Below are 115343 nucleotides of genomic sequence, written 5' to 3' on the forward strand. Positions count from 1 at the left end.
TTGGCGCGGCCTCGAATGGAGGTCCGGAAAAATGGACAGGAAGACCAACAAATCCCGCGTCGATATCTACGCGAAGATCACCGACCGCATCGTCGCGGATCTGGAAAAGGGCGTGCGTCCGTGGGTGAAACCGTGGAGCGCGGCGAACACTACGGGGCGTATCACGCGCCCGCTGCGCCACAATGGATTGCCGTATCAGGGGATCAACACCCTGCTTCTCTGGTCGGAGGCGGTTTCGAGGGGTTTTGTTTCCCCAACCTGGATGACGTTCAAGCAGAGCGTTGAGCTGGGCGGTCATGTCCGCAAAGGCGAAACCGGCTCGATGGTTGTCTATGCCAGCCGAATCGTACGCACCGAAACCGATGCCCATGGCGAAGAGGTCGAGCGCGGGATTCCGTTCCTCAAGGCCTATACCGTATTTTGTGCCGACCAGATCGACGGCTTGCCCGCGCAGTATTACGGCAATCCCGCGCCGGTGTCCGATCCAGTGGAGCGGATCGAACATGCGGATGCCTTCTTCGCAAATACGGGGGCCGTCATCCGCCACGGTGGCGACAAGGCGTATTTCAATCCCGCTCTCGATTTTGTGCAAATGCCGCCGTTCGAGAGTTTCCGCGACGGGCCTGGCTACTATGCGACCCTCGGACACGAAATGACCCATTGGGTCGGGTCGGAAAGGCGGCTTGATCGCAACCTCTCTCGTTATCATAAGGATCGCGAGTTCCGGGCCCACGAAGAGCTCGTGGCCGACCTCGGCGGCTGCTTTTTAGCAGCTGACCTCGGCATCGTGCCAGAGCTCGAGCCGCGGCCTGATCATGCCAGCTACCTGGCAAGCTGGCTCGAAATTCTCAGGAACGAGAAGCGCTTCATCTTTGCCGCGGCGGCCCATGCCCAGCGTGCGGTCAACTATCTGCATGATCTCCAGCCGAGTGCGACACAGGTCGCGGAGGCTGCATGATGTTGCATTCTCCGAGCGTTGCCGGGGGTGGCGCGGAGCCATCCCCCATCCGCCTTCGTGTGCTCAGCCTCGGGGCAGGGGTCCAGTCCACCACGCTCGCGCTGATGGCCGCCCATGGGCATTTCGGCTCATTGGATTGTGCAATCTTCGCCGATACCGGCTGGGAGCCTGCCGCAGTCTACGAGCATCTGCGCTGGCTGATGTCGCCGAACGTCCTGCCGTTCCCGGTGCATATCGTGTCGGCCCGCAATCTTCGGGAGAGCCTGATTGCCGCTGGCAATGGCGAGAGATGGGCCTCGATCCCTGCTTTCACCCGCACCGTCGACCGCCGCGGTAATGTCTCGATCGGCATGATACGGCGACAATGCACCACCACCAGCAAGATCGAACCGATCCGCCGCAAGGTGAGGGAACTGGCTGGTCTCACGCGCAAACGCTCCCCGACATACCCCGTCGTTCACCAGTGGCTGGGCATCTCGATGGACGAGGTGGTGCGCATGAAGCCGAGCCGGGCAGCGTGGCAACTCAACCGCTTCCCCCTCATCGAGAGCCGCATGACCCGGAAGGACTGTCTCGATTGGCTGAAAAGCCATGGCTATCCGAAGCCGCCGAAGAGCGCGTGCATCGGCTGCCCCTTCCACAGCGACGCCATGTGGCGATCCATGCGGAACAACGACCCGGCGGCGTGGGACGATGCCGTGGAGGTGGATCGGGCGATCCGCACCGGCCTGCGTGGCATACGCGGCGAGGTCTTCCTGCATCGCTCCGGCGTTGCCCTCGATGAAGCCGATTTGTCTACAGCGGCCGACCACGGCCAGCTCGACCTCTGGCCGAATGAATGCGAGGGCATGTGCGGTTTGTAATCGTCCCGCCTGGCACACGTTGATGGCTTCAACGCACAGGCGCCCCGCAGCCGGCTGAAGACCCCGCCATGGCACCGGTGAGTTCGGGTAGTTGCCCAAGGGGCCGAGTCAGATCAGCCGGCCCGTGCCGACGTCCAGCCCGAGATGGATACTTCCATGACAGTGTAGCGGGCATCCATCTTGAAGGGGCAGACGCCGGACCCGGACTTTCGCCAGTCGGCCAGTCGTCCTTTGACCGGACAGGAGGCGGCGGTGGCGTCCCTTTTCGGTTGGACGGTCTGTCCTTATGCGATGGTGCCTGACGGGGAGGGACATGTTTGATGACGCCTCACCGTGGCTGCGGTTGCGCTGATCATGCCGATAGGATTCGCCTGTCGTCTGGCCGCGGTTTCATGGAAGGGCGCACCACCTGCGTCCTCGATGTGGCTGGTCTGACCGAAGGCCGTCTTCGCTTCGCTACGCCTCGTTCTCAAACCCGCAACAGCCGGTCGCGACTTTCTTCCCCTGACGGCTGCGCCGCCATTCCGCGCGGAACAAGAAAGCCTCGCCCTGGCTGCCCTCCACTGCGTTGCGTCCCCTGCGGGGTGCGGGCCGATCGCCTCCGGTCTGTCGACCGCCATCGAGGTCGCGATGGTCGCGGCCCGAGAAACTCACGGAGACGACATCATGGCTACCATCGGCACCTTCACTTCCTCGGGCAACGGTTTTACGGGCACGATCAAGACGCTCAACCTCAACGTCCAGGCCAAGCTGGTTCGCATCGAGAGCCCCTCCGACAAGGGCCCGCACTTCCGCATCTTCTCGGGCAATGTCGAGCTGGGTGCGGCCTGGCAGAAGGTCTCCAGGGAAACCGAGCGTGACTACCTCTCGGTCAAGCTGGACGACCCGAGCTTCCCCGCGCCGATCTACGCCACCTTGATCGAGGTGGCAGGCGAGGAAGGCCTGCAGCTGATCTGGTCTCGCCCCAACCGGGACTGATCGCCTCGACGAGGGTTCCGCCGCAAGGCGGGGCCTTCGGCCTTTCCCAAGCGAACGCCGGCAAGCGGAAGGAGCAAGAAATCTCGCCGCCTGCATCCGAGATGACCATCTGGCCACGACGGGAGCCCTCATGACCGGCGTGGTCCTGCTGCCACGCCTCGGCCGCCGGTTGGGCTGCTAGGCGTGGGGCTGTTGGCGGCGGCGCTCATTGCGCTGGCCTTCCTGCTCGACTTCTGGCCGCTCTTTGCAGCGCGCCTGGTTCTGGGCTGCGGTGCGGGTCTCATGTTCATCGTCGCCGAAACGGCGCTGAACACTCGCCGCGGCGCCAGAGCGGCGCGGCCGGATCACGGGGGTCTACACCGCTGCCGGCGCACTTGGTTTCGTGTTCGGTCCGACTCTGATCGCGCTGATGCCCGACCGTCCCGCCGCGCTTCTCCTCGGCTGCGCCGCGATAGCGCTGATGGCGCTGATCCCTTTCGCCGCGAGAAACGGCGGGTGAGCCGCGCGGTCGCGCCGGGATCGGCGCGCCACATCCTGCCCGCGATCGCCTTTCCCTTGGCCTTCGGCTTCTCTTCATCGCGTCGATGGTTGACGCTGTCGCCATCAGCCTCATGCTGGTCATCATGCTCGATCGCGGTTGACGTCTCGCAGGCGGCGCTGCTCGCCATCATGGGACGCTGATCGCTGATCGGGTAAATCTGCGAAACGCGTTGCGGCCAGACAAGGGCGGCAGCGGACCACCGCTTTTCATCACCCTCTGGACGAGGCGTCCACTCATCGGCCTTCATCAAATTTGCAACGATTGACTTCAATTCGACCGTTGAAGCGGCGGCCGGTCTGATCCCGTCGGAGGAACAAGGGCTGCGCCCCCTCCCATGCCGGTGTGAAAATCGCTGCCTCCCCGCAATTATCGTCACTGCACAAATCGGCCTTGGACCAGATACCGATAACCAACTTCGCTCATCCAGCGCGCGCGGGCCAAATGGCTATCATAGATGCGTTTGGCGCGTTCCGGGTGGGCATCGACATCGAACCCAAAAATGATCTCGACAGCCTCCCGCCAGTCGGCCCCGTCCCGCGCTGAGTCGAAGAGGCGCAGATAAGTGATCCTGTGGCGCCAGTCGTAATCGGTTATCGCGTCGACATTCGGGGGGCTGTCTTCGTATGGGGGTATCTCGGCATGGTCTTATCGTTAAGCGGTGCATTGCCGGGTGAGCAAAGGTGCCACAGGGCTGAATGAGAATGAACCCCCTGTGCTCTTCCTGTTCGCCGAGGCTCGCTCTGGGTTGGACCAATATCTGCGAGGTGATCGATGATTCATGGCGTTGGCATTGGCTTGTCGCAACGGTTCTACGAAAGCCTCGTTGCACCTATTCTCCAACAGCATTTTCCCAAACTGCCCCATGCGGCGGCCAGGATCGGCCTCGGGTCGGAGGTGCTTGGCTACGACAGTGATATGTCCGCAGACCACGACGACGGTCCATGCGTGCAGATCTTTCTGCCCGAAGCGGAATTTTCCGAGACAGCCCGGGAGATGATGCGGATCCTGGATCGCAGCTTGCCCGATAGATTCGACTGCTGGCCAGTTCGCTACCCCACGAATGTCCGTCCGTCCGCTGGAGATGCCGGAGCAGGTCTGCTGGGATCAGAACACGGTGTTGAACTATATACATTGTCGGCTTGGTGCGATCGCTTTCTCGGGAGGCAGTTTACAGCTGACATCACCACGCACGATTGGCTTTCCTATCCCGAGCAATTGTTTTTGACCGTGACGGCTGGTGCGGTGTTTCGAGACGACATCGGCGAACTAAGCGCTGTTAGGGATCGCCTTTGCTACTTCCCACGTGACGTGTGGCTTTACAAGCTCGCGGCCCAGTGGGGACGCATCGCCGAGGAGCGCGCCTATATCGGTCGAACCGGGAATGCCGGTGACGAGATTGGCTCCCGCGTAATCGCCGCGCGCATGGTCGGAAATATCATGCGGCTCGCAATGCTGGTCGAGCGCCGCTATGCGCCCTATCCCAAATGGCTTGGCACGGCCTTTTCCCGATTGCCCTGCGCACCCGAACTCACAGAAACTCTCGAGCAAATCCTGTCGGCTCCGGACTGGCGGAAGCGTGAAGCCGGACTCTTCGACGCTTGCTGGTTCATCGCCGAGCTGCAAATGGCAAGAGGCGTGCCCGGCGCGATTGCTCCATCTGTCGGGTCACTTCACAACCGACCGTTTCGGTTTGTCGATTCCTGCAGATCGGCAATGCGCTTCGATCTGCCATAGCGGATGATGAATTGCGGGAACTGCCGGAATTTGGGGCGGCTGACCAGTTCATCAGCAGCAATTTCGTTCTCGCCGTCCCGAGCTTCTCGAGAGCAGCGGTAACTGCATCGCTGGATTTGAAGGCGGAACTCAAGTAACCAACGCAAGCATTGATCTAATCTTGCCCGAACGGCTTGGTCCGCTTCGGGCTCGATCGGGTGGTTCACGGCATGTGCTGCCAAATGGGCGCAAAGAGTCCTCAGGCTTCCGGCGGCTGGGCATCGCGGTAGCCCCTTCGCCTCTTGCCCCGCTCGAGGCGAACCAGGGCGCTGTCCGCCTCTTCCGACTGATCGAATGTCTGCACCATCGACTGGCCGTTCGTTCCGATGCGGCCCCAATTGCGGATGACCGAAGCGCCTCCGAACAGCGTTGGCTGGATCGCCAGCACATAGAAGCGCCGCATGTTTTGTGCCGGGTTGATGCGGCGAAGATGAACGGGTCCGGTTTCCTTGCTCGACATGGCGCGACTCTCGCTTCCTTCGGAAGCGCCGTCCAACGACTTTCCTGAATCGATCCCTGCCGACCGATTCACGCTGCTGATGCGTCAGTCGCACCAGTTCCGCCGGCCGCCGTCCCAGCGGCGTGCAAGGCCCTCTGCGATCAATGTCTCGCCGATCGATCGCCCGTTCCTGGTCACGGTTCGCAGCTTTCGCCCATGTCGATCCTCGTCGCGCCAGCCGGCCACCAATGAGAACTTTCCTGCATTCAGCAATTCCCGCAACCTGCGCTTCGCCGTCTCACCCTTTGTCCGCTCTGCCTCGCAACGAGGCGGGCTCAGCTCCGGCGTGTCGATATCGGCTATCCTGGTCTTCACACCCTGATGCCAGAACGTGTCGCCATCCACCACGCAGGTCACGCGGGGACCGTCGCCGCAAATCGGAAACGAAACCGAAAGCAAGTCCTGTCGCGGTGCCGAGACTAGGGCCGCCATACGCTCGATCCCGCCCGCTTGGCTGAGCTGGTAAGCGCCAAATGCCGCCGCCGCGACGAGTGCGCCGACGACCACCTTCGCAATCGCCGATCCGATTTTCCGACGCGATGATTTCCTCCGATAGACGGACTGTTTCCCGCGCGGCGTCTTCGGCTGCCCGAAGCGCGGTCTTTTCTTCTGCCGGAATCTGACGACGGTATTCAACGAGGGCATGCCTCCCTGCTTGGCTTCCGAGGTTTTCGCAGGATGCGGTTTCGATCACCTTACGGGCATCGTTCAACTTTCCCACATCTCAGAGGGCAGAAATGGCCACCTGAGCTGAATCGGATTTGGGCGAGCCGCCTACGGCGGACGGCTCTACTCGCGCCGAAAAAGGCGGCGCTCACCGAACCCGCTAAAACGGTTTCGGCGCGTTCGCGTGACGATCCTCTCGCAGCAGACATGACGTTCGGACGAGGGAAGCCTGATTGGCGTTGGGCAATCAGCCACTGTCACCGCCTTCGCTCCGATGGAACCGGTTGGTTCCGACGCAGGCCTTCATGTCGTCGCGGCGAAACCAGATTGCGCGCCCGCAGCGCAGCGGCGGGTTGCCCGCGATGAACACGATCTGCTCGTCGGCGCGCATCCGCATGACCTCATGCGGCAGGATCAGCGGACGGCGCGTGAGCTGCTTCGATCGGGACCGCGACGACCCCCTCATTCCGGAGGAGCGGTTTGTCTGGTCGACCTCGACCGTTGTGTCGCCGCAGCGCTTCGAAAGATACTCTGCGGTCTCCGGATCGTTGATCGCCGCGAACGAGATCCAGGATGCGGACTCGAACCATTTCGAGCTGGCGTCGCGGCCGCCATAGGCCTCGCGCATCTGGCCGATCGACTGAAAGATCAGCGTCAGGCTGATGCCGTATTTACGCCCAGCGTCGCGCGCGGTTTCGAGGATGCGCAGATAGCCGAGACGGGCGACCTCGTCGAGCAGGAACAGGGTTTTAGCCGCGACCTCGCCATTGCGGTTATAGATCGCATTGAGGAAGGAGCCGATTACCACCCGCGCCAGCCCCGGATGAGCTTCCAGCACCTTCAGATCCAGAGCGATGAAGATATCCGTGCCGCCGCCCGCGAGCTCGTCGGTCGAGAAGCTGTCGCCCGAGACGACGGCGGCATAGTTCGGATAGGAGAGCCAGTGCGTCTCCTTCACCGCATTGGCGTAGACGCCGCTGAACGTCTCCGGCGTCATGTTGACGAAGACCGCGACGTTCTCGCGCACGAAGGCGGATTCCGATTGCTCGTAAATCCGCGTCAGCCGCTCGCGCAGCTTCGGCTCAGGTTCCGAGAGATTGGCGCGGACACGGCGCAGTGTCTGATCATTTTCTTCCGTATGCCCCGACAGGCAGACGTCGGCGATCAGCGCGGTCAGGAGCTGCATGGCCGAGGCGCGGAAGAAGTCGTCGCGCGCGGATGCAGCCCGCGCATTGTCGGTCATGATCCATGTCGCGACCGCGACGATGTCTTCTTCCCGCGTTGCCCCGAAGCGGCCGATCCAGTCGAGCGCGTTGAAGCCAGTGGCGGGGCTGGCCGGATCGAGCACGAGCACCTTCCGACCCGCCCTGCGCCGGTGATCGACGACCATCGGCGCGACCTCGCTCGACGGATCGAGCACGATGAGACCGCCGCCCCATTTGAGCGCGGTCGGGATTGTCACCGAGGTCGTCTTGAAACCGCCGGACCCGGCGAAGACGATGCCGTGCGACGAGCCGAACGAGCCGTCGAAACAAAGCAGCGGGCTCTTTCCGCCGGCACCCCATGTCTCCCGCGCCTCTGCCCGGAACGACACGGCCATCACGCTGTCGCGGTCGACACGATAGCGTTCGCCGATGACGATGCCGCCCGCATCCGGAAATATCCTTGCGGCCTCGGCCATGCCCATCCAGTCCGCCTCGCCATGGACCGCACGCCTACCATGGATACGGCGCGGAGCAGGCCTCGCGAAGGCGGCATTGCCCTTCACGGCGACGCGCAGCGCGAACACGCCGGCGAGGAAGGCGGCGAAGGCGCCGAGCACCGTCGCCGGGTCCGCATAGGCGAAGACGGATTGGCCCGATGGGATATTGCTGGCAATTCCCGCAAGGCGGACTGCCTCGCGCATCAACGCGATCAGAATCGCCGCCACGCTCCCGGTGACGACGCCCCGACCCGCCGCCTTGATGTTGGCCGCGCCGTTGGCTGCGAACAGGAAGATCACGCCGATCGCGGCCGCCGTCACATAGGGCAAAGCGAGACCGATGCGTCCGAGCATCAGCTTCGCCTGCGCCGTCTTGCCGAAGGCTGCGAGCCAGTGCTCGATCCCCGGCATGATGATGGTCACCCCGACCATCATCGTCGCCGGGATCAGGGCGAGGACAATCCTATTCGCCGTCACGGCCGAAGGCCTCCGCGCCGATTGCGATCAGGCGCAAGCGCTCCGCATCGTCGCCCTTGATGCGCTGGCTTGCGTCGATCAGCAGGCCGAGCAGCAGGGCTCGCTTCTCGTGACGGAGACCAGCTTTCGCGATCAGGCCGCCGAGCTCGATCTTCTCGCGCGTATCCTTCTTTCGGGCGTCGGTCGCTTGGCTCCGGCGCATTCGCTCAAGCCTCGCTACCACTGCCCGCAGCCGCGCCAGTTGCGACCGTCGCGGGCGGAGCGCCTGCAGTCCTGCCCTCACCGGTGTTTCTCTTTCCGGTCGCAGCTCCCTTGCCCCAACGAAAGCGCCCGGCGATTTCCTCGAACGCCTCCTGAAGCGTGGCCTCCTCGATCTCGATCTCGCCGAGTCCGGCTTTCAGCGCGATCCGGCCGATGCGCTCGGCCTCGCGCGTCTCGGCCTGCTTGAGCTGGTCCTGCAGGCGGGCGATTTCCTCACGTATTTTCGACGACGGCTTCTTCATTCCGGTCGCGTCTCCTTGAAGTCAGGTGGCGTTTGTTTCGCCGCAAGACTTTCTCAAAAGCACGTCCGGAGGAACGTGCAGATTTGCACGTCGGCAAGGCCGACACTTTGGAGGATCATCCCGCCGTTCCGAAGGAGCGGATCCAAGGGCGCAATTATACGTCGCTGATGCGACGCCGTGCGTTGAGGTCTGACGCGGCCCGCCGCTCCCGACGAACGAGGTTCGCATTCGGGAGTTTTCGTCGCCGTGGCCATTGCCCATTTCTCCGTCAGCATCGTCAGCCGCGGCGACGGTCGCAGCGCGGTGCTGTCGGCGGCCTACCGGCATTGCGCGCGAATGGACTACGAACGCGAGGCGCGGACGATCGACTATTCGCGCAAGCAGGGCCTGGTGCATGAGGAGTTCCTGCTGCCGGCCGATGCGCCGCATTGGGCGCGCAAGCTGATCGCGGACCGGTCTGTCACTGGTGCGGCGGAAGCCTTCTGGAACAAGGTCGAGGCGTTCGAGAAGCGTGTCGACGCGCAGCTCGCAAAGGACCTCACCATTGCCCTGCCGCTGGAGCTCTCGGTCGAACAGAACATCGCGCTCGTCCACGACTTCGTGGAAAAACACATCCTGTCGAAGGGTATGGTCGCCGACTGGGTCTACCACGACAACCCCGGCAATCCACATATCCACCTGATGACGACGCTGCGGCCTCTCACCGAAGAAGGTTTTGGCGCCAAGAAGGTCGCGGTCATCGGCGAAGATGGGAAGCCCCTGCGAACAAAGACTGGCAAGATTGTCTACGAGTTATGGGGCGGCGACGCTCAGGACTTCAACGCGTTTCGCGATGCCTGGTTCGAACGGCAGAACCACCATCTCGCGCTCAATGGGATCGCGCTGCAGGTCGATGGCCGGTCCTATGAAAAGCAGGGCATCGAGCTCGCGCCGACGATCCATGTCGGCGTTGGTGCCCAGGCGATCCAGCGCAAGGCAACAGCGGAAGGGTGGAAGCCATCGCTGGAGAGGCTCGATCTGCAGGAGGAGCGGAAGGCTGAGAACCTGCGCCGCATTCAGGCCCGTCCGGAGATCGTGCTCGATCTCGTTACCCGCGAGAAAAGCGTCTTCGATGAACGCGATATCGCGAAGGTGCTGCATCGCTATGTCGACGATCCGGCAGTATTCCATCAGCTCCTGACGCGCATCATCCAGCGCCCGGAGGTGTTGCGCCTGCAGCGCGACACGGTGGCGTTTGCAACCGGAGAAAGGGTGTCGGCGCGATACACGACGCGGGAGCTCATCCGGCTCGAAGCCGGGATGGCGCGGCGTTCGGTCTGGCTCGCCGAACGGGAAACCCACGGCGTTCCGGAGAAGATGCTGGGCGCGACGTTTCGGCGTCACTCGCGTCTGTCCGAGGAGCAGCGCACCGCCATCGACCATGTCGTCGGTCCCGCCCGTATCGCCACTGTCGTTGGCCGCGCCGGCGCCGGCAAGACCACCATGATGAAGGCCGCCCGCGAGGCATGGGAACTTGCCGGATACCGTGTTGTCGGCGCAGCACTCGCCGGCAAGGCGGCAGAGGGTCTGGAGAAGGAAGCAGGGATCGTCAGCCGCACTCTGGCGTCGTGGGAGCTACGCTGGGAAAAGGGCCGGGACACGCTCGATGCCAAGACGGTGTTCGTCATGGACGAGGCCGGCATGGTCGCCTCGAAGCAGATGGCCGGATTCGTCGAGGCCGTCGTCAGGGCAGGCGCCAAGCTCGTTCTGGTCGGCGATCCGGAGCAACTGCAGCCGATCGAGGCGGGCGCCGCTTTCCGCGCCATCGTCGGCCGCATCGGCTATGCTGAGCTCGAAACGATCTATCGCCAGCGCGAGGACTGGATGCGTAAGGCCTCCCTCGATCTGGCGCGCGGCCGTGTCGACCAGGCGCTTGCTGCTTATCGCTCACAGGGCAGGGTGCTCGGTTCGGAGCTGAAGGCTGAGGCTGTCGAGAACCTGATCGCCGATTGGAACCGCGACTACGATCCGGCGAAGTCCACGCTGATTCTCGCGCATCTGCGCCGCGACGTGCGCATGCTCAACGAGCTCGCGCGCGAGAAGCTGGTTGAGCGCAGCATCCTCAGTGCGGGCCACGGTTTCCAGGACCGCCGACGGCATCCGCCATTTCGGCGCCGGCGACCAGATCGTCTTCCTGAAAAACGAGGGCTCGCTCGGCGTAAAAAACGGCATGATCGGGCGCGTGGTCGAAGCCGCGCCGAACCGTATCACGGTTATGGTCGGGGAGGGCGATCAGCGCCGCCAGGTGACGGTCGAACAGCGCTTCTACAACAAACTCGACCACGGCTATGCCACCACCATTCACAAAGCCCAAGGCGCGACCGTTGAACGGGTGAAGGTGCTAGCCTCCCTCTCGCTGGATCGCCATCTGACCTATGTCGCGATGACCCGTCATCGCGAGGATCTGCAGGTCTACTATGGCCGCCGCTCCTTCGCCTTCAATGGCGGCCTGACGAAGATCCTGTCACGTCGGAATGCCAAGGAAACCACGCTCGATTACGAGCGCGGCACGCTCTACCGTCACGCGCTCGCCTTCGCCGAAAACCGCGGCCTGCACATCGTCCAGGTCGCCCGGACGCTACTGCGCGACCGGCTCGACTGGACGCTGCGCCAGGGCTCTAAGCTCGCGGATCTGGCGATCCGCTTTCGTGCGGCGGGTGAGCGCCTCGGCCTGCTGCAGACCCCCTCAATGCAAATGAAGAAGGAGGCCCGTCCGATGGTTGCCGGCGTGAAGCTGTTCCCCACATCTCTGGGTGACGCCGTTGAGCATAAGCTTGCGGGCGACCCTGCTCTCAATATGCAGTGGGAGGAGGTCTCAACGCGGTTCCGCTACGTCTTCGCCGATCCCGAGACCGCCTTCCGGATGATGAACTTCGACGCGGTCCTGGCCGACGGCCGAACGGCGGCGCAGACGCTTCAGAGGCTCGCGACGGATCCGGTATCGATCGGTCCGCTCATCGGCAAGACCGGCCTTCTCGCCAGCAAGGCGGATCGCGAAGCCCGCCGCGTCGCCGACGTCAACGCGCCGGCGCTGAAGCGCGACATCGAGCGCTATCTTAAGATGCGTGAGAGAGCCCTGCAGCGCATCGAGGGTGAGGAGAAGACGCTGCGCGAGCGCGTGTCAATCGACATTCCGGCGCTGTCGCCTGCCGCGCGTAGCGTCCTGGAACGGGTGCGCGACGCCATCGACCGCAACGACCTTCCCGCAGCCCTGGGATACGCGCTCAGCAATCGCGAGGCAAAGCTCGAGATCGACGGCTTCAACAAGGCGGTGGCGGAACGGTTCGGCGAACGCACGCTCCTGACCAACGCCGCGCGCAATCCCACAGGCCAACTCTTCGACAAGCTCGCCGGAGGGCTCCAGCCCCAGGAAAAGGAACAGCTGAAAGAGGCATGGCCGGTAATGCGGACCGCACAGCAGCTCGCAGCCCACGAGCGCACCGCCGCGACGCTGAAGCAGGCCGAGGACTTGGCGCTCTCGCAGCGCCAGACCTCGGTGATGAAGCAATGACGAGGCGTGGTGTCACGGCGGCGCTCTGCGCGACCGGCAGCATCATCGGCGCGCTGGCGGCGATCGGTTTTATCGGCGGCTTTCGGTTGAATCTCACGCCGAGCGAGCCGCTCGGGATCTGGCGCATCGAGCCGCTTCATCGAGCCGCCATTGCCGGGGACCTTGTGTTCATCTGCCCTCCGGCCAAGCCGCGGTTCGAGGAAGCACGACAGCGCGGCTATCTCCGGTGTGGCGTCTGCGCCGGCGGCTTTGCCCCGCTCATCAAGACTGTCGCAGCGCTTCCCGGTCAGCGCATCGACATCGGCGTCAACGTCGAGATCGACGGCGAGGTGCTTGGCTCGTCCCGCATACGTAAGACGGACGGAGAGGGCAGGGCGATCGACCCCTACCCCGGAGGCACCGTGCCGCCGGGCCATCTCTATCTCCACTCATCCTTTGCGAGCTCCTATGACTCCCGATATTTTGGGCCGGTACCGGATAGCGGCCTTCTCGGCCTCGCCCGGCCGGTCGTCTCCTTCGATCCGTAACCGCTGGCGTGGGCCGGTCCTGATCGTCTTGTCGATTGTGGTGGGCAAAGTCGGCTGGAGCGGAACTGTGCTGACCCTCCCGGTCGCGATGGTCTTCCCGCTGCTCTGGGCGAAGTCGCCGTCGCGCGTTGTCGCGGCCGCCGTCTCGGCAGGCTATTTCCTCGCCGCCTCACGCGGCCTGCCACAGGGTGTCGCGACCTTCTATGCCGCCGATCTCTGGCCGGGCCTCCTGCTTTGGGTGATGGCGTCGGCCTCCTTCGTCACCGTGCATGCTGTGCTCTGGACAGGGCATCCGGGAAAGGGAAGGGCGGTGCGGTATCTGGCGGCGGCGGTGCTGATGGGGCTGCCGCCCTTCGGCATCACCGGCTGGGCACACCCTTTGGCGGCCGCGGGCGTGCTCTTTCCGGGATGGGGATGGTGGGGCCTCGCCGCAACTGCGGCCAGTATCGCTATGTTGACATCGCGATACTGGCCAGCAGCCGTCATTGCCGTGGGAGGTTTTTGGCTTTGGTCCGCCGCAACGTGGACAGAACCTTCCCTACCGTACGGATGGAAGGGCGTCGACCTCGAACTGGGCCAGAGCCTCGGGCGTGACGGTTCGCTCGAGCATCACCGTGGCCTGATCGCAACAGTTCACGCTCGGGCAGCCGAGGGAAGCCGATTCATCGTTCTTCCCGAGAGCGCGCTGGGCTTCTGGACGCCGACTGTTGCGCGTCTCTGGCAGGAGGGCTTACGCGGGTCCGACATCACCGTGGTCGCCGGCGCGGCCGTGATCGACGCGGCCGGCTACGACAATGTCATGGTGGCGATCTCCGCCGACGAGGCGCGCATCCTCTATCGCGAACGCGTGCCCGTCCCGGTCTCCATGTGGCAACCATGGCGGGCCTGGACGGGGCAGGGCGGCGGCGCCCGAGCGTACCTCTTTGCCAATCCAGCCGTCGAGCTTGCGGGCACGAGGATCGCGCCGCTGGTCTGCTACGAGCAGCTTATCCTCTGGCCGGCGCTCCAGTCGATGCTGCACGCCCCGGACGTCATCCTGGCGACCGGCAACGGCTGGTGGACCGCCGGCACCTCGATCGTCGCCATCCAGCGGGGCAGTGCGGTCGCCTGGGCGAAGCTCTTCAACCGTCCATTGGTGCAGGCCTTCAACACATGAGCAAAGGAGAACCGGGATGGTCGACGCCGCCCTCATTCAGCAATGCGCCGATCGGGCTCTGAAGCCAGCGATCGCCGAGACGTTCGTCGAGCGGGCAGGCTCTCAGGATCCTCTCGCCGTCACGGTTCGGTCGGGGAGCCGGGTCGTGCTGGTTCCGAAGCCAGCCACGCCGGACGAGGCCTTGGCTTTGATCCGACAGCATGTCGGCCGCAGCGTCGTGCGGGTCGGGATCACGCAATATCCAGCCGGCCTCGGCGTCGTTGAGGCGGGCGAACTCCAGCCCGACCTGGTCGATGCCTGCGCCAATCTCAGGATGGGTACGGCGCTGTTCGCCAAGGTCTTCCGGATCGTCACCAAATGGTACGGCAACCCCACCGAAAAGGAGGTGCTGCCGCAGGTGTTCGACGATGCGATCATCGCCTGGCAGACCGGCTACTTCGAAGGCACGGCCGTATTTCAGGCGCCCGACCCCACAGAAGTGAAGCTGGCCCAGCCGACGCCGCCGAGTGAAGGTGAATCCGCCGAGCAGCGTGGCGACAAAACGGCGGCTGGCGGAACCGATCCTGCGCGTGAAGCCGCGACCACCGACCCGAATAAAGCAGGCATTCGGATTGACCTGTCGGGTATCGGCGCTCGTGAAAAATAGCAGCCATCGCAAATAAACGATCAATAGATTGTCCTTGCTCACTTGGCTGTCAGCTGTGTGACGGCCTCCGGCGTGTTGGCAATCTGGCCGAAGAAACGCGCTTCCACCCGGCCGGCGTCAGCTACCGCGGCGGAAATAGTGTCTTTGTGGACATCCAGTCCGAAATAGGAGGTAGTTGTCATCATTTCCCTCCTGTTGTCGTGGCAGTGAATATCGTACGTGCCGTCGCATTCTGGCGGCCGCAGGTGACGCGCACCTGGGCGGAAGGAGCAGGGGGTCGAAAGGTCTCAGAGCCGGGTCATCTCGGATCCTAACCCCGGCTAGGGTTCAAAGGGCTCGTCGTCAGCGGGGGCGTACCGCAGCCAAACCTAAGGGGACTGGAATGGAATCGGACGACGCGACGTTGAAGGAAAAATTCGAGCTTCGGCCGATAGTGGGGCTCACGAGCGGACTTCCCCCGACCGACCTGGAGACCCTCACGATCGCCGCCATCCGAACCCACCGGCGTCTGGTAGATAAGGCCGATCAACTTTTCCAGGCATTACCTGAGGAGTATAAGTCACGAAATGTGATCGGCGGCGCTCGGCATCTCTGTTACATCGAGGCCAGTATGGAGATGCACGCGCAGATGAGCGTTGTGAACACGCTGATCAGCATTCTCGGCTATATCCCGAAGGCATCGGTGAACTGAGCTTCAGATCAACTTTCTGCGGATGGCGAGGGCAGTCAGGTGCGTCGTTGTATGGACGTCGAAGCGCTTCTTGGTCTCGGCAAGTTTGACGCGTACGCTGTTGTACTTTACTCCCTCCAGTTCCGCCACTTCCTCCATCGTTTTGCCGACGGCGATCCAGCGAAGATAGGTGGCCTCCTTGGGGTCAAGATAGGCAGCCCTTTCGACGCTGGGCGTTGCCTGCAGGAAGGTGATGCGGGCATGGAGCTGGGCGACCGCCGTTGCCGCGGCAACGGCGTCGATCTCCCGGTCGAGCTCGATTGTCAGCTTCTCCGAGGCCAGGGTGAACATCGACATCGAACCGTTCGCCGTTCTGACGGGGATGGTTATGCCGGAGCGGATCCCGAAATCAGCCGCGTGCGCGTAAAACGCGCGTTGGACTTTTGAAAGCCGCGGCCTCTCCTGATCGCCGCTCCACGTGAAGGTCCGCTTCATGGTTTTCGCGCGTCCTACGACCGGATCGAGCGCAGAATAATTTCGTCCGAAGTATAGCGACTGCCACTCTGGATGATAGTTCGAAATCGCGAGCGTATGGCCGGGCTGGATGTTGAGATAGGCATACCCGCCAAAGCCGATCTGTTCAGCCAGGCCAGCCAGAGCATCCTTAAGGTGGCGTTGATCGCCTTCGACAGCGGTAAGGTCAGTCAGCTTATCCAGCCAGTGCTGCATTCGTTTTCCTCCCTGAACGCATCGGCGATTTCGTGTGATCCCCCGATGGCCAGTCAATGCGGCGAGAACGGGCCTTCAACTTCTCATGTGGTGCGCCCGCTACGATCGGTTCGGCAAAGCGGACCAGCCTTCATACCGGATCACTTCGTTCCGACGTAGGGTCGTTCCGGCGTAGGGGACATTTGCCATGCTCAGCTCGCATGACCGACGCAACAACCGTGTTCAGCCTCTCCAGCGGGTCGCCGGTATTCGATCCTCTCCCGTGCCGGCCAAAATCGAGTTGATAAAAACGTTGATCAAGGACGAGAGCACGATAGGATACGAAGGCCAGCGAAACCAAACGAAAGCAGCTCCTGTAAGCCATTGATTAAGAATGGAAAAATATTTCTCCCTCCGCCGGGAGACGAGAGTGATTTCAAAGAATTATTCAAGCGGTTGGCCGCGGCGGGTGCTGGTAGGCCATTGGGCAAGGACGGGTTTCCTGCAGGCCCATGGACGCCCGAGCTTCTCGCAGAGGCGATTTCACAGATCGATTCCAACCGGCTTGGGGTCGATCTGCGAACGGTGCAGCTTTGGTTTCAAGAGAACGAGAAGGGAATTAGCACTGCCAATATTCGTTGGCTGGCGAGGGTTTTTGGGTGCGATGATCCGGTGGCAACCAGCGAATGGCAGATGGAGCTTAGTGCGGCGCAATCGCGGTTATCGGCCAAGAGACGAGAATGGAAGAGAGCCGGAAGCAGCGTTGCACAGGAGATTCCAGATACAGCACTGGCTGCGACCTTCCATGACGACTCTGCGTCTCCGGCTGACGCCAAGGGGCCGAGGCGGCGTTTTAGTTTGGCGAGGAAATCGGAGGCGTTTTTTAGTCACGGATCTCCCCTGAATTTACCGGCGTCGGTATTTGCGGGTGTCACCGCTCTTGGGTTTTTGTCGTATATTACGGGGATTCACAGCGTGACATATGGCCGGGCGGATGGCGTCGTTAAGCAGGTTGGGTTTCTTTGGACAGCGAATTGGACATTCGTCTTCATGGTATTTTTGCCACTGTTTTTCGCCTTCGTGACCGAGCTAGTGATCTTTTGGAAAGATGAAGGCCGTCCAAAGCTTGGAGCGCAGGGCGACAAGATGAAAAGCGACGATGCCTGGGCGCGCAGCGTAGAAGCTTCTTCGTATTCATATTTGGCGGTTTTTTTGATTTGTGTGCTGTTCGCCGGTCTTTTTCAGTGGATCGGCGTGTGTTTGATCCCGTTGATGCAAGGCGGTGGCAACTATGCGACGGATTGGGGCTCGTTAGCGATTGTGCGCCCTGAGGTCATATCGGTGCCGGAAGCGGTCGTATTCACGGGGCTCGCTTACCTATACATGTGCCTGTGCTTTTATCTGTTCTTCGTAGGGCTAATTTTGCTTTATACGGTGATCCATGATCTTTGGAGAATTGGAGAAGCAGCGAGTGATCGTCCGGAGGTGGATTATCAACACGAGCTCAATGAAGCCAGCCTCAGGGTTATGCGTGGGATTTTTCGGTGTACTGTTTTGGGGGTTCTGATCGCCGTAGTCATGAAGGTCCAGAGTGCTTACCTGACTTCGCGTGGAGAGAATATTGTGGCTTGGTTGGTCGGTGATATGTCTTCCGCCTTCTATGGGCGAAATGATGTGAGCGCCGGGATAAGCTATCGTAGGCCGACCCATTACAGTAGCCTTCTTATCGCTATTTCGACCTGTGTTGTATTTCTGTACGGCTCCATCCGTTTAGGTGTCGAACGTCGGTTTTGTATGCCTTTATGGAGTATGTCAGCGATCGTAGCGTTACTCGTGGCTGGCTACTTGCTGATCGATGCATTTGCTGGCTTTTCGATCCTTCTGGGCGTTGGAGTGCTGCTCGCAATATACGGCCTGTTTGATCCAGGGTTGGGGCGATGGCGAGCGAGTAAGTTAGGAATCAATCAGAGTGTTTCATAGTTGGCTCGATCGTTGGGACGAACGCCGGGCCCTTCGCGGAGAGGAAGGGAAGAAACCAACGGATTTCGTCCTTGACGCGGAACGCGCCTTTCCAGGTACGAAGAAGATAGCAAATATCGAGGAGTTTTGTGTCCTTGCCGAACAGGCCGTGGCTGATCCAGCCTTTTTCGATAAGCCGAGCGGGAGCGATCAGGGTTTTGAAAGGCAAGACGGGTGGCTCAAATTTCCATCGGATGTTTCTACCGACATCGAAGAGAATAATGTAGTCTGGGCGAAAATCACAGAAAGCGGTTCGTTCGATCAGGCGATGGTGATTTTTCACCATTGGAATGCAAACGCGCGGAAACGTCAGATTGCCAACTTTTTCTCTCTGCGTGGCATTACGGTTGTCGAGATTGCTATGCCTTATCACTTCGAACGCAGCCGTCCCGGCTCCGTGCGCGCCGACTATATGCTTAGCCCTAATCTCGGTCGAACGATCCAGTCTGTAAGGCAGGCAGTGTTGGATGGCCGAAAACTCATATGCTGGTTGAAAAGCGAAGGCTATGGAGAGATTTCGGTTCTCGGTATGAGCTTAGGCTCCTGGGTTGCGGCCATAGTCGCGGCACACGACTTGGCTGTGTCAAAAGCTTCGTTGTTTCTGACGGCGGGGAGTCTAGCGGATATGGTTTGGACAGGCCGCGCGACACGATCGTTACGCGACAGCCTTGAGCCTGAGATTGAGCTGACCGATCTCAGAAGGGCCTGGGGTCCACTTAACCTGGAGAATTACGCGCCTAGTTTGGCACGGCCTGATCTCGATCTTCACGTTGTGTTGGCCAAGAGAGACAAAGTGGTGTTGCCAGAGCTATCGGAGAGGTTCATGCAGAGGCTGAAGGACGCCGGGGCGAGGCCAAATATTTTGGAATTAAACTGTGGTCACTATTCGCTCGCCATGCCGCCTTACATTTTGCTGGCCGGTTTGAGCTTGAAGCGGTTACTAAGGCGCGGCCGTTGAGCGGTTTCTGTCGTCTGCTGACAAGTCGGCCCGGCGAGCATGAGTTTGGCGTTGGCGGTCAGTTCACCAGCAAATTCTCTGGTAGGCGTCACGACACGGCTCAGATCGATATCGCGGCATCTTTTCGACCAAGGCCGGAAACCATGTCTGTGAACCGGCGACACAGCGGGATCCCACCCGCCACTGAGATTTCAATGCCTTGTCGTGCCGATCGGCGCGAAAACTCGCGTAAACCCCACGCCGATTGAAACTTCGCTGCTTGAAGTCTCCAGCCTCTCCAAACCCTATGGCACTCAGGTCGGGTCAGGGGTCGAATTGGCAGGCAAGCCTCGACCGAGGCCGCTCCGCCATCACATCCCGTCGTCAACCTTTGTAACTGCCCGGAAAAACAATGTCCTGGTCGACGAGCACATTGAACTTGTAGCCTGGCCGGATCTCGAGCGTTGGCTGCACGTCCATGTTTCTCTGAATGGTTCGATCGGCGACACGCCCGAATGTCTCGGCGAAGTTTCGTCTTGCGGCATCCGAGGCCGTCTCTTGCGTCGCGAGTGTGGAGCTCTGCGGGATTGCCATGTCCATGCCCGTGCCGATCATCGCGATGAGGATGGCCGAACCGAAGGTCTGAAGCCACTTCCGGTCGACCTTGTCGCGGTAGCCGCTGTAGCCTTGGGCATCAGAGCCCGCCATGCCGCCGATCTGCAGCGTGGAGCCGTTCGGGAAGATGATGTCCGTCCAGACGACGAGCACGCGGCTCTGGCCGAACGACACCTCGCTGTCGTAGCGTCCGAACAGCTTTGTTCCCTGTGGGATCAGAAGGCGATGTCCAGTTGCTGAATCATAGACGTTCTGGCTCACCTGGGCGGTAATGCGACCGGGAAGGTCGGAATTGATGCCGGTGATCAATGTCGCGGGGATAACCGAGCCACGCTTGAGCTCATATGGTGACTGCTGCGGCACAACACGGTTCGGCAGATAGCCAAGCTCCTTGAGGTCCGCGTTGAAGAAATCCTCCTTGGTCTTCTGGGCATTTGGATCGACATTTTGCCCGCCGAGACCAGCGCGCAGAGCTGCCGCATATAGGTCGGACGCAGCACCAGTCGTCGTCTCGGTGGAAATTGCGTTTGTTGTCGTGGCGGCCGCAGCGGTCGTATCCCCTCCCCGACTGTCGAACTTGCTGTGGTCCGCCGTGATCGGCGAGTCATAGGCCGCGTCATTAGCCTGAAGCCGGGCCATCCTCTGGCGATGGCGCTCCCGGAGGTACTGTTCTTCCTGCTCTCGCTGCAGCCGGGCTCGCCAGACCTGTTCGGGCTCCAACTCCTGTGCCAGCCGTGCATCTTGCTGTGGCGTGAACGGGTTGACGGCGGGCTCCTTCTCAACTTGCGTCTCCACAGGTGTCGGCTGCAGCGTCGTTGTTTGCTGTGGTTCTCCGATGATGGCGTCGCCCACACCTCGCTTAAGCTGGTCGGCGAAGGTCGATGCCGGATTGCCGGAGCCATCGCCCGGGCCGGTGTTCTGGCGGACAAGCAGGCCGCGCGATGTGAGACCGTAGAAGATCACGCCGAGGAAGGCGATGACGAGCACGATCACGATGATGATAGGCAGTCGATTGATGCGCCGGATGCCGGCCTCGGAGTCCTTGTTTGGCGCACGGCCGAGCTTAAGAGATTGCACCATGGCTCCCCCTATCCGCGACGCATCACGGAGAGCGGGCTCGCCGGCGATGCGCCCGTGGTAGTTATCTCATAGGCACGACCGAGCTCGACACTACTCGTCGACAGCCGCGCGAGGACCTGGCCCTCGAACGGCTCGACAACATAGGCAAGCGGGACGATCGTCGTGCCGCTGTCGGTTGTCTGGTCGGTGACGACCGCGTATCCCCACCCCTTGAGGGCCGCCTCCAGAGCTTGCCCGAAGGGCGAACCATCCTGCTTCAACGCGATGGTCCCAGTGCCTGGCCCGACGTGCTCTGCAAGGCGGCTCACCATATCCCCGGCCATCGAAGTTGCGGCCGGGCCGGATATGTCGGCTGGCGCGTTGCTGGCGACGAGGCGGCCCGGGCCAAGGCTCTGGCAACCGGAAAGGAAAACCGCGAGCGTGACCGCAGCGGCGAGCGAGCGAAACGAGCGGAAGATAGGCATCACCGCCCTCCCCGCCGGATCGTGACCTTCTCCTGTTTCCAGCCGACGCCGGAGACGAGTACAGCCTTATCGACATGATAGTCGACGATCATCATATCGTTCTTCATGCGATAGTTGACGATACGGTTCTGGCCGCCGGAGATGACGAAGAGGACCGGCGCGTCCTGGCCGGAGATCGAGCTTGGAAACTGGATGTAAGTCTTGATGCCATCGCTATAGACGCGGCTGGGCCGCCATCTGGTGCTGCCCGAAATCGAATAGCCGAACTGCAACTGCTCGGCCGGAACCCCGGCGCCAGGGATTGAGCTTGCTTCCATGCGGGCGTTGACGTCGGCGAGCCTCATTGACACGTCCTCGGGATATTCAAAACCGACGCGCGCCATGTACTGCGTCTGGTGCGACTTGAGCTGAATGTGATAGGTGCGTCGAGAAGTCGTCACCACCATCGAGGTGACGATACCGGGCTCGGATGGCTTGACGATCAGGTGAATCGCCTGGCCACCGGCGGCCCCGGAGGTCGCGGGTTCGACCTTCCAGCGTACCGTGTCGCCGACGAGAACGTCGCGCACAGCCTCGCCGGCCTCAAGCTCGATATCGCACACCTGCAGCGGTGAGCAGACGACCGAGGGCTGGATCTCGCCGTAGAGAAAGACGACCTTTCCGTCGGCGCCTTTCGTGACAAGGCCGCGCGATCCACGCCACTGGCCGGAAATCCCGATGCCCTTCGCCTCATTGGCAGTCACTCCATCGGCGAGGGCTTCCGAAGAGAGGAGGAAGGGCGACGCCATTGTCGTGGATACGATCACGAGGGCGTTCAGCGTGGCCCGGGCTATTTTGGTTCTGAAGCTCATATACGGGCCATGCCTTTCAAAGCTGCGCAGTCCAGTCGAAATCGCGGAGATAGAGACCGATCGGGTTGAAACGGATAATGGCCTCGTCCTGCGGAGGCGTAAGCGTGACGGTGGCGACGCCGCGGAACCGCCGTACGGCGGTCTCCTTGCCCTTGCGGTCGCGTTCGAACTCGGTCCAGTCGATCTGGTAGCTCTGGTTGGACAGCGCGACGATGTTGTTCACCTCGATGGCGACCGTCGCGGTCTTCGCCTTCTCGAACGGCGAGGAGGAGCGGAACCAGGCGTTGACCTTTTCGGTGGCCGGATCGGAGGTTCTCAGATGCGAATAGGTGCGGTCGATATACTGCTTCTGCACAACCGCATCCGGCGTCACGCTGCGGAAGTTCGAGACGAAGCTGCCGAGCGTTGCCCTGACGACGCGGGGATCGGCATACTCGATCTGCTCCGGAAAGCCGGAGCTCGAGGCCGTGCCGAGCTTGTCGACCTCGACGATGTACGGCACCAGCTTGACCTGCGTGCTCTGGAAGAGCGCATAGGAAAAGCCGATCACCGCCATGGTCATGCCGGCGATGCCGACAAGGCGCCAGGCGGCGGCGGCCTTGACATAGGAGCCATAGCGTTCGTTCCACTCCTGTCGGGCGGCAAGATAGGGGTTTTCGGGCGGATTGCCTGAGGCCATGCCGTACGGTCTCCTCACTTACTGTCATCGATCGACGGCGGCACAGGCCGGGAGGATGTACGCCTGCCCGATTGCCGGCTCTGGTCGAGCTTGGCGTTGGCAAGCCCCAGCAGAGAGCCTGCATAGGCGCCGGGCGACGCGATCGCCTTTTCCTTGGCCGCCGAGCCGGCGGCCCATCCGGCGCTGCCGACGCTAGAGGCCATCCCACGAAGTGCGGCACCCGCCATCGACGACCCGCCAGCTCTTGCATCACTCGCGGTCTGCGCGCCCCTGTACGCAGCGCTCGCCCCGAGGAAGGCGCCGCCGGCGGCAAAGGTCGCGGCCTGGGCCCCGTGCCGGATCGCTTCCATGCCGCCGGCGATCGACGCGCCCTGGACCACGCCCTGCATGATCGGAGGGACGTACATGGCGATGACGAACACGACGACCGATATGCCTGCGATGGCGAGCGTGGTGATGAACTGATCGGAGGTCGCGGTCGGCGCCTCGGCCAGGCCGAGCAGGATGTCCGAGCCGATCTTGGCGATCATAACGAGCGCCATCAACTTCATGCCGACGGAAAAGGCATAGACCAGATAACGGACAGCGAAGTCCTTGGTGTAGGAGGAGCCTCCCAGTCCAAGCATGATCATCCCCGCGAGAAGCCCGACATACATCTCCACCATGACGGCCACGAAGATCGCGGCCACCAGAGAGAAGGAGACGACGACCACGACCATTGCGAAGACCGCTGCGATGGCGAGTGCGTTGTCTTCGAACAGGCCGAACTGCGCCTGCTCGGACATCTTGGATGCGACGCGAATGCCGGCATCAAAAGTGTTGGCGGGTGAAGCCGAGCCGCCGCCGGCGCCGATCTGGAACAGGCTGTCGACCACGGCCTTGGCGAAGGCCGGTCCCCGGTCGAGGATGAAGGCGAAAAGGCCAATGAACATGACCCGACGCACCAGTTCGGCGAACCACGCGTCGAGGCTGGCCGCGTTGATCGCCAGCCAGACCGCGGCGATCCCGACTTCGATGCCGGCGAGGATCCAGAACAGGGAGCGTGCCGCGTTCATCACCGTCGTCTCCCAGCCCTTGGCGGCGGTGACGACCTGGTTCTCCAGTGTTGTCAGGACCGAACCTTGCTGTGCAAGCGCCGGCGCACTTGCGAGCAACACGATGGCGATCACGATGAAGGTCGTTTCGAGCGCGCGGGAGCGACGGACAATCACCATCGGGGCTTCATCTCCTGCCCGCCGGGCACATCGCGATCCGGATCGCCGCTGAAAAAGCGCTCCCGGTGCTCTCGACGCGCCGCGTCCGCGCCCGGCGCCGCGTCCGGCATTTCACTCGTGGCGTTCGGTTGCACGACCACCCAAAACATCATGCTGGCTCCGAAGGCGACGATACCCGCCACCGCGAGGGCGATTAGGATGCGCGGGCTCACCAGCGCGGCTCCATCGTCTGGCCGCTGCGGATATCGCGGTTGGGCGCGTTGAAGAACTGCTCGCGGCGGGCCTGGGCCAGGTCCTGTCTCGCCTGTTCGGACTGGAACCATGTGCCCATCATGGTCATCTGCTGCGAGACGAGCCCGCGCAGCTTCTGCATCTGCGCGACCTGCTGGGTGGCGATCTGATGACCGACCTGCAGCGCCTTCATCTGGCCGTCTGCCGATTCCGACATTGAGCGCAGCGAGGACATGGTGGATTCCTCGCTCGAAAACTTTTCCGCCGTGAGGTTCGCCGCCTTCAGAGTTCCGGCGATCGTGTCGCGGTTGGTGTCCGACCAGCTCTGGTAGGTCGACGAAAAGCTTGTGCCGTCCGGCAGGTTGCTCTTCATGTCGGCGAAGCTCTGGAAGCGCTGTTTCAATACGTCGTCGATATTGGCCATGGAGAAGGCGACGCCCTGCCCTTGTGCGGCGATGTTCTGCAGGCTCTTCAGGTCATTCTCGACCTGTCCCCAGATGTGGCCCGGAAGCTGCGCGGTGTTCTGGAGCAGGTTGTTGTAGATATTGAGCTGGTTCTGGATTTGCTCGGCAAGCTGGGTGATCTGCTTGATCTGGTTGTTGACCTGCTCGGCCGACTTGCCGACGAGGCTGACGAGCTCCGCATTGTTGGCGAGCTGGGTCCATTCAGTCGCTTGCCCCGTCACGCCGCCGGCATACGCGACCGGCGGCGCTACGGCAGTGCCCAGTATCAGCACCGCGGCAACCGCGGCATGGGCGCTACGCTTTGGGAAAGAATGATGCGACATCGGCAATCCCCCTCTGTTGGAGCCATTCGAGGGGCCACGCGGCCCCATGCTTGGAATGAAGGGCGCGAATCTGCTTGAGGTCCTCCTTGCCCGACGCTCCGACAAAGGAGAGGGCGACAGGACCGAGCGCCATGTCGAACAGCCTGCGGCCATCCGGCGAGGCGACGTAGTATTCGCGTTTCGGCAGAGCGGTCGCGACGATCTCGATCTGCCGTTCGTTGAAGCCGATCCGCTCGTAGAACTCGCGCGTTCCCGTCTCGCGCGCAGCGCCGTTCGGAAGGCAGATCTTCGTCGGGCAGCTTTCCTTCAAAACGTCGATGATGCCGGAGCGTTCGGCGTCGGAGATGGACTGCGTTGCGAGTACGACGGCGCAGTTCGCCTTGCGCAGCACCTTCAGCCACTCCCTGATCTTGTCGCGGAAGGTCGGATGCCCGAGCATCAGCCAGGCCTCGTCGAGCAGGATGAGGCTGGGCGCTCCTGTCAGGCGTTTCTCGATGCGACGAAAGAGATAGGTCAGGACGGGTATGAGGTTGCGTTCGCCCATGTTCATGAGCTCTTCCACCTCAAAGCACTGGAACGCCCTGAGTGACAGACCGTCCTCCTCGGCGTCGAGAAGCTGCCCCATGGGGCCGTCGACCGTGTAGTGGTGCAGGGCATCTTTGATCTCGCGCATCTGCACGCCGGAGACGAAGTCCGAGAGCGAGTGACCGCGCGACTGCGCCATCAAACCGATCTGCCGGGAGATGGCGTTGCGATAGTCCGGCGTGACGCTGACGCCCTGCAGCGCGACAAGCGTTTCGATCCACTCGGCCGCCCATGCGCGGTCGCCATCGCTGGAGAGCTCTGCGAGAGGGCAGAAGGCGAGCCCCGGCGAAGCCCCCCTCCCCTCCCCCGGAAGCCTCGCCCCCGATCTGGTAGTGATCGCCGCCGACGCCGAGCGTCAGCGGCAGCATGGAGTGACCCTTGTCGAAGGCGAAGACCTGGGCGCTTGCATAGCGCCGGAACTGCGCGGCGATCAGCGCCAGCAGCGTCGACTTGCCCGACCCGGTCGGACCGAAGACCAGGGTGTGGCCGACGTCATCGACATGCAGGTTCAAGCGGAACGGTGTGCTCCCGCTCGCGACCTGCACCAGCGGCGGTGATCCCGGCGGATAAAAAGGGCAAGGTGCCACCTGGCTGCCCGACCAGACCGAGTTCAACGGGATGAGGTCGGCAAGATTTCGAGTGTTGGCCAAGGGCTCCCGGATGTTGGCATAGGAGACGCCGGGCAGGCTTCCAAGGAAGGCGTCGGTCGCATTCAGCGTTTCGATACGCGCCCCAAACCCCTCGGCCTGGATAAGACGGCGGATCGCCTCGCATTTTTCCTGAAGTCGAGCCTGTGCTTCATCGAACAGGACGATCACCGGTGTGTAGTAGCCGTAGGCGACGAGCTGGGAGGAGGCCTCGGCGATGGCGTCCTCGGTCTCGGCGACCATCATCATGGCGTCCTGGTCGACCGAGCGGCTCTGGGTCTGAAAGAGCTGGTCGAAGAACGGCCGCACCTTCTGCTGCCATTTCTTGCGGGTCCGCTCCAGCTTCTGCCGTGCCTCCTGTTCGTCCAGAAAGACGAAGCGCGATGACCAGCGATAGGTCAGCGGCATCAGATCGAGCGCATTCAGGATGCCCGGCCAGCTCTCCGCTGGCAGGCCGTCGATGGCGACGACCCCGAGGAAGCGGTTCTCCACAAGCGGGGTCAGGCCGTGCTGCAGCTCGGCCGTGACCAGCCAGTCTAGATACATCGGGATGTCCGGCAGACGAAGGGGATGGTTTTCGCCTGTGATGCAGAAGCGGACGAACTGGAGCAGCTCGTCATAGCGGGCGACCCGAAATCCGCCCCTCTCGTCCACTTCGCGCGTCGCCATCCGCTGAATGGAGACGACATTGCCGAGATATTGCTCGATCTCGCGGATCGAGGCGCGAAACGTGTCGAGCGTCGTCTTCGCGTAGGACGCCGATCGGCTTGCCGGATCGGAATAGACATAGCGTGCGAGGCCAGAGCGCCGGGGCTCCGGCGGCCGCCACGTCAGGATGAGCGCATGCCGGCTCTCGAAATGTCCGCTTTCTCGCTGGAAGTGGAGCCGTCTCTCGAAGTCGATGGCCCGCGTGACCGGGTCGGGGAAATGGCAGTCGGCTTCGTCGGGGTAATCGGACGTCGGCACCCGCACGGCCTCGACCTGGATCATCCACCCCGATCCGAGGCGCGCGAGAATGGTGTTGATCTGCCGCGAGACCTCGTTGCGCTCCGCGTCCGTCGAACTCTCGCTGTCGGGGCCGGCAAAGTACCAGCCGGCCATCAGCGAACCGTCCTTCAGCAGAATGACGCCGTTGTCGACGAGACCTGCATAGGGAACGAGATCGGCGAAGGATGGTCCAGATTGGCGGAAAGACTTAAGTGCGACCATCAGCGCCTCAAAACCTGCGCCATGGCGTCGATGTCGCCCGGTAGTACGACTTGTAAGAAATGTAACGGAGATAGACCCGCCGCATCATAGGGTCGGACTTCGCCATCATCCTCAATGCAGCAACCGCCACCAACCAGATCGCCGCGCCGAAGAGCGCGGCATACCAGGTCAGCACGACGAAGATCAGGATCGCCGAAGCGAGGCCGGTAAGCAGAACCAACTCCCGGTCAGCTCCCATGAGCAGGTTGGGGCGCGAAAGCGCCCTGTGCACGCGTGAACGCGCGAGGTTGGCGCCTGACTCAGCCATCCGCCCCCTCCCCTGCCGCTGCAATCGAGGCCTGTGACCGCGCCTCTCCGATCGAGGCGCCCGTTGCGCCGAACAGGGCGACGATTTGCGTGGCCCCGAGCAGGATGCCGGCGACGAGTACGACATAGACGAGCCGCCGCGCGAAATCGTTGAGTTCGCCGCCGAAGATCAGCATGCCGCCGGCGATCGCGACGGCGGCGAGTGCAATGAAGCCAGCGACCGGCCCGGTGATGGACTGCTGGATCTGCTGCAGGGGAGATTCCCACGGCAGACCGCCGCCTGAGGAGGCAAGGGCTGGCTCCGTCAGACTGACGCAGGAGAACGCGGCCAAAGCCGCAAAGGCCAGGGTGATTTGTGTCTTACGCGACATGACTGTCCTCGTCGATCTGGGCGTAGTGTTCGGTTCGGTATCGTGAGTTGCTGAAGCCCTCGACATGGATGACCTCGCGGACCCGCCTCCCCCGCCCCGTCCGTTCTATGGAAACGACAAGATCGACGGCCTCCCCGATTACTTCCTGCATGGGTTGCTGGCTCGCTTCCGCGGTCAGCTGCTCGAGCCGGCGCAGAGCCGACATCGCTGTGTTCGAGTGAATGGTGGTGACGCCGCCAGGATGCCCGGTGTTCCACGCCTTGAGCAGCGTGAGCGCCGCGCCGTCGCGGACCTCGCCGACAATGATTCGGTCAGGCCGTAATCGCATGGTGCTCTTGAGAAGCCGCGCCATGTCGACGGTGTCGCTTGGGTGAAGCGATACCGCGTTTTCGGCTGCGCATTGGATCTCGGCGGTGTCTTCCAGAATGACCATCCGATCGGCCGGCGCATTGGCGACGATTTCGGCAATGACCGCGTTGGCAAGCGTCGTCTTGCCCGAGCCCGTGCCGCCGGAGATCACGATGTTCATGCGAGACGAGATCGCGCTGCGCAGGACAGAGGCCTGCGCCTCGGTCATAACCTTCGACTTCACGTAGTCGCAAAGCGGGATAAGCTGCGACGCGCGCCGCCGGATCGTGAAGGCCGGTCCGGAAACGACCGGCGGCAGCAAGCCCTCGAAGCGGTGCCCGCCAATCGGCAGTTCGCCGGAGATAATCGGCTGCTCGCCGTCGGCCTCAGATTGCAGCGCGTGGGCGACGCTGCCAATGATCACCTCCGCCGCGGCCGGGGTCATCGCGCCCGCCGAAGCGACCCCATGACCCAGGCGTTCGATGAAGAGCTTGCCATCGGGGTTGAGCATGATCTCGACCACCGTCGCGTCCTCGAGTGCAACGCAGAGATGGTCGCCGAGAGCTTCCTGAAGTTTGCGGACGAGACGCGAATGCGAGCGGAGTTGGGTCACGCGGCGCTCCTGATCGGTGCGCCGTCGGAGATTATCGAACGGTAGCCGGGAGGACAGACCTGCTCAAAGCGCTCGCGATCGGCTGGAAGGCTTCCGGCAACCGCCATCGTGTCGCCGATTGCTGCAGGTTCGCCGAGCCGTCGCATCGGCCAGCCGGCACGTTTGAGGATCCGCTCGAAGCGGAGATCGGTCGCGGTGACGATCTCGCTGTAACCATTCGCCATCGACCATTCGATGATGCCGGCGAACAAGGTGCGTGTCACAAGATGTAATTGGCCCCCTTCCCTGCCCGCGGTCTGGGACGTGTCGACACAGAAGCGCGAACTTTCGACCATTTCTGGATGCGGGTTCAGAGAACCCTTTTCGAGCAGTTCGGGAAATATGTACTTGAGCATCGTCGGCCCGGAAGCCGGAAGAAGACGGGCGCAACCGGCGACCATCCCAGGCTCGTTAACTGCCAGAACGTAGGTCGGCTTAAAATCATCGTAGCGATCGCGCTCTTCCCCCGCGGTCACAGAGACGTCCCATTCGAGACGGCCGCCGAACACCGCTGCGCGAAGACGGAACATCTGCTTCAGAAAACTTGGATGGCGGCCGTAAAGGTCGGGCGAGACGGTCAGTATCCGCATTATGATCTCCGCATGAACACGTCATGCGGAGACAAAACATCTCGTTGGGCGTGTGCCTACGTGCAGATTTGCAGGCGGTGATTCTGCCGAATCGACCGTCTAGCTACGGAAATTCGAGAGCAGGCAGGAGCTAACGTGTTGATGAAGAGGTGCAAATCTGCATTTCATGCCCACGGTCGCGAACAGCGGGAATCGACCTAACTTACGGATAACTATTGGAGAATCCGGTCTGGGCGTGAATGGTCCCGCAACATGTTAACTTCTCATTAACCAAAAACGCCTTGCGGCTACCGTCGAATCGCACATAGTAATCACGCTTTCCTGCCATATGGACCCGGAAAAGCGTTATTTCCAAGTGGGGCGGTGAAATTGAACGTGGCGCAGACTTTCGACCTGGACATAGACTTTGACGAGGAGATTCTCCAGCAGGGTGAACTCATCTCGGACAAGCTCAACATGCTGCGCCTGGAGCAGTATCCGCCGGATGCTGAGAAAGGCCTTCGGCTGTTTACCTCGGTCGAGGTTGCCGATTTTCTTGGCGTGACGCAAAACCATATCAAGAAACTACATCTTGAGGGAAAGGGGCCGGAGCCGCTCGTATCACAGTCCGGCCGCCGCTCGTACACGGCGGCGCAGATGATGGAGTTGCGCGCCTTCCTCGACAAACACGGCAGAACTGATTTTAAGCGCTATGTGCCTCACCGGCGCGGCGCCGAAGGCCTTCAAGTTATCTCCGTTGTGAATTTCAAAGGTGGGAGTGGAAAGACAACCACCACGGCCCATCTTGCCCAGTACCTCGCTCTCACTGGCCATCGTGTCCTTGCGATCGACCTCGACCCACAGGCCTCACTCACTGCTCTTCATGGGATGCAGCCCGAACTTGACAAGAATCCGTCGCTTTTCGAGGCGCTTCGGTACGATGATCAACGCAGGTCGATCAAGGACGTGATTCAACCGACGAATTTTCCGGGGCTCGACATCGTCCCGGCGAACCTCGAACTCCAGGAATACGAGTACGAGACACCACTAGCTGCTTCGAACAAAAATTCGCCTGAAGGGCGTATGTTCTTCACCCGCATTACGCAGGCCCTTAAAGAGGTCGATGATCGGTATGACGTGGTTGTGATCGATTGCCCTCCTCAGTTGGGCTATCTCACGCTCACCGCGCTAACAGCCTCCACATCTGTTCTTATCACCGTCCATCCGCAGATGCTCGACATCATGTCGATGAGCCAGTTCCTGCTCATGCTTGGCGGGATCTTGCAGTCGATAAAGGGGGTCGGGGCGAAAGTCCGGCTGAAGTGGTTCCGCTATCTGGTGACGAGATACGAGCCGACGGACGGGCCGCAGGCACAGATGGTTGGTTTCATGCAGGCGATGTTCAACAAGCGGATGCTCACCAATCAGATGGTTAAGTCCACCGCCATATCTGATGCCGGTATTACCAAGCAGACCCTTTATGAGGTTGAGCGCAGCCAGTTCACGCGTTCAACGTATGACCGTGCGATGGAGTCCCTCAACGCAGTCAATAGCGAGATTGTCTCGCTGATACACAAAGCATGGGGGCGGAAGTGATCGCTTTCTTGACAGCCGTGCAGAACCGCAAAAAACCTCGCAAAATCAGCGCACTAAATACGAGAATGGAGGGTGCAAATGGCTAGAAAGCACCTCTTGGCCAACATCGGGGCGACCGTGGGCGACCGGAAGCCGCAAAGCAATTCATCGGAGAGCAGGGCCGAATATGCCCGTCGTGGCGCAACGCGCTCGATGATGCAGTCTCTCGATGAGATGGCGGAAAACTCTATGCGCGTCCTAGAGGGCGAAACGATCGTATCCCTTGATCCGGACCTCCTTGAGGCCTCCCCTTTCGCGGATCGGATTGCCAGCAACGACGAGGATTTTTCCGCGTTGGTCTCGGCTATTGAGCAGGCTGGTCAGTCCTCGCCTATCCTCGTTCGGCCTCACCCAGATGTTTCTGGCCGCTTTGTCATTGTTTACGGCCATCGCCGTGCTCGCGCTGCCCGTCAGCTCGGCATCGCTGTGAAGGCCGTCGTCAAGCCGATCGAGGACATCGCACATGTGATCGCACAGGGGCAGGAAAACACCGCCCGCTCCGACCTCACTTTCATCGAGAAGGCCCTCTTTGCACGTAAACTGACCAGCTCCGGAATTGACAAGGAGACGGTCAAAAGCGCGCTTACAATCGACGATACGCTCCTGTCCCGAATGCTGGCAGTTGCGGAGCACGTTCCCGAACATGTTCTGGATGCATTGGGCGCCGCGAGAGGCGTTGGGAGGGATCGCTGGGAGGAGCTCAAGAAACTTCTCCAATTGCCTGGCAAATCGGCCCAGGCGTCAAATCTAATTCGAAGCGACGAGTTTGCGAGTGTCGAGACCGACCAGCGCTTCGCAGTTTTGCTCGACGACCTGAAGAAGAAGGCGAAGAGCAAAAAAACCGCGGTAGCCAAGCCTGCGGGAAGGTCTTGGTCACTTGCGGGTAATGCCGTGAAAGTCGCAACAAAGGACACTGGGAAGGGCTTTACTTTGGCACTGAGGGCCCAGGACGCGTCTCGGTTTGGGGCGTATCTCTCGGAACACCTAGAGCGCTTTTATCAAGAGTTCCAAAAGACGGAGCATATGTAAGGAAAATACGAAACCGCAAAAGAAAAAGGCCACCGAAACGAATTCCGGAAGCCCTTCTCTGTAGTGTCGCAACTGAGAGAATCGCATTTCCGGGAATCACCGTCAAGGGCTGATCGAGCCCCGGGCCGTTTTGGCGAGCGGATTTCTTTTGCCTGAACACAGGTAAAGACAATGGAAACGCATTTTTCAACGACGCCTTTCGGGCGGCGGCCGATGACGCTTGGCATGATTTCAAGCCAAGTCACCGCAAGGGCGGTGTCGAAGGACGCGACCGTCCACAAGTGGCACGTCTTCCAAGATATCAAGGATGCCAGGATCGCTCTGGGCGCCTCTGATCGCGCTTTGGCCATTCTCGACGCGCTGTTGTCGTTCCATCCGGACACGGCGCTTTATGGCGACAGCGAGCTGATCGTCTGGCCATCAAACGAGCAGCTTATCCGCCGCGCCAACGGAATGCCGCCAACGACCTTGCGGCGGCACCTGGCCGTCCTGGTGGAGTGCGGATTGATCATCCGTCGGGACAGCCCCAACGGCAAGCGCTTCGCCCGGAAAGGGCAGGGGGGCGAGATCGAGCAAGCCTATGGCTTCGACATTTCGCCGATCGTCGCGCGCGCAGAGGAGTTCAAGGAGCTGGCGGAAGCGGTCAGATCTGAGAAGAAGGCCTTTCGGCTCGTTAAGGAGCGGCTAACCATATGTCGGCGGGACATCGTCAAGATGATCGACGCTGGAATCGAGGAAGGCGTGCCGGCGAACTGGGGCAGGGTCCAGCAGGCCTACCAGGCGATTGTCGGCCAGATACCACGCACCGCCCCCAGACAGACCTTCGAAGCCATTGCCGAGGATCTGGAGGGCATTTGGGCTGAAGTGCGTGAAGCATTGGAATCATTTGTAAAAACACAGAAAGTGGACGCCAATGAGTCCCAAAACGGACGCCACATACAGAATTCAAAACCAGACTCTAAATTTGAATCTGAATGTGGCTTAGGAAATAAAGAGGAAGCGGGCGCCAACGTTGCGGACATCGACAACGTACGGAGCTTGCCAAAGCGCGAGTTGCCCTTAGGGATTGTGCTGGACGCCTGCCCGAACATGCTCTGGCTGGTGAAGGGCGGCGGCGGAATCCGCAACTGGCGTGAATTTCTGGCCGCGGCTGAGGTTGCCCGGCCGGCCATGGGCATCAGCGCCAGCGCCTGGGAGGAAGCGTGGACGGCCATGGGTGAGCAGCAGGCGGCGATTACCATTGCCGCGATCTACCAGCGGCAGGACCAGATCAACAGCGCCGGCGGCTATTTGCGTAGCCTGACGAACCGAGCAAAAGCCGGAAAGTTCTCGGTCTGGCCGATGGTGATGGCCTTGTTGCGGGCAAAGCTTGATGCGTCGAAGACGACCGGAACCGGAGCTGAAGCCGCTGCCGTCGATCCGCAGACGGCGGGCAAGATTGTGCGCACCGAATCACGACTGGAAATCAGCGATGCGTTGCGCCGCAGCCTCGACAGACCGGGCGCAGATCATGATGAGGCACGCCGGTTTTGATCCGCCCTATGGAGCTTTGGCGGTCGCGGTTCCAGCTGACGCCTGGGCGGCGTACAAGCGGCTCGGGAATGTTGAGCGTCAGCCACGGACCGTAAACTGAGGAATGTTCTGCAGCGGATTCAGGCGTCCAGTCGAGGCCGCGCTGCTTCAGGACCCGAGCGATATCGTACCAATTGTGGTCTGGTCGCATCCGGCGGACCGTCGGAAGCCACTGGTTCATCGTTGATTGTAGCCGTCGGCCAAGCCGACTTTTGCACCGCGGTCATCTTCGCCAGGGCTTCGGGCCTGCGCTCCCGGATACCAGGATTGCCTGGCAGCCGCCCCTTCGATCGTGCAGCGATGATGCCCGCCTTGGTCCGCTCCGAATCAACGCACGCTCGAGCTGGGCAACGGCGCCGAGTACCTGCAGCGAAAACATGCCCTGTGGCGTCGACGTGTCGATCGGATCTCGCTGAGAACGGAAGTGCGCGCCTTTATCAGTCAGATCCTCGATGACCTGAAGAAGATGGCTGACCAAGCGCGCAAGGCGATCGAGACGCACAACGACCAAGACATCGCCGGCGCGATATCGCTGATCAACCGCAATAGGGCAGGGCGGGCTCTCGACGCACCGGACCCCTGTCGCAGCCGGCCGATCGCTGCTCAATCTCCTGCGCCTCCGTCGCTCGTTCGTCCGTCGACACGCGCGCGTAGCCGATTTGCCGTCCCTGTGGTCGACCGGAGTGTCGATCTTGCGCTTCACGGGCCATTTGCGGCGTCCCTCAGCATCGGGTTGTACAAACACCGAAGATATCAACAAACGATCGATTGGAGGCGCTTGGCGGCAACAATAGTCGCGAACACTGCTTGACTTTTTCCCGATGCGCAAGCCACTTACTAACCCAATGGGTTATAGTAGCAGCATGCAGACGGTCGCCGAGACACCGCTCTTCATCAAGCAGACCGCTGAACTTTTCACCGAAGAGGAGCGCAGGGAACTGATTGATTTCCTGGCGGCCAACCCCCAGGCGGGTGACGAAATTCCCGGTGCGGGTGGTGTTCGCAAATTGCGTTTCGCCGCCAAAGGAAAGGGCAAGCGCGGTGGAGCCCGCGTGATTTACTACTGGTACAGCGATGAGGCGCCGATTTATGCCCTTCTGGCGTATGGAAAGAACGAGAAGACCGATTTGAAGCCGGAAGAGGCCAAGGCTGTAGCCGCATTCGCGAAAGCGATCAAGGCAGCGAACAGGAGCAAGATATGAGCGAGATGACGAAGTTTGGAGCGGACCTGATCCAGGCGATGTCCGAGGCGCTGGCTCACGCTCAGGGTAAGGACGTTCCGGGAATGCAGGTGCACGCGGTTGATATCGGCACAGTTGATGCGAAGTCGATCCGCAAGAAGCTGGACCTGACACAGGACCAGATGGCGACCGTGCTCGGGACCAGCCCGTCCGGCTACAAGAAGTGGGAGCAGGGGAAGAGGCAGCCCAGTGGCGCTGCGCGCACGCTGCTTCGCATCATGGAGCGAGAGCCGGAAGCTGTGCTGCGAGCCCTATCTGCGGAAAATGGTGAGGTCGACGAAACGCGCGCTTCACCTGCAGCGTCTCACTGACTGGAACATCAATCGGCTTGGTCCTATGTGATCACCGCGCGGCCCGAGCGACCGTTCCGCGTCATTGTAATAGATCGAGGGCTGCTGAACGGCGGGTGCCGCGACTGCTGCATGCTTCGGACAGCCGAATCCACGTCGGGAACTTCAGTGAGATAGCGGTGGGCGCAGGATGTGAGGGGCCGATATCAGTCACCGACTTCGATCGAATTGAGATCGCACCACATCCTCAACGGTCTTTCCTGCGCATTCGCTCAAAATCGTACCATTGATCGAGTGCACCCTTCGCTGCAACAGGTTCTTGAATCTGGCGTACGCAGCTCTTTTGCTGAAGATTTCTCGAACGTCACCGACCTCGTCTGGCAGGAATTCGCGGGCGAAGTCCAACGCTAGCGGCTTGCCCAGCTCGAGTTTTCTCTTGTCAGGGATTTGGACGTATTTGTCGCTGTCGTCGATATCATCCGGCAATTCGTCCAAATCACCAGTGAATTCGGACTGCCAGTAGAGCGTGCCTGATTGCTTGCACAGAAAGGCCTGATGTTCTCCCGTGCCCCCGGAACTGACGAATTCGAAAGCTAACAGTATGTCTGCGAAGCTGACGGGCATTGTCGTTCGGCGTCCCATACGGAACGGCGTGGAGCCAACGCATCAGAGGTCGGCACCGTGAGCTGTTCTCGACGTGCCCCGCCGCATGGTGTAGTCGGCGGAACGAAGCCGCTCGCGAACGCGCCCTCAACGACGCTGTAGCGAGCGGCGTAGCGGCGGGCATTGACGTTCGCCGGCAGCGTCGGGTTGCGCACACCAACCTGATTTGAAGGACCCACGGTATGACACGATGAACCGGCCCACGCTCGTGGTGAAGACCCCTGACGCTGATCTTTTGCGCGAGATGGTGGGCTTTGGCGCCGAGCGGCGGATGGAGGTGGTTGACGGCGCCGCAACCGGCGGTCCGGGTTTCTTAAACGATGATCCTTGCCGCCCTTCCGAGCGTCCGTTCCGCGTCATTGTAATAGTTCGAAGCCTGCTGGACCGAGCGGTGCTGCGACTGCTGCATGGCTTCGGGCAGCGGAATGCCGCGGCGGGCGGTTTCGGTGAGATAGCCGGAGCGCAGGCCGTGGGCGGAAAACGCCATCGGATCAAACCCGGCCTCGGCGATGCGGCGCTTGAGGATCAGGTTGACCGCCTGCGCGGTCAGCGCCCGGCGATCCAGATTGCCCCATCGATCGACGCCGCGGAACACCGCGCCTTCGGTGATGTTCGCGCGGTCCAGCCATTCCCGTAGCGCCGCGACCGGCCGGCCGACCAGTAGCACCATGGCATCCGTATCGGCCTCGGTGGTCTTGGTGCGGCCGAGTTTTATCGCGAGGCATAGCAGTTTTTCAGACGATTCCGGTTGTTTGGGATCGGCGGGCACCGGATCCTCTTCGATTAGCTGCTCAATGCGCAGGGCCGAAACCTCGCTGCGGCGACGGCCGCCTGACGCGAACGCCATGAGCAAAAGAGCGCGGTCGCGCACGTCGACAAGACGGTCGCCGGCGCAGGCTTTTAGGAGCGCGGTCAAAATGTCGGCGGTCACCGCCTTTTTGCTTTTTCTCGCTCGGGGGCGGGCGCTGGCGCGCACCGCCAGTTTTAGCGCGCTGCGCAGTCCCGGCGCGTTGAAATTTCCCACAAAACCGCGCCAGCCGGTCAGCGTCGACCAGCTGGACAGACGCCGGCGCACGGTGTTCGGCGCGTGCGGACCATCGACGCGCAACAGTTTTGCCGACTTCAACGCCGCGGTCACGTCTTCCGGCATACCGTGCGACACGTCGGTTTCACGCTTTGCAGGATCCCACAGGTGATGGGCGACGAATTTTATCAGCAGCGCCTCCGGCGCCGGCCAGGGCAGCGAAAAACCGGTCGCGGCCAGCGACCAGGCCTCGAGATAACCGAGATCCGAGGCCAGGGCGCGCAAAGAATTTGCGCCGATGCCTTCCTTGGCGAGATGGCGCAGCGTGGCGACGTCGTCGTCGGTCAAAAGTTCGGCCAGAAAATCGCGCCGGTCGAATGGCAGCACCGAATCCAGCGCATCGAGCGCCTCGGCACGGCGCAGTTTTTGGTCGGATGCGGGTTTTGGCAGGCGAAGATCCATGACGGCGGCTCAGAACAGATATTTATATTTTTTGTCGGCCCAGGCGAGCAGCACGGCGGCGTCTCGATCGGGCAAACGCACCCGTCCTTGGCGAAGGCCTTCCGCGATCGCATCGCCGACGTCCGGATCGACCCAGTGCCCGTGCGTCATAAAAAAGAACCAGGCGAAGGGCAGGCCCACCTCCGCGTCGATCGCCTCGGTCCGCTCCATCAGGCGGTGCACCGACACGCCTTCATCGACCAGCAGCCGCTCTGCCGGCATTTTGAGCGGCCGCGGGATAAAACCGATCTCGCGTTTTTGGCCACGATCTTCAAGATCGTGGATGTCGAAGGCCCAATGGTCAAAAATCCGGTGGGCGCCAGCGCTCGACCGCTGCCAGTCGGCAAAAAAGCGGTTCTCGCGCGGCACAAAATCGAACCAGTCCGGATTGGCGTCTAAAAACGCGGTGTCGCGTGTGCCGTCGGGGCCGACCTCACGGATGATGCGGTTTTCGAGCCCGGGACGGTTTGCCTCGCGCTGCTCGCGTTCGATCCGAGCCCGGCGCGCCAAAAAACTCCTCATGTGAACGATGCCGCCGCCGGCGCGGCCGCGCAGCCGGTAGACCGGTCCTGCGAGTTGCTGCGCCTCGGCAGCGGAATCGCGCAAAACCCAGGTCGGCTCGAAGAGCTGGTCGGCGCTGTGGGGGCGGTAGTCGGGATCGACCACGGGTCCGGCCAAAACCTCGGTCTCGCGGCCGAGCGAGAGCTGGATAAAATCGGCGACGCCCGGCCCGGTCGGCGCAAAGGCGAAGGCGCTGGCGCCGCGCCATTCGGCGAATTTTTCCCCGTCATTGCGATGCCGGTTCCAGAAGGCGGTGAGATCACCGTTAAGTTCGGCCAGCCCGCTCTCGATCCAGGCACGGTGGTCGCCACAGCGCGTGCCATCGGCAGCGACAACGGCGTGAGGGTTGCACCAATAGGGATCGTCGATCGTCACGACGGTGAAGGCAAAGCCCGGAAAGGTCTTGTTGAGGGCAGGGCGAGCTCGGCGTCGGCCGACTGCGCTTCCAGAGAAGCAAGCACGGTTTCGACGAAAGCGGGGTCGGGCAGGCGGACGGGTTTTTGGTCGGACATGCCGGGCGCCCTCTCTCGTGCGGCGGAAAGCCGCCTCCCTATGTCGTTCGCGGCCGCGCGGGACGTCGCCGGCGGCCATCCTGGGGCCGAAAATGACTGATTTGGGCGGCGAAATCAATCACTGTCGATAAGAGGTCATTATCGATAGTGAGTTTTGTTCGCAGGATCATCACCTGTGACGGAAGTTAAGGGGAGGATAGCTTCCATTACGCAGATCAGATACAAAGGAATCAATGGCTTATGATGTTTCCAACTTGCCCTTGAACACACTGGTCGGACCGCTCGCCCGCGCCGACGACCTTTTGGCCCGCCTTGACGAGCGCGTGCACAAAAGCCCGGTCCGCGACGGTTTTTTGCAACGCCAGCATTTTGCCGACGCGGCGTCCGCGCTGTGGCTCGACGGCGAGCTCGTCGATGTCGAAGACCTCGTCCTGCACGACGCCCATATGGACATCCGCACCCCGACCCACGAGCTCACCCGGGCGCATGCCGTGCTGCGCGCCCGCCGCCGCATTCTTTTGCACCCACCCGAGTGGGCGCTTTCTCGCGTTGGCATTTTGGCACTGCGCGGCCGCGAAGGGCAGGGCGGGCGCGACGGGGCGAGTCCGGGACGGGCCGGCTCCGAACCCGATGCGGCGACGGCCGCTGCCGGGGCGGAAGACGACGCCGGCGAAAGCCTTGCTGAAGATAGCGGCCAGGAGGAGGCTTTTGCCAAGGAACTGGCGGAGATCGATGCCGTGCTGGCCCGCTCCAGCCGGCTGCTGGCGGGCGAAAAGTTCGCGCCGCGCGCGGCGGACAGCCTGGAGGTCGACACGGCAGGGCAGGGGACGACAGCGCGGGAGGCCTTGCCGAACAATCTCGGGCCGCTGATCCGCGATCTCGACTGGGACGAGGACCAGCGGCTGACCGACTGGCTCGCCGTCGTCGACACGTTGCGCGGCGAAAACATGCCGGCGGTGCTGGCCGCGGCGATCGCCTGGGGGGCTTGGCAGGACATCGAACCGCTGCAGCACCAGCATTGGCTCGGTCCGCTGCTGGTGGCCGCGCTGCTCAGGGAGCGCGGCAAAGTCGGCTCGCATCTTTTTTGCCTCAATGCCGGACTGCGGACCGTCCCGCGCGACCAGCGCAAAAGCCCGGTCCGGACCACCCGGCTGCTGGCCGTCCTTGACGGCTTCGCCGAAGCCGCGTCGGCCGGACTGAAGGAACTCGACCGGCTGGCGCTGGCCAAAAGCCAGATGGAGCGCCGGCTGAGGAACCGGCGCAAGAACTCGAGCCTGCCGGCGCTGATCGAGCTGGTGCTGGCGCGGCCGGTGGTGTCGGCGGGGCTGATCGCGGACGAGCTGAAAATCAGCCAGCGCGCCGCGCTCGGTCTCGTCGCCGAGCTCGCCATCCGCGAGGTGACGGGGCGGGGGCGCTACCGGGCATGGGGAATTTTGTGACGCCGAGTGGCTTGGTATGACCGCGCTCGAAACCGCACTCAGCAATAATATGGGGTGACGCTCCTCGCTCACCGACAACACAAAGCAATTGCGCCGGGAAAGAAACCACCAAATTGCATCACGCCGTTCGACATGCTGCACTATATGGGGTCCCGACACGAAAGTGGTGAATCTGTCCGACATTTGAGAACGGATATGGAACACTGCGCTTGACGGCGTAAAAGGCTGGTTTTTTCACCTTGAGTGCGCCGTTTGCGGGACAAGATGAAATCTGCTGCGGGGAATCACTGTATCTCGACCAATCGTACCGGGTTCATAATTTCGCGGCTGAGAAAAAGATGAATCGTGGCTTGGTTCTCAGGCTACTGTATGCGTCTGGGAAGAGTGACTGGGCGCGCGGATCGGGTTGCGGTTCGCTCAGCATATCGATCTGAAAACCGGTCGACTTGAGAGCGTCAAACATGCGTGGAGTGGCCGATGCCAGAAGCGCATTTCGATATCCGTTCCGTCGCGCTTCCACGTCTCATTGAAACTATAAGTTTCGAAGTAATTGTCGCGACCGGCTGACTGGTGATCCATGAAGGGGTGGTGTGTGGAGAACACCAGACGGCCGCCGTCGGACAGCAGACGGTTGAACTCTGAGAGAGGCAGAGACCAGTCGGGCAAATAATGCATGACAAGCGAAGCTAGTATCAGATCGAAAGCGCCATCTTCAAAGGGCAACACCTCGTTGAGGTCAGCTAACAGCAATCGCGCGCGCCCTCCAAGGCGACGTTGTGCGATCTCCAATAAGCCCGCACTCGAATCGATACCTGTCAGTATTGCCCATCGATCAAGGAGAGCTGCGGCATGCGCTCCACCACCGCATCCCGCATCGAGCACCCGATGTCCGTTGACATCGCCAACCATCGACAGAATTGCTGGCCGCTCGTAATAGGCATTCCAAGCGTTGTCCTCATTGTCTGCTTGATAGGCGGTTGCAAATGCATCGTAATTATTCTCAACCATTCATACTTTCCTTATGCCATACTGCTTTCTACCAACTTAGGTTGGCTTTATAGAATTCCACTCCCGCAAACGCCCATTCTGGCCGACTTTTGAGAGCGGACGCGGAATTATGCTGGTTTGACAGTAGAGGCGGCTGATTTCTCGGCTTTGAGCGCTTCGTAGAGTGCGGTCTTGCCAATCTTCACGCGAGCGGCAGCTTCGCGGACATTCAGACCGGCCGCCAGATGCTGGCGGGCCTTTGCGAGCTTCTCCGATGTCACGACTGCTTGGCGACCACCACGCCGGCCCCGCTCTTCCGCCGCTTGCAGACCGGCCCGGGTTCTTTCCCGGATGAGATCGCGCTCGAACTGAGCCAGTGCCCCGAACAGGTGGAACACTAGGCGACCGCCGGATGTCGTGGTGTCGATGTTTTCGGTGATGGACCGGAAGCCGACACCTTTGGCCTCCAATTCGGTGATGATGTCGATGAGATGCTTCATCGATCGGCCGAGGCGGTCGAGCTTCCAGACGGTGAGCGTATCGCCATCCCGAACATAACGTATGGCTTCGGCTAACCCCGGACGATCGGTCTTCATACCCGATGCCTTGTCCTCGAACAGCTTTTCGCAACCCGCTTTGCGCAAGGCGTCGAGCTGCAACGCTGTATCCTGGTCCCCCGTCGAGACCCTCGCATAGCCCATAGCGGTCATAAGGTGCAATTTGTCCGTATGTCCGATTTGCCGTTAAATAGCAAGGTTTGCGGACAAAACCTGTGGACGCCGCCAAACGACCGTTTCCCGGACAGGCATTTTCCATTTCGGTGCAGCGTCCGCAATGAAAGGTAGGGTGATGAATGGCTCGAAGAGCATTGCTGAGTGAAACGTGGTGGAGCCAGGCAACAGCGATCCCGGATGACGAACGGGAGATCGCCAAACACTACACGCTGGACCAATCGGATCTCGATTTGATCATGTGGCAGAACAAGGCGTCGAACCGGTTGGGTCTGGCCTGCGTTCTGGCGATGTTGCGATTTCCAGCCGGCAGATCGGTGCCGATCATCGCGAAATCGACCGATATTTCGAACGTCCGCAGACACGCCGCGAGCACCTCGCCCTGTTTTTCGAGAAAATGAAGATGCGCCCATTTGCGCCTTCGGACGTGCGGGCACTGACAGGCTGGCTGACGCCCGCGGCGCAAACCCTGCGCCGGGCGGATGTTTTGGCAGATATGGTTGTGGAGGAATTACGACGCCGGCGAATTCTCCTGCCAGCGCGCGGCGCGCTCGAAGCCATCATCCACGTTGCAATCCGGCGCGGAATTCGTATCGCACACCGGGCCCTGGCTGGTGGGCTTTCGGACGGTCAGAAGCATGACCTCGACAAACTTCTCGACCCGCGTGCGGGGACGAACGTGACCATTCTTGCATGGGCGCGAACACCGGCATTGTCGCCTAGCGCCATCAATCTCGACAGGATAGCCGAACGCGTCCAGTTTCTTCGGTCACTGAACCTGCCAATGGAACTGATGGAGCGCATTCCGGCCAAGGTTTTTGACGAACTCGCCGCGGAAGGGATCCGGATGAGCGCTCAGCATTTGCGCGACCTCAACCCCGAACGCCGGCACGCCGTGCTGGCTGCAACGGTCCTGCATCTTTCCCGCCATCTGACCGATTGCGCAATCGACGTGTTCAAGAAACTGATCGGCGCCATGACGCGGCGAGCCGACAATCAGGCGACCGCCCGCATCACCCGTTCCGTCCGGGAGGTTCAGAAGCCGCTGAAGGACGTTTCGAAAGGGCGAGGTCGACGATGTCGAATTGGCCGGCGCGGGTTTCAGCGTCACGCCGCACAAGGCCATGTTTCCGGACATCGCGAAGTCGCTGAAACCGAAGGTGGAGAACCGTCTGCCTGCGGTCCGCATCACCGACCTAGACATCGCCGGCATCAAGGCGGCGTTTCAATTCGCTGAACAGGCAGAGTTCATAGGCCCTGCGATCGATCTTGCCATCCTGGAGGATGAGCGGCATCCAGCCTTTCGGCGCAAAGGATATGGGAGCTCTGTCGGGTATCGCTCTTTTCCCTTTGCGGTACAGATCGGCGACCATGGACAGCGCGCGCAGGAGATTCGCCGCCACGGCGTGGCCACGAAACACGAACGTCGACAGGAATTCCGGCGCCATTTTACGGATCGTCGGATAGCGCTGGAGCATTTCGTTTTTCCCGTCGATGCTGTCCGGGGCAATCAGCGTGTCGACCGCTTGGACACTGGTCGCGAAGGTCGGCCATTGAATGACCGCTTCGAGCGACCTGCCGATATCCTCGCCCTTCTGGGTGGAGGGCGCGAAGCGCTTTCAGTCCTTCGAAAGCTTCCTCATTCCCGCGCCGACATTCGATTTGATGCGCGAGGAAGGACCGCTTCCGGTCGCCGATGCGGTCGCTACGCCCAATGCGTTCAGCTTCGTGGACGACCGCTCGATTGCGGCGTAGCACTAGGTCCACCCGAAGACGAGTGGCTATGCCGAGGAGATATGACGCCAGTCACTGGTGAAAGCACCGTATTACTTTCGCCGGATGAGACGCTAGACGTGCTGTGGTGGGAAGTGGAGGGGCTGGTCTGCACCCGTGTGGAAGCGGATTTCCGCACCAAGGAAGTCTTTCTGCTGTCAGAATAAATGACCCGGTCTATGTATACAATGGGTCCGCGAAATCACGCCTTCACGGCCTTAGTTTCGACGACCGGGCGTTCGGCTTCGGACGTCAAAGCAACCTTATAGCCGATTTCGACGAGGAACTTGTCTAAACGCTCGATCAGACCTGGGGACTGCTCAATATGGACGACAACCCATTGGAAGGCGCTGAGTGCTGCACGTTGCTTGAGCGGGTCCCAGAGACGAGCGATCCCCAAGAGATTGATCGGTGCGAGCGCGATCAGCCCTTTTCCTCGATCGCTTCTCGGACGCCGTCCTGGAAGCCTTCCGCTACAATCATGCCCAAGGCGGCGCGCTGACGGATCTCATGGGAGAAATGTTCGAACGTGGCCACCTGGTCCATGCTGACGACGAAATGCTTCACCTCCGCCGAGATAATCAGCCGGTCACCCTCCCAGGCATCGATGTCACCTATGCCCTTCGTTCGAGCGGACCCTGCACGGACCTTTCTCGCCTCGACTTGGAGGTGAGGCGCGTCGGCCCGAATGAAACCGAACACCATCGCTTGGAAGACGGCCCCCGTCGGCTCGCCTTTCGCTCGCGCTCGGAAATCGAACTGCTCAAGCAGGAGCTTGAATACCGGCGGGTCCACACGAACCAACGAAGGATCGAAGACGACGGCTTCCATTTCATCGAGCACAAACTGCTTTGCCCGCTCGCGGACCTCAACGAGTTGTTCTTCGCTGAACGTGACGAGAGCATCCAGCCAATGCCTGTAGTCGCCCCACTTGCCTGTCGCGTAAGGTGGGGACCGCGGGAAGCCAAGACGCTTTTTTTCGAAGATATAGAAATGATGGATTCGCTCGTACGCTGGTCGGATCGTTTTCTGACCTTTGCCGTATCGCACGGTTAACGTGCTAACACCCTCGGTGATGAGCGGATATTCGGCGAGGAAGGCATCGAAGTTGGAGAAGCCACGACCTGGCGTCGGGATTTCGAGGAGGAAATCGCAAAAGGCGGGAAGAAGGCCGCCGACGTATTTTCGGATCCGGCGACCGAGTCCTTCGCCCCGGAAGTCCTTGATCATGTCTTCGATGATCTCGTCTGGCGTCACGAATCAGATCCCCCGATCTGACCGTACCTGAAATCAGGCCAAAATCGACTCTGACACCTCGATTGCCGCCAATTGTTTGATCGATTTCTTGGCAAGCGTGAAATACTTCTCGTCCAATTCGACGCCCAGGCTTTCGTAGCCAATGGCGTTCGCTGCTGCCATCGTTGATCCTCCGCCCATAAATGGATCGCACACGACGCCCTCGCCGAGCGGTAGTGAAGCGCGTACGACCTGGCGCATGAAGGCCTGAGGCTTCAAAGACGGGTGGTTCGCGATTTTTCGTTCACTCGACGGGGTCGGGCGCGACTTGATCATGTCGCCGAAGGGCTGGTCGGCCGAAGGCCGGCGGAAGCCACCTGTACCCCACTTACGAAGGTTGTCCTGGACCCGACCGTCGAGAGGCGTTCGCAAGACCACCCAAGGTTCCCATTGTGAACGGGGCATGACGGAAACGCCATCAAATTCGTGATGCGCATTTTTCGGTCGGTCGCCGCCGCGCATAGTCATCACCTGGCGCGCGAGGTATCCCCGCAGTTCGAGGCCGGCTTCCGACATGGCGCTGCCGACAATGTGCGCAAGCAAAGGGTTTGCGGCGACGACGACGTTGGCTCCCGGCACTCCAGCACGCAGCATCAGAACGCCGAGGCGCTTGAAGAAGGCGTGAAGACCTTTGCGGTCGCTCTCGCTGAGGATCGTGAACCTGGGTAGTGGGGCGCGGACGTGGCCGTCGAACGATGGCGGTATGCGCCAGACTCCCCCTTGCCGGTGCGCAACTTCTCCTTCTCCTTTTCGGTATATTCTACCACACCATACGGCGGATCAGTCACAAACGCGTGGATCGAGCGCTCGGGTCGGTTGGCCAACCACTCGAAACAATCCGACTGGAAAATGACGGCCTTGCCGATCTTCGCCGAGGCGATTGGCTCCCCTCGCCTGCAATGACCATTAGCCTTCAGCCGGTAACGCCCGCGCTCGGTACGTTCAAACATGTCCGGCGTGTTGATGTTAAGGTATGATCGCACCGACGAAGCTGGCACTTCGCCCAGGGTAGTTCGGACACCCGATGTTATTTCAGTGATTGACGCGTCGTCCACCGCTGTCGCGAGGAACTCCACAATAGAGTCTCTGATTACCCCTGGCGCCAGTGTCATCGAATCGATACCTCTTGAACCAAGCGAGTCTAGCTCGTTTGACGTCTGGACGTCAACTGGGGGAACGTCGTACGCTGCCTCGATCGGCTGATATTTCTGATCCGAGCCACGCGGCTCGGAAGGTCTTTTATCACGAGGGGAACACCGGTCACGCTGGACGGCCATATGGTTGATCGGGGCTCCTGCCGGCGTTAATCAGCGGTTAACGTTAATCGACTGGACGCGGAGCGGAGAATCGTGGCTTTAGCTATTGCGGACAAAAGCATGTAGGTCGACAAAGAGGATAGAAATCTACAATGGCTGTGCATGTCGCAACCAGAGTGCAGAACGAGGACGCGGCTGACAAGATCGTTCCGCATCCAGGCATGCTGGCTGAACAGCTGCAGACGGCGGCGCCGGCAGATCTATCTGCCCGGACGCTCGGAAGAGTCTTCGGAACTTCGAGGTTCACGATGTCCAACGAAGGGAAGGGCCGTGGCCTTGTCCGCCTTGAAAGCAATCGTTGTGCCTATACGTTGGCGCAGTTCAACGAAGTTCGAGAGCTGTTTGCGGCTCAAAGGACGCTGAGGCACTGAGATTCTGGCGCATCGGCGAGATGGCGAGCATTGCAGGTTCTGGCCGTGGCGGATTTCAAAGGCGGCACGCCTTAAGACGACGAGTCCGTACGTTGCACATTGTCGCGTGCTCAATGGCCATCTTGTTAGCCATTGATGTCGATCCGCAAGCATCGCTGTCCGCAATATTTGGTGCGCGTAGCGGGAAATGGAGCGTTCAGAACGAGACGATTCATGCCGCCTATGGTGCGACGAGCGTCCCAATCTCGGAGATTAATCGACCACCCGTACTCACGGGCATCGACCTCATCCCTGGAAACATCGAGAGGAGATTTGAACGTCATTTTGGCGAGCGCTTTCGCTTTGCCAAAAGCTAGAGGGCAGAACCATGACGGAACACATAGCGACGACGCCCTTTGGGCGGCGAACGATGACGCTTGGCCAAATTGCAAGCCAGGTGAAGGGAAGAGCGGCACCGAACGATGCCGCCGTTCACAAGTGGCAGACTTTTCAGCACATCAGAGAGGCTCGGGATCTCCTCGGCGCCACGGATCGCGCGCTGGCCATTCTGAACGCGTTGCTGTCCTTCCACCAGGAGACGGTTCTCACGGGTAACGGCGATCTTATTGTCTGGCCGTCGAACGAGCAGCTGATGACGCGTGCCAATGGCATGCCACCTACAACGCTTCGCCGGCATCTCACCGTTCTAGTCGAATGCGGTCTGATCATCCGCAGGGACAGCCCTAACGGAAAGCGATATGCGAGAAAGGGTCGGGGAGGCGAGATCGAGCAGGCCTTTGGCTTCGATCTGTCGCCGATCGTGGCGCGGGCAGCCGAGTTCAAGGTCCTGGCGGATGCCGCCCAGGCCGAGAAGCGCGCATTCCGTGTCGCGAGGGAACGACTGACGCTCCTGCGCCGCGATATCGTCAAGCTGATCGATACCGGCACCGAGGAAGGCGTGCCAGGCAATTGGGGCCGAGTGCAGCAGAGCTATGAGGTCATTATCGGCCGTCTGCTGCGCTCCTCCTCACGTCAACTTATCGAAAGCATCTGTGAGGACCTCGAGGTGCTATGGCGTGATATCCGTGACGTGTTGGAATCGTTTGCGGATTCAGGGAATACGGACGGCAATGAGTCCCATTTCGGGCGTCACATACAGAATTCAAACCCAGACTCCAAATCTGAATCTGAAAGCGGCTCAGGAGAAAGAACCGAAGCGGGCAGCAGCGTCGAAGATACCGACAATCTGCGGAGCCAGCCGAAGCGAGATTTGCCATTGGGGGTCGTGCTGTCCGCCTGCCCGAACATGCGGGAACTCGTCCAGAGCGGCGAGCTTGGCCACTGGCGGGATTTTCTGACCGCGGCCGAGCTTGCCCGGCCCATGTTGGGGATCAGCCCGAGCGCCTGGCGGGAGGCCTGCGAGGTTCTAGGGGAACGTGAGGCGGCGATCACGCTGGCAGCGATCTATCAGCGCGCCGATCAGATCAACAGCGCCGGCGGTTATTTGCGTAGCCTGACGGACCGCGCTCGCGATGGGAAATTTTCGACTTGGCCGATGGTCATGGCTCTCTTGCGCGCCAGACTTGATGCCGAAAAGACGCTCTCGGAAACCCCTGGCGGGCCGCTTGCCGATGGCGATCGGAAGGAGGGGCTCGCGGTCTCGGAAACGCTTCTACGTAGCCTGCGCAGACTGAAATCATGATGCTGGATCGTTTGTGAGCCCGAGCAACGGCCGCCGTTTTCGTTGGTCCAGCCAGTCGCGCGCGGGGCTTGTTGTTAGCCTGCAAGACCATTGAGCGCCTCAAGCAGCACATCGCCGATCGCCTGCCCGAGCGCCTGGCCTTTTGTTGCAACCGCTGAATAGACTAGAGCGCGTCCTGTTTAATCTGGGTCGTATCCAGCTGCCTTGAAGTAGTTGGCGCATTCGGCTGGGGTGAAGCGTTCGAGGATCGCGCCGACTGCGTCCCACAGTGCGCTGATTGTCCGCTCGGCCTTTGCCCGCATCAGCGCCTTGAGCTTGGCGAAGGGGTTTTCGATGGGATTGAAGTCTGGGCTATAGGGCGGGAGATAGAGCAGGCTCGCCCCCGCCGTCTCGATCGCGTCGCGGACGCCGGCGGCCTTGTGGGCAGGCAGGTTGTCCATCACGACGACGTCGCCGGGTTCGAGTGTGGGAACCAGCACCTGGTCGACATACGCCAGGAACACGGTGCCGTTCATGGCGCCGTCGTAGACGAAGGGGGCGGTCATGCCGGTCAGCCGCAATGCGCCGGTGAAGGTGGTGGTCTTCCAATGACCATGGGGCACGCCGGCCCGGCAGCGCTCGCCGCGTGGGGCTCGTCCGCGCAGGCGGGCCATCTTCGTCGACAGTCCGGTCTCATCGATGAAGACCAGCTTCGTTGGATCGAGGTCGAGCTGGCCGTCGAACCAGTCCCGGCGTCGCTTCAGGACGTCGGGGCGATCCTGCTCCAGTGCGTGCGCGGACTTTTTTGAATGTCCAGCCGTGCCGGCCGAGCCAGGCGCTCAAGGCGCTGCGGCTGATCCGAAAAGACTGCTCGACCTCCAGACGCGCCACCATCTCGTTCAACGTGATGTCCTTGCGCTCCTCGATCAGCCCGAAAATGAAGGCGTCATGCGCATCCAGGCTGGACGCGCGGCGGCGGCCCTGCGGGCGCGGCGACAGTTCGCCGATCCTGGCCCGCGCAATCCAGCGGATCGCGCTCGATATGCCGACCCCAAACCGTGCCGCCGCCTGTCGGGCCGACATGCCGGCATCCGAAGCTTTCAAAACCCGGGACCGCAGATCCCCACTCAGTGCTTTTCCCATCATCCACCTCCATCAAGGTGGATGTTGAATCACCGGAGAAGCTCGTCGTCACATCACAATCGATTCATCGATCACGGGACGTGCTCTAGCTTAAGGTGGGCGACCAGGGCGGCGTCGGTGGAGCGCGCCGCCCTGGTCGCAATGCGCGCAGCACGTTCCGCCAGGATCATCGCGTGGGCGGCGGCAAGGTCGGACGGCAGCGAAATCGGCAGCGGTGTTCACAACCCGAGCGAATCATGACCGCCGGCGATTTTCAAAGGCAAAATCTCATCCAACCGACGTTGGACGCCACGTTTCTTGCGGATTTCGCCAGTCGATGCCGGACAACAGATAGCCGAGTTGCGCCGCCGAGATCGTTACCGCGCCATCGGCAGGCGACGGCCACAGAAAGCGGCCTCGCTCCAGTCGCTTGGTGAACAGGCATGCCCCCTGGCCGTCGTGCCAGGTCACCTTCAAGAGATCACCCCTGCGTCCGCGAAAGCAGAACAGATGGCCGCCCAAAGGATCGCGCTTCAGAACCTCCTGGACCTGCAAAGCCAAGGACGGGAAGCCTTTTCGCATGTCGGTGTGGCCGGTCGCCAGCCATACCCGAACACCGCTCGGAACCGGGATCATCGCTGATCAAGAACGTCAAGAACTCGACCCAGCGCATCGGCATCCACCGTCCGGTCCACCCGAACGCAGCGCCCATCACCGAGGTCGATTTCAATCAACCCGCAGGCGCGGCGGGAAGTCCGCGGGCTAGCCTCACTCTTAGCGGCCACGTCGCCGCTCACGGGCCGCTTCGTATCCGCTTCGCTGATCGTGACCGGGACAAATCCCGTTTCCGCCCCGCCGCCCCCAAGACGGCCCTCCCGGGCTTGCCGTCGCCAACTGAACAAAAGGCTATTTGTAATCTCGTGCCGCCGCGCCACGTCGCAAACAACAGTACCGGGCGCGAAGCTTTCCTCAACGGTCCGGATCTTGTCCTCATGCCGCCAGCGCCGGCGCCGTTCGGCACCCAAAACTTCAATCTTCATCGACCTCATGACCTTAAGCATAGACTTAAGGTCGCAGATTCCGACGAACCCCCTCAATCACGCAAGACGGCCTCCGCCGGATGGATACGGAAGAGTTGGCTGTTCAGCGACGCAGTGGACGGAGCCAGCGCCAGCGCTGTCATCTACAGTCTGATGCTCACCTGCCGCGCCTGTGGCGTCGAGCCGTTACTTAGCGTGGTTGCGCTACGCCTCACGCAATTGCCTTAGCGTGCCGAAGGCGTCGATATCGACGATCTGCTCCCCTTCAACTTCCCTAAAAACGCCGCAGCCTGATCCAAACCCCTCGCATTGATCGATCCGAAGGCGTTCAACCGCGGAAAGGGCGGCGCTTACGCGCGGGGAATCAGCGCTTAGTGTATCGATTGATTGATTGGCTACAATTGATTTCTGGACCATTTCGATGCGCAAAAAGACGCCCTTTGAAGAGAGTGGCCAGTCGTTCAGTGGGCCAGCGATGCGCGCGCCCCCGGGGAGCGGCGCCCTTCATTATTGTTTAAGCCCTTCGCTTATGAAAGGGCCGTTATTCTGTCCGCTTGCCGAAGGAGCACGAAATCTTGCAAGGCCGAAAGTCACGATGAGATCACGTGAATGGCCGTACCGAGGTCCAAGGGGTGCCGTTTATTTTTTTGAATTAACGGAAAGCCACATTCTGCCACATGTTACTGTCAGTATAACGGCACCGGAATTGAGATTCCGATGAGGTATTCAGTACGGTCCAAGCTCTTAATGCAACCTTTTGGATTGCCGACTAGCTTCTGTCACTGTCTATGATTTCGGTCCAATAGGATGAACGGACCCACTGCCTGCAAGAGTCATACGTTGCCTATAAACCTCTGCACTCGTTGGCTCATTACTCACAAATACGATTAGATTGCTCTGCTCTCATCCCAGACTCTCCCTCTGCTTCACTCCTTCTTTCATTTTTCACTATGGCCTCCGAGAACTACGGGCGTCCCCCGTATGTCGGCACAGAGATTGAAGTCGAATCGTTTGACGAAGCAGATCGAAGGAACGTCGAGAACGAACTCATGCGAGTTCGTGTCAGAAAATATTCGGAGTTCTGTAATCGGCTTAAGCAGGCTCAGTCCGGTTTCCTTGGGAGCCCCCGGGCTCCTGCCGTGACTCCAGCAACGCGACGCGCTCTCTTGATGAAACCGTTGATAAATGATCTGAACACCTCCATGGAGCGCCCCTATGAGGTGATCGAACAAGGGGCCGAGTTCCTCTATCTCTATTTGCCGATGACGGTCGCGAGAGAATGCCTTGAATCGCAGAGTCTCGCTCATATTCCTGAGCGCCTACGCAAAGATGGACGTGGACTGCTGGCAATGGCAACCTGGCCGTACGATCAAATCACTAAAGACCAAATAGTGAATACCTACCACCGACATGGTTGTAACGGTGCTACCGTCGCAGACGTTGAATTTTTCGCGGCCGTTCCGCGTACTAGCTTGTTCAGAAAGCACGCAACGGACTACAATGTATCTATTCGTGACGGCCCGTTTGGCCCGTTTGATATAGACTCTATCGGACATGCAATGTTTGTTGATTAAGAGGAGTATGACAACGACTAGCAGGGTTTCCGAGTTATGGCCTCTAAAGGCGCGCTTTGTAAGATCCACTCGAGAATAGCTGCATCGCAGCCACGAGCGGGCTCTTACAAAGCGCGCCTTCGCCGTTGGTCTTGGCCTCTTAGTAAAACTTGTGGTGTATGTCGCATGTTGTGTGTCTTTGTAATTCATTTTTTAATAAATCTCGTTGTTATCCGCCAAGTCTGATTGTCAAGTTGTTAATATTTCTTGTAAATTGTCTTTTTGCAATCTAGTCATTTGATAATAGAGGAGCCAAGTCGGCTTTGATAAGGCGTTTGTCGTAAGGTTGTTGCATGCGCTTCTGAATTTTGGCTTTCTGACACGAATGCTTTTTCAGTAACGGATGTAAGGGGAATAAGTACGGAGGCTGCTCGATCTTGGATGAGCAGAAAATTTGAAAGCCGTTGCGCTAACTGGATCCCTTTCGGGGATCGCAATTGCTGTTGAACGACGAACAGGTGGACATTGCGGCAATGAATGCTGCGCGGCCCGCGTGACGTGAGCAACGCGGGTTGGTCGGCATGTGATTGTGGCAGCGGTGTACGCTCCGCAATCGGAAGCTGACGTTTGCAAAGTTCGATCGACCGACGCCGAAGCTCGGCGGCACATTGACATAGGTCACAAGCATGTCAAGTTAAATAAATTAACGCTGGTTCCGAGCGTTCTTGAGACTACCACTGGTAGTCGGCAATATTGGTGGCTTGTTGGCGGGTGGGTTGGCATCGATTGGGTGCGATGCATCCGCCTATCCCGCTTCGCAGAGAGTCAATGAGTCAAAAAAGTAGTACGTGTTAAGAGCGGAATTTCTGGTCAAAGTCTCCTTAAAAGCATCATGGCAAAATCGAAAACAAACACTCGTTTTATTAATTGGCCGTAACGTCATTCTATATAGAGGACAACTACGTACACTCCCGCCGCACTCGCGATCGTGAAGTATCAGGAGCTTACAAAAAGCGAAAACGAAAAAGGCACACCACTACCAGGTCAATGTACGTTGACTTGGTCATCCCCTTATCGCGCGCCCACACGCCACCACGTCAAACGGGGTGAGCTGTTGCTGGGGAAACCGCTGAACCAGTTGAACCCGGCACAGTCTGGCGAAAGCGCAGTCGGAGAATCCGGTAACACCGAGCGGCGGACGCCGCCAGTGTCGCGCGCCGAAACAGCTCGACGGGCATCCTGCTCTTCCATATAGGCGAACGAGAGGTTAACAGCGTTGACGCGACAATGGGCTGCGTGCGAGTCCTTGAGGGCATCTATGACGAGCGACAGAATCCCAGCATCGGCAGTCATTAGTGGAGGGCGAGTGCTCCACCTCATCGAGACAGGCAGTCGTTTTAGTCGAGCCGTCCGCAGGGGACCGAAGTACGCAGCAGGTTGCGTGATCTTGGCGGCGTTGCGGTTACCGGCAATTGTTCATCCCTGTTGCGGCGGGAGGGCGAACCATCGGGCATCAACCGCATCTATCGGCTCTACCGGGAAGGGCTGACAGTTCGCAAGCCCCGGGCACGACGGCGAGCGGTGGGCACACGAACCCCGAATCCTGGTCGAGGCGAACATGATCGCTGGACTTCGTGCATGACCTATTCGCCTGCGGGCGGCGCTTCCGGGTGCTGAACATCGTGGACGACGTGACGCGGGAGTGCCTGACCGCCATCCTGAATGAAAGTTCAGGGGCAGGTCACCACCCGCAAGCTCTTGCAGCAAAAGACTATCGCGATCGAGAACGACATTCGCGGCTTGCTGTGCAACTTAGGCCTTCTCGACATCAACCGCCGGGCCCTGGTCCCGGCGCACCAGCGCGCGAACCTGCTCCTCGAAAGCTTGATCTCGCGCTGCAGGACGGCATACGCCGAAAGCAGCGCCGCGGCCACCATCTTCAGGTTCGGATAGCCAGCCACCAGTTCGTGCACGCGCCCGGCAAAGCCGCGCAATGTGGTCTTGCCGACCTTCAGCCCGAAGCCGCAAAATGGCGTGCACACTGTCCTCGACATCCCTCAGCTTCGATTGAATGCGGATTCCGACGTGAAGCCGGCCGCCATTCCGATCAAAGACCGGCCACCATTCCGATTTGAAGCCGGCCACCATTCCAATCAAAAGCCGGCCAGTTTTCGGCACTGAACATTACCTCCTGGGTCAGCAACTTTGGCATCAATCACCTCGCGATGAACGGGGACATTTTGATGCCGGCAAAGAGAAGGCTGACCATGAGACAATTGAGACAAATGCTGCGGCTTGCCGAAAGCGGGACGAGCTCCCGCGAGATTGCGGTCGTATTGGGAATAGCGCGCAGTACGGTCCAGGATAATCTGCAGCGTGCAGCCGCGGTTGGATTGAGTTGGCCGTTGCCAGGCGAGCTGACCGACGATGCGCTTGAGCACAAGCTCTTCAGTCGCAACGGCGTCAAACAGGGCACGCGGCGACGCACGGAACCGAACTGGGCCGATCTTGCGGTCGAGCTCAAGAAGCCCGGCGTCACCTTGCTCATCCTGTGGGAGGAGTATCGCGGGTCGCATCCCGACGGTTATGGCTACAGTCGCTTCTGCGAACTCTTTCGCAGTTTCGAGCAGCGGCTTTCGCCGACGATGCGCCAGGAGCATGCGGCCGGCGACAAGGTCTTCGTCGATTATTCCGGCAAGAAGATCCCGATTGTCGATCGCAAGACCGGTGAGATCCGGGAGGCGGAGATCTTCGTGGCGGTGCTGGGTGCGTCCAGCTACACCTTTGCCGAGGCCACCTGGACGCAAACGCTCCCCGACTGGATTGGCTCGCATGTCCGGATGTTTCGTTTTTTTCACGGCGTTCCCAGACTCGTCGTTCCCGACAATCTGAAGTCGGGCGTCAGTCGCGCCAGTTTCTACGATCCCGAGATCAACCGCAGCTACGGCATGATGGCATCTCACTATGGCGTCGGCGTTCTTCCGGCACGGCCGCGACGGCCGAAGGACAAATCGAAAGTGGAGAATGGAGTGCGTTTCGCCCAGTCCTGCATTCTGGGGCGCCTGCGCAACCAGACTTTCTTCTCGCTGGCTGAGGCCAATGCCGCCATTGCCCAGGCGCTCGATCGCATCAACGACCACGTCATGCACCGGCTGGGCGTCAGTCGCCGGCAGCTCTTCGAGACCGTCGAGCGCCCGGCTTTGGCCAGTCTTCCACTGGAGGATTACGAGTTTGCCGAATGGCGTTTGGCCCGCGTCTCGACGGATTATCACGTCGAGTTCAAGACCTTCTTTTATTCCGTACCCCACAGCCTCATTCGTCAGCAGGTCGATCTGAGAGCAACGGCGCGCACCATCGAGATCTTCCACCGCGGCAAGCGCGTCGCGGTGCATCAGCGCCGCTATGGAGGTCCTCGCCATGGAACCGATCCGGATCACATGCCCAGTTCCCACCGGCGCTATGCCGAATGGACGCCGGAGCGCTTTCGGCGTTGGGCCACGTCGATCGGGCCACAGACCGAAGGCCTGGTCATCGCAATTCTCGCCAGCCGTCCGCATCCAGAGCAGGGCTTTCGAACATGTCTGGGCATCCTGCGCCTGTTTCGCGACATCGATCGCAATCGGGCTGAAGCCGTGTCAGCCCGCGCTGTCGAGATCGGTGGCTTGAACTGCAAGAGCATTGCTTCGCTCATCGCCAATCACAAGGCCGCACGCCATTCCACCGAACCAACCGCCATCGTCGATCACGCCAATCTGCGTGGCCCTGATTACTTTCATTGAGGAGATCCACCCATGCTGATCAATCCCACCATCGACATGCTGCGAGAGCTCGGCCTTTACGGCATGGCAACCGCTTTCCAGGAACTCGACGCGCAGTCCGAAGTGCGCGGCCTCGAGCACGGCGAATGGCTTGCCATGCTGCTCGAACGCGAGGCGACCATGCGCCGCCAGAAGCGTTTCGAGGCTCGCGCCAGGGCTGCCAAGCTTCGTCATGACGCGCAGATCGAGAATGCCGACTTCCGCGCCGCACGCGGCCTCGACCGCAATATGTTCATGGCGCTTGCCGGCTGCGACTGGATCAGAAAGCATCACGGTCTTCTTGTCACCGGACCAGCCGGCGTCGGCAAAAGCTGGCTTGCCTGCGCTCTCGGCCACCAGGGCCTGCCGCGAAGACTTCTCGGTCGCCTACCACCGGGTTCCCAGGCTGTTCGCCGCCCTCGCGCTTGCAAGAGGCGACGGGCGATACGGCAGGATCCTCAAATCTCTTGCCAGGACCGACCTGCTGATCCTCGATGACTGGGGGCCGGAAAAACTCAATGACGACCAACGCCGCGATCTCCTGGAGACCGTTGAGGATCGCTACGAACGACGCTCAACCATCGTCACAAGTCAGGTACCCGTGGATCGCTGGTGGGAGATTATTGCAAACCCAACTTTGGCCGACGCCATCCTGGATCGCCTCGTTCACAACGCCTATCGCATCGATCTCACCGGTGAAAGCATGCGAAAACAGCGCCCGCCGATCGCACCCGAAAACACCGAAGCTTGACCTGAAACAAAACCCAACCCAAACATCAACGAGACCCAGGATCAGTCCGAAAACTGGCCGCCTTCAAATCAGGATGGTGGCCGGAATGAAATCGGAATGACTGGCCGGCTTCAAATCGGAATCGGTGGCCGGCTTCGTCGGAATACGCAATTGAATGAGCTTGCGCACCGTCAGCACCTCTTGCGCGGCCAGCGACTTGCAATGCACCGGGTTGGACCAGCCAAGCCCCATCAGCTTCGGGGATCCCACGCGCGTCATTGCGGGTGTAGGGCGAGCCACCTCATCGGCCGGGGCGGACATACAGTCCGACGGATCAGGATTGCCCCGACTTCCTAAAGCGGCGCCGGGAGTGGTTCGACGGCCATCTCGACATCGGGCGCTTGTGTTTGTACGGCCATCTCGACGTCGGGCGCTTGTCCGGTCGGTTTTCTCTTCCTCGGCTTCTCATCCTCTGACTGGGTTGCCTCTGGCACTACAGCATCCAAACCGTATGCCTGTTTGATACGCGCCCGAAATTCAATGTCGGTGTCGTCCAGTGCTGCCGAAATCAGCCTGTCTAGAATGTCGGCACCGTCGGACGGTGATTTCACTACGCCCTGCCCAAGCTTCCCTATCACAAATCTGTAGCAGTCACTACTGATCTTGTTTACCGGTTTCTTGCGTTTGAACTGGTTATTAGTTTTTGCGAAAGCCGCCCGTACTGGCTCGATATCAGCCAAAAAAGCCTCGACCGATCCGTTCGGCTTCAAAATGATCTGCGCAAGCAATTCCAAACCTCTCTGCATTTTCCTGACGTTCCTTTGTGTTTGTCGCTTATTGTCATTTACCTTTCAAAAGCCGTTAACACGGCTCGGAAGGTAGTTGGCTGGATCATGGTAGTCTTACGCCCGCGACCACCGCCCGGCGCCGTTGGTTGTGTTCGGTTGTCCTGACGCCAGCTTTGGACACACTGTAGGAACTTCAAGAACGGTCAGCTTGGCCGACAATCGAAAGCTTCTGATGTTCAGCTATTGAAATTTTGTGAAGTTGTACCGCGAAATATCTACTTTCTGCGGTTATAACAGACGGTCCGGTGGAATTGTCGTGAAACTCACGTGAATAACCAGGGCGGGCTTCACCATTGTTTGTCAAGCGGCTAAGGACGGTCCGAACAATAGGTGAATCGCGCTGTGCGTCGGTGTGACTCAGGTCGAAGGGATTCCTGAAGGCGACGAACAGGCGTAGGTCGGTCGCATGATCGACGCGGACGCCATCAGGTATCGCTGGGAGACGGTCGGCTGCAAGCTCGATGACCGCGGCCGTCGCAATTTCGCAGCGGCCGAGGCGCGTGCTGCCGGCTGGGTGCCGGCTGGGGTGGGCTAGCGGTCGTCTCCAGGATCACCGGGCTGGCCCGCTCGACGATCAACCGCGGCGAGGACGATCTGGACGCCGAGCCGCTACCTCGGGGCAGGTTCGCCGTGCCGGCGGCGGACGCAGGGCGGTGAGCGAGAGCGACCCTGGGCTGGTTGACGAGCTGAAACGCCTGGTCGAGCCGGTCACGCTAGGCGATCCGGAGCGACCGCTGCTGTGGGTGTCGAAGAGCATGGACAAACTCGCCGCCGCGCTGACGGCGGCAGGCCATCCGATCAGCGCCGACGCGGTCGCCAAGGAGCTGGTGAAACTCGGTTTCTCGCGTCAGCGCAATCGCAAGGCCGACGAAGGCTCGCGGCATCCGGACCGCAACGCGCAGTTCGAGCACATCAATGCCAAGGTGATCGCCGCGCGGGCTGCGGGACAGCCGGTCATCCCCGTTGACACCAAGAAGAAGGAGTTGGTCGGCAACTTCAGGAACGCTGGCTCCGACTATCGCCCCAAGGGCAAACCTTGCCGTGTGAACGTGCACGACTTCGAGGACAAGGCGCTTGGCAAGGTCGTGCCATATGGCGTCTACGACGTGACGGCCAACGCCGGCTTCGTCAGCGTCGGCATCACCAGCGACACGGCCGCGTTCGCGGTGCAGGCAATCCGCTGCTGGCGCGAGCGCATGGGACGCGAGCGCTATCCAAAAGCAAGCGAGCTGACGATCACCGCAGACTGCGGCGGCTCGAACGGTGCACGCGTGCGGTTGTGGAAGGTCGAACTGCAGAGGCTCGCTGACGAGACCGGCCCCACTCTCCACGTCCACCACTATCCGCCGGGCACCTCCAAGTGGAACAGGATAGAGCATCGCCTGTTCTGCCACATCACCCAGAACAGGCGCGGTTGGCCGCTGACCGATCGTGTCGCGGTGGTCAAGCTGACCGGCGCGACGACGACCAAATCCGGCCTCAAGGTCGACTGCGCACTCGACACACGCACCTACCCGAAGGGCATCAAGGTCAGCGACGCCGAGATGGCAGCCCTCGACATCACCGGCGACACGTTCCATCCTGAATGGAACCGTGCAAAGAACGTCTTTCAGTTGCACTGAGCGGCAGAAGACGGTTATCCCGTATTCCGCAGAAAGCTGTCGCGCCTGCAGTTTTGCAAATTCATGGCGAGTCAACCGATATGTGGCGTGGCGGTGGAAGCGTGCGGCAGCTCCCACCACTGGCCCTGTCAGATGACTCGGCTTGGCCATGAGCCAAGACTGATTGCCCCGGCCTATATCAAACCGTTCATCAAGCGCAGAAGAACGACGTCGCCGATGCGGAGGCGATCGTCGAAGCCGCGCAACGACCGACAATGCGCTTTGTCGAACCGAAGACCAAGGAGCAGCAGTCCCGGGCTGTCGTGTTTCGCACCGGAGAGCAGTTCGTGAATCAGCGAACCGAATTGGTGAATGCGCTGCGCGCGCACCTCTATGAGTTCGGTTATGTTGCTCCGCAAGGCATTGGCCACCTGCGACGGCTGGCAGGAATCGTCGAGGACGAAAGCGCAGAGCTGCCGGATCTGGTCCGCGACATCTGCAGCGCTCTCCTTGACCAGATCCACCAGTTCAGCAGCCGGCTCGCGGCATTGAAGAAGACGATGGACACGCTGTCCAAGCAAGCTGTAATACTCGTCGCTGCACACCATGCCCGGCGTCGGCCCTATCGCTGCCCTGCAGCGATATTCGGCGGTTGCTCATCATCGGTGCCATGGCCGTGGTTCGATGGGCATCTCGGAGGCGCGCGCCCGACGGTTCCTGGCTGGCCGGCTTGACGTTGAAGAAACCATGCTGGTGGCAATCGCGCTGGCCAACAAGATGGCGCGTGGCATCTGGGCCATGCTGACGAAACAGGAGGACTACCGAGATCCGGCAAGGGTGCCTGCGTGATTTGCAACAACGCACCCGAGACCGGGACGTCGGGGATGTGAGAAAGGCATGAATGAGCCCACGCAAGCTCGCTTTGCTGATTGGACCTGATCCGCGCACACCATACCGGCCCGCGGCATATGGAACGGCCGCAAATCAAGGCCTGACACATGACCGCACTCGATCACATGCCCAATGCTTCAGGTTCTTTCTTGCAAAACGGCTGGCATCCACACATGAACTTGACGCACAGAATGCAATTTCGACAGTAGGAAAAAATCTACCACTCCTTCGACCATTGTGTTGATAGTAAACCTGAGCCATATGTTATCGATGAGGAAGTCTAAGCGAAAATTCGACTGCGACCAGAAGAACGGCAAGCCGCAACTCCGACTGCGCGTCTTTGGCGCGGTGGAAGCGTGGACCTCGGCGGGGAAAAGCATTCTGCCCCGCGGTTGCAAAGCTCAGGCCATTCTTGCCTATCTCGCAATGTGTGGAGAATCCGCAGTCCCGCGTCGCCGGCTTGCCAGGCTACTCTGGAGCACGCGTTGGGAGGAACAGGCGCGAGCCTCTCTCCGACAAAGCCTTGTGGAGCTGAGGCGCAGCATCGTGGCGGAGACCCCGGAATTGCTTCGCATAGAAAGGGATCGTGTATGCTTGCAGATAGACAAAGTCTGGGTCGACGGGATCGACATACCGGCCGAAGCCGACCGGTCAGTCTCCCCGCCCCAGCCGGATACCGACACCTTTCTAGAGTCGCTGCGTGGCGTCGACGCGGCATTCGATCATTGGATCGACACACAGCTTGCGACGTTCAAGGCGACCAGTGAAATCGACTCCGATTGTGTCTAACCTTGCAGGCCGGAAGCGGATTGCGCTTTGGAACAACGGCAGAGAATGATATCCTTAAATGTCAACATCGCCGTTTGGGCGCCCAAGTTCCCGAACTGCCGCCTGCCTGCCACTGAACCTTTCATTGCGTTTCAGTAGGATCGTGTCCCGTGGCGTAGATGCTGTGGGGCGAGCGGCGAGGGTGTGGCATCCTTTGGCGCTGTTGGATCCACCATCAGAAGGAGGCCCCATGTCGCAGTTGTTTGACGCGACCGGTCCCTTACCGCTCTGAAACAGGATAATACGTCATCGACGTCATCGAAATGAGCAAGGCGAAATGGCTCATTGCCGCGCTCGTACCGGGTCTCAAGCGCCAGCCCCTCAAGAAGATCGATGCTGATGCACCATCACCGTTTGAAGCTGCAGCGCTGGTGCGACGAAGCCGGCCATGCTGGGCACACGATCAAGCCCCAGCGGATAGTGTCCTGAAGGTTCTGCAAAAAGCTCTGGAGAGAGCAGCCCTTACTCTGAGGCGAGGGGCGGCCATGGCACGCTGGTGACGTTGCGATCACCGATTCCCGTGGAAGGGTAAGTGCCATGACCAAGCGAGACGTTAGACTGAGCAGAGGTGAGTTGAAAGCGTTGCTGTTGTCGGATGAGGACGGCCTTCGCAGAGTTTTGCAGACTGTCGTGCAGGAGGCTTTGGAAGCCGAGATGACGGAGGCGATCGGGGCCGAGAAAGGCGAGCGGACGACGGAGCGGGTTGGTTACCGGTCCGGCTATTACGAACGCAAGCTTGTGACGCGGGTTGGCGTGCTGGAGCTTCGGGTTCCGCAAGATCGGGCCGGCCGGTTCTCGACGGAGTTGTTTGAGCGTTATCAACGCTCGGAGAAGGCACTGGTATCGGCGCTGGTCGAGATGTACGTGCAAGGCGTATCGACGCGCAAGGTGAAGGCGATCACCGAGGAACTGTGCGGCCATTCCTTCTCGGCCTCGACGGTAAGCCAGGCGACGGCGCGGCTGGATGAGGCGCTGAAGGCGTTCTTTGAGCGGCGGCTTGCCGAACCTTACCCGTACCTCATCCTGGACGCGCGCTATGAGCGGGCGCGCGAGGCCGGCGTGATCGCCAGCCAGGCGGTCTTGGTGGCGATCGGCGTCGACTGGGAGGGCCGGCGCCAGGTGCTCGGCGTGGAGCTGGCCAACCGGGAGAGCCATTCGAGCTGGCGCGCGTTCGTGGCAGGGCTCAAGCAGCGCGGGCTCGCCGGCGTCGAGTTCGTCGTCTCCGACGACCATCCAGGGCTCAGGGCAGCGATCCGCGAAGTCCTGCCCGAGGCAGTCTGGCAGCGCTGTTACGTGCATTATGCCGATGTCCGGATTATGCCGATCTTGGGGGTGGATGTCGGCTTCGGAGGCGGTGATCGCTGCGATGGGGTCGGCATAATCAGAGCGCCTCGAGGAAAGCGAGAAGCTTGTCGGGCGGTCTGTAGCGTCCTGGCGCCGTGTTGGCCGGCGTGGTTTTCGCCAGGGTGCGTTCTTCAAGCTCCAGATCGGCATGCAAGTAAATGTGGGTGGTCTCGATCTGTTTGTGGCCAAGCCAACGTGCGATCACCGAGGTGTCGACGCCGGCACGCAGCAGTCGCATTGCCGCAGTATGACGCAAGGTGTGCAGTGTGACCCTTTTCCGCTGCAGCGACGGATAGTTTCTGGCAGCGATTTCGACATACCTCGCGAGCCGGTGCTCGAGAGCGTAGCGGCTGATCATCCTGCCGGTCTGTGTAGGGAAAAGGGGATCGGCCGGCTGCCCGGCACGTTCGGCCAGCCAGACGCGCAGCACGGCGGCCATGTTCGAGGTAAGGGGTGTGATCCGCTGCTTTCGCCCCTTTCCGATACAGCTGACATGAGCGCCGGAACCGAGATGGATATCGGCGCAGTGAAGGCCGATCAGTTCGGACGCCTGCAGGCCGGTTGGGGCGGCGGGCCGAAGCAAGGCGTGGTCGCGCCGCCCGGTCCAGGTCGACCGCGCGGGGGGCGGTCAGCAATACATCGAGTTCCTCCTCCGTCAGGAACGTCACAAGCCGTCGCTCAAAACGCTTAGGCGGAATCGCGAGCACCCGTTCGATTGTCGCGGCGTACTCGGGGTAACGAAGGGCGGCGAACCGGAACAACGACCGGATTGCGGCAAGCCGCGGATTCCGGGTCCGCGCGCTGTTGCCTCGATGACGCTCGAGGTGATCGAGGAAGTCGCCGACACACGCGGCATCGAGGTCGTTGAACTCCAGCCTGGAAGGCTCTGTGTCATGCCGCGCGGCGGCGAAGACCAGCATCAGCCGCAGGGTGTCCCGATAGGCGGCGAGCGTATGCGGGCTGGCTTGCCGCTGCCGGATCAGGCGGTCGGTGAAGAACGCCTGCAAGGTCGCGCTGAGGGCGGTCATGCGCCGCCTCCGATCCGTCGTTCCAGACGATCACCGGCCAGTTGCAGCAATTCCGGAGCCGCCGAGAGATACCAGTACGTCTTGCCCGGATCGACGTGACCGAGATAGGTAGACAGCAGGGCAAGCCGGCGCCCCGGGTCGCCGCCGTCGCGATAAGCATCAAGAAGCGTGCGAACGGCAAACGCGTGCCGCAGGTCGTGGAGCCGTGGTCGGCACCCTGCCGAGCGCGGGGCGATGCCGACGCGACAGACGAGCTTCTGGAACGTGTTTTGAACGTTTACATAGAGCAGCCTAGTGCCAGCCGGTGAGACGAACAGGGCGGGCGTGTTCGGCGGCCGGCGGGGTCGATCGCGCCGGCGCAGATAATTGCCTACGGCCGCAACAGTGCTCGGATGTAGCGCCAACTCGCGGGATTTTCCGGACTTTCCGCGCCGAATGGTGAGGCCGCCGCCGACCGCATCGAAGTCGTCGCGGTCCAGGCCGATCGCTTCTCCGACCCGCATTCCGGTCACGGCCAGCAAGCCGATCAGGGTCCGGTAGGTTGCTTCCCGATGCGGCGTGCGCAAGGCCGCGGTTGCCGTCATCAAGGCGATGACGTCCTCCTGCGAATAGAGGTAGGGCGTCGCTTGGCAAGATCGCCCCGGCAGCAGATCACACGGCGGCACCTCGGTTGCCGGCTCGATCCCGCGCAGATGGGTCGCAAAGCGGCGAACGACGGAAAGTCGCGCCGACATCCAGCTTCGATCGGCGCCTGCCGGCAGCATCGCCCAAGTGAGGGCCGTCTTGGTGGTCAGGTGGTCTTCGCCCTGCGCCTCGAGGTAGGTGAGGAACTGGGCAAGAAGCTTCTCGGACCGGACAAGCGTGTAGCCGAGGGCGCGACGCATGGCCAGGTAATCGGCCAGGGCCTGGCGAAGGGCGCTCATGCCACCTCTCCCGGCCAAGGGCGGGCGATCGTTCGCTGGGCTTGGCGATCAACCTTGGCATAGATCGCCGTTGTCAGGGCGCGGCGATGACGCAGGACCTGCCCGACCTCCGGTAGCGACGCGCCGGCGCGCAACATCGCCGACGCCGCCGTATGGCGCAGGCGGTGGGCATGGATCCGGCCGAGCCCGGTGCGGCAACCGGCGGCGGCCACGATTTGCGACACGCCAGCGCTTGTGAGGGCATCGTGGGGCGCCCTGATTCGCACAAATACTGTCCGGCCCTGGGCGGTCCGGGGACGGCCGTGGCGCAGATAGGCCGCCACCGCTTCGCCGACATCGGCCGGCAAGGGAAGGTGTTCGATGCAGCTTCCCTTGCCCCGTACGAGAATCTCACCGGTCCGCCAATCCAGGTCGTCAAGCTTGAGCTTGGCGACTTCCCCCGCCCGCAAGCCGAGACGAACCAACATGGTCAGGACCGCGAAGTCGCGGCAGCCGTTCGACGTATCGCGGCCGCAGGACGTCAGCAGGCGCTGAACCTGGTCGCAATCCAGTCCCTTTGGCAGTCCGGCCAGTCGCCGACCGGCAACCGAGGGCACGCAAGCGGCAAGAGATCGCGCGATGAGACCCTCGACATGAAGGAACGTGAGCAGCGACCGCAGCGCCGTTACAGTCAGGCTTGCCGCGCCGCGGCTCAGCTGAGGGCAACGTGCCACGACAAAGGTGACGACGTCGGTCGCGGCCAAACCCGCAAGGTCCAGGGCACGCCCGTCGGACGACAATCGATGACGCAGAAAGGGGCGCACCATCCGGGCATAGACATCGGCGGTCGCTTTCCCCAAACCGCGCTCAATCGCCAGATAGCGTTGGTATCGTTCCAGCAGCTGATCTGCCGGATCGTCGGGTGCACGGGGCGACGGCAGCACCACGCTGCGAGACTGTAAATAGGCCAACAGGGGCTGCAGTGCTTTGATCGAGCGGAGTTGCGGGCCAGCGGCACGACAGGTACGGACGAACCGATCGACCTCGCTCGCACCCAGTCCCTCCACATCCATGCCTTCAATGCGAGCCAGCGGCTCAATCGCGCCACCAGCCGCATCTGCTCGCGAGCCGAAAGCGGCGTATAGCCTTGTCGCGCGAGTTCGCCGGCAAACCCAGCCGCAAACGTGGCAAGCGGGCCCTGGACGCGAACGCGAAACGGATCGATTGACATGAAAGCATCCCCTTCTTTGGAAACAAGAAGAGGAGTTTGCACGATCCGTCAGACCGCCGGTGAATATGCCGACCCCATCGCAGCGATCACCGCCTCCGAAGCCGACATCCACCCCCAAGGTCGGCATAATCCAGACATCGGCATAAGGCAGAGTGTTTTTAGCTTGGCGTCGCGGAGAAAGGCGGTGGCTAGAGCGCGCTGAGATGGATCGCGACGGTGAGCTAAAAACGTGTTGGACTAAGCCGCCGGCACGGGTGGCCGCTATGGGCGTTCAATCAGGCCGTGGCCATGAACAGGCATGGCGTGGGCGCGGATGCGGTCGTGGACGCCGCGATTGCAGGGGTCGCGTGCGCCGAAAGCGGCACAGATATAGGTTCGGCAAAGTGAGGACCGGCGTCACGCCTTGCCCGGCAAAGGCAGCCGGGGGTGACGGCGCGCAGCTTCGCGGGACCGACTCGGTTTTCCGGCCGAACGGCTCGTGCGATGCGGTGACTGCGAAAGCGGAGCGGTTCTTTCATGAGGTATCCCAGTATGGCGGGGGTCCAGTGGCGCCGTCGAAGATATCGACGATGATCATCTGGCCTTGACGACAGGCGGGGCATTGCCTGAGGGAATGACCGGTGAGATCCTCATAGCGGTCGCGGTAATCCCTTTCGGATGAGCCATCCGACGGCTCTGGAACCGGCATGCCGAGCAGGTCGCGGCAGTGGGCGAGCTTTTGCGCGCGGTAGCGATTGCCGAGAAAGCCGTAGTAGCGGATGCGATGAAAGCCCTCGGGCAGGACGTGCAACAAGAAGCGGCGAATGAACTCGTCGACCGCGACGGTCATGACCTTCTGCCGATTGCCGTGCCGGTAGTCCTTCCAGCGGAAACGAACGGCGTTGTCCTCGATGTCGATGAGGCGGTTGTTGGAGATGGCGACGCGGTGCGTATAGCGCCCGACATAGTCGAGCACCTGGGCAGGTCCGGCGAAGGGCGGTTTGGCAAAGACGACCCACTCAGCCTTTCGTAGCGGCGCCAAATAGCGCCGGAAGGCGTCGCGCTCGCTCAGGTGCTGCAGGCCAGAGAAAAACTGCAACTGGCCGGCGTCGAAGGCTTTCTCCAGGTGCTCCAGAAACAATCGTCGGAACAGGCGTGAGAGCACCCGGACCGGCAAGAAGAAGCCGGGCTTGCAGGCGATCCACCGACGACCGTCGGCAGACAGGCCGCCACCGGCGACGACGCAGTGCAGATGCGGATGATGAAGCAGGTTCTGGCCCCAGCTGTGCAGCACGGCGAAGAAGCCGATCTCGGCGCCCAGGTGCTTGGGATCGGCGGCGATGGTGTGCAGGGTCTCGGCGGCGGCGCGGAAGAGCAGGCCGTAGACGAGCGCCTTGTTGTGATAGGCGATGGCGGCAATGTCGCCGGGCAGCGTGAAGACGACGTGAAAGTATTGTGTGTCGAGAAGCTCGACGCGACGATCCTCCAGCCATTGCGCGCGGGCCAGCGATTGGCAGCGGGGACAATGCCTGTCGCGGCAGCTGTTGAAGGCGATGCGCCGGTGGCCGCATTGATCGCATGCTTCGATGTGCCCGCCGAGCGCGGCGGTCCGACATAGTTCGATCGCAGTCATGACGCGGCGTTGGGCGGTCGACAGCGATGCGTCATGCTGCGCGCGATAGGCTTCGCCGTGGCAGCGGAAGATATCCGCCACTTCCGGCCCCGAGCGGGCCATCGTCGCGCGCTCAAAAGTATTGCGGTTTGGCGGATGGCGGCAGGATGGGCGCCGGACGCGGTAAGAGCTCGAAGGGGCTCGACGTGGCGCAGACCTTGTTGGTGGCAATCCGCAGGTAATGGGCGATGGTCGCGAGGCTGCGGTGACCGAGCAGCAGTTGAATAGTGCGCACGTCGGCGCCGGCCTCCAATAGATGGACGGCGAAGGCGTGCCGCAGGCTATGGGGCGTGACCGGCTTGGACAATCCGGAGAGGTCGCGCGCTTTCGCGCAGGCTTGTCCCACCGCATCCCTGGTGATCGGCTGGCCAGCACGATCGCCAGGGAAAAGCCACGCCTCCGGGCGGCGCACCTTCCAGTAGGTGCGCAGGATCTCCAAGAGCTTGGGCGACAGCATCACGTAGCGATCCTTTTCGCCTTTGCCCTGATCGACGCGGACGACCATCCGCTGGCTGTCGATGTCCGTGGTCTTCAGCTGGATCGCCTCCGAGATGCGCAAGCCGGCGGTGTAGCAAGTGGTCAGGACGGCGTGGTGTTGACGTCGAGGACGCAACCGAGGAACCGCTGGACTTCCTCGGGACTGAGGATGATTGGTAGCTTCTGCGGCTTCTTGGGAAGCGGCAGGACCTCTTCAGCCGCCCAGTCCCTCTCGAGCGTCACCTTGTAGAGAAAGCGCAGCGCCGCAATGGCGGTGTGGATCGAACCGGGCGACAGCTTCTTCTCGTTGGTCAGATAGATCTGATAGGTCCGAATATCCTCTCGCCCGAGCAGGTCCGGCGACTTGCCGAAGTGACGGGCAAACAGTGAGACCTGCTGAAGGTAGGACAGCTGGGTGTTGAGCGCGAGGTTGCGCACCTGCATGTCCTCGCACATGCGCTGGCGAAGTTGGGTCATGACTAGCTCCTCCTTTGTCCGATGGAATGGCCTGTAAGCAGCCACCCCATGCTCGCGCAGTTGGAGCTCCTTTTGCACGCATGACCGGCGCCACGGACGACGCCATCCAGACCGCGCCGTCGACGCAGAACCTCCTTGCCGCTCCGCAATCGCGGAGCGGGTTAGTCCAATGCACGTTATGCCGACGTCGGCATAATGCTCACTTCCTCAGAAACGCGCTCGATTACGTGCCGCGCAAGGTCGATGACGACTGCCTGATGGAGCTCAGATGGTTCTATGACCGGCGCGACCTAGCCGAGGTCAAGCGCGACCTGGCGCAGTGGATCGCCAAATGGCAGGCCAAATACCCGAAGCTGGTGGATTGGGTGGAGAACAACATCGAGGAGACGCTGAGCTTCTATCGGCTGCCGCTGCCGCATCACAAGCACATGAAGTCGACGGATGACATCGACAAGCCTGATTTCGGCTTTTTCGACTCCTGGCGTTTCTTTGTTCGGCTTCAGATGAGCCTGTTTCTTCGTCCCGGCCCACAGGATTTTCCGTGCGAGCGTGTCGAGACGCAGTCAAGGCTGGCCGGTGCGGTGGCGCCACGGCCGGCTGCGAGGTTTCCAGGCCACGCCTTGACTGCGTCGAGCACGGCGCCAGTCTGGAGCGGACCGAGACGGCGGTCGTGCCGGCACATTCCCTATGCTATATTTGTCCGGCACGGACGACCACGTGGCAAAGAGTGGTGTAGGGGATGAGAGTGCCGCCACGCAGCCTTATAGTCGTTCCTCCTTTGTGGCGTCCGTGCGCCGCTTCGGCCCGCGTGACCGCCAATGCCGAACCATCAGCTCGTAGGCACGCTCGGCATTCTCGGCCGCGGCCTTCTCGCTGTTTCGCAACTCCTTCACGTTGTAGGCGTAAGCCGAACCGCGGCGACCGACGCCGCGCTCGCCCGGCGCGCCAGCCTTAAGAGCGAGCTGCCTCTGCTTTGCCGCCACCAGCGCCGGGCGAGCCCAGAAGTAGTCCTGCTCCTTTGTCAGCAGATGCCAGATCAACACCGCGAGCTTGCGGGCGACCGCCACGGCTGCGACCTGATGGCCACGCTTGTTGCGGATGCGCAGGAAGAAGGCCCTGAGCGGTCCGGGCGCCTTCGCCGCTGCCCAGGCGGCCTCGACCAGCATGGCGCGGGCATGGGAACGCCCATGTTTGCTGATCCGGCCATATTGCGCCAAGCCAAGACCGGATTGGCGCACACGCGGATTGAGGCCGAAGTAGCTCACCAGCCTCTGCGGCTCGCGGAACCGCCGGATGTCGCCGACGGCGGCGATGATACCGCTCGCGACGATGGCATTGACGCCGGTGATCGTCTGAAGCCGCCGGACTTGCACATCATCAACTGCTTCCCGGGCGATGTCGCGATCGAGGTCAGCCAAATCCTCGGCCAGGCGATCGATCTCGCGGATGTGGCGGGCGATAGCGGCCCGCTCGTCGTCGGGAAGCACCTGCTGCTCGAGCCAGGCGCGACCCCGACGGTTGAACAGATCGGCATGCGGGCACTTCGGCACGAGGTGCGCCTGCAGGATGCCATGCACCTCGTTCTTCACGCGCGTGCGATGCCGCACGACCTGATTGCGCCGCGCGACGAGGCGGCGAAGCCGCTCAGTCCGCTCATCGGGAACCCAGACCTCCGGCAGAAAGCCGCTGGCATGGAGCTGCGCCAGAACGCCGGCATCGATCTTGTCGGTCTTGATCCTGGCATGGGCGATCGCCTTCACCTGCATCGGGTTGGCGACAATCACCCGGCCGACATAGGGCGACAGAACCCGCACCACCGCCATGGCGTTGCCCGTAGCCTCGACGACAACCTCATCCGTCCGTCGCAAACTGCGGCCGAACCCTTCCAGTCCCGAGCGGGTCATGTCGACCCGTCCGTGATGGCGCAGCCGGCCGTCTTCCCAAACCACCACCTCCGCAAAGGTGCGGTGGATGTCCATTCCAATCACACGTCTCATCGGCTCCCTCTCCTCAAACAGTCGGGAGCGGCGGGCGACGCGACACCTACGGATCCGCGCTCTCGGCGCAACCGGGCAGGTCGCAGGGGCGGCCAGCTACTAACGCGAGCTCGCAGCTCATCGAATACATCGGCCTGCCCGCACTTGGCGTGCTCCCGGTGCCCCTGTCCCGGATGGTCGCACCATACGCCGAAAATCGCTCATCTCCAGCGGGGATCGGATGGCACCGTCATGATCATACCGGTTACGAACATGCTGGAGCTGTCGATGCCGGCTCAATACTCCCCAGAAGTGCCGTTTGAATCTTCCCCAGTTTAGCGCTGCCGCCGGTCTTCCGGAGCGCGCTCCGGGAGACCGGCGGCGCGTAATCGTTGATGCTTCTCCCGATGGTCGGGAGAGGGATTTCGGTGATCAAGATCGGGGAGATGATGATGATACTGGATTTGCATCGGCAGGGCCTGTCGGTGTCGGCGATCGCCAGGGAGAGCGGGATCGACCGCAAGACGGTGCGCAAATACATTGAGCGCGGGCTCGAGGCTCCGGCCTACGGACCGCGCAAGCCGCGTCAGGCGGTGATCGATCCCTTCATGGCCTATCTTCGCGAACGCGTCACGCGATATCCCGGACTCACCGGCAGCCGGCTTTTCCGGGAACTGAAGGACCTCGGCTATGGCGGCGGCTACACGGCCGTCACCGACTTCCTGCGCGACGTCCGTCCTGCCGCGGCGGAGCGTGGATACGAGGTTCGCTTCGAGACCCCGCCCGGCGAGCAGGCGCAGGTCGACTTCGCCCAGTTCAATGTCGTCTTTACCGATGAGCCGACCACGCCGAGAATCGTCTGGCTATTCTCCATGGTGCTTGGCTTCAGTCGCCTTATCTGGGCACGCTTCGTCGTCCACCAGGATCTGCCGACTGTCTTGCGCTGCCATGCTGGGGCTTTCGAGGCGCTTGGCGGCGCTCCTCGCGAAGTGCTTTACGACCGTATGAAGACGGCTGTGATCGGCGAAGGCGATACCGGCGGCATCGTCTACAACCGTGCCCTCGTCGATCTTGCCCGCCACTATGGTTTCCATCCCAAGGCGTGTCGGCCTTACCGCGCCAAAACGAAAGGCAAGGTCGAGCGGCCGTTCCGCTACATTCGCGAGGACTTCTTCCTGGCCCGGTCCTTTCGCAATCTCGAAGACCTGAACGCCCAGTTGCGTCACTGGCTGGACACGGTCGCAAACCCGAGGGTTCACGCCACCACAAGGCGTGTCGTCAACGAAGCTTTCGCCGAGGAGCGGGCAGCGCTGCGGCCGCTGCCACTGGCTCCGTTCCGATCGGTCCTAAAGCTCGAGCGACGCATCAGCCGGGAGGGCATGGCCAGCGTCGGCGGCAATTTCTACAGCGTGCCCGACGCCACCAGGCGCCGTGTCGTTGAGGTGCACACGCTGGCCGAAGAGTTCGCATCTTCGAGGACGGCGCGCTCATTGCCACCCATCCCATCCTCGAAGGCCGACACCAGCGTCATGTCGAGCCGGGTCATCGCAACATCCACGTCCACAAGCGCCGACAAAGACTGAGGAACGACGAGGTCATCCTTCATGGCTCGGGCGACAGGGTCGCTCAGCGCCCGTTGGCCTTCTACGACGCCCGGGTGATGGCGAAGGAGCAACGTCCATGACGAACGCGCTCGACACCACGCCATCCACGATCGACCGGATCCGCCACGACCTCGTCGGCCTGAAGATGGCCGCGGGCGCTCGAAGCGCTCGATCATGTCGTACGCCGGCTCGAGAAAGGCGAGATCGCCGCCCTCGAAGCCATGGACATCCTCCTCTCGGAAGAGTTGACCCTGCGCGAGAACAGCCGGATCAAGACGGCACTGCGCATGGGGCGCCTGGCCACGATCAAGACGCTCGCCGGCTTCGACTTCTCTTTCCAGCCCTCGCTCGACCGCGATCGAATCTTCACGCTGGCCCAACTCGGCTTCGTCGCCCGCTGCGAGGTCGTCCACTTCCTCGGCCCGCCCGGCACAGGCAAGAGCCATCTGGCCATTGCGCTTGCCGTCGAGGCCGTGAAGGCTGGAAAGAGCGTCTATTTCTGCACCCTCGCCGAACTCATCGCCGCGCTGGCAAGGGCCGAACGCGAAGGCCGCCTGCAGGAACGCATTCGCTTCTTCTGCCGGCCTGCTCTGCTCGTTGTCGATGAGATCGGCTACTTGCCCGTCGTCCACGGTGGCGGCAATCTGTTCTTCCAACTCGTCAACGCCCGCTACGAGAAGGGCGCAATGATTCTCACCTCAAACCGCGGCTTTGCCGAATGGGGCGAGGTCTTCGGCGACCCTGTCGTCGCAACCGCACTTCTCGATCGCCTGATTCACCATGCGGTCGTCGTCCAGATCGAGGGATCGGGCTATCGGCTCCGTCAGCACGCCGAGATCATGCCCGAACACCTGCGATCAAAAGCCTCCATCACGCCGCCGACATTAAATCCACTAAGGGACACCCCTCCGCGACAGTCTGAGCAGCGAAACTGGGGAATTTTACTTCGGCACTTTTGGGGAAAATTCGAGCGGCATTGACAGGAGCGGCTGAACCAGGAGATCAAGCGGCGCACTCTGGTCGTTCGCATCTTCCCCAACCCGCAGAGCTGTTTGCGGCTGGTTCGGGCATTGGCGGTGGAGATCCACGAGAACTGGCTCGAGGCGACCCGCTACCTCAACATGGATCATCTGCGCGAGCACAAGAAGGAGAGCCTGAGAGCACTGGCCGCCGGAGACGCGGCCGCCATGTCCGCCGCTCCGCTAAACACGGGGGCTGCAAGGCGGACACGCCAACGTCACCGCTGAATGCCACGCCATTTTTGCTGATGGGGTGGATGCCAGCCTTCTCCGACGGCATCGCAATGTGCCAAGTTTGTGGTGTTAGCGCCATGCAAAGGAGAGGCAGGCATCCATGGAAAAGGTTACCATCATTGGGGTCGATCTGGCAAAGAACGTCTTTCAGCTGCACGGGGCGGCAGCTGATGGGTCAGTTGTGTTCCGCAAGAAGCTGTCGCGCCTGCAGTTTTGCAAGTTCATGGCGAGTCAACCGGCATGTGTCGTGGCGATGGAAGCGTGCGGCAGCTCCCACTACTGGGCCCGTCAGATGGCTCGGCTTGGCCATGAGCCAAGACTGATTGCCCCGGCCTATGTCAAACCGTTCGTCAAGCGGCAGAAGAACGACGTCGCAGATGCGGAGGCGATCGTCGAAGCAGCGCAACGACCGACAATGCGCTTTGTCGAACCGAAGACCAAGGAGCAGCAGTCCCGGGCTATCGTGTTTCGCACCAGAGAGCAGTTCGTGAATCAGCAACTGTTGCAGAATTTTCGGGGCAGATCATGCGGCAAGCAATTGCTGCACGCTGGAGTAGGATATCAAACGGTCTCTAAGGCCTGCCCGGAAGCGAGGAATCGAGAGGTGGTGACAGGGTACGTGTCGGGATTGGACGATTTCGATGTACCCTTCCGGTGACGACCGGTGACGGCCGCCACATGCGAGAACTCAGTACCTATTGCAACTAGCGTATGTCTGCAACAAAAATAAGCTGGTGCTATGCATTCAGCTATGCACTTCGTCTATTGCATAAATCGTATTGTCTTAAGATAGCATCTCTAGCACAAAATAGAATTAAAAGTGTATGGAGATAATCACATTAAAAAGCATTATTTTATTGGCCTCGGCTTATTTATTTGATAAAACCATTGCAGAACACCCGGCGCATATGACGGGTGCAAACAAATACATAAGGATTATAGGGGGAAACAAGCATACAAAAACAACATAAGCGCACAACACCACAAATAATTGCCAGGCCCAATGTGTACGGACGACTCTGATCATCCACTTGCCCTTGTCGCGTGCCCCCATGCTACCAAGTCTCGGCCGGCGTCTGTGATGTGAACAAGGATGAACCACGTGAGCCCCCTATCAAAGAGTTCAGGCGGCGCAGCATGCGGAGACACGTTCGATGCGACCGATGCGTTGCTCAAAGTCCGACCAGCCACAAATTGCTCTACATTCGACTGATTCATATAGATGTAGCTGAACACAAGCTGAGCTGGCGGGATAGCGTGATCACGACCGTAGTTTAACATAAGGTTTCTGAGCGCGTTATGGTCAGGATGTAGGTAGCGAGGGGCATACCAAGGCATTGTGAAAAACGTCAGAGAGTTTGCTTAATTATTTTGTGATTGGAGAAGTTGGATAGAATGAATGATGAGAGGGTTTAAATAGAAGATGGATGTGGATTTTTCACAATTTCAAAGATTGCTTTTTTTTAGTCAGACTATGGCGATTTGTAATTGAAGAGTTATATCATTTTTTTAAACCGTTTAGAGAAAGCCAAATCGTCTTTCACTGTAGAAGAACGACAGAATACGACAGCGATGACGCAAAATTCTCCTTCGCCCAAGAACCATGCAACTCTTGGCGCAGGCAGAAAGGTAGCCTTTCAAACATTAAAAAATGCAGAGGTTGCGCCCCACCACGACCCGCCACTCTCTTTAAGGGGCGTCTTTTCGCGTAGCCGAAACTTTCCAGCTGAGCCAATCATAGTCATCAATTGTCATAGCATTCCATCCATTCAATTCTGTCCCTGGTCGCGCATGATCGTCGGCTACGCCATTGGCCGCTCCATCGATGCGCGCTTGACGGTGACGGCATTGAGAGCCGCCATCAATCGGAAAAGACCACCGCCAGGCTGCATTCACCATTCCGATCGCGGCTCGCAATATGCTGCCGAGATCTACCGGCAGCTTTTTGCCGATCAAGGCTGATCGGCTAGATGGGCCGCAGAGGCAATTCCTATGACGACGCCAAGGCCGAGAGCTTCATGAAGACGCTAAAGGTCGAAGCCGTCTACCCGATGGCTTTCGAAAACCTTCGACGACGTCACTGAACACCTTCCCCCGCTTATCGAGGACGTCTACAACAACCGCAGGCTCCATTCGGCGCTTGGCTATCTGAGCCCGCAGCAGTTGGAGGATCAACACCTCCGGCAGACTTGCGTATTTCAGTCGATCGTGAGCACGGATTTCACCGCATCGTGAGCACGGATTTCGCGGATCGTGAGCAACGATTTCAGACGATCCTGAGCAGCCTTCTCGAAGGTTGTGGACGCTTTGGCCGACATCTCAACCGGGCTACAGGTTGCCTCGTCAATGCAACGAGGAAGCCTGATGTCAACCCAGAGATTGTCGATTCGCCGGATCAGAGAAGTTTTACGTTTCAGGCATGTCCAGGGCCTCACCAAGCGCGCATTGCGCGCATGCTTGGGATCAGCAATGGGGTTGTGCATGGATACCTACGGCGAGCTCGCCTTGCCGGGCTGACCTGGCCGTTGGTCCAAGGTATGGACGACGAAGGCCTTGAGCTTCTTCTGTTTCCAGCGCCCAAGTCAGCGTCGCGCCGCTGGCCGTCAACAATCCCGAAGCTGCCGCCGCAACAGATCCCGTACGTCTACTCGACCGAAGAGCTACGTCGACTGGTGGACGCGACCTCGATCCTGAAGGTTGGGCACAGTCCTCAGGTGCCGGCAATTTATCGTACCCATCTCCTGCTGCTTTACGGTAGCGGTATGCGCATCGGCGAGGCGCTTCGCTTGGTCCTGCAAAACGTGGACCTGACCGAGCAGATCATCACCGTCCGCGGCACGAAGTTTTTCAAAACACGTCTCGTGCCGATCGGACCAAAGCTCAACTGCGAGCTGGCTGCGCATATCGAACGCCGGCGCCTTCTCCCTTTATCGCGCGGGCAAGAATCACTGTTGGTAGTCGGCGGTGAAGAACGTCGATTTCGCTGACGGCGGTTGCGATCAGGGCCGGAAAGACGGGGCCGGCAAATGGGCACCCGCCCGGTTGGATCGTCCAGAGGTGATTAGGCTGTTCGTGGCTGGATCGGCGGCGCTGCGGGGGTGGCGAACAGCGCCAGGAAGAAGGCACACAAAGCCTCAGCCAGTTGAGCAGGAGGCTGAAGTTGTAGCCGACGGCGGCAAGCACAGCGTTGTTGGCATCGCCCTCGGAGAAGGCCAGGAAGTTGCGGCGCATACGGTGGTCGTTCTTGAGATGGCCGATGACGGGTTCGACGGCGGCCCGGCGTCGCAGCGCCCGTTTGACGACCTTGGTGAGGCCGCGCTTGTAGCCGGCGACATGGACCTTGAACATCTTGCCCTTCGGGGCGTTGTAACTGCGATAGCCGGCATCGGTGACGATCTTGCCGAGGCTGACGCCGATGGTGTCCTCGATTGCCGGGATGATGGTGGCCAGCGTGTGGCCGTCATAAGGATTGCCGGGCAGCGCCTTGAGCATGGGCGACGAACTGGCCGCCGCGGCTGCGCTGCAGCAGGGTGGCGACGGAGACCTTGACGCCGAACTCCTAGGGCTTGTGGGCTTTGCCCTTGCCAATGCACTCGACCTCCGGAGCGTGCAGGGAATACACCTTCTTGCCCCGCTCGCGCTGGCGCTGATCCCTGACGCGCCGGGCCAGCGACAGCGGCAGAGCAAAGACCTGCATCAGCTCCGGCCACCCGACGAGCTTGCGGGTGATGTCGCGGATCACCGCTCCCAGCATGGTGCGCAGGCGCTTGAGCTGCCGGTTGGCCCGTTTGAACTTGTGTGGATGGGCAAATGGAGGGCACGGTTCGCCGAGACCCGTGTCCACCTTGGCGTTGAGACTCAGCGGCAATCGTCCGACAAGGCTATTGCACGAATCACCCCGGCATTGCTCGGGCTCTACAGCCTAGCAGGCTTCTCTGATTGGGGTCGTTGAGGTCAAGCTCCTCCTGATTTTTTCCGGCCAGTCGCCGCGCGGGTCACTCGCTTCTCTTCGCGGTCGACGTCCGGCCGCCGCATGATGGGTCCGTAGAAGCGAGGCGTCTGCGTCTCAATCTGTTGAACGATCTTGGGAGAGTTCGTCAGGATCGTGCTAACGAGATCACGTTGCCATCCTCCCCACGGGAACTATCCGGATCACGCCCATTCGGGCGGAATCAACTCCTCCTTCGTTGGTCCGTTGTGCCTATTTCATGCCGGGACGGGGCCGGGTGCCTTGCCGAAGCGGAATTCTGTCGCATCGCTCCACATGCAATGCAGGATGACGGCGAGCTTGCGGGCGACAGCGCCCGTGCCATACCGCGCCGCTTGGCCACGTTAACCCGGATATCTCACGAAGTTGAGGTGCATCGGGGCTCCGAATCAGGGAAAATTCTTCTGCTACAAAGACTTACCCGAGGCAGAGGTGTTCCCCGACGCAAACAGAGTGTAGCGCGGAACGGTTTGGTTTTGGAGCTGTTGAAAAGCGCGCCGTGGTGGCCGGCTTTGACGGCGGGACGATCACTTCGGATGCCGGCGCGCTTTTGCTGGGGCTGATGACCGGGCGATTGGACTGGTCGGCCGCTTTGCCCGTTGCTTCGTGGACGCTCGCAATCCGGACTTGATCGAGCACGAGGTCGAGACGCTGGTGGGCCAGCGAACATTGGCGCTGGCGCTCGGCTATGAAGACCTGAATAACCATGACGAATTGCGCCATGATCCGGTGATGGCGGTGCTGGTCGGCAAGCTCAAGGCGCGCCGTCACAAGAAATGTGCGGCGGTGGCCGGCAAGTCGACGCTCAACCGGCTCGAACTGAGCCGCCCGCAGCCTTCGCGCTATCACAAGATCAGCCATGATCCGGCGGCGATTGAGGCGCTGTTCGTCGAGCTGTTCGTGGGTGCACGCGGCTGCGCCCGAGGAGATCGTGCTAGATCTGGACGCCACCGACGATCCCCTGCACGGCAACCAGGAGGGGCGTTTCTTCCACGGCAACTACTGCTACCTGCCGCTCTACATCTTCTGCGGCGATCACCTGCTGTGCGCCAAGCTGCGGCCCGCCAACATCGATGCGTCGGCAGGCTCGGTTCAGGAGATCGAGCGGATCGTGCACCGGCTACGCCAGCGCTGGCCCAAGGTGCGCATCGTGCTGCGCGGGGACTGTCAGGAATTCTGTGCGCGAGGCCGGTTTCGTCATTGGTTGACGAACCTTTCGCCGAAGACGACGGCGAACTGGGTTTTGGCCTCGAACCACTCGCGCGGCGGTCGTTTCCAATCCTCGGCGGCGTGGTTCAGGACCAGATATAACAGTTTCATTGCCGCGTCGTCATTGGGGAAATGGCCTCGGGTGCGGACGGCGCGGCGCAGTTTCGAGTTCAGCGCCTCGATCGCGTTCGTAACCGGTATGATCATGACGGTGCCATCCGATCCCCGCTGGAGATGAGCGATTTTCGGCGTATGGTGCGACCATCCGGGACAGGGGCACCGGGAGCACGCCAAGTGCGGGCAGGCCGATGTATTCGATGAGCTGCGAGCTCGCGTTAGTAGCTGGCCGCCCCTGCGACCTGCCCGGTTGCGCCGAGAGCGCGGATCCGTAGGTGTCGCGTCGCCCGCCGCTCCCGACTGTTTGAGGAGAGGGAGCCGATGAGACGTGTGATTGGAATGGACATCCACCGCACCTTTGCGGAGGTGGTGGTTTGGGAAGACGGCCGGCTGCGCCATCACGGACGGGTCGACATGACCCGCTCGGGACTGGAAGGGTTCGGCCGCAGTTTGCGACGGACGGATGAGGTTGTCGTCGAGGCTACGGGCAACGCCATGGCGGTGGTGCGGGTTCTGTCGCCCTATGTCGGCCGGGTGATTGTCGCCAACCCGATGCAGGTGAAGGCGATCGCCCATGCCAGGATCAAGACCGACAAGATCGATGCCGGCGTTCTGGCGCAGCTCCATGCCAGCGGCTTTCTGCCGGAGGTCTGGGTTCCCGATGAGCGGACTGAGCGGCTTCGCCGCCTCGTCGCGCGGCGCAATCAGGTCGTGCGGCATCGCACGCGCGTGAAGAACGAGGTGCATGGCATCCTGCAGGCGCACCTCGTGCCGAAGTGCCCGCATGCCGATCTGTTCAACCGTCGGGGTCGCGCCTGGCTCGAGCAGCAGGTGCTTCCCGACGACGAGCGGGCCGCTATCGCCCGCCACATCCGCGAGATCGATCGCCTGGCCGAGGATTTGGCTGACCTCGATCGCGACATCGCCCGGGAAGCAGTTGATGATGTGCAAGTCCGGCGGCTTCAGACGATCACCGGCGTCAATGCCATCGTCGCGAGCGGTATCATCGCCGCCGTCGGCGACATCCGGCGGTTCCGCGAGCCGCAGAGGCTGGTGAGCTACTTCGGCCTCAATCCGCGTGTGCGCCAATCCGGTCTTGGCTTGGCGCAATATGGCCGGATCAGCAAACATGGGCGTTCCCATGCCCGCGCCATGCTGGTCGAGGCCGCCTGGGCAGCGGCGAAGGCGCCCGGACCGCTCAGGGCCTTCTTCCTGCGCATCCGCAACAAGCGTGGCCATCAGGTCGCAGCCGTGGCGGTCGCCCGCAAGCTCGCGGTGTTGATCTGGCATCTGCTGACAAAGGAGCAGGACTACTTCTGGGCTCGCCCGGCGCTGGTGGCGGCAAAGCAGAGGCAGCTCGCTCTTAAGGCTGGCGCGCCGGGCGAGCGCGGCGTCGGTCGCCGCGGTTCGGCTTACGCCTACAACGTGAAGGAGTTGCGAAACAGCGAGAAGGCCGCGGCCGAGAATGCCGAGCGTGCCTACGAGCTGATGGTTCGGCATTGGCGGTCACGCGGGCCGAAGCGGCGCACGGACGCCACAAAGGAGGAACGACTATAAGGCTGCGTGGCGGCACTCTCATCCCCTACACCACTCTTTGCCACGTGGTCGTCCGTGCCGGACAAATATAGCATAGGGAATGTGCCGGCACGACCGCCGTCTCGGTCCGCTCCAGACTGGCGCCGTGCTCGACGCAGTCAAGGCGTGGCCTGGAAACCTCGCAGCCGGCCGTGGCGCCACCGCACCGGCCAGCCTTGACTGCGTCTCGACACGCTCGCACGGAAAATCCTGTGGGCCGGGACGAAGAAACAGGCTCATCTGAAGCCGAACAAAGAAACGCCAGGAGTCGAAAAAGCCGAAATCAGGCTTGTCGATGTCATCCGTGGTGTAGATGATCCGGCGCACGCTTTCGGGGAAGGCGAAGAATGGCACCACGTGTTGCCAGTTGCGCCGCCAGTTCTGGGTGATCGCCGGATACCGCTGGCCCCAGTAGCCGGCCTCGAAGCCCTCCAGAGCCTTCATGCCAGCTTCGGCGTCCTTAGCCCGGTAGATCGCCCGCAGCGCCGGCACGACGGACTTGCGGTCCTTCCAGGACACGAACTCCAGGGAATGACGGATCAGGTGCACGATGCAGGTCTGGACGACAGTCTGGGGAAAGACGGCGTTGATCGCCTCGGGGAAGCCCTTCAAGCCGTCGACGACGGCAATCAGGATGTCGCCGACGCCGCGGTTCTTCAATTCGTTCATGACGCGCAGCCAGAACTTGGCCCCCTCGGTCTGCTCGATCCAAATGCCGAGGATCTCCTTCGTGCCGTCCGGCAGGATGCCGAGCGCGATGTAGACGGCCTTGTTGCGCACGAAGCCCTCGTCCCTGATCTTGACCCGGATCGCATCGAAGAAGACGAGCGGATAGATCGGATCCAGCGGGCGGTTCTGCCACTCGGCCACTTCCTCCAGGACGGCGTCGGTGACAGCCGAGATCAGGTCCGGCGACACGTCGATGCCGTAGAGCTCCTCCAGATGGCCGCGAATCTCGCGCACCGTCATGCCCCGCGCGTACATGGAGATGATCTTGTCGTCGAAATCGGGAAAGCGGCGCTGGTATTTGGCGATCAGCTTCGGATCGAAGGTCCCGGCCCGGTCACGCGGGATCGACAGCGTCATCTTCGATGTCCCCGTCAGAACCGACTTCCTCGAATGGCCGTTGCGGCGATTGGCGCTGCCCTCGGTGCGTTCGTCCCCAAGGTGCTCGTCGAGTTCAGCGTTCAGAATCCGTTCCGAAAGCGCCTTCTTCAGGTCGTCGAGCAATCCGTCCTTGGCAAACACCTCATTCGGATCGCGGCCGGCAAGCAACTGGTCCAGAAGTTCCTTCTCGATAGCCATGTGATGATTCTGACAGTCCCTGCTGCGCGCCGATTCCGGCTTCGCCCGCGAGGAGCTGATGGCCTGGTGCGAGAGCAATGCCGTCGACTACCTGTTCGGCCTGGCTCGCAATGTCCGGCTGGTCCGGCACATCGGGGCCAGTTGGAGGAGGCCAGAGCCGAGAGTGCCTTCACCAGCCGGCCCGCCCGCCGCTTCAAGGACTTCCAGTGGACCACCCGCAAGAGCTGGAGCTGCCGGCGCCGAGTCGTGGCCAAGGCCGAGTGGACACAAGGCGAGGCCAACCCACGCTTTGTCGTCACCTCGCTCGACGCCGAGGCTTGGCCGGCACAGGGCCTCTAGAGGACCTCTACTGCGCCCGCGGCGAGATGGAGAACCGCATCAAGGAATGCCAGCTCGACCTGTTCGCCGACCGCACTTCGGCCGCCACCATACGCGCCAACCAGCTCAGGCTCTGGTTCGCCTCCATGGCCTATGTGCTGATCTGCGCGCTGCGCCGCATCGGCCTGGCCAACACCCGTCTCGCCAAGGCAAGCGGTGCCACCATTCGCCTCAAACTGTTCCAAGATCGGCGCCCTGGTCAGCGTCTCGGTGCGCCGCGTCAAGCTGGCCATGAACTCGGCCTCTTCCAGCGCGAGTAGGCCCTGACCTACGCTCGATTATCGGCAGTCGCCGCCTGAGCGCCCCGATCCACCCCTCCCGTCAACAACAACGACAGCACCCAACCACCACAACCGCTCCGCGCGGCGCACAGCCCTTGTCCGCAACTCATCCCCTCACAAAATTGCCGCCGACAAGAACCGCATGGGCAAATGATCGACCAGATCGGGGTCAGGAAAACCAGTGTTTGAACGAGAGCCTCATGAGCTCGCCAAGCAGATTTGGACCTGATCCGCGCATCACCATACCGGCCCGCGGCATGTGAAATGGCCGCACCCGAAAGGCGTGACACAAGTCCGCACTCGATCACGCGTTCAAAGGTTCAAATCTTTCGGCAGGCTCGAGGGCGATGTCCGTGCTGAAGAAAGCTTGAGAGCGTACAAAGTCGAGCTAAGACTAGTCGGTTTTTGGTTGGAATGGCGGCCGGCTTCACGTCGGAATCGGCACTGACCCGCTCTGACGAACGATGGTGAAGCCTGCTCTCGTTTTTCACGCGAGTTTCACGGCTGTTCCTTCGGACTTTCTGTATAATCGCAGCAACTATAGATTCCGCGTCACAGAGAGTTTCAATGGTTGAACATCAGAAGCCTTCGATTCTCGGCCAACCTGACGGTTTCTTGAGTTCCCACAGTGTGTCCAAAGCTGGCACCAGAAAAGCCGAACGCAACCGACGGCGCCGGGCGGTGGTCGCGGGCATCAACGACTATCATGACCCAGCCAACTACCTTCCGAGCTGTGTCAACGACGTTAGCGCCTTTGAGGAGGTACTCAAGAAGGATTACGCATTCGACGAGATCATTCGACTTGTCAATTCCGAAGCCACCGTAGCCAACGTAACGGCCGCACTTCGGGAGCTCTGCACAGACGCATCGCCGGATGACCGGTTAGTTTTATTTTTCTCCGGTCACGGAACGACCGAACTCCGAGGCGGCGTCATTGATGAATGCATTGTTCTCTACGACGGCTATTTCTTCGATGACGCGATCGTGCAGATGGCCCTGACTCTGCCGCCTGGAATATTCACGCTCGTTGCCGATTGCTGCTTCTCCGGCGGTCTTGAAAAACGGATGCTGGCGCCGGTGTTCAAGCACTCCGAGGTAGCCGGGCGGGCTCGCGCCAAAACCTACATGCGTCCAAGCCGCGACGAATTCATAGAGCACATCTACGCGCAGGACAGGGCAACAGCAGTTAAACGCTTTGGTGAGATGACTTGCCTTCGGAATTCACCTATCACGGCGAATTCGCGAGTTCCCCTGACCGGTTCGCAGGCCTTTATGCCGGCGTCCCCGTCGGATGAGAAGGGGCAGGTACAGTTGAACGGCGTTCTTTTTTCCGCCTGCCTCGAAACCGAAACGGCAGCCGCGAGCACCGCATTAACGCGAGGGAAGTCGGCATTTACCTTTGCCCTTCTCCATTCATTGAAGGCGCTTGGCCTCGGAGCCAGCATGGCTGCGCTGGTGCGCAGAACGCAGTCAAAAATCAGAAAGATCGGACTCAAGCAGACGCCTCTTCTAAAGGAACCCAAGGTTCCAATCGACACAGGGTTCCGCTCCTTCATCACCTTTGAAGCGCCGGCGGAGTAATGTGGCTGGGAAACGGCAACCGACCCTTAAACATCAATTAGGTGATCAACAATGGACACATCGGCGCTTATTCAGATGCTACTCGGCACAGCTAGAGAGAAGGATCAGCTCGAGCGAAAGTCTTTCGCTATAGACAATGCGTGTCTAATCAGCGCGATCGCGTCGATGATTGCGGCTGAGACCAATGACCAGCAGCCTAACGGCGACGCGATCCAAATTGTAGGTGGCCTTCCCAAAGGACAGCAGCTGACCGATCAAAAGCTGTTCGGCATCAGCCCTGCGATTCTGATTCCCGCGATCATCTCGGCGGCCAGGGCCGTGATCAAAGGCCAGCAGCCCAATGGATTTGACGAGACCTTGCGTGGCGACGCGATCCAAATTGTAGGTGGCCTTGCCAAAGGACAGCAGCTGACCGAGCAAAAGCTGTTCGGCATCAGCCCTGCGATTCTGATTCCCGCGATCATCTCGGCGGCCAGGGCCGTGATTAAAGGCCAGCAGCCCGACGGATTTGACGAGACCTTGCGTGGCGACGCGATCCAAATTGCAGGTGACCTTGCCAAAGATCAGCAGCTTGCCGAGCAAAAGCTGTTCGGCATCAGCCCTGCGATTCTGATTCCCGCGATCATCTCGGCGGCCAGGGCCGTGATCAAAGGCCAGCAGCCACTTCTGCCCGAAGGCCCTCGCTGATGCAAGAGCTGTAAGGGGTACCGCCAAGTGCATCTCCGCCGATGGAAGGTAGTAGTTCCTTGTGGCGAATGTGTTTAAGCTGGGCCAACTTCAGGCGTTGCTTTCGGATCGCCTATCGAAATTGGGGGTAATAAGCCACCGTTGCGTGACACGGGTGCGCCTCCGTTCGGTCTATTCGGGTCTGCTGACTTCGACCCGTCCACACGGTTGGCGATGTTGGCGTGCAGCTTCTCCATCTCGGAGTTCGCCATGGCAGGTCAACGCGAACGAATCTGATGCGGCGCGGCTGACGAGCTGTTCGCCCCGACCGTTCCTGTGCTCGCGCGGGTCCATTTAAGAATGTGCAGGGTGATCGGTAAGGAAAACATCCTATGGCAATCGGCAATTTACTGTCCTGTCTAACCTTCACCCTAAAGTATGAAGGCGGATACTCGAATGATCCAAATGATCGGGGCAATTGGACTGGCCAAAATGTCGGGGTGGGCATTCTGAAAGGAACAAAATATGGGATCGCAGCTCACGCATATCCGCATCTTGACATCAAAAATCTGACGTTTGACGACGCGAAATCGATTTATGAAACAGACTGCTGGAAGCCAATTCGCGGCGACAGCCTGCCATACGGAGTCGATCTTGCGACCTTCGACGCTGGCGTAATGTCCGGACCTCGGCGGGCCGTTCGCTGGTTGCAAGCGGCAGTTGGCGCGAAACAGGACGGCCTTGCCGGGAGCGAGACGCTCGGGAAGACGCTTGCCGCGGACGGCAGAGAGACGATCCGGGCAATTTGCGCAAGTCGTAGAGGTTTCGTGCAGTCCCTTTCCTCGAATAAGTATTTCGGGAGGGGCTGGTCGCGGCGCATTGCTGAAGTTGAAGGGAAATCGATTGCCGTTTCGCTGATGCGCAGAGCCGGGCGCTGACGGAAGAAGACCGGGCGGAAATAGAAACAAACCAAAGAGAGCATCACCGCACAGGAAAAAGCTATCGCGCAGGCCCGAAGCGCGAATTCAGTTGGGCTATCGGTGTTCTTCTCGGCGAGAGCGATCTCCTCGAGAGATAGCCCGCACCATCACTCCTCGTAACCGCGATTGGCCGATGAAATTTCGGTTAAGCTATTAGGACTGTAGAGGGCAAATCGCATAGCATACGTGTTACCAACAAAGCCAAACATTTACGGCTTCACGAAAGATCAGAACTTAGTCAAGTACGTGTTGCATCTAGATCGCTCTGACGTTGGGATGGTATGCCAAAGGGCACGAATGTTAGAACAGGTGGCGCTTTCTGCTCAGCCTGAGTTGAACGACCAAGCTATTCAATGAAATGCAAGGAAAAATTGTGGCGCACGAGTTCACTACGGACGACTGTCTGGACATTTTCGTCACACTATCGAGGCTGGCCAAGTTGAAGCAAAGCTACGCCAACCGATTCGACAACATGGCGCTTGATGATGAAGCCTCGACGGCTCGAGAACGGGCGGTTCGCTATACCGCCGAGTGCATTGCACAAGACATCTACAAGCGTCAGCCGGCCCCCTTTGTCCAGACGTTCAGGCTCGTTTTAGCGCCCTCGGCCGTATCATTGGCCAGCACATTCAGCCAAGCCCCCGGACACTGCACCAGCGCCGAGCTCTGATCGAGCGTGCTGAGAAGTTTGCCCACTTCTCTCCCCATCACGAGGGGCGTGACGAAACCGATTTCAACCAGGAGATTGCGGACCATTTAAATCCAAGTGGTACGGAAAGTGTTCACTGCTCCCTCGAAGCCCGAGAAATTAGGGGGGATCGTCTGCTGCAGCTCCCATTTAGGGCTCAACAGGCCAGAGAGTTAACTGATGAACTCGGCCATTTGCATCAGGAACTCAGAGACCGGCTGCGCACAATGGACCAAGTGCTCAGCGACGAGTCGAACGAGCCGATGCCTTGGCTTCCTGAGGACATCTTTCGCGAGATTGAGTCTGTTTCGCATCAACTGGAAAGCAAAATGGCGGTTGCTACTGTCCGCGATGCGGCCGCCGGAGAGCCTTGAACGTTTGCCGGCGCAAGCATCTCTAGCCGTCGAACCAGTCCCGGCGTCGCTTCAGGACGTCGGGGCGATCCTGCTCCAGTGCGTGCGCGGACTTTTTTTGAATGTCCAGCTGTGCCGGCCGAGCCAGGCGCTCAAGGCGCTGCGGCTGATCCGAAAAGACTGCTCCACCTCCAGACGCGCCACCATCTCGTTCAACGTGATGTCCTTGCGCTCCTCGATCAGCCCGAAAATGAAGGCGTCATGCGCATCCAGGCTGGACGCGCGGCGGCGGCCCTGCGGGCGCGGCGACAGTTCGCCGATCCTGGCCCGCGCAATCCAGCGGATCGCGCTCGATATGCCGACCCCAAACCGTGCCGCCGCCTGTCGGGCCGACATGCCGGCATCCGAAGCTTTCAAAACCCGGGACCGCAGATCCCCACTCAGTGCTTTTCCCATCATCCACCTCCATCAAGGTGGATGTTGAATCACCGGAGAAGCTCGTCGTCACATCACAATCGATTCATCGATCACGGGACGTGCTCTAGAGCCTGAGGATGGTAAGCTGTGGGTCCTATGATCTCGATGGAATCGCAACTCCTGCCTTTAGCGACTTCCGCATCGAGGTCCTTCGCGAAATCATTCGAGACCAGCTCGATCCAACTGGCTAACAGGCGACAGTTAGTTGTCCCTTCAAATCCGGCACGCCGCCGTCCCTACCGGATGCTTACACTCTTCCTGCCGGTGGCAAAGATCCTGGAGTGGCCCCCCATTTCACGAGACATGCGGCGGTTGGGTTTAGGCACTGGGGCGCAAGAACTCGCGAGGCGAGCGGAACTTGAGGCCGGAGTGCCGGTGGACCTCACAATAATCGTCGATCCTTGGGCAGCAAGAACAGGATGGTGTCGGCGTCTGGGAAGATGACAATCGAGCTACCGGCACGTTTGTGCATAGGCATGCGCCTATGAGTACGACTATGTCCAAGAGTTCCGATGAGCCGTTTCGGCGAGTCGAAGTTATCACGTCGGTGCAGCCGTTCTGGCAATCGCGTTCATTGCGGCCCTCGGGATGGCTCCACGACAGCAACGGGTGGGCCGCAGAGCTGTGTGCTTTGAAGGGTCAGTCCGTTCTGCTGCATGACCCTGAGGTACGCTTGGCATTGGCCATGGGCCTGCCATCTTTGCGCCTTTGTGCCGATTCAGCAAAGCCGTCACCTGGCGTGCCACGTAGGAAACGCTCATGCCCGGCTGCATAGCTTCGAACCTTCTCGGCGACGGACCAGCGCCGGCGGCGGCCTTATCGGCTATGCCGCCTGTCCGGTCAAAATGGGGTGCGCTCCAGATCCTGATGTAACGCTCCAGAAAATTGTTGTCTATCGGTATCCTGCCGTCTTCGATGTAGCGCGTCAGATATGCGTAAGCGGGAAGGCCATCCCATCGGGCGATGCAAGTATGCGCGGGCGATGATCATACTGAGTTAACCGAGGAGCTTGCGGTGTCAATTTCTATGTCTGCGCTATGCCTGCGAATAGAATGATTGAGGCGGTTGCAGATGGCTTCGAGGGTGCACCGGTTGCGCGGCGTGTCAAGCGAAGTGAGGATTTGACCCCTTGGGCGAACGGGAGATTTGACCCCCTCTCATTGGTTTGCAGTTTCCTTGGTATCGAGCGTCGTTCCGGCATTCTGCAATAGGCCGGAACGACGCTTTTCGCGAAGCCGGTGTCTGTCACCGCGGATGGTGATCACTATCGAATGATGAAGCAGGCGATCAAGGATCGCGGTTGCCACCACGGGATCACCAAACATCAGAGGCTGCCGCCATTCTCGACGGAGTGGTGTCTCATTTGACGGTCATCGACCCGCGTCACGGCCTAGCTGGTCAGCGCCTGGAGATCGTGTCGTCCCGTTCTGCGCCGGTCCGGCTTTCGTCGTTGTTCGACCACCTGACGGACGCCGCCGCTCAATTCGGCGCTCAGTGACCGACCTTGCAGCGGCGTCACCGGAAGAACAAGGCGCGTCGAAATCGTTGGCCCGCATCAACGTTCGAACGCTGCTCACATTGATGCACCATTTGAACAGCACGTTGGCCTTCGTCGAGGAGGTGATTCGCGATGAACATCCAGTCGAATCTGCACCCCGTAGCGTCCCAGACCGTCACCGAACTTCCGGACCCGGCGTGGCAAGACCTCCGAATCTTTGGCTCAACTTGCCGGGAGAGACGCAGAAGCAGGTCGCACAGAGCTTCGCGCGACTTCTCTTGCGGATGCGAACGACGGGCGCGCCGGCAGTGGCGGATCGGCATGTTGAGAGCATCGAATAGACCGGACGAGTGCGTCACTGCTGCGCATCGCGGCAAGCTCGCTTACATTTATGTCCGCCAGTCCTCCGTGAACCAGGTGCGGCATCATCAGGAAAGCACGGAACTGCAATACCGTCTGTCGATCGCGCGGTCGCTCTATAGGAATAAGCGTGAGCATCAACCGATGCTGAAGATCGGTCCCTAAGAGGATCAGCTCGACGGGCTTTTAAGTGGCACAGCAAAGGGGCGCGCGAGCGGCTGACTTTGGTCCGGACTTACGAGGCGCTTCGCGGGGTCGGGATATGAAGGCACCACGATGCGGTCCGTCGGATAGCCGCTGTTACTGGAAGACCCTCGGCGCAACGCAATCGAAACGGAGACTGCAGAAGACGTCGGATGGTGAAGTTTCTGCTCCGCCGAGAACGTTCATCAGGCGCCGGCAGTTCGCCTCGTTCCGGCTGATCTCTTCGATCTGGCGGTGACGGAAGCGCTCGTCGAGCCAGAGCCAGTCTTCATAGAGCCCCACGATCAGATCGTTCATCCTGGGTGAGAGCTCATCCTCGCGGTTCTTCAATATAGCGAACAGTGAGTTGCGCAGCGCCTTCGCACCCGCCCTCGTACAGTAGATCATATGTCGATTTGCGTTTGTCTTATCTATTCAGAGAATATCTCAGATTATACTAGCCGCAACCAAGCTTAGATAAGACTATTAGGGCAAACTAGCCTGGATATTTATTTAAATAAAAAACAGTGCACAATATCGCACGATGGAAAACGAGAGCATAAACGAGAACGGAATACGATCACACGCATAAAACCACAAAACGATCCGGGCCGACGTGCTGCGACTTTGATCACCACCTCAGTAACATGCGCCCCATGCCACCACCGGAAACTCAGAAGCATTCTGGAGGGTCTGTTTGGATCGGTGTTAGCTCTGGACCACTCACGCGGTACAGCTACTGGAGATGCGGGCGCGCGATCTCGAGCGCATGCTGGGCAAGAAGACCATGGAAGCCGAGATTCAAGCGGGGGCGGGGGAAAGCTGCGAATGAGCTTCTCGATGAGATTTTTGTTTGTGAGTATTGTATCCAAAACATTACAACGTTTATATAGCACGATGATTAGCTGAAAGCGGCTATAGTTCTTTCCTTATTGGACCGCAATCATAGACAGTGCTATGCGCCAAAGAACGCGGAGCTGTGTTGCCTGACTGTTCGCGCCAGGAGAGGGGTGCTCTCTTCATTATTGGACCGCAATTGTAGACAGTGACAGGGTCCAATGGACAAGCAAATAACATGCGTAGAGAGATAAAAAGGGAAATGACAGTGACGGTTGAAAGCGTCTCGCCTTATTATAAGAAACAAAAATAACGCTTGTAAAGATATCGACGTAAAAACAGCGACGACAATGAAACAATGACGGTTACATCGTCATAAATCCGAAAGGAACTAAATCGAAAACAGACATCACAGACAGCACACAATCGAACAGGAGTTTGAACTCCAAAGCCAAGGCCTGCGGCTTACACCTTTGTGGAAGTAATCACGTCATATGGAATACGGCGGCGACGGTGTGCGATTCCATCCCAATTCATCATGTCCGTCTTGGGAATGACGAGACAGCGCTGAATGTCATCCTCGTCGACCTGATAGCAGTGACATGCATGGTAAGCTTCCACTATCTTTTCCTTGGATGCGGTATTCGGTGGAGTGGTCAGTGCCACAATCTTCATCCAATTTCCAGAGCACATCCAATCCGGAATTGGCGCCAGCGATTGTTGGTTCTGACAAGAGCTTGCAATGTCTGCCGGCAGATAGACATACACGTGTCCCGGTACGATCTGTTCTAATGGGCCGCCGTCCGCTAGGTCATTCATGCACGGAAATGATTCAAACTCAGTTAATAAAGCCTCCCAATTTTCCTCAGAGATACCCTCCGGGAGAGTTTGCTGATTGCGCACGCCTCCAACCCACATACGCTGTTTGCGGAGCAGGATTTCGTTCTTCCACTCATTGAAACGATTCACCTGGGTGCTGATTTCAGCCGTCAACAGTCCCCTCCAAACGGTGATGGGACCATATTGGGGGCGCTCAAAGCGAGGGATATCAGCCATGTCGCGATAGACAATAAAAAACATTCGATCTTTAGAGCGATTTAATTGATATCCAAAACGGGGGATGTGAATCTTTTATAGCTGCTTTTGGTCTTTCGTTACATCCGTGTATGCTCCAGATAGGAAGTGTTTATTTCTTTTGCTGTAACACGCGACCTCTTAGGAAGAGAGAAGGTGACGTGTTGGTCACGGATGACGGAATGAAACAACAATAATGGCCTTTTCATTATGGAAGAGACGTTTACTGTTTATGTTCGCGCAGTCTGGAGTCCCAGCCGCCCGCGCTGTGTGAAAATATATGGCTATCAATAAATCAATATTCTTATGATCCGCCAACATTTGCTTATCTGTCGCTGTCGATTTCATCGTCACATGTGTGAACGAGCGAGCCGTGCTCGTGGCCACGTCACAGCATGCTGCCCCCAACCGAACGACTCGTCAGTCTCTCCAAGGGCGTCTTTTCGCACGCTCTAAATGTCCCAACTAAATCAGTTACAGCTCAATTAGATTTTATATCTTGAGAGGTCGTTTGTGGTCTTGAAAAGGTAAGGTGCTTCTTGAACGAAAGTGACAGAAATGGCCCGTTGCTGGAGATGCCAGCCAGCGGCTTAGCAGGTCACTTCGTGGTCATTGTCATCCAATAGTGAAAACACTCTCGGCCTTTTGCGACGGCCCTTTGGTGCCGATTGAATATCCAAAAAGCTGCTGTGTTCGATTCATGTGGCCGAAGGGGCGACGACTGAGCTTCGTAAAAGCCAACTTTCATCGCCGCTTGCGAAATCTAATAATCGCAGAGTAGACGCAACGCACGGTGGATTTCTATTTAACCCCCGAATCATCGTTTTCGAAGTCAGCCGCGTCTACAAGTCCATTGCTATCTTTTGGGAACTTGCCGCGGGAGCTCCAATGGGTTGCGTTCACGGGGTATCTCGCAGCCATCCTCAACATCACGGCCTCCAAGCCGGCGCTCAAATGGAGCTCCCAGATTATTACCGCCCAACCTTTCGTGGCCTGGATCTTACCCGGATAACCTCCAGAGAAGAGCTGGACGTTGCCCTATTCGCGGCAAAGAAAGAATACAATAAGTTTCTCAATGAACGTCTGCTCGTCGCGCAACGCGCTTGGCTTTCCAACACGCGCCGTCGCGGGTTTGATGTGGAATCAGCTGACGCATTCTCGACCTGCCCGTGCATTAATCATCCCAGCCATCAGCTGGAGCAGATCGAAACAACGGAGAAGGCCGGCATCCGGGAGGTCAGTCGGTTATTGTACATCTACATGCCGCGAGACGCTGCACGACAATGCCAGTCAGCGCAAATGGTTGATCGCATTCCAGACTACATGTGCTTTATGGACCACGATCGCCAACGAAAGTTTCTGGCCGCCGACATCTCACCGTATTCCATTTATACATCCAAATCGGCTATGGTGGCAAGGTATCATTCAGTTGGATGCGGCTCGGTCACAGAAAACGATATAGCATTTTGCATCGTAATTGCCGAGACCGATTGGACTCAGCATGACACATCGAAATGCCTGTACAAGCGGAGTAGGTTCGGCTCAGTAGATGTGCTCGCTGTGGCGCCGGTACTGTTTCCGCCGGAGGAGTCGAGCTCTGAAGAGACCGACTAGGTAGTCTGGTCGACGCAACTGTTTGGTTGTGTTTTCGTGAGTATTATTCAGAATGGTCATTCTGTGTCACCGTGGACTGTGCCTTGTGGTATTTACTGTCTCTGTTTGTAAATGTCTTCCTTTCAGCCGCTACTGGCGGCGTGTCATTCCTGTACTCCTTTTCATAATGAATAAGATGAGCCTGTTGAAACCAATTTTGGCTCTATCCCACAACCGTGTGGCCGCCTTTCGTCAGGAGGCGAGCATTGGAGTCGGCGCGCGACAGCTGTGTCTCTCTGTTTTTCTCCAGTCGAGTGATCTAAGTGTCGCTGCGATCTATCGTGCCATAGATGCTGAAGCAGGCATGAAGGCTCTGAAGGAATTGGAGGCCGGCTAATGGGGTCAGAAATATCCGGCGATCACGCAGAGTTGGCGGCGCAGTTGGGATCACGTCGTTCTTCGCCTTCCCCTAGCTGCCGCATGACAGACCGACTCCTCGGGCGCGAGCTCGCTGGCTAATTACCGACGATCCCCTCGACGGCGGCATGAAGTGAGCGCCTCGAACCGCCAGGACATAGGGCTGCTCGCGAGCTTCAGCATCCGGCGAAGGCTACTGTCGGCCCCGTAGACAGCGTCGCCAAGAACGTAAGCGCATGGGACGCCGGCATCGAGGCGCCGCCTCGACCATGGCGCGCGCCATCTTTGGCTTGGTCGCAAATTCGACCGTCTCCGGGATCGACGCCTTGGCACATCGCGCCCGATCCTTTGTCCAGCTTTCCGGCAGGTAAAGGCGACGATCGACCAGCGCTTGACCGTAGCGACTCGCGTACGCCAAGAACACGCGGATCTGGCTGTTCTCGATCCGCCCCGCCGTTCCCGAGTATTGACGCGCAACACCGGCGGAACGATCACCCTTCTTCACAAATCCCGTCTCGTCGACAATCAGGACGCCATCCTCATCGCCCAACGCCTCCACTCACATAATCGCGAACCTCGTCTCGCAGCCGATCCGCGTCCCAGTGGCTGCACCCCAACAGCGACTGCATCCGATAGGGGCGCTCTGCTAGCCGAGGCAAATCGCCTGCACAGCTTTTCCGCCTTCTATCGGCCAAGTGGCCTGCGGCGTTCAATCCGGAAGCGCCCAGGCCGCTCAAGATCGGCATCCATCATGACATTCGCGTGCTTGACGGCGAACTGTCTGATGATGAATTAAGGAGAGCCCTGCTGGCGTATACCAAGATGGCCAAATACTTGGCGAGACTGGATGCCGGCGCCGCACAGGTCGATCTCGATGGCAAGCCGGTGGTCGGTCATCCCTTTTTCGAGATGAACGAAGGCCGGACGCTATTCCCATGGTCGTTCTGGCCACCGCTGCGACCGTTATATCGTTCGGGATGGCAGTCAGGTCGATGCCGGCCCAGATTGACTGTGGCCGCACGAGCCCACGCTTCTGTTGACCTCGACGACAAGCGGTCGCTGCTGCCTCATGCTCTCGGCGACTTGGGGGAGGTGCGAATATTATCTAAGGCCGATCGCACGGTTTTCGCCGTCGCCAACGGTCTTCGAATAAGCCACGACGCCAGCGGCTCTCCGCGTCCCCGGCCCGCGCTCTCGCCCTCCTTGTCGTGCTTTCGCAACCATCGCGACAACGGCCATGCGACCGGCGTTCGCGCCGCCGTCCAGGAACCTCAAGTAGGTCTTGAAGTGCTCCTTGTCGTAGGCGGTCAGGCTGTCCTGACAAGGGACTTCGTCTTGAAGACCTGGTTCAACGCCGCCTCCGCCGACGATGCCAGTTATGAGGAGATGGCGCAGGTGATCCTCGGCATCGATCCGACGGAAGAGGCGACCGGTTACAAGGAGTTGTTCGCGTAAATGAGGGTGAACGGGCGGCGACACACGCTGCTTGTTCAGACGTGATCACGGCGTCCGCCACAAGAATGGCATGACATCCGGGCCTGCGGGATTGCAGGCTTCCGCTGACGTCTATTCTTTGTCAAACTCCGCTCCTCGTACAGGCAGAAGATTCGCTGATAGTGTCCTGAAGGTTCTGCAAAAAGCTCTGGAGAGAGAGCAGCCCTTACTCTGAGGCGAGGGGCGGCCATGGCACGCTGGTGACGTTGCGATCACCGATTCCCGTGGAAGGGTAAGTGCCATGACCAAGCGAGACGTTAGACTGAGCAGAGGTGAGTTGAAAGCGTTGCTGTTGTCGGATGAGGACGGCTTTCGCAGAGTTTTGCAGACTGTGGTGCAGGAGGCTTTGGAAGCCGAGATGACGGAGGCGATCGGGGCCGAGAAAGGCGAGCGGACGACGGAGCGGGTTGGTTACCGGTCCGGCTATTACGAACGCAAGCTTGTGACGCGGGTTGGCGTGCTGGAGCTTCGGGTTCCGCAAGATCGGGCCGGCCGGTTCTCGACGGAATTGTTCGAGCGTTATCAGCGCTCGGAGAAGGCATTGGTGTCGGCGCTGGTCGAGATGTACGTGCAAGGCGTGTCGACGCGCAAGGTGAAGGCGATCACCGAGGAGCTGTGCGGCCATTCCTTCTCGGCTTCGACGGTAAGCCAGGCGACGGCGCGGCTGGATGAAGCCCTGAAGGCGTTCTTTGAGCAGCGGCTTGCCGAACCTTACCCGTACCTCATTCTGGACGCGCGCTATGAGCGGGCGCGCGAAGCCGGCGTGATCGCCAGCCAGGCGGTGCTGGTGGCGATCGGGGTCGACTGGGAGGGCCGGCGCCAGGTGCTCGGTGTCGAACTGGCCAACCGGGAAAGCCATTCGAGCTGGCGCGCGTTCGTGGCAGGGCTCAAGCAGCGCGGGCTTGCCGGCGTGGAGTTCGTCGTCTCCGACGACCATCCGGGGCTCAGGGCAGCGATCCGGGAAGTCCTGCCTGAGGCAGTCTGGCAGCGCTGTTACGTGCACTTCCTCAGAAACGCGCTCGATTATGTGCCGCGCAAGGTCGATGACGATTGCCTGATGGAGCTCAGATGGTTCTATGACCGGCGCGACCTAGCCGAGGTCAAGCGCGACCTGGCGCAGTGGATCGCCAAATGGCAGGCCAAATACCCGAAGCTGGTGGATTGGGTGGAGAACAACATCGAGGAGACGCTGAGCTTCTATCGGCTGCCGCTGCCGCATCACAAGCACATGAAGTCGACGAACATGCTGGAGCGGCTGAACCAGGAGATCAAGCGGCGCACCCTGGTCGTTCGCATCTTCCCCAACCCGCAGAGCTGTTTGCGGCTGGTTCGGGCATTGGCGGTGGAGATCCACGAGAACTGGCTCGAGGCGACCCGCTACCTCAACATGGACCATCTGCGCGAGCACAAGAAGGAGAACCTTAGGGCACTGGCCGCCTGAGACGCGCCCGCCATGTCCGCCGCTCCGCTAAACACGGGGGCTGCGCGGCGGACACGCCAACGTCACCGCTGAATGCCACGCCATTTTTGCAGAACTTGACGCACACAACTGATTCGCTGCGCCGATGCGTCTGTGCGTGGCCATGCAGGTCAGCGGCGGCCGCTCGTCATACCTGGCCGGCGCAGCTAGGCGGAGAAGATGAAGCCGTGTTCTGGTGGCGGGTCAAAGCAGGACGATGTTCCAAGGGTCTTCGTCGGGACCATGTAGATATGCCACCTGGTGAGCCACTGCGGCAGCGGAGCCGGCTTGGGAGCTATGGCGGAACTGGGTGATGACGGTTTGAGGAGAGCGGCGTATCGAGGCGGGTGATGAAGCCTGCCAGAACCTCTCAAGGAGAGCGATACGCCATGAATGAGACTATCAACATTGTTCGCCTTCGTCAGCCCGATGAAATCAATGACAAGGTGCCGAAATCGGTGCAGGCCGGCATAAAGGCAGACCTGCGCGAAATCTATCTCGCTCCCACCCGGGCCTCGACCGAAACGGCAATTGCCGTCTTCGGCGAGAAATATGACGCGAAATATGCCAAGGCGGTCGACTGCCTGACGAAAGATCAGAATGCGTTGCTGGCGTTCTACGATTTCCCCGCCGAACACTGGGATCATCTGCGAACGTCCAATCGCATCGAAAGCGTCTTTGCCACCGTTCGCCACCGCACGGTGCGTACCAAGGGCTCGCTATCCTCGAAAACCGCCAGGCTGATGGTCTTCAAGCTGGTCATGGCCGCGGCCAGGACGTGGCGACGATTGAAAGGACAAAATCAGTTGCCGAAACTCATCGCAGGTGCCACGTTCCTGGACGGAATCGAGGTCATCGAAACGAAGCCGCAGAGCGCCGCTTGATCAGCCTCGTCACCCAAATTCCAGCATAGCTCGCACGGTCTGGTTCACCCTGTCACGGTGTTCCTTCAAGACGGGGCGCTTGTTTTCATGGTTTCATGGACAGGCGAGCGCGCCCGAACTGGTTTCGCTAACTCATTAACCGGATTTTGTCCCTGCATTTCGCTCGGTTTCATCCCGCCAATGCTGATCTTGAATCTTCGTCCGCGCATTCGGCCGAACTACATTTCCGCTGTCGAACGCGCTGCCTCTCGACGCTGAATGACCGCCAGAAGATCAACTATGAGATCGAACAGGACCGCCGCACTGGCAAGTCCTCTGCCGGTAGCCTCAGTAAAGCTGGCTGAAATTTTCTCCTGCGTCCCGGCAAGTGCGAATGAACGCGAGGTAGGGCATGGTTTGGCCCCCGCCTTTTCCTATTCTGCGCAGATCGTACCGATAGCAGCTGCGCGCTCCAGAACGACCCTCGAGAGATAAGTCAAGCTGCGACCTTCTTGCCGGTCCGCTTCGCCGGCGCCGGCGTTTCCGACTCTTTCGGTTTGCGGCCGAGACCTATGGTCTTGGCCAAGGCCGAGCGCGCAGCGGCGTAATTCGGCGCGACCATGGGATAGTCCGCCGGCAGGCCCCATTTGGCGCGATATTCGTCCGGCGTGAGGCCATAGTGGGTCGACAGATGGCGCCTTAGCGATTTGAACTTCTTTCCATCGTCAAGGCAGACGATGTAGTCCGCCATCACCGACTTCTTGATCGGAACAGCAGGCCTGAGAGCCTGCGGCTGTTCTGCCGAAACGCTGCCGGCCGTTCCTTTCAGTGCTGCATGTACTTGGCCGATCAGGGCGGGGAGATCGCCCACCAATAGATTCGTCTCTCAGAGCCAAGAACATTTGGGATAACGACAGAAAATGACGTGCCCGTTACATCTTAACCTTTAGCCCTTGCAAAAGGTGCTTCTTGGGCGAGGGTGACAGAAATATGTATAAGGGAAGGGGCAATACTCTTTGCAGGCGACTAGGGTCATTCTTTCTTATTGGACCACGCTTTAGACGGGGACATTTGATGGCTCTTCGCAGAAGGCAAGAGGTTTTCGATGTCACCGCGTCGTGTATTTAAACCAGCATGCGATTCAAAGCCCGTTAGCTTATCTTTCGTCACTCACAAGCCAACTAACTTTTTTATCATCTGCCGCCATCTTGCACCTTCTTTCACGATGTCTCTTCCTCCGTACGATCGCCCATGGTTCATTGCTCCCCACGCCGACCCCGAAGACCTAGGAGAGCACATTCGGACCCAGACGAGCAAATATAATAATTTCATCAACAACACCCTGTATCCGAGCCAACGTGATTGGGCTCGAGCCGCCGCGGAAGCTCATGGCATTGATCCTGAACACGATGATGCGTGGATGGGGGAGACCGAGAAGGTCTACGACGATCTTCCAGAAGAAGTACTAGATGAATTCTATACTTATCCCTGCCTCAATGACCCGACCATGACAAACTACTTAGAACGAATCATGACGGAACTCAACTCAGACGGCGCGCACGAAGTGCGGAGGTTACTATACACATATATGCCACTATCGTCGGCACAAGAATGTCGACGAAAGCGAAGCCTAAGTTACATTCCGGACTACATGCGCTTTGTCGACCACGATGACAGTGTCAAACTGCTCGTACTGGATATCCCGCCGAAGGGTAATGATAGCAAGGATGACATAGTGCGCAAGTATCATGCTGTCGGATGCACGAAAGTCGAGAGGAGCGACATTGCAGGTTGCGTCGTCATTCCCGATGCCGATTTTATCGCTTATGATGAAGATAACGACTTTTTTAAACGGGCGCGGTTCGGCTCATTTGACGTGGTGGCTGTCACGAAGGTGCTGCTTGAAGATCGTTGAGTTTCTCTCCAAGGATGGGGCGCTAGGCGCCACATCAGATTTCGCCTTCTGTAGGGATTGACGTTCCTGTTTGAAGGTCTCTGTTGGCTGCGCCGTATGGCGTTTTAAAGATGTCCCTTGTGTTTGTGTTTGCGACCACCTCTCGCCTTTATTGCATCTGTATTTCGGTCATTTCTCTTTGTTCAGTTCTGGGTCTCCGTATAACGCCTGTGATTGCTAATTATGTGTGCCGCCTGTCGTGGGTGTTGTTGAGTAAGGATCGTGTCTCAATGTATGGATTTTGACCATCCGTTTCTATTGTCTTATCGGTCCTGGTGTCTTCTCCGAAGGCTCGTCTCTTGCGATGTAATCTTATTACAATTCAATAAGACCGGGTTATTTGAACAATGTGATTTGTGTATCCTTGCATAACTCGTCTGCGTCTGCAGGTGACCAATTTGGCGAAATCGCGGCGGCCCCGGTCATCTTCTAAAACACAAGGTGATCTTCTTCCGCGGCCAGGAGCACCTCGACGTTCAGGAATTGTTCGCGCGGCGTCTGGGTGACCTTGTACCTCATCCCACGCAGGGGCCGGCAGCCGGCACGGCCTCAATTCTCAATCTCGATTTCGGCCGTGGCGGTGGCAGGGCAGACCAGTGGCATACCGACGTGACTTTCGTCGATGCCTATCCGAAATTCTCGGTCCTACGTGGCGTCGTCATTCCGGCGGCGGGGGGCGACACGATCTGGTCCAACACGCACGCCGCGTACGAGAATCTGCCGGCGCCGCTCAAAACATTGGCGGACGATCTGTGGGCTGTTCATAGCAATGCCTACGACTACGCAGCCGCGCGCCCGCGCGCCACAGCCGAAGAGAAGAAGCACTTCGAGGAAGTCTTCACATCGACGATCTACGAGACCGAGCATCCGGTCGTGCGCGTCCATCCGGAAACCGGGGAGAAGTCGCTGCTGCTCGGCAATTTCGTGCAGCGCCTCGTCGGCCTTTCCAAGAGCGATTCCGCCAAACTCTACGAGGTGTTCCAGTCCTACGTCACTGCCCCGGAAAATACCGTGCGGTGGCGCTGGCAAGTAGGCGACGTCGCTATCTGGGACAACCGTGCTACCCAGCATTATGCGGTCAACGACTATGGCGACCAGCACCGGGTTGTGCGTCGCGCTACGGTTGACGGTGACGTTCCGGTCGGCGTCGACGGTCGCCGCAGTATAACCCATGTCAAGGCAGCCAAGCCGGCGGCGAAGGCAGCCTGACCGTCTGAACAGGGGAAAAATTAAACTTCGTATCGCCGCGGCCGTATCGCGCTGCGTAACCGCCTCCCAAAGCCTATGATTTCCGAGAAGCAAGGCGAATTGCTGGCTCGAGGCTTGGCCCGAAATCGAGGTCCTGCAGCGTGGCGCATGGCTCGGGTCGCTGCTCGTGGCCACGCTGCTGCGGTACAGGTCCCTCGCCGCCCCACCATCTCGCGCGCCTGCACCTCGGCGCTGAAAACATGGGATCATTATTTTGACAGACGCGAACGGCCGCCTTGTACCGCTCTGCCCATTTCCCCTAGGGCTGGATAGCGATCATTCACCGTTTGTTCATCATAATAGCGCACGATCATAACTGGACATGCTGGTAGCTCGTACATGCCTGAAGGCCCCTGCGTCGTCCCAGCGCCGGGGCCTTATTACTTCCGCAAAATCCATTTCAGCAACGCGGGCACCTCGCAGGATGTCGCAATCTAGTGCGGACACCTTAACCGGATTGGCTTTCATTTCAGCCATCAATGCACAGGAGAGTTGGGACACACACCTCCGCGCTTGGGATGATTCACCATGTAGCGAATTCCGCGCGTTAAACGAATTCGGGTTCCTCAAATATACAATCGTCGACACCGATCCTGATGGATCGACCCTCGATGACAAAATCAATCATCTTCAAACGGAATTGTTCAATATTGCCGAGAGCTACCGGTGTTCCGTCGAAGTCGACATTCGCGAGGTCGGCGGTCAACAACGATCATGGTGATCGCCCGCATCTTTCGTGTTCACATGGCCACAATCGGCCGCATCGGTGCCCGAGGTCAGACCAGAAGTCGCTGATCGTTTATGTCAGTTGATAGTTTTCGCAGGGACGTATGCCATGATGTGAGTCTTGTCTTCCAAGCGCCGATTTGGCCGGGTAGGGTTTGCAGGGGGGCGAACACCGGATGAACGAACGGAATGATACTGGAAAAACTGCGCGCCTGTTGGGGGTTTACCCCGACCGTCGATAGGAATGTCGCCCTGGTCGAAGGCTTTCTGAAGGGCAAGAGTTTCGCCGACCTGGCGCAGGAACATAGCCTGTCGAAATCGAGGGTGCGGCAAATCATCGAGAAGGCTGATCGGCTCGTGGGCGGCGGCATCCTGACCAAGGCTGAACCGACCAAGGCCTCGCCTCGATCCGATTTCATGGTCGACTATCCGTATGTGTGGATCCTGGCCGAGATGCACCGGCTCGGAAGCGTCACGCCGCATCATTTCTTTGCGGAGCTGGAACGCGCCGGATCGCTGGAGCGGCTGGTTGACAAGATGAAGCGGTTGCCGTGGCGCACACCAACAACAACACGTGAGCTGGCGCGCCTCGTGTGGCAAAAGGAGAGGGGCGAGAGCCCATGGCCTGCAATGAAGCGATCACGCGTTGTGATCGTGGAACCAAGCTGCCCGGTCGACCATCCGGATCGCGGCCTTCAATGCCAGCTCGCCTTGGAACCGGCCTTTCAGGAATTGGCTGCGCGCGCAGCGGAATCCGGCTGGACCGAGGACGAGATAGCCTACGCGCTCCTCGAGCTCGCTGGCGCGCGCCTCAAGAGCAACTCCGTCAATAGCGAGACTGAGAGGGCGATTGACCGGGCCAGAGCAACAAGATGAGCGGCAATCAAGAAGCTTCGCCTGACCCGATATGAACGTCGCTGCGCCACTCAGTTTGGAGGTGCAAGCTGACCCGAATCGGGCAGGCGAGCGGAAGTGCTGAAATAAGGCGTGAGAATCCATGGCGATCTTGCGCATGGCGAACTCCTTCAAGTGACTTGTTTTCATCAGCCTAACCAGAGGTGCCACCGGCCTGGGTTCTTGATGCGGTGGCTGTGCGAGACGCCAGGCGCCACCGCGCGGCCAAGCCCACAAAGCGGACCTTTTTGTCGCAGTCGCAAAACGCGTCGAAGTTTTCGAAATATTTGCGACGAAAAAAGCGGTCGTTGGCCATGAGCGCCCGGCCAAATAAGGCGTGCTTGTTATTCAAGGTTGAGATTCCTCGCAGATACCGAGGGGGTGCCCCGTCAAGGGGCTGAGATACTGTTGGCCGAAGGCAGCACAGTGACCCTTTGAACCTGATCCGGATCATGCCGGCAAAGGGACGGGTCTGACGCCTCTCTCCTTTGCCGGCCTCATACAAGTGGCCGCAATGACACCCGAAAAATCAACAACCACGGTACGGCGTTCAGCGCTCACGCCTAAACTTCCGACGTTGACCCTGCTATGCGCCCTTTCGGTGCTGCCGTTGAACGTCTTTCTGCCATCACTGGCGAATATCGCGCAGGATTTCCGCGCCGATTATGCTCTCCTGAGCCTGTCACTAGCCGGTTACGCGGTAGTGGCCGTCGCATTGGAACTGATCATGGGCCCGCTATCCGATCGGTTCGGGCGTCGGCCGATCGTCATGGTCAGTCTTGCCACGTTCACGATCGGGTCGATCGGCTGGCGCCTTTGCATCCGATATTCGGACCTTTCTTGCGTTCCGTTTGCTCCAGGGGCAATCACGTCCTGCTATCCAATTTCGATGGCGATTATCAGGGATACGGTCGGCAAAGAGCAGACGGCGAGCCGGATCGGTTATACGGCGATGATCTGGGCGGTGGCCCCGATGATTGGCCTAGCGCTTGGCAGGCGCTATGACCCTTACGGGTGGCGCAGCCCTTTCCTCGATCACAGGGGCCGTCCTGACGGAGGGCAACGCAAGCATGCGCTGTTCTCCATCATGCTTTTTTCCGCCGGGTGCGGGCTGTTGGCGGCTGTGCTCGCGGCGCTCGTGCCAGGCGATTCTCAGTCCTGTCGGACGTGATGCCGTCGCTGATAAACACGCGCTCTTAGCGCTTGAAAAAAGCAGTGCGTGCGGCGGGGAGCCCCGTGGCGGCTTGATCACGATCTTCCAGAAGCTGCAATTAAGGGCAGCACAGGGTCGCGGAGCGGCAACCGAAAGCTCCCATGCGAAACGACCGAGTTGCGGACAGACCAGATGTTGGTGAGGTTATTTCAGCCGGTTCCCTTTCATTTCTTCGCTGCCTTCCTCAACCAGTCGCGCATTTGTCGCGCGGGCCGTGACAGGTGCGCCGTGTCAGGGGTCAGCAGATGATACTGTTCCCGTCCTGGCAGCACCGGGCCGGGAAGCTGAACAAGACGCCCCGACCGCAGATGTTGGCCGCAGGAGAGATGGTCGCCGATGGCAATGCCAAGGCCGCGCAGCGCCGCGTCGATGCACAGATGGGTGCGATTGAAGAACAGGTGGTTGTCGACATCGTCCAGCATGGCGCCTGCCGCTTCGCAATAGCGTCGCCACCAATAGAGCCCGCGCTCGTGGATCAGCCTGTGCGCGGCGTAGAAGCCTGGTGAGGCCGGATCTGGCCCCTTGGCGATCAATGCGGGTGACGCGACCGGGAACGCGTTGAGATCAAGGAAGGGCTCGGAGCGAAAGCCGATCAGCGCAGCGGGTCCCCAGGTCAGCACCAGGTCGACATCGCCGGGCAGGCTGCGCGGCGGGTCCGGGCGGCAGCGCAGATCAACGTTGAGCCGCAGCGCGTCCAGCGCCTCCGCCGTCAGCCGCGGCATGAGCCACACAACCGCCAGATCGGTTTCCACATCCAGAACCACTGTTCCCTTGGCGGTGCCGCGCCTCAGACGCCCGACGCCGAGCGCTAGATCGGCGAAGGACCGGGCGACGGTGCGGGCGAAGAGGCTGCCTTCGCCGGTCAGCACGACATGGCGTGCATGACGCTCGAAAAGTTCGACGCCCAGTTCCATCTCCAGATTGCGCACGTGGCGGCTGACGGCAGCATGGCTGACGCCCAGTTCGTCCGCCGCCGCAGCGAAGCTGCCATGCCGGGCAGCTGCTTCGAAGGCGCGGGTGGCGTTGAGGTTGGGCAGTTTGCGCATGAGACCAGCATAACAAAAGCGTTCGCTTGCGGTAAAAAATATTGTTTGAGTGAAAGCTCACTTCGCGCGATTTCTTGGGATCCCCATCGCCAGGAGGATGCGATGACCCGAGCGCAGAACCCCCAAACCCGGATGATCGTAGCGCTGGTTCTCGGCGTGACGATCTACGGCCTCGCGATGGGCACCACCTACCCGCTTCTGGGCTTGTTGCTATCGGATCGCGTGTCAGGCGCGCTCAATGGCCTGAATACGGCAGCGACCGGCCTCGGCCTCATGACCGGCGTGGTGCTGGTGCCCGGCCTCGCCCGCCGGTTGGGCGCGGGTCGAACGGCGCTGGCAGGTGTGGGGCTGCTGGCGCTGGCGCTCGTTGCACTGGCCTTTCTGCGGGACTTCTGGCCGATCTTCGCGGCCCGCGCGATTCTGGGCTGTGGTGCGGGTCTCATGTTCATCGTCGCCGAAACGGCGCTGAACGCCGCCGCGACACCTGAGCGGCGCGGGCAGATCATGGGCGTCTATACCGCTGCAAATGCCCTCGGTTTCGTACTCGGTCCCGCGATGATCGCGCTGATGCCCGACCGCCCGGCCGCGCTTCTCCTCGGTTGCGCCGCGATAGCGCTGCTGGCGCTAATCCCGTTCGCCGCGGTGGAACGGCCGGTGAGCCGCTTGGTGGTGCCGGGATCGGCGCGCCACACCGTATCGGCGATCACAGCCTTTCCTTTAGCCTTCGGCTTTCTCTTCATCGCCTCGATGATTGATGCCATCGCCATCAGCCTCATGCCGGTCATCATGCTCGATCGCGATTTCGACGTCTCGCAGGCGGTGCTGCTCGCCGCGGTGTTCCATGTCGGCCTGGTGATAGGGCAGCCGCTGATCGGGCTGGCGCTGGACAAGGCTGGCCGCCGCCGCACGGTTCTTGGTTGCTGCGGCCTATCGCTCGCCTGCACCCTGCCGCTGGTCTCCGGACCAGGTATGGGATTCTGGCCCGTAGCCGGGCTGATGCTGGTCTGGGGCGGCGCGAATTACGGGCTCTACACCGCTGGGCTCGCGCTGATCGGCGACCGCTTCCGGGCTGAGATGCTGACGGCGGCCACCGCCGCCCTTGCCTCCGTCTATGCTCTGGCCGCCGTCATCGGCCCCGTCGTCGCCGGCGGCATGATGAATGCGCTCGGCGCGAAGGGTCTATTCGGGGCAGCAGCGGTTGTCTATCTGACGGCGCTCTGCGCTGGCCTCTGGCTATTCCGGCCGGTCGAGCCGGAATGGCAGAAGCATCAAATCCGCTGATATCCGCAATGGCTCGATCGTGCCATTCGCAATGCATGTCGAGACAACTACAACCGCTCGGCTTCGACTGCGAGCGACTGCCGCGCGTGTTCCCTCTCGGACCTCGAACATCTGGAAAGGGACCTCGTGGTGGAAATCTGCCAGTCCAGCTCGTGTTCAATGTGCGAGCTGATCGGCCGGCACGCGGGCTCGGCCCGCAGCCCAATCCCGCTCTCTTGAGATGGCTTCCTGGTCCAGCTCCGGATCTTCCACGATCAACCCCTGAAGGGTCCGCTAGCAAGCTGCGGCCGCGCCGGCTTGGCCTTTGCGGTGATCGCGCCCGGAGCCCGACCTTTGAGGAGCCATCGAGCGGGAATTGGCCCGCTCCAAGGATGGAGCCCTCAGATGTCGCAAGATCTTTCCCTCGCCCAAAGCCACGCCTTCCAGCTCGCCCGCACCCTCATGGTCCCTGTCACGCTCTTCCGCTCCGGCGACGAATTCGGCGTCCTGCCGAGCGCCGAACTCGACAACGATGAGGTCGAGACCCTCGCCGAATACGATCCCTTTGAACACGGGCCGGCTCATTAAGCCGGCTTCTCCTCCCGGAGGTGCCACTTGCGAGCTTGCGGCGGCAAGGAAGCTGCGCCGCGGCTGGCCCGCGGGCGGCGGCGCGAGGTGCAAAAACACACATTGCCAGCCGCGCCCTTGCCGCCTTTGCTCTTCGCGGCATCCGGAAGGCATCCCGCAAGATGCGGGAAAGAAAACCTGAAGGAAGGCGGGCGCCTGCGGCGCACGAAAGAGGGACATGGAACAGGACGAACTCGATGAACTTCGACAAGGGTGGCCTGCGCGGCCGCGCTGGATCAGGCTGGTTACGCGATCGACCTGAAGGAGAGTACCCGACGTGCGGTCAAATACCGGCACGGCGACCAGATCGTCATCGTGATCCATGACGGAAAAGGCTGGTTCGATCCGCTCTCCGACGCGAAGGGGGACGTGTTCTCGCTGATGACCCATCTGCATGGGGTGGGTTTCGCGGAGGCGACGTTGCTGGTCGCCCGGCTGGTCGGCCACGAGCCGCGCGAGCCTGTGTGGAGGAGGCAGGCCCGGCATCGCAAGCCCGATCTAGGCGTCGCCGAACGCTGGAATGCCCGCCGCAAGCCCTGGCCGGGATCGATGACATGGCGCTACCTGCGCGACGACCGCCATCTTCCGGAAGCCGTGATCAGCGCCGCCATCCGTCATGATCTGCTGCGGGAGGGCCCTCGCGGCAGCATGCGGGCCGCTCACAGGGACGGGGAGGGGGTTGTGACCGGCTGGGAGGAACGCGGTCCGGAATGGCGCGGTTTCTCGACCGGCGGCGCGAAGGTGCTGTTTCGGTTTGGCCCCTGCGATGCGCTCCGCCTCTGCGTCACCGAGGCCGCGATCGACGCCATGAGCCTCGCCGCGCTCGAGAGCACTCGCCGCGATAGCCTCTATGTCAGTACCGGGGGCGGCTGGGCTCCCGTCACCGATGCGGCAATCCGGCTGCTGGCGGCGCGGGAGGGCTTATTGCTGGTCGCCGCCACGGACAACAACGCGCAGGGCGACATCTACGCGGTTCGCCTCGAAGCGGTCGCCCGCGAGGCTGGCTGCGGCTTCGAACGTCTCCGCCCGCACGAGGAGGACTGGAACGCCGAACTCAAGGCAAGGGTGAAGAACCGGGTAAAGGGAGAAAGAGGAAGTAAGAAGCTTGGCTGGCCGCATGCCCGCCAGCCGCGTCAAGGGTAAAGCTGCGCCCGCTTCGCGGCCCTTGACCCGGCCGGACGGAGAGGCGGCCGCGGAGGAGGGGTCAGGAAGGGCGGAAGAGGATGGCGACATCGAGTGGATGAGCCGCGCTCCAGCCCGACGAGGCTGAAAGGAGCCCACCCATGACCCTCTTGTCCGTCCGCAAGGTTTATCACGGCATCGCCGATCGCCGGCAGATGTTCCGCATGTTCGACCGCCACGCTCAGCGTCCTGATCGTTTCCAGGACGATGCCAGTGCTTTGTACCGCGGCGAATGGTTCGAGATATCACAGGCCGAGCACGATCACATGTTCGAGATCCTGCCGCCGCTCTGGATGCGAGGCGAGATGTTCGCGCTGCGTGAGTTTCTCACCGACCGCATCACCAGCATCTTCTACGCCCTGAACATCGATGGCCGCATGCGGTATTTCCACGGCTATTGCGACCTGCTCGACAAGGGCTCGCCTGAGCGGATGCGCGATGCGATGGTCGAACGCGAAACCCGTCCCGTTCGGGCGATGACCCGCGAGGAACGCCTGGAGCACATCTGGTCGAGCACCCATGAGGACTATCGCGGCTACGCCGGCGAGCGCTGGCCGGAACGCGACCGCGGCAAGCGCACCGTGATATTTTATGGCGGCCGCCAGGGCACCACGCTGAAGCTGCTGGACCACCTTACAGATGCGGAGATCGCGGCGAAGCTGCCCGTGCATTTGCGCTATCTCCCCGACGCAATCGCGGCGTGAGGGAGGTGTGAGATGATGTTGACCTTCACCATCACCGCCCTCCGCGAGGTCATCGCTCGCGGCATTGTCGACGCTGAAACCAATGGCGGCTTCCGCGATCCTCACCTCGGACTATCCGCCGCCGACAACCGCAAGCCCGGCCTCTGGCTCGTCGGAGACCACGGCGTCTACCTGTGCTCCAACGGCGAACTCGCCAAAGGGGGCGAAGCCGCTCGTCGCCTACGCCGAGGAATGCGATCCGCGCAGAAACGACGACTGGTTCGAGGTCAAACGCCGGGGGTTCGGCGGCGATGACGGCGTGGATTTCCTCGACGCCGAAGGCCTTGAGGCCCTGATCGCAGCCAGTCCCGGCTGCACGCATCTGCGCATCGCGTTCCTACAGGACTCGATGCAGCTCTTCGTGATCGAGCGAGACTAGCGCGCCGTCGGCGGGCGTCGTCCGGCGGCGTCCAACATCCCAATCCCCCACATCCCGCGCAAGTCCGGCCGGCTGGTGCCTTCCAGCGGAACGGCGACGTGCGCCCTCATTCAGGAGATCCAGCCATGTCGCATGACGATCCTTTCACCATCGATCTTTTCAGCAACACCGCACTTTCTTCCGGCCTCGGCCTCGGCGTGACGGCCTTTGGCGACACTGTCGAGCCCGACGGTGACGACGATCCTGATCCGTCGTCGCCGGCGCCCGCGCTGCCGAGCGCGGCAATCGTGCGGCGACCATCGACCGCCTGCCGGGCGCGCGGGTCGAACTTCCATCTCGCTGGTAGCCGTGGCCTGGCGCGGGGCTGGAAGGAGCGGGCGCGCGACAACATCGCGGCGATCCGGCTCGCCGCCGAGATCGAAGCGGACGAGCGCCCGGCCACGCTCGAGGAGCAGGAGAGGCTGATCCGCTTCACCGGCTTCGGCGCGTCCGACCTTGCCAATGGCGTCTTCCGCCGCCCCGGCGAGGTCGACTTCCGCAAAGGCTGGGACGAGATCGGCTCTTCTCTGGAGGATGCCGTCGGCGAGATCGACTACGCCTCGCTCACCCGCTGCACCCAGTATGCCCACTTCACGCCGGAGTTCATCGTCCGCGCGATGTGGTCAGGCCTGCAGCGGCTCGGCTGGCGCGGCGGCCGTGTGCTCGAGCCCGGCATCGGCACGGGCCTGTTTCCGGCGCTGATGCCCGAAGCGCTACGCGATGTGTCACACGTCACCGGGATCGAACTCGATCCCGTCACGGCACGCATCGCCCGGCTATTGCAGCCGCGCGCGCGTATCGTCACTGGCGATTTCGCCCGCACGGAGCTGCCGGCGAGCTTCGACCTTGCCATCGGCAATCCGCCATTCTCAGATCGCACCGTTCGTTCGGACCGGGCCTATCGTTCGCTCGGCCTGCGCCTGCACGACTACTTCATCGCCCGGTCCGTCGACCTGTTGAAGCCGGGCGCTTTCGCCGCCTTCGTCACCAGCTCCGGCACGTTGGACAAGGCGGATTCCTCTGCGCGTGAGCATATCGCCAAAACGGCCGACCTGATCGCCGCCATCCGCCTGCCCAAAGGCAGCTTCCGCGCCGACGCCGGCACGGACGTCGTGGTCGACGTGCTGTTTTTGCGCAAGCGCAAGGTCACCGAGCCCGAAGGTGATCTGTCCTGGCTCGACATCGAGGAAGTCCGCCAGGCGACGGAGGATGAAGGCGCGATCCGCGTCAACCGCTGGTTCGCGCGCCACCCGGATTTCGTGCTCGGCACGCATGCCATTGTCTCGGGGCCTTACGGCCAGGCCTATTCCTGCCTGCCTCATCCCGGTGTCGATCTGGAGCGAGCGCTCACCGCAGCGGTCTCCCTCCTTCCGGAAGCCATTTATGACGGCGAGCCGGACGAGATTGATCGTGACGCCGAGGACAGTGCCGACGTCGTCGATGCCCTGCCGGAAGGCCCCAGTGTGCGCGAGGGCAGTTTCTTCGTCGCGAAAAATACTGCCCTTGCGCAGATGATCGGTGGCGCTGCTGTGACCATCACCGTACGCAAGGGCCGCACCGCCGAAGGCATCCCCGAAAAGCACGCGCGGATCATCCGCAAATTGATCCCCATCCGTGATGCGGTGCGCGGGGTCCTGAAGGCCCAGGAGCTCGACCGGCCCTGGAAGCCGGCCCAAGTCAAGCTGCGCATCGCCTGGTCGAATTTTGTGCGCGACTTCGGGCCTATCAACTTCACTACCGTGTCGGTGAATGAGGATGCCGAAACCGATGAAGTGCGCGAAACACATCGCCGCCCCAACCTGCAACCGTTTCTGGACGATCCCGATTGCTGGCTGGTCGCTTCTATCGAGGACTACGATCTCGAGACCAATACCGCCCGGCCGGGTCCGATTTTCACCGAGCGCGTCATCGCGCCGCCCGCAGCGCCCATTATCACAAGTGCTGCCGATGCGCTTGCCGTCGTGCTCAACGAACGCGGCCATATTGACATCGATCACATCGCCGAATTGCTGCATGAGAATGCCGATGACGTCATTGGCGAGCTGGGTGACGCCATCTACCGCGATCCGGAGACCGGTTCGTGGCAAACGGCCGACGCCTATCTCTCCGGTCAGGTCCGCGACAAGTTGAAGGTCGCGGAAGCCGCTGCCGCACTCGATCCCGAATTCGAGCGCAATGTCCGTGCCCTGGTCGAGGTTCAGCCGGCCGATCTTCGTCCCTCGGATATCACCGCGCGTCTTGGGGCACCATGGATTCCCGCCGCCGATGTTGTCGCCTTCGTCAAGGAGACGATGGGTGCCGAGATCAGCATCCATCATATGCCGGAACTGGCATCGTGGACCGTAGAGGCGCGGCAATTGGGATGGATGGCGGCCGGCACGTCCGAATGGGGCAGCGATCGCCGTCATGCCGGCGAGCTCATAGCCGACGCGCTGAACAGCCGGGTGCCGCAGATCTTCGACACGGTGAAGGAGGGCCATGCTGAAAAGCGCGTGCTCAATGTTGTGGATACGGAAGCCGCCAAGGAAAAGCTGCAGAAGATCAAGACCGCTTTCCAGAACTGGATCTGGTCCGATCCCGACCGGACCGACCGGCTGGCGCGGGTCTATAACGACCGCTTCAACAACATCGCCCCCCGACGATTCAACGGGGATCATCTGCAACTTCCAGGCGCCTCCGGCGCCTTTTTCTGTATGGGCACCAAAAGCGCGGCATCTGGCGCATCGTTTCGGCCGGCTCGACCTACCTCGCCCATGCAGTCGGCGCCGGCAAGACCATGACGATTGCCGCGGCCGTCATGGAGCAGCGCCGGCTTGGCCTGATCGCCAAGGCCATGCTGGTCGTTCCCGGCCATTGTCTTGCACAGGCGGCCCGCGAATTTCTGGCGCTTTATCCGACCGCGCGAATCCTCGTCGCTGATGAGACGAATTTTTCCAAGGACAAGCGGCATAGATTCCTGTCACGGGCGGCGACCGCCGCCTGGGACGCGATCATCATCACGCACAGCGCCTTCCGCTTCATCGGCGTGCCGTCGGCCTTCGAGCAACAGATGATCCAGGACGAGCTCGAGCTCTACGAGACGCTGCTGACCAAGGTCCAGAGCGACGACCGCGTCTCGCGCAAGCGCCTCGAGCGGCTGAAGGAGGGGCTCAGGGAACGGCTGCAGGCGCTGGCGACCCGCAAGGAAGACCTGCTGACCATCTCCGAGATCGGCGTCGACCAGATTATCGTCGATGAAGCCCAGGAGTTCAGGAAGCTCAGCTTCGCCACCAACATGTCGACGCTCAAGGGAGTCGATCCGAACGGCTCGCAGCGGGCCTGGGACCTTTATGTAAAATCCCGGTTCGTGGAGACGAAGAATCCGGGCCGGGCGCTCGTGCTGGCCTCCGGCACGCCGATCACCAATACGCTTGGCGAGATGTTCTCGGTGCAGCGCTATCTCGGTTACCAGGCGCTGCTTCAGCGCGGCCTGCACGAGTTCGACGCCTGGGCTTCGACCTTCGGCGACGTCACGACCGAACTCGAATTGCAGCCATCCGGCAAATACAAGCCGGTGACGCGCTTCGCCACCTTCGTCAACGTGCCGGAGCTGATCGCCATGTTCCGTTCCTTCGCGGATGTGGTGCTGCCGGAAGACCTTCGCGAATATGTGAAGGTGCCGGCGCTTTCGACCGGCGCACGTCAGATCGTCACCGCCAAGCCGTCTGCGGCCTTCAAGCGCTACCAGATGGTGCTCGGCGCCCGCATAAAGGCCATCGAGGAACGCGACCGTCCGGCAGAACCTGGTGACGACATCCTGCTCTCGGTGATCACCGATGGCCGGCACGCCGCGATCGACCTGCGCCTGGTCGATCCGGACAATCACGATGAGCCGGACAACAAACTCAACGAGCTGATCGGCAATGCCTTCCGTATCTGGCAGGAAACAGCGCAAAGCAGCTATGTCCGCGCCGACGGCAAGCCGTTCGAGCTTGCGGGCGCAGCGCAGATGATCTTCTCCGATCTCGGCACGATCGGCGTCGAGAAAAGCCGCGGCTTCTCAGCCTATCGTTGGATCAGGGATGAACTGGTCCGCAGGGGCGTTCCGGCATCCGAAATTGCCTTTATGCAGGACTTCAAGAAGGCGCAAGCCAAGCAGCGCCTGTTCGGTGATGTGCGGGCCGGCAAGGTCCGGTTCCTGATCGGCTCCTCCGACACAATGGGCACCGGCGTCAACGCGCAGCTCCGCCTCAAGGCGCTGCATCATCTCGACGTGCCGTGGCTTCCCTCCCAGATCGAGCAGCGCGAAGGCCGTATCCTGCGGCAGGGCAACCAGCACGATGTCATCGATATCTTCGCCTACGCCACGGAAGGATCGATGGACGCCCAGATGTGGCAGAACAACGAGCGCAAGGCCCGGTTCATAGCGGCCGCCCTTTCCGGAGACACGTCCATCCGTCGGTTGGAGGATATGGGTGAGGGGCAGGCCAACCAGTTCGCGATGGCCAAGGCGATCGCCTCTGGCGATCCGCGTCTTATGCAGAAGGCAGGTCTGGAGGCGGACATTGCCCGTCTGGAGCGCCTTCGCGCGGCCCACATTGATGATGAGCACGCCGTTCGACGGCAGATCCGCGATGCCGAGCGCGATATCGAATACTCGACCCGGCGCATCGGCGAGGTCGGGAAGGATATCGAGCGCCTCGTGCCAACCACCGGCGATGGGTTCAGCATGGTGATCGGAGGCGACGCGTTCACGGAGCGCAAACTCGCCGGTCGTGCGCTGATGAAGGAAATCCTGACTCGCGTGCAGCTTCAGCAGCAAGGCGAAACCACTATCGCCTCCATCGGCGGGTTCGATTTCGAATATTCCGGCGAGCGGTTCGGCAAGGACGGCTACCGCTATGCCACCATGCTGATGCGCACCGGCGCCGATTATGAAATCGAGCTCCCCGTCACCACCTCGCCGCTTGGCGCCATCGCCCGGCTCGATCATGCCTTGGCCGGCTTCGAGGGCGAGCAGGAACGATATCGCCAGCGTCTTGAGGATGCCGAGCGCAGGCTCACCTCCTATCGCTCGCGTGAGGGTGGCGAATTCGGATTCGCTGGTGAACTGGCCGAGAAGCGCCGACAGCTTGCGGAAATCGGAACCGATCTTGCGTCTTCGATTGATGGCCAGGATCAGCGTGCAGCCGCATAGCAGGCTCAACACAGCTGCCGGTCAATGTGTCAGGCATTGACCGGCGGCAAAGGTTCAAGGTGGCTCGGGTGCAGAGCGATGCAGGAGGCGCGCCGAACCCAACACAGTGCGGAAGCCGCGATAGAAATCGTGGCGGCGCCTGTCTCGCATCGTTCGGTTCTGGATCCACGTCGGAGGGAGGAGGAAAGGAAAACGGAGGAAGAATAGAGCCCGCTCGCAGATCGGGCGGGCCGCTGACGCTGGCGCTCAACCGCGCCGCTCGCGATCCCGGCCGATCGCTCTGCGCAGGGCTCGGAGCCCCGCTTGATCTGCCCGGCAGGGATGCTCGGCCGCAGTTGCACCGGCCCGTCCGCTCCGCGCTCCGGGGGATGTCTTCGGGAAGAAGACGAGGAAGGACCCGCGAACGGCGGTGTCCGCAACCCTTGAAGGAGCATCTCCATGGAACTGAAGTTTGTCGATCCGCGTGCGCTGAAGGACAACCCTGACAACGCGCGGCGCTCGAAGTCCAGCCCGCAGGCCGACGCGCTGCTGCTGGCTACCATTCGCGCCGTCGGCATCGTGCAGCCACCTGTCGTGGCGCCGGAAGCGGATGGCGGCAACGGCTATGTCGTTGATGCCGGACATCGTCGTGTGAGGCAGGCGATTGCCGCGGGTTTGGAAGAGATCGCCGTGCTGGTCATCGAGCGCGCCGAGGATGGTGGTGCAATGCGGTCGCTGGCCGAGACGCTGGCGCATGAGCAGCTCAATCCCGTCGATCAATGGCGCGCGATTGAGCGGCTGGTCGCGCTCGGCTGGACTGAGGAAGCGATCGCCCTCGCTTTAGCGCTTCCCGTCCGCCAGATCAGGAAGCTGCGCCTGCTCGCGAACGTTCTGCCGGCCATGTTGGACCAGATGGTCAAGGGCGACATGCCCAACGAGCAGCAGTTGCGCACCATCGCGTCGGCTTCGCTTGATGACCAGAAGGAGGTCTGGAAGAAGCACAAGCCGTCCAAGGCCGATCCCCAGGTGTCGTGGTGGAGCGTGGCGCAGGGGCTGACGAAGCGCCGCATGTACGCGCGCGACGCCAGCTTCGGTGACGATCTCGCTCACGCCTACGGCATTGCCTGGGTCGAGGACCTGTTCGCGCCGGCCGATGCGGACAGCCGCTATACGACCGATGTCGAGGCCTTCCTTGGCGCGCAGCAGGAGTGGATGGCAAACACTCTGCCCAAGCGCGGCGTGATCGTGGAAGCCGGTCAGTGGGGCGAGCCGAAGCTGCCGCCCAAGGCCGAGCGTGTGTACGGCAAGCCGTCGAAGTCCGATCACACCGCCATGTATCTCGACCGCGACGGCAAGGTGCAGTCGCTCGCGTACCGCATGCCGGCGGCCAAACAGCCCAAGGGCAAGAATGGCGCTGATGTTGAGGCCGATGGCGATGATATCGTCGTTACGGCAAAGCCGCGTCCGGACGTGACGCGCAAAGGCATAGAGATGATCGGCGATCTGCGTACCGACGCGCTGCACGAGGCGCTGTCGCGCGCACCGATCGAGGACGACACGCTGATGGCGCTGCTCGTCCTCGCCTTCGCCGGCCAGAATGTCACAGTGGCATCTGGTGCCCGCGACATCTCCTGTTACGGGGCCGCAGGCCTCGGCGAACATGCCGCGCGCCTGTTCGACCAGGAGGGCAGGCTCGCGTTCGAAATGGACACGCTGCGCATTGCCGTGCGGTCCTTGCTGATCGACGTTCTGTCCTGCAGGGAGAATCGCTCGGACAGCGGCGTTGTCGCCCGTGTCGCCGGCACCGTCATCGCCGCCGACCACTACCTGCCGAACATGGGGACGGAGGACTTCCTGTCATGCCTGTCGCGGCAGGCATTGGAAGCCGCCTGCGCGGATACATCCGTCCTGCCCCGTCAGAAGGTCAAGGACACCCGTGCGGCCCTGGTCGAGCATTTCAAGGAGGGCCGCTTCGTCCACCCGTCGGCGCTGTTTGCGCCCGCCCCGGAAAAGCTGACCTCCTGGCTGAAGATGAACGAGGCCAGGCAACAGCCTGAGGACGACGGCACGCCGGACGAGCTCGACGGCGATGCGCTCGTCGAGCCGCTGCACGACTATGCCGGCGACGATGACGCTGAAGGCTTCCGCGAGGCCGCCGAGTAGCAGCGCGCGCCTTCTTCCTTCCGATCGCATTACCGCCGCCGGTGACCTCACCGGCGGCGGTTTCGTTTTCACCCTAAACACCGGAGACCCATCATGTCGGCTCAATTGATCTATGACCTCGTTCCACTCGGTTCGATCGTAACTTATCGCGATGGAATACCACGCCCGCCCGAACGGCATCGCAAGAAGCTCGCCGCCTGGGAGAACCGCAACAGTGGCGGCCGGCTGATCCGCAAGCAGGCCGAAACCCGCGTCGGCAACATCACGCTGCCGGCATGCATTATCCTGCACAAGGGCGACTATGGCAGTCAGGGTGCCATCGTCCTGCGCGTTCACCAAAGCTTTTCGGTGAACAGCAATCTCAACTTCGCGGTGAAGGAGCGGCCCGGTATCGGCTCGGTCCTGGTGCTCGACCGCGACGGCGAAGACCCCGAACTGGTCTATCTCGCCAGCCATCGTGCGGATGCCGAGGAATGGCTGACGCAGCACGGCTATCCGCGAGCCGTTTTGCAAGAGGTGACGGCCGATGCCGTGGCCGCGGATACCGTCGTGGGGAGGGCGGCGGCATGAGCGCGGTCAGTCCCCGGATACGAGACCACGAGG

At 60.7% G+C, this 115343-nt stretch carries 88 protein-coding genes, 36 pseudogenes and 1 riboswitch (1 of these 125 running past the window's edge); of the genes and pseudogenes, 69 read left to right on the forward strand and 55 right to left on the reverse strand.

Annotated elements, in window-relative coordinates; all coding sequences use genetic code 11:
- Positions 1-31: 31 nt before the first annotated feature.
- The 5 genes from ACIU1A_RS00005 to ACIU1A_RS00025 all read left to right on the forward strand — a co-directional run bounded on the left by ACIU1A_RS00005 (position 32) and on the right by ACIU1A_RS00025 (position 5074).
- Complete coding sequence (locus ACIU1A_RS00005) at positions 32-958, forward strand: ArdC family protein (protein WP_404924670.1); 927 nt, start codon at positions 32-34, stop codon at positions 956-958.
- A complete protein-coding gene (locus ACIU1A_RS00010) occupies positions 958-1821 on the forward strand; it encodes a hypothetical protein (RefSeq protein ID WP_404924720.1) in 864 nt (287 codons plus the stop codon). The genes ACIU1A_RS00005 and ACIU1A_RS00010 overlap by 1 nt, the downstream gene beginning before the upstream one ends.
- 666 nt (positions 1822-2487) lie before the next feature.
- Positions 2488-2799: a DUF736 domain-containing protein gene (locus ACIU1A_RS00015; protein ID WP_404924671.1), complete on the forward strand. Its 312-nt coding sequence runs from the start codon at positions 2488-2490 to the stop codon at positions 2797-2799.
- A 192-nt stretch (positions 2800-2991) separates the two neighbouring features.
- Positions 2992-3480 carry a hypothetical protein gene (locus tag ACIU1A_RS00020; RefSeq protein ID WP_404924672.1) on the forward strand — a complete coding sequence of 163 codons (489 nt, stop codon included), beginning with the start codon at positions 2992-2994 and terminating at the stop codon, positions 3478-3480.
- 631 nt (positions 3481-4111) lie between these two features.
- Positions 4112-5074: a DUF4037 domain-containing protein gene (locus ACIU1A_RS00025; protein ID WP_404924673.1), complete on the forward strand. Its 963-nt coding sequence runs from the start codon at positions 4112-4114 to the stop codon at positions 5072-5074.
- A gap of 238 nt (positions 5075-5312) precedes the next feature.
- On the opposite strand, the gene ACIU1A_RS00030 is transcribed toward ACIU1A_RS00025, so the two are convergent.
- The 5 genes from ACIU1A_RS00030 to traC all read right to left on the reverse strand — a co-directional run bounded on the left by ACIU1A_RS00030 (position 5313) and on the right by traC (position 8960).
- Complete coding sequence (locus tag ACIU1A_RS00030) at positions 5313-5573, reverse strand: WGR domain-containing protein (RefSeq protein WP_404924674.1); 261 nt, start codon at positions 5571-5573, stop codon at positions 5313-5315.
- Between the two features lie 84 nt (positions 5574-5657).
- Positions 5658-6044, reverse strand: a complete 387-nt coding sequence (locus tag ACIU1A_RS00035) for a thermonuclease family protein (protein WP_404924721.1) — start codon at positions 6042-6044, stop codon at positions 5658-5660.
- 481 nt (positions 6045-6525) lie between these two features.
- On the reverse strand, positions 6526-8457 hold the full coding sequence (traG, locus tag ACIU1A_RS00040) for a Ti-type conjugative transfer system protein TraG (RefSeq protein WP_404924675.1): 1932 nt from the start codon (positions 8455-8457) through the stop codon (positions 6526-6528).
- Positions 8444-8659, reverse strand: coding sequence for a type IV conjugative transfer system coupling protein TraD (gene traD, locus ACIU1A_RS00045; protein ID WP_404924676.1), 216 nt, complete (start codon positions 8657-8659; stop codon positions 8444-8446). Before traD ends, traG begins: the two co-directional genes overlap by 14 nt.
- 4 nt (positions 8660-8663) lie before the next feature.
- The gene (traC, locus tag ACIU1A_RS00050; protein WP_404924677.1) at positions 8664-8960 is read right to left on the reverse strand and encodes a conjugal transfer protein TraC; all 297 of its coding nucleotides are present in this window, start codon (positions 8958-8960) and stop codon (positions 8664-8666) included.
- Positions 8961-9206: 246 nt separating this feature from the next.
- Between traC and traA the strand changes: the two are divergent.
- The 4 genes and pseudogenes from traA (at position 9207) to ACIU1A_RS00070 (ending at position 14839) form a co-directional block, all read left to right on the forward strand.
- A pseudogene (gene traA, locus ACIU1A_RS00055) lies at positions 9207-12510 on the forward strand (Ti-type conjugative transfer relaxase TraA).
- Complete coding sequence (gene traF / locus ACIU1A_RS00060) at positions 12507-13037, forward strand: conjugative transfer signal peptidase TraF (protein WP_404924678.1); 531 nt, start codon at positions 12507-12509, stop codon at positions 13035-13037. The pseudogene traA and the gene traF overlap by 4 nt, the downstream one beginning before the upstream one ends.
- Positions 12958-14193, forward strand: coding sequence for a conjugal transfer protein TraB (locus ACIU1A_RS00065; protein WP_404924679.1), 1236 nt, complete (start codon positions 12958-12960; stop codon positions 14191-14193). Before traF ends, ACIU1A_RS00065 begins: the two co-directional genes overlap by 80 nt.
- Before the next feature lie 16 nt (positions 14194-14209).
- The gene (locus tag ACIU1A_RS00070) at positions 14210-14839 is read left to right on the forward strand and encodes a TraH family protein (protein WP_404924680.1); all 630 of its coding nucleotides are present in this window, start codon (positions 14210-14212) and stop codon (positions 14837-14839) included.
- Between the two features lie 38 nt (positions 14840-14877).
- Here ACIU1A_RS00070 and ACIU1A_RS00075 read toward each other — a convergent pair whose 3' ends face one another.
- The gene (locus ACIU1A_RS00075; RefSeq protein WP_404924681.1) at positions 14878-15024 is read right to left on the reverse strand and encodes a hypothetical protein; all 147 of its coding nucleotides are present in this window, start codon (positions 15022-15024) and stop codon (positions 14878-14880) included.
- Between the two features lie 197 nt (positions 15025-15221).
- Between ACIU1A_RS00075 and ACIU1A_RS00080 the strand changes: the two genes are divergently transcribed.
- Positions 15222-15530: a transcriptional repressor TraM gene (locus tag ACIU1A_RS00080; RefSeq protein ID WP_404924682.1), complete on the forward strand. Its 309-nt coding sequence runs from the start codon at positions 15222-15224 to the stop codon at positions 15528-15530.
- A gap of 3 nt (positions 15531-15533) precedes the next feature.
- Here the strand turns inward: ACIU1A_RS00080 and traR are convergent, their stop codons facing one another.
- Positions 15534-16238: a transcriptional regulator TraR gene (gene traR, locus ACIU1A_RS00085; protein WP_404924683.1), complete on the reverse strand. Its 705-nt coding sequence runs from the start codon at positions 16236-16238 to the stop codon at positions 15534-15536.
- A gap of 363 nt (positions 16239-16601) precedes the next feature.
- On the opposite strand from traR, the gene ACIU1A_RS00090 reads away from it, so the two are divergent.
- Together ACIU1A_RS00090 and ACIU1A_RS00095 are read left to right on the forward strand one after the other, a co-directional pair.
- Positions 16602-18197, forward strand: coding sequence for an RcgA family putative transporter (locus tag ACIU1A_RS00090; protein WP_404924684.1), 1596 nt, complete (start codon positions 16602-16604; stop codon positions 18195-18197).
- Positions 18187-19194 carry an RcgR family putative quorum lactone hydrolase gene (locus tag ACIU1A_RS00095; RefSeq protein WP_404924685.1) on the forward strand — a complete coding sequence of 336 codons (1008 nt, stop codon included), beginning with the start codon at positions 18187-18189 and terminating at the stop codon, positions 19192-19194. Before ACIU1A_RS00090 ends, ACIU1A_RS00095 begins: the two co-directional genes overlap by 11 nt.
- Positions 19195-19557: 363 nt before the next feature.
- Here the strand turns inward: ACIU1A_RS00095 and trbI are convergent, their stop codons facing one another.
- From trbI to traI, 12 genes and pseudogenes are all read right to left on the reverse strand, one after another.
- On the reverse strand, positions 19558-20868 hold the full coding sequence (gene trbI / locus ACIU1A_RS00100) for an IncP-type conjugal transfer protein TrbI (RefSeq protein ID WP_404924686.1): 1311 nt from the start codon (positions 20866-20868) through the stop codon (positions 19558-19560).
- Between the two features lie 8 nt (positions 20869-20876).
- Positions 20877-21332, reverse strand: coding sequence for a conjugal transfer protein TrbH (gene trbH / locus ACIU1A_RS00105; RefSeq protein ID WP_404924687.1), 456 nt, complete (start codon positions 21330-21332; stop codon positions 20877-20879).
- Positions 21332-22183: a P-type conjugative transfer protein TrbG gene (gene trbG, locus ACIU1A_RS00110; protein WP_404924688.1), complete on the reverse strand. Its 852-nt coding sequence runs from the start codon at positions 22181-22183 to the stop codon at positions 21332-21334. The genes trbH and trbG overlap by 1 nt, the downstream gene beginning before the upstream one ends.
- Before the next feature lie 16 nt (positions 22184-22199).
- A complete protein-coding gene (locus ACIU1A_RS00115) occupies positions 22200-22862 on the reverse strand; it encodes a conjugal transfer protein TrbF (RefSeq protein WP_404924689.1) in 663 nt (220 codons plus the stop codon).
- Positions 22863-22876: 14 nt separating this feature from the next.
- Complete coding sequence (trbL, locus tag ACIU1A_RS00120; RefSeq protein ID WP_404924690.1) at positions 22877-24076, reverse strand: P-type conjugative transfer protein TrbL; 1200 nt, start codon at positions 24074-24076, stop codon at positions 22877-22879.
- On the reverse strand, positions 24070-24288 hold the full coding sequence (gene trbK / locus ACIU1A_RS00125; protein ID WP_404924691.1) for an entry exclusion protein TrbK: 219 nt from the start codon (positions 24286-24288) through the stop codon (positions 24070-24072). The genes trbL and trbK overlap by 7 nt, the downstream gene beginning before the upstream one ends.
- Positions 24285-25094, reverse strand: coding sequence for a P-type conjugative transfer protein TrbJ (gene trbJ / locus ACIU1A_RS00130; protein ID WP_404924692.1), 810 nt, complete (start codon positions 25092-25094; stop codon positions 24285-24287). Before trbJ ends, trbK begins: the two co-directional genes overlap by 4 nt.
- A pseudogene (locus tag ACIU1A_RS00135) lies at positions 25066-27535 on the reverse strand (conjugal transfer protein TrbE). The gene trbJ and the pseudogene ACIU1A_RS00135 overlap by 29 nt, the downstream one beginning before the upstream one ends.
- A gap of 7 nt (positions 27536-27542) precedes the next feature.
- Positions 27543-27842 carry a conjugal transfer protein TrbD gene (locus tag ACIU1A_RS00140; protein ID WP_404924693.1) on the reverse strand — a complete coding sequence of 100 codons (300 nt, stop codon included), beginning with the start codon at positions 27840-27842 and terminating at the stop codon, positions 27543-27545.
- Positions 27835-28212 carry a TrbC/VirB2 family protein gene (locus ACIU1A_RS00145; RefSeq protein ID WP_404924694.1) on the reverse strand — a complete coding sequence of 126 codons (378 nt, stop codon included), beginning with the start codon at positions 28210-28212 and terminating at the stop codon, positions 27835-27837. The genes ACIU1A_RS00140 and ACIU1A_RS00145 overlap by 8 nt, the downstream gene beginning before the upstream one ends.
- On the reverse strand, positions 28202-29173 hold the full coding sequence (gene trbB / locus ACIU1A_RS00150) for a P-type conjugative transfer ATPase TrbB (protein ID WP_404924695.1): 972 nt from the start codon (positions 29171-29173) through the stop codon (positions 28202-28204). Before trbB ends, ACIU1A_RS00145 begins: the two co-directional genes overlap by 11 nt.
- A complete protein-coding gene (traI, locus tag ACIU1A_RS00155) occupies positions 29170-29802 on the reverse strand; it encodes an acyl-homoserine-lactone synthase TraI (RefSeq protein WP_404924696.1) in 633 nt (210 codons plus the stop codon). The genes trbB and traI overlap by 4 nt, the downstream gene beginning before the upstream one ends.
- A gap of 363 nt (positions 29803-30165) precedes the next feature.
- On the opposite strand from traI, the gene repA reads away from it, so the two are divergent.
- The 3 genes from repA (at position 30166) to repC (ACIU1A_RS00170) (ending at position 33978) form a co-directional block, all read left to right on the forward strand.
- Entirely contained in the window at positions 30166-31377 is a 1212-nt protein-coding gene (gene repA / locus ACIU1A_RS00160; RefSeq protein WP_404924697.1) for a plasmid partitioning protein RepA, read from the forward strand.
- Between the two features lie 78 nt (positions 31378-31455).
- The gene (gene repB, locus ACIU1A_RS00165; protein ID WP_404924698.1) at positions 31456-32445 is read left to right on the forward strand and encodes a plasmid partitioning protein RepB; all 990 of its coding nucleotides are present in this window, start codon (positions 31456-31458) and stop codon (positions 32443-32445) included.
- A gap of 171 nt (positions 32446-32616) precedes the next feature.
- A complete protein-coding gene (gene repC / locus ACIU1A_RS00170) occupies positions 32617-33978 on the forward strand; it encodes a plasmid replication protein RepC (protein ID WP_404924699.1) in 1362 nt (453 codons plus the stop codon).
- A 118-nt stretch (positions 33979-34096) separates the two neighbouring features.
- Here repC (ACIU1A_RS00170) and ACIU1A_RS00175 read toward each other — a convergent pair.
- Positions 34097-34727 (reverse strand): annotated as a pseudogene (locus ACIU1A_RS00175) (recombinase family protein); the annotation flags it as partial.
- A gap of 153 nt (positions 34728-34880) precedes the next feature.
- Here ACIU1A_RS00175 and ACIU1A_RS00180 point away from each other — a divergent pair.
- Together ACIU1A_RS00180 and ACIU1A_RS00185 are read left to right on the forward strand one after the other, a co-directional pair.
- The gene (locus ACIU1A_RS00180; protein ID WP_404924700.1) at positions 34881-35219 is read left to right on the forward strand and encodes a type II toxin-antitoxin system RelE/ParE family toxin; all 339 of its coding nucleotides are present in this window, start codon (positions 34881-34883) and stop codon (positions 35217-35219) included.
- Positions 35216-35569 (forward strand): DNA-binding transcriptional regulator, encoded by a 354-nt coding sequence (locus tag ACIU1A_RS00185; protein ID WP_292255026.1) that lies wholly within the window; start codon positions 35216-35218, stop codon positions 35567-35569. Before ACIU1A_RS00180 ends, ACIU1A_RS00185 begins: the two co-directional genes overlap by 4 nt.
- A 189-nt stretch (positions 35570-35758) precedes the next feature.
- Here ACIU1A_RS00185 and ACIU1A_RS00190 read toward each other — a convergent pair whose 3' ends face one another.
- From ACIU1A_RS00190 to ACIU1A_RS00200, 3 genes are all read right to left on the reverse strand, one after another.
- Entirely contained in the window at positions 35759-36172 is a 414-nt protein-coding gene (locus ACIU1A_RS00190) for a hypothetical protein (protein WP_404924701.1), read from the reverse strand.
- Positions 36173-36524: 352 nt separating this feature from the next.
- Complete coding sequence (locus ACIU1A_RS00195; protein WP_404924702.1) at positions 36525-37697, reverse strand: tyrosine-type recombinase/integrase; 1173 nt, start codon at positions 37695-37697, stop codon at positions 36525-36527.
- A gap of 9 nt (positions 37698-37706) precedes the next feature.
- Entirely contained in the window at positions 37707-38672 is a 966-nt protein-coding gene (locus ACIU1A_RS00200) for a hypothetical protein (protein WP_404924703.1), read from the reverse strand.
- 370 nt (positions 38673-39042) lie between these two features.
- Here ACIU1A_RS00200 and ACIU1A_RS00205 point away from each other — a divergent pair, with 370 nt between their 5' ends.
- Entirely contained in the window at positions 39043-40248 is a 1206-nt protein-coding gene (locus tag ACIU1A_RS00205; protein WP_404924704.1) for an RHE_PE00001 family protein, read from the forward strand.
- A gap of 313 nt (positions 40249-40561) precedes the next feature.
- Here the strand turns inward: ACIU1A_RS00205 and ACIU1A_RS00210 are convergent.
- Positions 40562-41256 (reverse strand): annotated as a pseudogene (locus ACIU1A_RS00210) (class I SAM-dependent methyltransferase).
- A 107-nt stretch (positions 41257-41363) separates the two neighbouring features.
- Positions 41364-41945: a recombinase family protein gene (locus tag ACIU1A_RS00215; RefSeq protein WP_404924705.1), complete on the reverse strand. Its 582-nt coding sequence runs from the start codon at positions 41943-41945 to the stop codon at positions 41364-41366.
- A 143-nt stretch (positions 41946-42088) separates the two neighbouring features.
- Between ACIU1A_RS00215 and ACIU1A_RS00220 the strand changes: the two are divergent.
- Positions 42089-43029 (forward strand): annotated as a pseudogene (locus ACIU1A_RS00220) (DUF4158 domain-containing protein); the annotation flags it as partial.
- 136 nt (positions 43030-43165) lie between these two features.
- Here ACIU1A_RS00220 and ACIU1A_RS00225 read toward each other — a convergent pair.
- Positions 43166-43564, reverse strand: a pseudogene (locus ACIU1A_RS00225) (Tn3 family transposase); the annotation flags it as partial.
- Between ACIU1A_RS00225 and ACIU1A_RS00230 the strand changes: the two are divergent.
- Both ACIU1A_RS00230 and ACIU1A_RS00235 read left to right on the forward strand, forming a co-directional pair.
- Positions 43524-43721 carry a hypothetical protein gene (locus ACIU1A_RS00230; RefSeq protein ID WP_404924727.1) on the forward strand — a complete coding sequence of 66 codons (198 nt, stop codon included), beginning with the start codon at positions 43524-43526 and terminating at the stop codon, positions 43719-43721. The pseudogene ACIU1A_RS00225 and the gene ACIU1A_RS00230 overlap by 41 nt on opposite strands.
- Positions 43722-43762: 41 nt before the next feature.
- Positions 43763-43906, forward strand: coding sequence for a hypothetical protein (locus ACIU1A_RS00235; RefSeq protein WP_404924706.1), 144 nt, complete (start codon positions 43763-43765; stop codon positions 43904-43906).
- A gap of 35 nt (positions 43907-43941) precedes the next feature.
- Here ACIU1A_RS00235 and ACIU1A_RS00240 read toward each other — a convergent pair whose 3' ends face one another.
- Genes ACIU1A_RS00240 through ACIU1A_RS00255 form a run of 4 tightly spaced genes read right to left on the reverse strand, consistent with a single transcriptional unit; the run spans position 43942 to position 46147 of the window.
- The gene (locus ACIU1A_RS00240) at positions 43942-44139 is read right to left on the reverse strand and encodes a hypothetical protein (protein WP_404924707.1); all 198 of its coding nucleotides are present in this window, start codon (positions 44137-44139) and stop codon (positions 43942-43944) included.
- A 23-nt stretch (positions 44140-44162) separates the two neighbouring features.
- On the reverse strand, positions 44163-44996 hold the full coding sequence (locus ACIU1A_RS00245; RefSeq protein WP_404924708.1) for a hypothetical protein: 834 nt from the start codon (positions 44994-44996) through the stop codon (positions 44163-44165).
- A 33-nt stretch (positions 44997-45029) separates the two neighbouring features.
- Positions 45030-45629 (reverse strand): DNA methyltransferase, encoded by a 600-nt coding sequence (locus tag ACIU1A_RS00250; RefSeq protein ID WP_404924709.1) that lies wholly within the window; start codon positions 45627-45629, stop codon positions 45030-45032.
- Positions 45629-46147 (reverse strand): hypothetical protein, encoded by a 519-nt coding sequence (locus tag ACIU1A_RS00255; RefSeq protein WP_404924710.1) that lies wholly within the window; start codon positions 46145-46147, stop codon positions 45629-45631. The genes ACIU1A_RS00250 and ACIU1A_RS00255 overlap by 1 nt, the downstream gene beginning before the upstream one ends.
- 296 nt (positions 46148-46443) lie before the next feature.
- Here ACIU1A_RS00255 and ACIU1A_RS00260 point away from each other — a divergent pair, with 296 nt between their 5' ends.
- The 3 genes from ACIU1A_RS00260 to repC (ACIU1A_RS00270) all read left to right on the forward strand — a co-directional run bounded on the left by ACIU1A_RS00260 (position 46444) and on the right by repC (ACIU1A_RS00270) (position 48403).
- Positions 46444-46722: a hypothetical protein gene (locus tag ACIU1A_RS00260; protein ID WP_404924711.1), complete on the forward strand. Its 279-nt coding sequence runs from the start codon at positions 46444-46446 to the stop codon at positions 46720-46722.
- Positions 46723-46835: 113 nt separating this feature from the next.
- On the forward strand, positions 46836-47078 hold the full coding sequence (locus tag ACIU1A_RS00265) for a hypothetical protein (protein ID WP_404924712.1): 243 nt from the start codon (positions 46836-46838) through the stop codon (positions 47076-47078).
- A gap of 11 nt (positions 47079-47089) precedes the next feature.
- Positions 47090-48403: a plasmid replication protein RepC gene (gene repC, locus ACIU1A_RS00270; protein ID WP_404924713.1), complete on the forward strand. Its 1314-nt coding sequence runs from the start codon at positions 47090-47092 to the stop codon at positions 48401-48403.
- Between the two features lie 179 nt (positions 48404-48582).
- Here the strand turns inward: repC (ACIU1A_RS00270) and ACIU1A_RS00275 are convergent.
- The 3 genes from ACIU1A_RS00275 to tnpA all read right to left on the reverse strand — a co-directional run bounded on the left by ACIU1A_RS00275 (position 48583) and on the right by tnpA (position 50544).
- A protein-coding gene (locus ACIU1A_RS00275) for an IS630 family transposase (protein ID WP_404924722.1) occupies positions 48583-49525 on the reverse strand; the annotation gives its coding sequence in 2 pieces (ribosomal slippage) (positions 48583-49189 and positions 49188-49525; 945 coding nt in all).
- 267 nt (positions 49526-49792) lie between these two features.
- Complete coding sequence (gene tnpB / locus ACIU1A_RS00280) at positions 49793-50140, reverse strand: IS66 family insertion sequence element accessory protein TnpB (protein ID WP_404924714.1); 348 nt, start codon at positions 50138-50140, stop codon at positions 49793-49795.
- Positions 50137-50544, reverse strand: a complete 408-nt coding sequence (gene tnpA / locus ACIU1A_RS00285) for an IS66-like element accessory protein TnpA (RefSeq protein ID WP_404924715.1) — start codon at positions 50542-50544, stop codon at positions 50137-50139. Before tnpA ends, tnpB begins: the two co-directional genes overlap by 4 nt.
- An 87-nt stretch (positions 50545-50631) precedes the next feature.
- On the opposite strand from tnpA, the pseudogene ACIU1A_RS00290 reads away from it, so the two are divergent.
- The 3 genes and pseudogenes from ACIU1A_RS00290 to ACIU1A_RS00300 all read left to right on the forward strand — a co-directional run.
- Positions 50632-50838: pseudogene (locus tag ACIU1A_RS00290) on the forward strand (IS66 family transposase); the annotation flags it as partial.
- Positions 50839-51593: 755 nt separating this feature from the next.
- Positions 51594-52118, forward strand: a complete 525-nt coding sequence (locus ACIU1A_RS00295) for a RolB family protein (RefSeq protein WP_404924723.1) — start codon at positions 51594-51596, stop codon at positions 52116-52118.
- A gap of 1380 nt (positions 52119-53498) precedes the next feature.
- Positions 53499-53827: pseudogene (locus ACIU1A_RS00300) on the forward strand (IS3 family transposase); the annotation flags it as partial.
- On the opposite strand, the gene ACIU1A_RS00305 reads toward ACIU1A_RS00300, so the two are convergent.
- Positions 53828-54151 carry a hypothetical protein gene (locus ACIU1A_RS00305; RefSeq protein WP_404924728.1) on the reverse strand — a complete coding sequence of 108 codons (324 nt, stop codon included), beginning with the start codon at positions 54149-54151 and terminating at the stop codon, positions 53828-53830.
- Between the two features lie 213 nt (positions 54152-54364).
- Between ACIU1A_RS00305 and istA (ACIU1A_RS00310) the strand changes: the two genes are divergently transcribed.
- Together istA (ACIU1A_RS00310) and istB (ACIU1A_RS00315) are read left to right on the forward strand one after the other, a co-directional pair.
- Positions 54365-55876, forward strand: a complete 1512-nt coding sequence (istA, locus tag ACIU1A_RS00310) for an IS21 family transposase (RefSeq protein ID WP_404924716.1) — start codon at positions 54365-54367, stop codon at positions 55874-55876.
- A 12-nt stretch (positions 55877-55888) separates the two neighbouring features.
- Positions 55889-56645: pseudogene (istB, locus tag ACIU1A_RS00315) on the forward strand (IS21-like element helper ATPase IstB).
- Between the two features lie 63 nt (positions 56646-56708).
- On the opposite strand, the gene ACIU1A_RS00320 reads toward istB (ACIU1A_RS00315), so the two are convergent.
- Together ACIU1A_RS00320 and ACIU1A_RS00325 are read right to left on the reverse strand one after the other, a co-directional pair.
- Entirely contained in the window at positions 56709-56945 is a 237-nt protein-coding gene (locus ACIU1A_RS00320) for a hypothetical protein (RefSeq protein WP_404924717.1), read from the reverse strand.
- A gap of 32 nt (positions 56946-56977) precedes the next feature.
- Entirely contained in the window at positions 56978-57430 is a 453-nt protein-coding gene (locus ACIU1A_RS00325; RefSeq protein WP_404924718.1) for a hypothetical protein, read from the reverse strand.
- A 448-nt stretch (positions 57431-57878) separates the two neighbouring features.
- Here ACIU1A_RS00325 and ACIU1A_RS00330 point away from each other — a divergent pair.
- The 4 genes and pseudogenes from ACIU1A_RS00330 to ACIU1A_RS00345 form a co-directional block, all read left to right on the forward strand.
- Positions 57879-59064, forward strand: a pseudogene (locus tag ACIU1A_RS00330) (ISAzo13 family transposase); the annotation flags it as partial.
- 21 nt (positions 59065-59085) lie between these two features.
- Positions 59086-59922: pseudogene (locus tag ACIU1A_RS00335) on the forward strand (IS110 family transposase).
- Positions 59923-60558: 636 nt separating this feature from the next.
- Positions 60559-60753 carry a hypothetical protein gene (locus ACIU1A_RS00340; RefSeq protein WP_404924640.1) on the forward strand — a complete coding sequence of 65 codons (195 nt, stop codon included), beginning with the start codon at positions 60559-60561 and terminating at the stop codon, positions 60751-60753.
- A gap of 576 nt (positions 60754-61329) precedes the next feature.
- Positions 61330-62094, forward strand: a pseudogene (locus tag ACIU1A_RS00345) (IS256 family transposase); the annotation flags it as partial.
- A gap of 79 nt (positions 62095-62173) precedes the next feature.
- On the opposite strand, the pseudogene ACIU1A_RS00350 reads toward ACIU1A_RS00345, so the two are convergent.
- From ACIU1A_RS00350 to ACIU1A_RS00370, 5 genes and pseudogenes are all read right to left on the reverse strand, one after another.
- Positions 62174-63164 (reverse strand): annotated as a pseudogene (locus ACIU1A_RS00350) (tyrosine-type recombinase/integrase).
- Entirely contained in the window at positions 63161-64087 is a 927-nt protein-coding gene (locus ACIU1A_RS00355; RefSeq protein ID WP_404924641.1) for a tyrosine-type recombinase/integrase, read from the reverse strand. The pseudogene ACIU1A_RS00350 and the gene ACIU1A_RS00355 overlap by 4 nt, the downstream one beginning before the upstream one ends.
- Positions 64084-65139 carry a tyrosine-type recombinase/integrase gene (locus tag ACIU1A_RS00360; protein ID WP_404924642.1) on the reverse strand — a complete coding sequence of 352 codons (1056 nt, stop codon included), beginning with the start codon at positions 65137-65139 and terminating at the stop codon, positions 64084-64086. Before ACIU1A_RS00360 ends, ACIU1A_RS00355 begins: the two co-directional genes overlap by 4 nt.
- Positions 65140-65811: 672 nt before the next feature.
- A complete protein-coding gene (locus tag ACIU1A_RS00365) occupies positions 65812-67011 on the reverse strand; it encodes an IS91 family transposase (RefSeq protein ID WP_404924643.1) in 1200 nt (399 codons plus the stop codon).
- A gap of 10 nt (positions 67012-67021) precedes the next feature.
- Positions 67022-67902, reverse strand: a pseudogene (locus ACIU1A_RS00370) (tyrosine-type recombinase/integrase).
- Between the two features lie 185 nt (positions 67903-68087).
- Here ACIU1A_RS00370 and ACIU1A_RS00375 point away from each other — a divergent pair.
- Positions 68088-68357: pseudogene (locus ACIU1A_RS00375) on the forward strand (transposase); the annotation flags it as partial.
- Positions 68358-68663: 306 nt separating this feature from the next.
- On the opposite strand, the gene ACIU1A_RS00380 reads toward ACIU1A_RS00375, so the two are convergent.
- Positions 68664-69881 carry an IS110 family transposase gene (locus tag ACIU1A_RS00380; RefSeq protein ID WP_404924724.1) on the reverse strand — a complete coding sequence of 406 codons (1218 nt, stop codon included), beginning with the start codon at positions 69879-69881 and terminating at the stop codon, positions 68664-68666.
- A gap of 425 nt (positions 69882-70306) precedes the next feature.
- On the opposite strand from ACIU1A_RS00380, the pseudogene istA (ACIU1A_RS00385) reads away from it, so the two are divergent.
- The 7 genes and pseudogenes from istA (ACIU1A_RS00385) to ACIU1A_RS00415 all read left to right on the forward strand — a co-directional run bounded on the left by istA (ACIU1A_RS00385) (position 70307) and on the right by ACIU1A_RS00415 (position 75722).
- Positions 70307-71562, forward strand: a pseudogene (istA, locus tag ACIU1A_RS00385) (IS21 family transposase).
- Positions 71559-72462, forward strand: a pseudogene (gene istB, locus ACIU1A_RS00390) (IS21-like element helper ATPase IstB). The pseudogenes istA (ACIU1A_RS00385) and istB (ACIU1A_RS00390) overlap by 4 nt, the downstream one beginning before the upstream one ends.
- A 3-nt stretch (positions 72463-72465) precedes the next feature.
- Positions 72466-72651, forward strand: a pseudogene (locus ACIU1A_RS00395) (transposase); the annotation flags it as partial.
- A 184-nt stretch (positions 72652-72835) separates the two neighbouring features.
- A pseudogene (locus tag ACIU1A_RS00400) lies at positions 72836-73255 on the forward strand (transposase); the annotation flags it as partial.
- A gap of 968 nt (positions 73256-74223) precedes the next feature.
- A complete protein-coding gene (locus ACIU1A_RS00405) occupies positions 74224-74697 on the forward strand; it encodes a DDE-type integrase/transposase/recombinase (RefSeq protein WP_404924644.1) in 474 nt (157 codons plus the stop codon).
- A gap of 402 nt (positions 74698-75099) precedes the next feature.
- Positions 75100-75404, forward strand: a pseudogene (locus ACIU1A_RS00410) (sigma factor-like helix-turn-helix DNA-binding protein); the annotation flags it as partial.
- 45 nt (positions 75405-75449) lie between these two features.
- Positions 75450-75722 (forward strand): tyrosine-type recombinase/integrase, encoded by a 273-nt coding sequence (locus ACIU1A_RS00415; RefSeq protein ID WP_404924725.1) that lies wholly within the window; start codon positions 75450-75452, stop codon positions 75720-75722.
- A gap of 142 nt (positions 75723-75864) precedes the next feature.
- Here the strand turns inward: ACIU1A_RS00415 and ACIU1A_RS00420 are convergent.
- A pseudogene (locus ACIU1A_RS00420) lies at positions 75865-76546 on the reverse strand (IS5/IS1182 family transposase); the annotation flags it as partial.
- Positions 76547-77111: 565 nt separating this feature from the next.
- On the opposite strand from ACIU1A_RS00420, the pseudogene ACIU1A_RS00425 reads away from it, so the two are divergent.
- Positions 77112-77888 (forward strand): annotated as a pseudogene (locus ACIU1A_RS00425) (transposase); the annotation flags it as partial.
- Positions 77889-77920: 32 nt separating this feature from the next.
- On the opposite strand, the pseudogene ACIU1A_RS00430 reads toward ACIU1A_RS00425, so the two are convergent.
- A pseudogene (locus ACIU1A_RS00430) lies at positions 77921-78136 on the reverse strand (transposase); the annotation flags it as partial.
- A 252-nt stretch (positions 78137-78388) separates the two neighbouring features.
- On the opposite strand from ACIU1A_RS00430, the gene ACIU1A_RS00435 reads away from it, so the two are divergent.
- Positions 78389-79606, forward strand: coding sequence for an IS110 family transposase (locus ACIU1A_RS00435; RefSeq protein WP_404924724.1), 1218 nt, complete (start codon positions 78389-78391; stop codon positions 79604-79606).
- A 309-nt stretch (positions 79607-79915) separates the two neighbouring features.
- On the opposite strand, the pseudogene ACIU1A_RS00440 reads toward ACIU1A_RS00435, so the two are convergent.
- Positions 79916-80929: pseudogene (locus ACIU1A_RS00440) on the reverse strand (IS256 family transposase); the annotation flags it as partial.
- Positions 80930-80948: 19 nt separating this feature from the next.
- On the opposite strand from ACIU1A_RS00440, the pseudogene ACIU1A_RS00445 reads away from it, so the two are divergent.
- The 4 genes and pseudogenes from ACIU1A_RS00445 to ACIU1A_RS00460 all read left to right on the forward strand — a co-directional run.
- Positions 80949-81574, forward strand: a pseudogene (locus ACIU1A_RS00445) (IS1380 family transposase); the annotation flags it as partial.
- A 581-nt stretch (positions 81575-82155) separates the two neighbouring features.
- Positions 82156-83169, forward strand: coding sequence for a caspase family protein (locus tag ACIU1A_RS00450; protein ID WP_404924645.1), 1014 nt, complete (start codon positions 82156-82158; stop codon positions 83167-83169).
- Positions 83170-83220: 51 nt separating this feature from the next.
- Positions 83221-83856, forward strand: coding sequence for a hypothetical protein (locus ACIU1A_RS00455; protein ID WP_404924646.1), 636 nt, complete (start codon positions 83221-83223; stop codon positions 83854-83856).
- Between the two features lie 371 nt (positions 83857-84227).
- On the forward strand, positions 84228-84773 hold the full coding sequence (locus tag ACIU1A_RS00460) for a glycoside hydrolase family 108 protein (protein WP_404924647.1): 546 nt from the start codon (positions 84228-84230) through the stop codon (positions 84771-84773).
- 600 nt (positions 84774-85373) lie between these two features.
- Here ACIU1A_RS00460 and ACIU1A_RS00465 read toward each other — a convergent pair.
- Entirely contained in the window at positions 85374-85571 is a 198-nt protein-coding gene (locus ACIU1A_RS00465; protein ID WP_404924648.1) for a hypothetical protein, read from the reverse strand.
- 159 nt (positions 85572-85730) lie between these two features.
- Here ACIU1A_RS00465 and ACIU1A_RS00470 point away from each other — a divergent pair, with 159 nt between their 5' ends.
- A complete protein-coding gene (locus tag ACIU1A_RS00470; RefSeq protein ID WP_404924649.1) occupies positions 85731-85877 on the forward strand; it encodes a hypothetical protein in 147 nt (48 codons plus the stop codon).
- A 25-nt stretch (positions 85878-85902) separates the two neighbouring features.
- Here the strand turns inward: ACIU1A_RS00470 and ACIU1A_RS00475 are convergent.
- From ACIU1A_RS00475 to ACIU1A_RS00485, 3 pseudogenes are all read right to left on the reverse strand, one after another.
- Positions 85903-86312, reverse strand: a pseudogene (locus ACIU1A_RS00475) (IS630 transposase-related protein); the annotation flags it as partial.
- Between the two features lie 875 nt (positions 86313-87187).
- Positions 87188-87271, reverse strand: a pseudogene (locus tag ACIU1A_RS00480) (transposase); the annotation flags it as partial.
- A gap of 219 nt (positions 87272-87490) precedes the next feature.
- A pseudogene (locus ACIU1A_RS00485) lies at positions 87491-87676 on the reverse strand (ATP-binding protein); the annotation flags it as partial.
- A 20-nt stretch (positions 87677-87696) separates the two neighbouring features.
- On the opposite strand from ACIU1A_RS00485, the gene ACIU1A_RS00490 reads away from it, so the two are divergent.
- Positions 87697-87831: a hypothetical protein gene (locus ACIU1A_RS00490; protein ID WP_404924650.1), complete on the forward strand. Its 135-nt coding sequence runs from the start codon at positions 87697-87699 to the stop codon at positions 87829-87831.
- Between the two features lie 660 nt (positions 87832-88491).
- On the opposite strand, the gene ACIU1A_RS00495 is transcribed toward ACIU1A_RS00490, so the two are convergent.
- Both ACIU1A_RS00495 and ACIU1A_RS00500 read right to left on the reverse strand, forming a co-directional pair.
- The gene (locus ACIU1A_RS00495; protein ID WP_404924651.1) at positions 88492-88692 is read right to left on the reverse strand and encodes a hypothetical protein; all 201 of its coding nucleotides are present in this window, start codon (positions 88690-88692) and stop codon (positions 88492-88494) included.
- A 984-nt stretch (positions 88693-89676) separates the two neighbouring features.
- Positions 89677-90204, reverse strand: coding sequence for a hypothetical protein (locus tag ACIU1A_RS00500; protein ID WP_404924652.1), 528 nt, complete (start codon positions 90202-90204; stop codon positions 89677-89679).
- Between the two features lie 783 nt (positions 90205-90987).
- Here ACIU1A_RS00500 and ACIU1A_RS00505 point away from each other — a divergent pair.
- Positions 90988-91899 (forward strand): RolB family protein, encoded by a 912-nt coding sequence (locus ACIU1A_RS00505; protein WP_404924653.1) that lies wholly within the window; start codon positions 90988-90990, stop codon positions 91897-91899.
- Positions 91900-92200: 301 nt separating this feature from the next.
- Positions 92201-92335 (forward strand): annotated as a pseudogene (locus tag ACIU1A_RS00510) (transposase); the annotation flags it as partial.
- Positions 92336-92440: 105 nt separating this feature from the next.
- Here the strand turns inward: ACIU1A_RS00510 and ACIU1A_RS00515 are convergent.
- Positions 92441-92933 (reverse strand): annotated as a pseudogene (locus ACIU1A_RS00515) (IS701 family transposase); the annotation flags it as partial.
- Between the two features lie 43 nt (positions 92934-92976).
- Here ACIU1A_RS00515 and ACIU1A_RS00520 point away from each other — a divergent pair.
- The 4 genes and pseudogenes from ACIU1A_RS00520 to ACIU1A_RS00535 form a co-directional block, all read left to right on the forward strand.
- Positions 92977-93750 (forward strand): annotated as a pseudogene (locus ACIU1A_RS00520) (ProQ/FINO family protein); the annotation flags it as partial.
- 280 nt (positions 93751-94030) lie between these two features.
- Complete coding sequence (locus tag ACIU1A_RS00525; protein ID WP_404924655.1) at positions 94031-95230, forward strand: IS256 family transposase; 1200 nt, start codon at positions 94031-94033, stop codon at positions 95228-95230.
- A gap of 458 nt (positions 95231-95688) precedes the next feature.
- Positions 95689-96132: pseudogene (locus ACIU1A_RS00530) on the forward strand (transposase); the annotation flags it as partial.
- A gap of 219 nt (positions 96133-96351) precedes the next feature.
- Positions 96352-96476, forward strand: a pseudogene (locus ACIU1A_RS00535) (cold-shock protein); the annotation flags it as partial.
- Between the two features lie 131 nt (positions 96477-96607).
- Here the strand turns inward: ACIU1A_RS00535 and ACIU1A_RS00540 are convergent.
- Positions 96608-96982 (reverse strand): MucR family transcriptional regulator, encoded by a 375-nt coding sequence (locus tag ACIU1A_RS00540; RefSeq protein WP_404924656.1) that lies wholly within the window; start codon positions 96980-96982, stop codon positions 96608-96610.
- Positions 96983-97216: 234 nt separating this feature from the next.
- On the opposite strand from ACIU1A_RS00540, the gene ACIU1A_RS00545 reads away from it, so the two are divergent.
- From ACIU1A_RS00545 to ACIU1A_RS00560, 4 genes and pseudogenes are all read left to right on the forward strand, one after another.
- A complete protein-coding gene (locus ACIU1A_RS00545) occupies positions 97217-98026 on the forward strand; it encodes a RolB family protein (protein WP_404924657.1) in 810 nt (269 codons plus the stop codon).
- A gap of 465 nt (positions 98027-98491) precedes the next feature.
- A pseudogene (locus tag ACIU1A_RS00550) lies at positions 98492-99274 on the forward strand (TauD/TfdA dioxygenase family protein); the annotation flags it as partial.
- Between the two features lie 133 nt (positions 99275-99407).
- Entirely contained in the window at positions 99408-99509 is a 102-nt protein-coding gene (locus ACIU1A_RS00555; RefSeq protein WP_404924726.1) for a hypothetical protein, read from the forward strand.
- A gap of 719 nt (positions 99510-100228) precedes the next feature.
- A complete protein-coding gene (locus ACIU1A_RS00560) occupies positions 100229-100915 on the forward strand; it encodes a hypothetical protein (protein WP_404924658.1) in 687 nt (228 codons plus the stop codon).
- A gap of 172 nt (positions 100916-101087) precedes the next feature.
- Here the strand turns inward: ACIU1A_RS00560 and ACIU1A_RS00565 are convergent, their stop codons facing one another.
- Positions 101088-101285: a hypothetical protein gene (locus tag ACIU1A_RS00565; protein WP_404924659.1), complete on the reverse strand. Its 198-nt coding sequence runs from the start codon at positions 101283-101285 to the stop codon at positions 101088-101090.
- 15 nt (positions 101286-101300) lie between these two features.
- Positions 101301-101417, forward strand: a riboswitch (TPP riboswitch).
- Between the two features lie 30 nt (positions 101418-101447).
- Between ACIU1A_RS00565 and ACIU1A_RS00570 the strand changes: the two genes are divergently transcribed.
- Positions 101448-102104, forward strand: coding sequence for an MFS transporter (locus tag ACIU1A_RS00570; protein ID WP_404924660.1), 657 nt, complete (start codon positions 101448-101450; stop codon positions 102102-102104).
- 206 nt (positions 102105-102310) lie between these two features.
- Here the strand turns inward: ACIU1A_RS00570 and ACIU1A_RS00575 are convergent, their stop codons facing one another.
- Positions 102311-103192 (reverse strand): LysR family transcriptional regulator, encoded by an 882-nt coding sequence (locus ACIU1A_RS00575; protein WP_404924661.1) that lies wholly within the window; start codon positions 103190-103192, stop codon positions 102311-102313.
- A 132-nt stretch (positions 103193-103324) separates the two neighbouring features.
- On the opposite strand from ACIU1A_RS00575, the gene ACIU1A_RS00580 reads away from it, so the two are divergent.
- From ACIU1A_RS00580 to ACIU1A_RS00620, 9 genes and pseudogenes are all read left to right on the forward strand, one after another.
- Positions 103325-104473 (forward strand): MFS transporter, encoded by a 1149-nt coding sequence (locus ACIU1A_RS00580; RefSeq protein WP_404924719.1) that lies wholly within the window; start codon positions 103325-103327, stop codon positions 104471-104473.
- A gap of 384 nt (positions 104474-104857) precedes the next feature.
- The gene (locus tag ACIU1A_RS00585) at positions 104858-105040 is read left to right on the forward strand and encodes a hypothetical protein (protein WP_404924662.1); all 183 of its coding nucleotides are present in this window, start codon (positions 104858-104860) and stop codon (positions 105038-105040) included.
- Between the two features lie 252 nt (positions 105041-105292).
- A complete protein-coding gene (locus ACIU1A_RS00590) occupies positions 105293-106222 on the forward strand; it encodes a DUF3991 and toprim domain-containing protein (protein WP_404924663.1) in 930 nt (309 codons plus the stop codon).
- A 140-nt stretch (positions 106223-106362) separates the two neighbouring features.
- Positions 106363-106965: a DUF1419 domain-containing protein gene (locus tag ACIU1A_RS00595; protein ID WP_404924664.1), complete on the forward strand. Its 603-nt coding sequence runs from the start codon at positions 106363-106365 to the stop codon at positions 106963-106965.
- Positions 106966-106980: 15 nt separating this feature from the next.
- Positions 106981-107383, forward strand: a pseudogene (locus ACIU1A_RS00600) (DUF3085 domain-containing protein).
- 125 nt (positions 107384-107508) lie between these two features.
- Positions 107509-112598, forward strand: a pseudogene (locus ACIU1A_RS00605) (lactate dehydrogenase).
- Positions 112599-113036: 438 nt separating this feature from the next.
- Positions 113037-114740, forward strand: a complete 1704-nt coding sequence (locus ACIU1A_RS00610) for a ParB N-terminal domain-containing protein (RefSeq protein WP_404924665.1) — start codon at positions 113037-113039, stop codon at positions 114738-114740.
- A gap of 93 nt (positions 114741-114833) precedes the next feature.
- On the forward strand, positions 114834-115310 hold the full coding sequence (locus ACIU1A_RS00615) for a hypothetical protein (RefSeq protein WP_404924666.1): 477 nt from the start codon (positions 114834-114836) through the stop codon (positions 115308-115310).
- A protein-coding gene (locus ACIU1A_RS00620; protein ID WP_404924667.1) for a DUF7007 domain-containing protein crosses the window boundary here: on the forward strand, positions 115307-115343 show its 5' end (the start). 920 nt of this gene lie beyond the right edge of the window; only the first 37 of its 957 coding nucleotides appear in the window; its start codon is at positions 115307-115309; its stop codon lies off the right edge, out of view. The genes ACIU1A_RS00615 and ACIU1A_RS00620 overlap by 4 nt, the downstream gene beginning before the upstream one ends.

Origin of the sequence: Mesorhizobium maamorense (assembly GCF_044998965.1) — a bacterium.
Lineage (GTDB): Bacteria > Pseudomonadota > Alphaproteobacteria > Rhizobiales > Rhizobiaceae > Mesorhizobium.

Coding starts and splice junctions, on each gene's coding strand:
- ACIU1A_RS00005 (WP_404924670.1), top strand. CDS start 32: ATGGACAGGAAGACCAACAAATCCCGCGTCGATATCTACGCGAAGATC.
- ACIU1A_RS00010 (WP_404924720.1), top strand. CDS start 958: ATGTTGCATTCTCCGAGCGTTGCCGGGGGTGGCGCGGAGCCATCCCCC.
- ACIU1A_RS00015 (WP_404924671.1), top strand. CDS start 2,488: ATGGCTACCATCGGCACCTTCACTTCCTCGGGCAACGGTTTTACGGGC.
- ACIU1A_RS00025 (WP_404924673.1), top strand. CDS start 4,112: ATGATTCATGGCGTTGGCATTGGCTTGTCGCAACGGTTCTACGAAAGC.
- ACIU1A_RS00030 (WP_404924674.1), bottom strand. CDS start 5,573: ATGTCGAGCAAGGAAACCGGACCCGTTCATCTTCGCCGCATCAACCCG.
- ACIU1A_RS00035 (WP_404924721.1), bottom strand. CDS start 6,044: ATGGCGGCCCTAGTCTCGGCACCGCGACAGGACTTGCTTTCGGTTTCG.
- traD (WP_404924676.1), bottom strand. CDS start 8,659: ATGCGCCGGAGCCAAGCGACCGACGCCCGAAAGAAGGATACGCGCGAG.
- traC (WP_404924677.1), bottom strand. CDS start 8,960: ATGAAGAAGCCGTCGTCGAAAATACGTGAGGAAATCGCCCGCCTGCAG.
- traF (WP_404924678.1), top strand. CDS start 12,507: ATGACGAGGCGTGGTGTCACGGCGGCGCTCTGCGCGACCGGCAGCATC.
- ACIU1A_RS00065 (WP_404924679.1), top strand. CDS start 12,958: ATGACTCCCGATATTTTGGGCCGGTACCGGATAGCGGCCTTCTCGGCC.
- ACIU1A_RS00070 (WP_404924680.1), top strand. CDS start 14,210: ATGGTCGACGCCGCCCTCATTCAGCAATGCGCCGATCGGGCTCTGAAG.
- ACIU1A_RS00075 (WP_404924681.1), bottom strand. CDS start 15,024: ATGATGACAACTACCTCCTATTTCGGACTGGATGTCCACAAAGACACT.
- ACIU1A_RS00080 (WP_404924682.1), top strand. CDS start 15,222: ATGGAATCGGACGACGCGACGTTGAAGGAAAAATTCGAGCTTCGGCCG.
- traR (WP_404924683.1), bottom strand. CDS start 16,238: ATGCAGCACTGGCTGGATAAGCTGACTGACCTTACCGCTGTCGAAGGC.
- trbI (WP_404924686.1), bottom strand. CDS start 20,868: ATGGTGCAATCTCTTAAGCTCGGCCGTGCGCCAAACAAGGACTCCGAG.
- trbH (WP_404924687.1), bottom strand. CDS start 21,332: ATGCCTATCTTCCGCTCGTTTCGCTCGCTCGCCGCTGCGGTCACGCTC.
- trbG (WP_404924688.1), bottom strand. CDS start 22,183: ATGAGCTTCAGAACCAAAATAGCCCGGGCCACGCTGAACGCCCTCGTG.
- ACIU1A_RS00115 (WP_404924689.1), bottom strand. CDS start 22,862: ATGGCCTCAGGCAATCCGCCCGAAAACCCCTATCTTGCCGCCCGACAG.
- trbL (WP_404924690.1), bottom strand. CDS start 24,076: ATGGTGATTGTCCGTCGCTCCCGCGCGCTCGAAACGACCTTCATCGTG.
- trbJ (WP_404924692.1), bottom strand. CDS start 25,094: ATGTCGCATCATTCTTTCCCAAAGCGTAGCGCCCATGCCGCGGTTGCC.
- ACIU1A_RS00140 (WP_404924693.1), bottom strand. CDS start 27,842: ATGGCTGAGTCAGGCGCCAACCTCGCGCGTTCACGCGTGCACAGGGCG.
- ACIU1A_RS00145 (WP_404924694.1), bottom strand. CDS start 28,212: ATGTCGCGTAAGACACAAATCACCCTGGCCTTTGCGGCTTTGGCCGCG.
- traI (WP_404924696.1), bottom strand. CDS start 29,802: ATGCGGATACTGACCGTCTCGCCCGACCTTTACGGCCGCCATCCAAGT.
- repB (WP_404924698.1), top strand. CDS start 31,456: ATGGCTAGAAAGCACCTCTTGGCCAACATCGGGGCGACCGTGGGCGAC.
- repC (WP_404924699.1), top strand. CDS start 32,617: ATGGAAACGCATTTTTCAACGACGCCTTTCGGGCGGCGGCCGATGACG.
- ACIU1A_RS00180 (WP_404924700.1), top strand. CDS start 34,881: ATGCAGACGGTCGCCGAGACACCGCTCTTCATCAAGCAGACCGCTGAA.
- ACIU1A_RS00185 (WP_292255026.1), top strand. CDS start 35,216: ATGAGCGAGATGACGAAGTTTGGAGCGGACCTGATCCAGGCGATGTCC.
- ACIU1A_RS00190 (WP_404924701.1), bottom strand. CDS start 36,172: ATGCCCGTCAGCTTCGCAGACATACTGTTAGCTTTCGAATTCGTCAGT.
- ACIU1A_RS00195 (WP_404924702.1), bottom strand. CDS start 37,697: ATGGATCTTCGCCTGCCAAAACCCGCATCCGACCAAAAACTGCGCCGT.
- ACIU1A_RS00205 (WP_404924704.1), top strand. CDS start 39,043: ATGGCTTATGATGTTTCCAACTTGCCCTTGAACACACTGGTCGGACCG.
- ACIU1A_RS00215 (WP_404924705.1), bottom strand. CDS start 41,945: ATGACCGCTATGGGCTATGCGAGGGTCTCGACGGGGGACCAGGATACA.
- ACIU1A_RS00230 (WP_404924727.1), top strand. CDS start 43,524: ATGACCGCTTCGAGCGACCTGCCGATATCCTCGCCCTTCTGGGTGGAG.
- ACIU1A_RS00235 (WP_404924706.1), top strand. CDS start 43,763: ATGACGCCAGTCACTGGTGAAAGCACCGTATTACTTTCGCCGGATGAG.
- ACIU1A_RS00250 (WP_404924709.1), bottom strand. CDS start 45,629: ATGCTGCGTGCTGGAGTGCCGGGAGCCAACGTCGTCGTCGCCGCAAAC.
- ACIU1A_RS00255 (WP_404924710.1), bottom strand. CDS start 46,147: ATGACACTGGCGCCAGGGGTAATCAGAGACTCTATTGTGGAGTTCCTC.
- ACIU1A_RS00260 (WP_404924711.1), top strand. CDS start 46,444: ATGGCTGTGCATGTCGCAACCAGAGTGCAGAACGAGGACGCGGCTGAC.
- ACIU1A_RS00265 (WP_404924712.1), top strand. CDS start 46,836: ATGGCCATCTTGTTAGCCATTGATGTCGATCCGCAAGCATCGCTGTCC.
- repC (WP_404924713.1), top strand. CDS start 47,090: ATGACGGAACACATAGCGACGACGCCCTTTGGGCGGCGAACGATGACG.
- tnpB (WP_404924714.1), bottom strand. CDS start 50,140: ATGATCCCGGTTCCGAGCGGTGTTCGGGTATGGCTGGCGACCGGCCAC.
- tnpA (WP_404924715.1), bottom strand. CDS start 50,544: ATGAAGATTGAAGTTTTGGGTGCCGAACGGCGCCGGCGCTGGCGGCAT.
- ACIU1A_RS00295 (WP_404924723.1), top strand. CDS start 51,594: ATGCGAGTTCGTGTCAGAAAATATTCGGAGTTCTGTAATCGGCTTAAG.
- ACIU1A_RS00305 (WP_404924728.1), bottom strand. CDS start 54,151: ATGTCGAGGACAGTGTGCACGCCATTTTGCGGCTTCGGGCTGAAGGTC.
- istA (WP_404924716.1), top strand. CDS start 54,365: ATGAGACAATTGAGACAAATGCTGCGGCTTGCCGAAAGCGGGACGAGC.
- ACIU1A_RS00320 (WP_404924717.1), bottom strand. CDS start 56,945: ATGTCCGCCCCGGCCGATGAGGTGGCTCGCCCTACACCCGCAATGACG.
- ACIU1A_RS00325 (WP_404924718.1), bottom strand. CDS start 57,430: ATGCAGAGAGGTTTGGAATTGCTTGCGCAGATCATTTTGAAGCCGAAC.
- ACIU1A_RS00355 (WP_404924641.1), bottom strand. CDS start 64,087: ATGAGCGCCCTTCGCCAGGCCCTGGCCGATTACCTGGCCATGCGTCGC.
- ACIU1A_RS00360 (WP_404924642.1), bottom strand. CDS start 65,139: ATGGATGTGGAGGGACTGGGTGCGAGCGAGGTCGATCGGTTCGTCCGT.
- ACIU1A_RS00365 (WP_404924643.1), bottom strand. CDS start 67,011: ATGGCCCGCTCGGGGCCGGAAGTGGCGGATATCTTCCGCTGCCACGGC.
- ACIU1A_RS00380 (WP_404924724.1), bottom strand. CDS start 69,881: ATGGACATCCACCGCACCTTTGCGGAGGTGGTGGTTTGGGAAGACGGC.
- ACIU1A_RS00435 (WP_404924724.1), top strand. CDS start 78,389: ATGGACATCCACCGCACCTTTGCGGAGGTGGTGGTTTGGGAAGACGGC.
- ACIU1A_RS00450 (WP_404924645.1), top strand. CDS start 82,156: ATGGTTGAACATCAGAAGCCTTCGATTCTCGGCCAACCTGACGGTTTC.
- ACIU1A_RS00455 (WP_404924646.1), top strand. CDS start 83,221: ATGGACACATCGGCGCTTATTCAGATGCTACTCGGCACAGCTAGAGAG.
- ACIU1A_RS00460 (WP_404924647.1), top strand. CDS start 84,228: ATGGCAATCGGCAATTTACTGTCCTGTCTAACCTTCACCCTAAAGTAT.
- ACIU1A_RS00465 (WP_404924648.1), bottom strand. CDS start 85,571: ATGGTCCGCAATCTCCTGGTTGAAATCGGTTTCGTCACGCCCCTCGTG.
- ACIU1A_RS00470 (WP_404924649.1), top strand. CDS start 85,731: ATGGACCAAGTGCTCAGCGACGAGTCGAACGAGCCGATGCCTTGGCTT.
- ACIU1A_RS00495 (WP_404924651.1), bottom strand. CDS start 88,692: ATGAACGATCTGATCGTGGGGCTCTATGAAGACTGGCTCTGGCTCGAC.
- ACIU1A_RS00525 (WP_404924655.1), top strand. CDS start 94,031: ATGACCAAGCGAGACGTTAGACTGAGCAGAGGTGAGTTGAAAGCGTTG.
- ACIU1A_RS00545 (WP_404924657.1), top strand. CDS start 97,217: ATGTCACCGCGTCGTGTATTTAAACCAGCATGCGATTCAAAGCCCGTT.
- ACIU1A_RS00560 (WP_404924658.1), top strand. CDS start 100,229: ATGATACTGGAAAAACTGCGCGCCTGTTGGGGGTTTACCCCGACCGTC.
- ACIU1A_RS00570 (WP_404924660.1), top strand. CDS start 101,448: ATGACACCCGAAAAATCAACAACCACGGTACGGCGTTCAGCGCTCACG.
- ACIU1A_RS00575 (WP_404924661.1), bottom strand. CDS start 103,192: ATGCGCAAACTGCCCAACCTCAACGCCACCCGCGCCTTCGAAGCAGCT.
- ACIU1A_RS00580 (WP_404924719.1), top strand. CDS start 103,325: ATGATCGTAGCGCTGGTTCTCGGCGTGACGATCTACGGCCTCGCGATG.
- ACIU1A_RS00585 (WP_404924662.1), top strand. CDS start 104,858: ATGTCGCAAGATCTTTCCCTCGCCCAAAGCCACGCCTTCCAGCTCGCC.
- ACIU1A_RS00595 (WP_404924664.1), top strand. CDS start 106,363: ATGACCCTCTTGTCCGTCCGCAAGGTTTATCACGGCATCGCCGATCGC.
- ACIU1A_RS00610 (WP_404924665.1), top strand. CDS start 113,037: ATGGAACTGAAGTTTGTCGATCCGCGTGCGCTGAAGGACAACCCTGAC.
- ACIU1A_RS00615 (WP_404924666.1), top strand. CDS start 114,834: ATGTCGGCTCAATTGATCTATGACCTCGTTCCACTCGGTTCGATCGTA.